General features: G+C 69.6%; 100 protein-coding genes, 4 tRNA genes, 1 other RNA gene, 1 pseudogene and 2 riboswitches (2 of these 108 only partly in view). Of the genes and pseudogenes, 55 read left to right on the forward strand and 51 right to left on the reverse strand.

Annotated elements, in window-relative coordinates; all coding sequences use genetic code 11:
- Positions 1-4, forward strand: a tRNA-Ser gene (locus ASF21_RS00225); it begins 84 nt to the left of the window's first position.
- 46 nt (positions 5-50) lie between these two features.
- Here the strand turns inward: ASF21_RS00225 and ASF21_RS00230 are convergent.
- Positions 51-2,165, reverse strand: coding sequence for a RecQ family ATP-dependent DNA helicase (locus tag ASF21_RS00230; RefSeq protein ID WP_055765205.1), 2,115 nt, complete (start codon positions 2,163-2,165; stop codon positions 51-53).
- A gap of 67 nt (positions 2,166-2,232) precedes the next feature.
- Between ASF21_RS00230 and ASF21_RS00235 the strand changes: the two genes are divergently transcribed.
- Entirely contained in the window at positions 2,233-3,666 is a 1,434-nt protein-coding gene (locus ASF21_RS00235) for a phosphomannomutase/phosphoglucomutase (RefSeq protein ID WP_055765208.1), read from the forward strand.
- Between the two features lie 81 nt (positions 3,667-3,747).
- Here ASF21_RS00235 and ASF21_RS00240 read toward each other — a convergent pair whose 3' ends face one another.
- Entirely contained in the window at positions 3,748-5,625 is a 1,878-nt protein-coding gene (locus ASF21_RS00240) for a phosphoenolpyruvate carboxykinase (GTP) (RefSeq protein WP_082471122.1), read from the reverse strand.
- Between the two features lie 291 nt (positions 5,626-5,916).
- Between ASF21_RS00240 and ASF21_RS00245 the strand changes: the two genes are divergently transcribed.
- Positions 5,917-5,992: transfer RNA gene (locus ASF21_RS00245), tRNA-Arg, on the forward strand.
- A gap of 94 nt (positions 5,993-6,086) precedes the next feature.
- Positions 6,087-7,505, forward strand: a complete 1,419-nt coding sequence (locus ASF21_RS00250; RefSeq protein ID WP_055765211.1) for a dihydrolipoyl dehydrogenase family protein — start codon at positions 6,087-6,089, stop codon at positions 7,503-7,505.
- Positions 7,506-7,514: 9 nt separating this feature from the next.
- On the opposite strand, the gene ASF21_RS00255 is transcribed toward ASF21_RS00250, so the two are convergent.
- The 4 genes from ASF21_RS00255 to upp form a co-directional block, all read right to left on the reverse strand.
- Positions 7,515-8,051 carry a SixA phosphatase family protein gene (locus ASF21_RS00255; RefSeq protein ID WP_055765214.1) on the reverse strand — a complete coding sequence of 179 codons (537 nt, stop codon included), beginning with the start codon at positions 8,049-8,051 and terminating at the stop codon, positions 7,515-7,517.
- Positions 8,052-8,088: 37 nt separating this feature from the next.
- Positions 8,089-8,895, reverse strand: coding sequence for a winged helix-turn-helix domain-containing protein (locus ASF21_RS00260; RefSeq protein ID WP_055765217.1), 807 nt, complete (start codon positions 8,893-8,895; stop codon positions 8,089-8,091).
- A gap of 460 nt (positions 8,896-9,355) precedes the next feature.
- A complete protein-coding gene (locus tag ASF21_RS00265) occupies positions 9,356-10,693 on the reverse strand; it encodes an APC family permease (protein WP_055765220.1) in 1,338 nt (445 codons plus the stop codon).
- Positions 10,694-10,804: 111 nt separating this feature from the next.
- Entirely contained in the window at positions 10,805-11,440 is a 636-nt protein-coding gene (upp, locus tag ASF21_RS00270; RefSeq protein ID WP_055765221.1) for a uracil phosphoribosyltransferase, read from the reverse strand.
- 23 nt (positions 11,441-11,463) lie between these two features.
- Here upp and tadA point away from each other — a divergent pair, with 23 nt between their 5' ends.
- The 3 genes from tadA (at position 11,464) to ASF21_RS00285 (ending at position 12,635) form a co-directional block, all read left to right on the forward strand.
- Positions 11,464-11,961, forward strand: a complete 498-nt coding sequence (tadA, locus tag ASF21_RS00275) for a tRNA adenosine(34) deaminase TadA (RefSeq protein WP_055765224.1) — start codon at positions 11,464-11,466, stop codon at positions 11,959-11,961.
- Between the two features lie 39 nt (positions 11,962-12,000).
- The gene (locus ASF21_RS00280) at positions 12,001-12,489 is read left to right on the forward strand and encodes a pyridoxamine 5'-phosphate oxidase family protein (RefSeq protein ID WP_055765227.1); all 489 of its coding nucleotides are present in this window, start codon (positions 12,001-12,003) and stop codon (positions 12,487-12,489) included.
- A 56-nt stretch (positions 12,490-12,545) separates the two neighbouring features.
- Positions 12,546-12,635 (forward strand) — tRNA-Ser (locus ASF21_RS00285).
- 60 nt (positions 12,636-12,695) lie between these two features.
- Here the strand turns inward: ASF21_RS00285 and ASF21_RS00290 are convergent.
- Both ASF21_RS00290 and ASF21_RS17080 read right to left on the reverse strand, forming a co-directional pair.
- Positions 12,696-13,829, reverse strand: a complete 1,134-nt coding sequence (locus ASF21_RS00290; RefSeq protein WP_055765230.1) for a tyrosine-type recombinase/integrase — start codon at positions 13,827-13,829, stop codon at positions 12,696-12,698.
- A complete protein-coding gene (locus ASF21_RS17080; protein WP_200914757.1) occupies positions 13,816-14,307 on the reverse strand; it encodes a helix-turn-helix domain-containing protein in 492 nt (163 codons plus the stop codon). Before ASF21_RS17080 ends, ASF21_RS00290 begins: the two co-directional genes overlap by 14 nt.
- A gap of 138 nt (positions 14,308-14,445) precedes the next feature.
- Here ASF21_RS17080 and ASF21_RS16205 point away from each other — a divergent pair, with 138 nt between their 5' ends.
- A complete protein-coding gene (locus ASF21_RS16205; protein WP_235498682.1) occupies positions 14,446-14,637 on the forward strand; it encodes a helix-turn-helix transcriptional regulator in 192 nt (63 codons plus the stop codon).
- A gap of 38 nt (positions 14,638-14,675) precedes the next feature.
- Positions 14,676-14,849, forward strand: a pseudogene (locus ASF21_RS17500) (helix-turn-helix domain-containing protein); the annotation flags it as partial.
- 771 nt (positions 14,850-15,620) lie between these two features.
- Here ASF21_RS17500 and ASF21_RS16210 read toward each other — a convergent pair.
- Positions 15,621-16,880 carry an HNH endonuclease gene (locus ASF21_RS16210; protein ID WP_162237496.1) on the reverse strand — a complete coding sequence of 420 codons (1,260 nt, stop codon included), beginning with the start codon at positions 16,878-16,880 and terminating at the stop codon, positions 15,621-15,623.
- A gap of 351 nt (positions 16,881-17,231) precedes the next feature.
- On the opposite strand from ASF21_RS16210, the gene ASF21_RS00300 reads away from it, so the two are divergent.
- Positions 17,232-18,419 (forward strand): phage major capsid protein, encoded by a 1,188-nt coding sequence (locus ASF21_RS00300; RefSeq protein ID WP_082471125.1) that lies wholly within the window; start codon positions 17,232-17,234, stop codon positions 18,417-18,419.
- 63 nt (positions 18,420-18,482) lie between these two features.
- Here the strand turns inward: ASF21_RS00300 and ASF21_RS00305 are convergent, their stop codons facing one another.
- From ASF21_RS00305 to ASF21_RS00315, 4 genes are all read right to left on the reverse strand, one after another.
- Positions 18,483-19,160 carry a hypothetical protein gene (locus tag ASF21_RS00305; protein WP_157365688.1) on the reverse strand — a complete coding sequence of 226 codons (678 nt, stop codon included), beginning with the start codon at positions 19,158-19,160 and terminating at the stop codon, positions 18,483-18,485.
- 431 nt (positions 19,161-19,591) lie between these two features.
- On the reverse strand, positions 19,592-20,122 hold the full coding sequence (locus ASF21_RS00310) for a hypothetical protein (RefSeq protein WP_082471126.1): 531 nt from the start codon (positions 20,120-20,122) through the stop codon (positions 19,592-19,594).
- On the reverse strand, positions 20,119-21,222 hold the full coding sequence (locus ASF21_RS16215) for a helix-turn-helix domain-containing protein (protein ID WP_162237497.1): 1,104 nt from the start codon (positions 21,220-21,222) through the stop codon (positions 20,119-20,121). The genes ASF21_RS00310 and ASF21_RS16215 overlap by 4 nt, the downstream gene beginning before the upstream one ends.
- Before the next feature lie 378 nt (positions 21,223-21,600).
- Positions 21,601-22,176: a dihydrofolate reductase family protein gene (locus tag ASF21_RS00315; protein WP_055765247.1), complete on the reverse strand. Its 576-nt coding sequence runs from the start codon at positions 22,174-22,176 to the stop codon at positions 21,601-21,603.
- A gap of 353 nt (positions 22,177-22,529) precedes the next feature.
- Here ASF21_RS00315 and ASF21_RS00320 point away from each other — a divergent pair, with 353 nt between their 5' ends.
- The 4 genes from ASF21_RS00320 to ASF21_RS00335 all read left to right on the forward strand — a co-directional run bounded on the left by ASF21_RS00320 (position 22,530) and on the right by ASF21_RS00335 (position 24,987).
- A complete protein-coding gene (locus ASF21_RS00320; protein WP_055765250.1) occupies positions 22,530-22,757 on the forward strand; it encodes a hypothetical protein in 228 nt (75 codons plus the stop codon).
- Between the two features lie 19 nt (positions 22,758-22,776).
- Entirely contained in the window at positions 22,777-23,325 is a 549-nt protein-coding gene (locus tag ASF21_RS00325; RefSeq protein WP_055765253.1) for a hypothetical protein, read from the forward strand.
- Between the two features lie 326 nt (positions 23,326-23,651).
- On the forward strand, positions 23,652-24,176 hold the full coding sequence (locus ASF21_RS00330) for a hypothetical protein (protein WP_055765256.1): 525 nt from the start codon (positions 23,652-23,654) through the stop codon (positions 24,174-24,176).
- A gap of 55 nt (positions 24,177-24,231) precedes the next feature.
- Positions 24,232-24,987: a MerR family transcriptional regulator gene (locus ASF21_RS00335; RefSeq protein WP_055765259.1), complete on the forward strand. Its 756-nt coding sequence runs from the start codon at positions 24,232-24,234 to the stop codon at positions 24,985-24,987.
- Positions 24,988-25,131: 144 nt separating this feature from the next.
- On the opposite strand, the gene ASF21_RS00340 is transcribed toward ASF21_RS00335, so the two are convergent.
- The gene (locus tag ASF21_RS00340; RefSeq protein WP_055765261.1) at positions 25,132-25,983 is read right to left on the reverse strand and encodes an SAM-dependent methyltransferase; all 852 of its coding nucleotides are present in this window, start codon (positions 25,981-25,983) and stop codon (positions 25,132-25,134) included.
- A gap of 109 nt (positions 25,984-26,092) precedes the next feature.
- Positions 26,093-26,860: a type 1 glutamine amidotransferase domain-containing protein gene (locus ASF21_RS00345; protein ID WP_055765263.1), complete on the reverse strand. Its 768-nt coding sequence runs from the start codon at positions 26,858-26,860 to the stop codon at positions 26,093-26,095.
- A 152-nt stretch (positions 26,861-27,012) separates the two neighbouring features.
- Here ASF21_RS00345 and ASF21_RS00350 point away from each other — a divergent pair, with 152 nt between their 5' ends.
- Positions 27,013-27,468, forward strand: a complete 456-nt coding sequence (locus ASF21_RS00350; protein WP_200914758.1) for a 23S rRNA (pseudouridine(1915)-N(3))-methyltransferase RlmH — start codon at positions 27,013-27,015, stop codon at positions 27,466-27,468.
- Positions 27,469-27,545: 77 nt separating this feature from the next.
- A complete protein-coding gene (locus ASF21_RS16650; RefSeq protein ID WP_157365689.1) occupies positions 27,546-28,286 on the forward strand; it encodes a DUF4232 domain-containing protein in 741 nt (246 codons plus the stop codon).
- Here ASF21_RS16650 and ASF21_RS00360 read toward each other — a convergent pair.
- Positions 28,252-28,845, reverse strand: a complete 594-nt coding sequence (locus tag ASF21_RS00360; RefSeq protein ID WP_055765274.1) for a hypothetical protein — start codon at positions 28,843-28,845, stop codon at positions 28,252-28,254. The genes ASF21_RS16650 and ASF21_RS00360 overlap by 35 nt on opposite strands.
- Between ASF21_RS00360 and ASF21_RS00365 the strand changes: the two genes are divergently transcribed.
- From ASF21_RS00365 to ASF21_RS17085, 5 genes are read left to right on the forward strand one after another with little or no spacing between them, the layout of a single operon-like run.
- Positions 28,844-34,003 carry a DEAD/DEAH box helicase gene (locus ASF21_RS00365; protein ID WP_082471128.1) on the forward strand — a complete coding sequence of 1,720 codons (5,160 nt, stop codon included), beginning with the start codon at positions 28,844-28,846 and terminating at the stop codon, positions 34,001-34,003. The two genes, ASF21_RS00360 and ASF21_RS00365, sit on opposite strands and share 2 nt — an antisense overlap.
- Complete coding sequence (locus ASF21_RS00370; protein WP_055765280.1) at positions 33,996-34,814, forward strand: Fpg/Nei family DNA glycosylase; 819 nt, start codon at positions 33,996-33,998, stop codon at positions 34,812-34,814. The genes ASF21_RS00365 and ASF21_RS00370 overlap by 8 nt, the downstream gene beginning before the upstream one ends.
- 54 nt (positions 34,815-34,868) lie before the next feature.
- Positions 34,869-35,780, forward strand: coding sequence for a pseudouridine synthase (locus ASF21_RS00375; protein WP_055768818.1), 912 nt, complete (start codon positions 34,869-34,871; stop codon positions 35,778-35,780).
- A 59-nt stretch (positions 35,781-35,839) separates the two neighbouring features.
- Entirely contained in the window at positions 35,840-36,475 is a 636-nt protein-coding gene (locus ASF21_RS00380) for a DedA family protein (RefSeq protein WP_055765282.1), read from the forward strand.
- Positions 36,438-38,048, forward strand: a complete 1,611-nt coding sequence (locus ASF21_RS17085) for a TspO/MBR family protein (RefSeq protein ID WP_200914759.1) — start codon at positions 36,438-36,440, stop codon at positions 38,046-38,048. Before ASF21_RS00380 ends, ASF21_RS17085 begins: the two co-directional genes overlap by 38 nt.
- Positions 38,049-38,219: 171 nt before the next feature.
- Here the strand turns inward: ASF21_RS17085 and ASF21_RS00390 are convergent, their stop codons facing one another.
- The 4 genes from ASF21_RS00390 to ASF21_RS00405 form a co-directional block, all read right to left on the reverse strand.
- Positions 38,220-39,158, reverse strand: coding sequence for an NADP-dependent oxidoreductase (locus ASF21_RS00390; protein WP_055765285.1), 939 nt, complete (start codon positions 39,156-39,158; stop codon positions 38,220-38,222).
- Positions 39,159-39,402: 244 nt separating this feature from the next.
- Positions 39,403-42,219, reverse strand: coding sequence for a phosphoenolpyruvate carboxylase (ppc, locus tag ASF21_RS00395; RefSeq protein ID WP_055768822.1), 2,817 nt, complete (start codon positions 42,217-42,219; stop codon positions 39,403-39,405).
- A 200-nt stretch (positions 42,220-42,419) separates the two neighbouring features.
- The gene (locus ASF21_RS00400) at positions 42,420-43,583 is read right to left on the reverse strand and encodes an acyl-CoA dehydrogenase family protein (protein ID WP_055765288.1); all 1,164 of its coding nucleotides are present in this window, start codon (positions 43,581-43,583) and stop codon (positions 42,420-42,422) included.
- Between the two features lie 46 nt (positions 43,584-43,629).
- Positions 43,630-44,415 carry an SDR family NAD(P)-dependent oxidoreductase gene (locus ASF21_RS00405; RefSeq protein ID WP_055768825.1) on the reverse strand — a complete coding sequence of 262 codons (786 nt, stop codon included), beginning with the start codon at positions 44,413-44,415 and terminating at the stop codon, positions 43,630-43,632.
- Between the two features lie 143 nt (positions 44,416-44,558).
- On the opposite strand from ASF21_RS00405, the gene ASF21_RS00410 reads away from it, so the two are divergent.
- Both ASF21_RS00410 and ASF21_RS00415 read left to right on the forward strand, forming a co-directional pair.
- Positions 44,559-45,602 (forward strand): glycoside hydrolase family 76 protein, encoded by a 1,044-nt coding sequence (locus ASF21_RS00410; protein ID WP_055765291.1) that lies wholly within the window; start codon positions 44,559-44,561, stop codon positions 45,600-45,602.
- Positions 45,603-45,641: 39 nt separating this feature from the next.
- Complete coding sequence (locus ASF21_RS00415; protein ID WP_055765294.1) at positions 45,642-46,874, forward strand: saccharopine dehydrogenase family protein; 1,233 nt, start codon at positions 45,642-45,644, stop codon at positions 46,872-46,874.
- 175 nt (positions 46,875-47,049) lie between these two features.
- On the opposite strand, the gene ASF21_RS00420 is transcribed toward ASF21_RS00415, so the two are convergent.
- Positions 47,050-47,652, reverse strand: a complete 603-nt coding sequence (locus ASF21_RS00420) for a YdeI/OmpD-associated family protein (RefSeq protein ID WP_055765297.1) — start codon at positions 47,650-47,652, stop codon at positions 47,050-47,052.
- Positions 47,653-47,708: 56 nt separating this feature from the next.
- Here ASF21_RS00420 and ASF21_RS00425 point away from each other — a divergent pair, with 56 nt between their 5' ends.
- From ASF21_RS00425 to ASF21_RS00470, 10 genes are all read left to right on the forward strand, one after another.
- Positions 47,709-47,852: a CopG family transcriptional regulator gene (locus tag ASF21_RS00425; protein ID WP_055765301.1), complete on the forward strand. Its 144-nt coding sequence runs from the start codon at positions 47,709-47,711 to the stop codon at positions 47,850-47,852.
- On the forward strand, positions 47,852-48,565 hold the full coding sequence (locus ASF21_RS00430; RefSeq protein WP_055765303.1) for a VOC family protein: 714 nt from the start codon (positions 47,852-47,854) through the stop codon (positions 48,563-48,565). The genes ASF21_RS00425 and ASF21_RS00430 overlap by 1 nt, the downstream gene beginning before the upstream one ends.
- Positions 48,566-48,671: 106 nt before the next feature.
- Positions 48,672-49,211 (forward strand): NUDIX hydrolase family protein, encoded by a 540-nt coding sequence (locus ASF21_RS00435; protein ID WP_055765306.1) that lies wholly within the window; start codon positions 48,672-48,674, stop codon positions 49,209-49,211.
- A gap of 104 nt (positions 49,212-49,315) precedes the next feature.
- Positions 49,316-50,185 (forward strand): DUF6707 family protein, encoded by an 870-nt coding sequence (locus ASF21_RS00440; RefSeq protein ID WP_235498538.1) that lies wholly within the window; start codon positions 49,316-49,318, stop codon positions 50,183-50,185.
- 49 nt (positions 50,186-50,234) lie between these two features.
- Complete coding sequence (gene tgt, locus ASF21_RS00445; RefSeq protein WP_055765309.1) at positions 50,235-51,500, forward strand: tRNA guanosine(34) transglycosylase Tgt; 1,266 nt, start codon at positions 50,235-50,237, stop codon at positions 51,498-51,500.
- Positions 51,501-51,612: 112 nt separating this feature from the next.
- Positions 51,613-52,278, forward strand: coding sequence for a TetR/AcrR family transcriptional regulator (locus ASF21_RS00450; protein WP_055765311.1), 666 nt, complete (start codon positions 51,613-51,615; stop codon positions 52,276-52,278).
- Positions 52,275-52,778, forward strand: coding sequence for a hypothetical protein (locus ASF21_RS00455; RefSeq protein ID WP_055765314.1), 504 nt, complete (start codon positions 52,275-52,277; stop codon positions 52,776-52,778). Before ASF21_RS00450 ends, ASF21_RS00455 begins: the two co-directional genes overlap by 4 nt.
- Positions 52,775-53,725 (forward strand): TIGR01777 family oxidoreductase, encoded by a 951-nt coding sequence (locus tag ASF21_RS00460; protein WP_055765317.1) that lies wholly within the window; start codon positions 52,775-52,777, stop codon positions 53,723-53,725. Before ASF21_RS00455 ends, ASF21_RS00460 begins: the two co-directional genes overlap by 4 nt.
- Positions 53,726-53,729: 4 nt before the next feature.
- The gene (locus ASF21_RS00465; protein ID WP_055765321.1) at positions 53,730-54,551 is read left to right on the forward strand and encodes a hydroxymethylpyrimidine/phosphomethylpyrimidine kinase; all 822 of its coding nucleotides are present in this window, start codon (positions 53,730-53,732) and stop codon (positions 54,549-54,551) included.
- Positions 54,552-54,581: 30 nt separating this feature from the next.
- Complete coding sequence (locus ASF21_RS00470) at positions 54,582-55,073, forward strand: DUF6328 family protein (protein ID WP_055765324.1); 492 nt, start codon at positions 54,582-54,584, stop codon at positions 55,071-55,073.
- 12 nt (positions 55,074-55,085) lie between these two features.
- Here the strand turns inward: ASF21_RS00470 and ASF21_RS00475 are convergent, their stop codons facing one another.
- The 8 genes from ASF21_RS00475 to ASF21_RS00510 form a co-directional block, all read right to left on the reverse strand.
- Complete coding sequence (locus ASF21_RS00475; RefSeq protein ID WP_055765327.1) at positions 55,086-55,763, reverse strand: LytR C-terminal domain-containing protein; 678 nt, start codon at positions 55,761-55,763, stop codon at positions 55,086-55,088.
- Positions 55,756-56,055, reverse strand: coding sequence for a type II toxin-antitoxin system VapB family antitoxin (locus tag ASF21_RS00480; RefSeq protein ID WP_055765330.1), 300 nt, complete (start codon positions 56,053-56,055; stop codon positions 55,756-55,758). Before ASF21_RS00480 ends, ASF21_RS00475 begins: the two co-directional genes overlap by 8 nt.
- 99 nt (positions 56,056-56,154) lie before the next feature.
- Positions 56,155-56,538 (reverse strand): D-ribose pyranase, encoded by a 384-nt coding sequence (rbsD, locus tag ASF21_RS00485; RefSeq protein ID WP_055765333.1) that lies wholly within the window; start codon positions 56,536-56,538, stop codon positions 56,155-56,157.
- Positions 56,535-57,488: a ribokinase gene (locus ASF21_RS00490; protein WP_055765336.1), complete on the reverse strand. Its 954-nt coding sequence runs from the start codon at positions 57,486-57,488 to the stop codon at positions 56,535-56,537. The genes rbsD and ASF21_RS00490 overlap by 4 nt, the downstream gene beginning before the upstream one ends.
- A complete protein-coding gene (locus ASF21_RS00495) occupies positions 57,489-58,433 on the reverse strand; it encodes a substrate-binding domain-containing protein (RefSeq protein WP_055765338.1) in 945 nt (314 codons plus the stop codon). It lies immediately after the preceding gene.
- Between the two features lie 56 nt (positions 58,434-58,489).
- Positions 58,490-59,470, reverse strand: a complete 981-nt coding sequence (locus ASF21_RS00500; protein ID WP_055765340.1) for an ABC transporter permease — start codon at positions 59,468-59,470, stop codon at positions 58,490-58,492.
- A complete protein-coding gene (locus ASF21_RS00505) occupies positions 59,467-60,996 on the reverse strand; it encodes a sugar ABC transporter ATP-binding protein (RefSeq protein ID WP_055765343.1) in 1,530 nt (509 codons plus the stop codon). Before ASF21_RS00505 ends, ASF21_RS00500 begins: the two co-directional genes overlap by 4 nt.
- Complete coding sequence (locus tag ASF21_RS00510) at positions 60,993-61,997, reverse strand: LacI family DNA-binding transcriptional regulator (protein ID WP_235498539.1); 1,005 nt, start codon at positions 61,995-61,997, stop codon at positions 60,993-60,995. The genes ASF21_RS00505 and ASF21_RS00510 overlap by 4 nt, the downstream gene beginning before the upstream one ends.
- A gap of 133 nt (positions 61,998-62,130) precedes the next feature.
- Between ASF21_RS00510 and ASF21_RS00515 the strand changes: the two genes are divergently transcribed.
- On the forward strand, positions 62,131-63,051 hold the full coding sequence (locus tag ASF21_RS00515) for a hypothetical protein (protein ID WP_055765348.1): 921 nt from the start codon (positions 62,131-62,133) through the stop codon (positions 63,049-63,051).
- Positions 63,052-63,112: 61 nt separating this feature from the next.
- Here ASF21_RS00515 and ASF21_RS00520 read toward each other — a convergent pair whose 3' ends face one another.
- Positions 63,113-63,616, reverse strand: a complete 504-nt coding sequence (locus ASF21_RS00520) for a glutathione peroxidase (protein ID WP_055765351.1) — start codon at positions 63,614-63,616, stop codon at positions 63,113-63,115.
- Positions 63,617-63,769: 153 nt separating this feature from the next.
- Here ASF21_RS00520 and ASF21_RS00525 point away from each other — a divergent pair, with 153 nt between their 5' ends.
- Positions 63,770-64,678, forward strand: coding sequence for an oxygenase MpaB family protein (locus ASF21_RS00525; RefSeq protein ID WP_055765353.1), 909 nt, complete (start codon positions 63,770-63,772; stop codon positions 64,676-64,678).
- A gap of 48 nt (positions 64,679-64,726) precedes the next feature.
- Here the strand turns inward: ASF21_RS00525 and ASF21_RS00530 are convergent.
- Positions 64,727-64,811 (reverse strand) — tRNA-Ser (locus ASF21_RS00530).
- A 112-nt stretch (positions 64,812-64,923) separates the two neighbouring features.
- Between ASF21_RS00530 and ffs the strand changes: the two genes are divergently transcribed.
- The 4 genes from ffs to recR all read left to right on the forward strand — a co-directional run bounded on the left by ffs (position 64,924) and on the right by recR (position 70,970).
- An RNA gene (gene ffs / locus ASF21_RS16230) (signal recognition particle sRNA small type) lies at positions 64,924-65,019 on the forward strand.
- A gap of 31 nt (positions 65,020-65,050) precedes the next feature.
- A complete protein-coding gene (gene gluQRS, locus ASF21_RS00535) occupies positions 65,051-66,004 on the forward strand; it encodes a tRNA glutamyl-Q(34) synthetase GluQRS (RefSeq protein ID WP_055765356.1) in 954 nt (317 codons plus the stop codon).
- Positions 66,001-70,125, forward strand: a complete 4,125-nt coding sequence (locus ASF21_RS17195) for a DNA polymerase III subunit gamma and tau (protein ID WP_055765359.1) — start codon at positions 66,001-66,003, stop codon at positions 70,123-70,125. The genes gluQRS and ASF21_RS17195 overlap by 4 nt, the downstream gene beginning before the upstream one ends.
- A gap of 248 nt (positions 70,126-70,373) precedes the next feature.
- On the forward strand, positions 70,374-70,970 hold the full coding sequence (recR, locus tag ASF21_RS00545) for a recombination mediator RecR (protein ID WP_055765363.1): 597 nt from the start codon (positions 70,374-70,376) through the stop codon (positions 70,968-70,970).
- Positions 70,971-70,986: 16 nt separating this feature from the next.
- Here recR and ASF21_RS00550 read toward each other — a convergent pair whose 3' ends face one another.
- Positions 70,987-72,120 (reverse strand): ABC transporter permease, encoded by a 1,134-nt coding sequence (locus ASF21_RS00550; RefSeq protein WP_055765365.1) that lies wholly within the window; start codon positions 72,118-72,120, stop codon positions 70,987-70,989.
- Positions 72,117-73,049 (reverse strand): ABC transporter ATP-binding protein, encoded by a 933-nt coding sequence (locus tag ASF21_RS00555; protein ID WP_055765368.1) that lies wholly within the window; start codon positions 73,047-73,049, stop codon positions 72,117-72,119. Before ASF21_RS00555 ends, ASF21_RS00550 begins: the two co-directional genes overlap by 4 nt.
- Positions 73,050-73,266: 217 nt before the next feature.
- Between ASF21_RS00555 and ASF21_RS00560 the strand changes: the two genes are divergently transcribed.
- Entirely contained in the window at positions 73,267-74,556 is a 1,290-nt protein-coding gene (locus tag ASF21_RS00560) for an aspartate kinase (RefSeq protein WP_082471132.1), read from the forward strand.
- Between the two features lie 249 nt (positions 74,557-74,805).
- On the opposite strand, the gene ASF21_RS00565 is transcribed toward ASF21_RS00560, so the two are convergent.
- Complete coding sequence (locus tag ASF21_RS00565; RefSeq protein ID WP_055765371.1) at positions 74,806-77,979, reverse strand: S8 family peptidase; 3,174 nt, start codon at positions 77,977-77,979, stop codon at positions 74,806-74,808.
- Between the two features lie 219 nt (positions 77,980-78,198).
- On the opposite strand from ASF21_RS00565, the gene ASF21_RS00570 reads away from it, so the two are divergent.
- From ASF21_RS00570 to ASF21_RS00595, 6 genes are all read left to right on the forward strand, one after another.
- Positions 78,199-79,083: a hypothetical protein gene (locus ASF21_RS00570; RefSeq protein WP_055765376.1), complete on the forward strand. Its 885-nt coding sequence runs from the start codon at positions 78,199-78,201 to the stop codon at positions 79,081-79,083.
- A 143-nt stretch (positions 79,084-79,226) separates the two neighbouring features.
- The gene (locus tag ASF21_RS00575) at positions 79,227-79,796 is read left to right on the forward strand and encodes an SSI family serine proteinase inhibitor (protein ID WP_162237498.1); all 570 of its coding nucleotides are present in this window, start codon (positions 79,227-79,229) and stop codon (positions 79,794-79,796) included.
- A gap of 214 nt (positions 79,797-80,010) precedes the next feature.
- Positions 80,011-80,271 (forward strand): phosphoribosylformylglycinamidine synthase subunit PurS, encoded by a 261-nt coding sequence (gene purS / locus ASF21_RS00580; RefSeq protein ID WP_055765380.1) that lies wholly within the window; start codon positions 80,011-80,013, stop codon positions 80,269-80,271.
- On the forward strand, positions 80,268-81,065 hold the full coding sequence (gene purQ, locus ASF21_RS00585) for a phosphoribosylformylglycinamidine synthase subunit PurQ (RefSeq protein ID WP_055765383.1): 798 nt from the start codon (positions 80,268-80,270) through the stop codon (positions 81,063-81,065). Before purS ends, purQ begins: the two co-directional genes overlap by 4 nt.
- A complete protein-coding gene (gene purL / locus ASF21_RS00590) occupies positions 81,066-83,351 on the forward strand; it encodes a phosphoribosylformylglycinamidine synthase subunit PurL (RefSeq protein ID WP_055765386.1) in 2,286 nt (761 codons plus the stop codon).
- Positions 83,352-83,590: 239 nt separating this feature from the next.
- Positions 83,591-85,216, forward strand: coding sequence for an amidase family protein (locus ASF21_RS00595; RefSeq protein ID WP_055765389.1), 1,626 nt, complete (start codon positions 83,591-83,593; stop codon positions 85,214-85,216).
- A gap of 74 nt (positions 85,217-85,290) precedes the next feature.
- On the opposite strand, the gene ASF21_RS00600 is transcribed toward ASF21_RS00595, so the two are convergent.
- From ASF21_RS00600 to ASF21_RS00610, 3 genes are all read right to left on the reverse strand, one after another.
- A complete protein-coding gene (locus ASF21_RS00600; RefSeq protein WP_235498548.1) occupies positions 85,291-86,028 on the reverse strand; it encodes a class F sortase in 738 nt (245 codons plus the stop codon).
- 98 nt (positions 86,029-86,126) lie between these two features.
- Positions 86,127-87,221: a hypothetical protein gene (locus ASF21_RS00605; protein ID WP_157365690.1), complete on the reverse strand. Its 1,095-nt coding sequence runs from the start codon at positions 87,219-87,221 to the stop codon at positions 86,127-86,129.
- Between the two features lie 343 nt (positions 87,222-87,564).
- Positions 87,565-88,965: an acetamidase/formamidase family protein gene (locus ASF21_RS00610; protein ID WP_055765395.1), complete on the reverse strand. Its 1,401-nt coding sequence runs from the start codon at positions 88,963-88,965 to the stop codon at positions 87,565-87,567.
- Between the two features lie 136 nt (positions 88,966-89,101).
- Here ASF21_RS00610 and ASF21_RS00615 point away from each other — a divergent pair, with 136 nt between their 5' ends.
- Positions 89,102-89,509, forward strand: coding sequence for a DUF1304 domain-containing protein (locus tag ASF21_RS00615; RefSeq protein WP_055765398.1), 408 nt, complete (start codon positions 89,102-89,104; stop codon positions 89,507-89,509).
- Positions 89,510-89,561: 52 nt separating this feature from the next.
- Here the strand turns inward: ASF21_RS00615 and ASF21_RS00620 are convergent, their stop codons facing one another.
- Positions 89,562-90,128: a DUF1990 family protein gene (locus ASF21_RS00620; RefSeq protein WP_055765402.1), complete on the reverse strand. Its 567-nt coding sequence runs from the start codon at positions 90,126-90,128 to the stop codon at positions 89,562-89,564.
- Between the two features lie 211 nt (positions 90,129-90,339).
- On the opposite strand from ASF21_RS00620, the gene ASF21_RS00625 reads away from it, so the two are divergent.
- Complete coding sequence (locus tag ASF21_RS00625; protein WP_082471134.1) at positions 90,340-91,200, forward strand: DUF1206 domain-containing protein; 861 nt, start codon at positions 90,340-90,342, stop codon at positions 91,198-91,200.
- Positions 91,201-91,210: 10 nt separating this feature from the next.
- Here ASF21_RS00625 and ASF21_RS00630 read toward each other — a convergent pair whose 3' ends face one another.
- Positions 91,211-91,627, reverse strand: coding sequence for a CoA-binding protein (locus ASF21_RS00630; protein ID WP_055765408.1), 417 nt, complete (start codon positions 91,625-91,627; stop codon positions 91,211-91,213).
- Between the two features lie 269 nt (positions 91,628-91,896).
- Between ASF21_RS00630 and ASF21_RS00635 the strand changes: the two genes are divergently transcribed.
- The 4 genes from ASF21_RS00635 to acs all read left to right on the forward strand — a co-directional run bounded on the left by ASF21_RS00635 (position 91,897) and on the right by acs (position 96,694).
- Positions 91,897-92,721: an ABC transporter ATP-binding protein gene (locus ASF21_RS00635; RefSeq protein WP_055765411.1), complete on the forward strand. Its 825-nt coding sequence runs from the start codon at positions 91,897-91,899 to the stop codon at positions 92,719-92,721.
- Between the two features lie 84 nt (positions 92,722-92,805).
- On the forward strand, positions 92,806-93,846 hold the full coding sequence (locus ASF21_RS00640) for an aliphatic sulfonate ABC transporter substrate-binding protein (protein ID WP_055765414.1): 1,041 nt from the start codon (positions 92,806-92,808) through the stop codon (positions 93,844-93,846).
- Positions 93,843-94,736, forward strand: coding sequence for an ABC transporter permease (locus tag ASF21_RS00645; RefSeq protein ID WP_082471135.1), 894 nt, complete (start codon positions 93,843-93,845; stop codon positions 94,734-94,736). The genes ASF21_RS00640 and ASF21_RS00645 overlap by 4 nt, the downstream gene beginning before the upstream one ends.
- On the forward strand, positions 94,727-96,694 hold the full coding sequence (acs, locus tag ASF21_RS00650) for an acetate--CoA ligase (RefSeq protein WP_055765417.1): 1,968 nt from the start codon (positions 94,727-94,729) through the stop codon (positions 96,692-96,694). Before ASF21_RS00645 ends, acs begins: the two co-directional genes overlap by 10 nt.
- A gap of 64 nt (positions 96,695-96,758) precedes the next feature.
- On the opposite strand, the gene ASF21_RS00655 is transcribed toward acs, so the two are convergent.
- The gene (locus ASF21_RS00655; protein WP_055765421.1) at positions 96,759-97,649 is read right to left on the reverse strand and encodes a LysM peptidoglycan-binding domain-containing protein; all 891 of its coding nucleotides are present in this window, start codon (positions 97,647-97,649) and stop codon (positions 96,759-96,761) included.
- 5 nt (positions 97,650-97,654) lie between these two features.
- Positions 97,655-97,828, reverse strand: a riboswitch (cyclic di-AMP (ydaO/yuaA leader).
- Between the two features lie 135 nt (positions 97,829-97,963).
- Positions 97,964-98,239, reverse strand: a complete 276-nt coding sequence (locus ASF21_RS00660) for a hypothetical protein (protein ID WP_055765424.1) — start codon at positions 98,237-98,239, stop codon at positions 97,964-97,966.
- Positions 98,240-98,343: 104 nt separating this feature from the next.
- Positions 98,344-98,447: riboswitch (SAM riboswitch) on the forward strand.
- A 5-nt stretch (positions 98,448-98,452) separates the two neighbouring features.
- Between ASF21_RS00660 and sfnG the strand changes: the two genes are divergently transcribed.
- Genes sfnG through ASF21_RS00675 form a run of 3 tightly spaced genes read left to right on the forward strand, consistent with a single transcriptional unit; the run spans position 98,453 to position 101,498 of the window.
- The gene (sfnG, locus tag ASF21_RS00665; protein ID WP_414826590.1) at positions 98,453-99,619 is read left to right on the forward strand and encodes a dimethylsulfone monooxygenase SfnG; all 1,167 of its coding nucleotides are present in this window, start codon (positions 98,453-98,455) and stop codon (positions 99,617-99,619) included.
- Complete coding sequence (locus tag ASF21_RS00670) at positions 99,619-100,998, forward strand: O-acetylhomoserine aminocarboxypropyltransferase/cysteine synthase family protein (protein ID WP_055765429.1); 1,380 nt, start codon at positions 99,619-99,621, stop codon at positions 100,996-100,998. The genes sfnG and ASF21_RS00670 overlap by 1 nt, the downstream gene beginning before the upstream one ends.
- A complete protein-coding gene (locus ASF21_RS00675) occupies positions 100,995-101,498 on the forward strand; it encodes a CoA-binding protein (protein ID WP_055765432.1) in 504 nt (167 codons plus the stop codon). The genes ASF21_RS00670 and ASF21_RS00675 overlap by 4 nt, the downstream gene beginning before the upstream one ends.
- Here the strand turns inward: ASF21_RS00675 and ASF21_RS00680 are convergent.
- From ASF21_RS00680 to ASF21_RS00725, 10 genes are all read right to left on the reverse strand, one after another.
- Positions 101,495-103,174 (reverse strand): hypothetical protein, encoded by a 1,680-nt coding sequence (locus ASF21_RS00680; protein ID WP_055765435.1) that lies wholly within the window; start codon positions 103,172-103,174, stop codon positions 101,495-101,497. The two genes, ASF21_RS00675 and ASF21_RS00680, sit on opposite strands and share 4 nt — an antisense overlap.
- Positions 103,171-103,725: an RNA polymerase sigma factor gene (locus ASF21_RS00685; RefSeq protein ID WP_082471136.1), complete on the reverse strand. Its 555-nt coding sequence runs from the start codon at positions 103,723-103,725 to the stop codon at positions 103,171-103,173. The genes ASF21_RS00680 and ASF21_RS00685 overlap by 4 nt, the downstream gene beginning before the upstream one ends.
- Positions 103,726-103,914: 189 nt before the next feature.
- Positions 103,915-105,150: a multiple monosaccharide ABC transporter permease gene (gene mmsB, locus ASF21_RS00690; RefSeq protein ID WP_082471137.1), complete on the reverse strand. Its 1,236-nt coding sequence runs from the start codon at positions 105,148-105,150 to the stop codon at positions 103,915-103,917.
- A 4-nt stretch (positions 105,151-105,154) separates the two neighbouring features.
- Positions 105,155-106,684 (reverse strand): multiple monosaccharide ABC transporter ATP-binding protein, encoded by a 1,530-nt coding sequence (gene mmsA, locus ASF21_RS00695; RefSeq protein ID WP_055765436.1) that lies wholly within the window; start codon positions 106,682-106,684, stop codon positions 105,155-105,157.
- Between the two features lie 117 nt (positions 106,685-106,801).
- Complete coding sequence (gene chvE / locus ASF21_RS00700; RefSeq protein ID WP_055765439.1) at positions 106,802-107,920, reverse strand: multiple monosaccharide ABC transporter substrate-binding protein; 1,119 nt, start codon at positions 107,918-107,920, stop codon at positions 106,802-106,804.
- Positions 107,921-107,978: 58 nt separating this feature from the next.
- Entirely contained in the window at positions 107,979-109,493 is a 1,515-nt protein-coding gene (gene araA / locus ASF21_RS00705; protein ID WP_055765442.1) for an L-arabinose isomerase, read from the reverse strand.
- The gene (locus ASF21_RS00710) at positions 109,490-110,218 is read right to left on the reverse strand and encodes an L-ribulose-5-phosphate 4-epimerase (protein ID WP_055765445.1); all 729 of its coding nucleotides are present in this window, start codon (positions 110,216-110,218) and stop codon (positions 109,490-109,492) included. Before ASF21_RS00710 ends, araA begins: the two co-directional genes overlap by 4 nt.
- Positions 110,215-111,942 carry a ribulokinase gene (araB, locus tag ASF21_RS00715; protein WP_055765448.1) on the reverse strand — a complete coding sequence of 576 codons (1,728 nt, stop codon included), beginning with the start codon at positions 111,940-111,942 and terminating at the stop codon, positions 110,215-110,217. Before araB ends, ASF21_RS00710 begins: the two co-directional genes overlap by 4 nt.
- Positions 111,943-112,222: 280 nt before the next feature.
- Positions 112,223-113,269, reverse strand: coding sequence for a LacI family DNA-binding transcriptional regulator (locus ASF21_RS00720; protein WP_055765452.1), 1,047 nt, complete (start codon positions 113,267-113,269; stop codon positions 112,223-112,225).
- Between the two features lie 4 nt (positions 113,270-113,273).
- A protein-coding gene (locus tag ASF21_RS00725) for a carbon-nitrogen hydrolase family protein (RefSeq protein ID WP_055765455.1) crosses the window boundary here: on the reverse strand, positions 113,274-113,530 show its 3' end. 550 nt of this gene lie beyond the right edge of the window; only the last 257 of its 807 coding nucleotides appear in the window; the start codon falls outside the window, past its right edge — the gene reads right to left on this strand; its stop codon occupies positions 113,274-113,276.

Genomic DNA, 113,530 nt, shown 5'->3' on the forward strand with positions numbered 1-113,530 from the left:
TCCGCTGAAAAGCCCCCGTGTGAACGGGGGCTTTTTCGCTGTCCGGCTGTCTACGCCTTCAGGGCGAGGGCGAACGGCAGCACGCCGTCGGCGCCGGCCGCGCGAAGTGCCCGGCCGGCCTCGGTGATGGTCCAGCGGCTGTCGGCGAAGTCATCGACGAGCAGCACCGGGCCGGGATTCGCCGCGAACCACGCCGCACCCTCCTCGGGAACGGCGAAGTGGTCCCATACCTGGGCGAGGCGGAAGGCGCTGTTGCCACCCGGCTGTCCCTGCGGGAAACCGTGGGGCGTGGTCAGCTGCCCGAGGTAGGGGATGCGGCCCACCCCGGCGAGTGCCGTCGCCAGGGAGCCGATGAGCTGGGGACGCCGACGCGACGGGACGCTCACGACGGCGACGGGCCGCTCGGCCCAGCCCCACTGCGCCAGCACCCGCACGACGGCCTCGACGACGGCGGGATCCAGCGGTGCGTCCGGCGTGGAGTCCGCCATGAGTTCCCGCAGCCTGTTGCCCCAGCCGAGATCCGTCAGTCGCGCCAGGGCCCGCCCGGGGAGGCTCGTCTCCCCGGGCTTGAGCTTCCCCTTGAGCGGCACACCGAGCTTGTCCATGCCGCTCGGCCACTGCCCTCTGGGCTCCAGCTCGACGCCCACGCGGCTGAGGGCCTGGTTCGCGGAGTCCGACGCCTCATGGGCCACCTCGTCCGAGTACCAGGGCCCGGCGCAGTTGTCACAGCGACCGCAGGCCGTGGCCGCCGGATCGTCCAGCGACCTCGACAGGAACTCCATGCGGCACCCGCTGGTGTTCTCGTAGTCGAGCATGGCCCGCTGCTCCACGATGCGCGCCTCGCTGATGCGCCGGTACCGGTCGGCATCGTACGTCCACGGCGCGCCGGTGCTCTCCCATCCGCCCGTGACCTTGCGGACGGCGCCGTCGACGTCGAGCACCTTGAGCAGGAGTTCGAGGGGCGAGCGCTTCAGGTTCACGCGGGTCTCGAGCGCCGGCGTGGACAGGACGACGCCGGGCTCCAGCGCGTCGAGCACCCGGACGGCCGCGTCCTCGGACGGCATGGAAGCGGTGGCGAAGTACGCCCAGATGTCGCGGTCCTCGGCACCCGGCAGCAGGAGGACGTCGGCGTTGGGTGTCCCGCGGCCGGCGCGGCCCACCTGCTGGTAGTAGGCGACAGGCGACGATGGCGCGCCGAGGTGCACCACGAAGCCGAGATCCGGCTTGTCGAATCCCATGCCGAGCGCGCTCGTGGCGACGAGAGCCTTGACCTCGTTGTTCTTCAGTGCAGCCTCGGCCGCCTCCCGGTCGGTGGGGTCGGTGCGTCCGGTATAGGCCCGGACCGCGTGGCCGTTCTCCCGCAGGAGCCGGGCGGTGTCCTCGGCGGCGGACACGGTGAGCGCGTAGATGATGCCGCTGCCCGGCAGGTCGAACAGGTGGGTGAGGAGCCACGCGAGGCGCGAGCGCGGGCTCGGCAATCGGAGGACGCCGAGCCGGAGGGACTTCCGTGCGAGCTCGCCGCGCAGGGTGAAGACGTCGGTACCGCCGGCACCGAGCTGCTCCTCGACGTCCTCCACCACCCGGGAGTTGGCCGTGGCGGTGGTCGCGAGGACGGGGACGCCCTGCGGTAGTCCCATGATGAGGTCGCGGAGCCTGCGGTAGTCGGGGCGGAAGTCATGCCCCCAGTCGGAGATGCAGTGGGCCTCGTCGATCACGAGCAGACCCGTCCGCCGCATCAGTTCGGGGAGGTACAGCTCCCGGAACGACGGGTTGTTCAGGCGCTCGGGCGAGACCAGCAGGACATCCACCTCGTCCGCCTGGAGCTTCGCCGTGATGTCCTGCCACTCGGTCTGGTTCGCCGAGTTGATGGCGACGGCACGCACACCGGCGCGTGCTGCAGCGGCCACCTGGTCCCGCATCAGTGCGAGCAGGGGCGAGACGATGAGCGTCGGGCCGGCCCCCCGCGAGCGCAGCAGCAGGCTCGCCACGAAGTACACCGCGGACTTGCCCCATCCGGTCCGTTGCACCACGAGCGCGCGCCTGCCACTCTCGACGAGCGCCTCGATGGCCTCGAACTGTCCGTCGTGGAACCGTGCCTCGGGTGAGCCCACGAGGGTGTGCAGGATGGCGGTGGCTTGCTCGTTCAGGGTGGTGGTGGGCGACATGCCCCCAGTATCCCAGCCACCTCCCCCACTCGCCCCGGGCTCCTCCGCCCTGTGGGCAACGGACGTCATGACACCACCCGATACACTTCCAAGCGTGATCAAACTCCTCGACCTCTCTGCATCCTTCAAGGCCTATGACGTGCGCGGGATCGTCGGCGAGACCATCACCGTCGACTCCGTCCGGGCCGTCGGAGCAGCCTTCGTGGATTCCCTGGACCTCGCGGGCGAGACCATCCTGGTCGGAGGGGACATGCGCCCGTCGTCGCCCGAATTCTCGAAGGCCTTCTCCGAGGGAGCCACCCGCCGCGGCGCGAACGTCCTCTTCCTCGACCTCATCTCCACCGACGAGCTCTACTACGCGAGCGGAACGCTCGACGCCGCCGGCGTGACCTTCACGGCCAGCCACAACCCGGCCGAGTACAACGGCATGAAGATGACGCGCCCCGGCGCGGTCCCGGTGTCTTCCGAGACCGGCCTCGCCGACGTGCAGGAGCGCGCGGAGCGCTACCTCGCCGATGGCAGCATCCCGGCGGTGGAGGTCCAGGGCGAAACCAGCGTCCGTGACGTCCTCGAGGAGTACTCGCGCTTCCTGCGCGGCCAGGTGGACCTCTCGTCGTCGCGCCCGCTCAAGATCGTGGTCGACGCCGGCAACGGCATGGCCGGCCTGACCACTCCCGCGGTGCTCGGCGACCGCCTGCTGCCGGCCCTGCCCTTCGAGATCGTGCCCCTGTACTTCGAGCTCGACGGTTCGTTCCCCAACCACCCCGCCAACCCGCTGGAGCCGGAGAACCTGCGTGACCTTCAGGCCGCCGTCGTGGAGCACGGCGCCGACATCGGGATCGCGTTCGACGGCGACGCCGACCGCTGCTTCATCATCGACGAGCAGGGCCAACCGGTCTCGCCGAGCGCCATCACCGCGATGGTCGCCCGCCGCGAGATCGCCCGCGCGCAGGCGGCCGGCGAGGCCGAGCCGGTGATCATCCACAACCTCATCACCTCCCGCGCGGTCCCGGAACTGATCAGGAACGACGGCGGCCGCCCCGTCCGCACCCGTGTGGGCCACTCGTTCATCAAGGCGGTCATGGCGAAGGAGGGCGCGGTGTTCGGAGGCGAGCACTCGGCGCACTACTACTTCCGCGACTTCTGGAACGCGGACACGGGCATGCTGGCGGCCATGCACGTCCTGGCCGCGCTCGGCGAGCAGGACGGCCCGCTGTCGGAGCTCGGCCGCGAGTACGAGCCCTACTTCTCCTCCGGCGAGGTCAACTCGAAGGTCGCCGACGTCCAGGCGTCCATCGGGCGCGCCCGCACCGAGTTCGAGCAGGACGGCGTGGTGGTGGACGACCTCGACGGCCTCACCTTCACGCCCGACCACGGGGACTGGTGGTTCAACCTCCGGCCCTCGAACACCGAACCGTATCTCCGCCTGAACGCCGAGGCCGTCGACCCGCAGACCCTCGAGGACCTGGTGCAGCGCGTCGTCGCCGTGATCCGCGACTAGCGGAGCCGCCACCGGCACCACCGGCACCACCGACGACGAGAGGCCCCCTCCATCGGAAGGGGCCTTTCGTGCGAGCAACCGTCAGGCGTTGCTGAAACGCTGCTTGAGCTCGTCGAGCTGACCCCTGAGCTCGGCGGGCAGGGACTCCCCGAAGCGGTCGTACCACTGCCCGATCCCCTCGAGTTCCTCGGCCCATTCGACGGCGTCCACGTGCACGGCCGCCTCGACCTCGGCAGGCGTCATGTCGAGCCCGCTCACGTCCAGGGCCTCACCCGTGGGGACGTACCCGATGGGCGTCTCGACGGCGTCCGCCGTGCCCTCGAGCCGCTCGACGACCCACTTGAGGACGCGGGAGTTGTCGCCGAAGCCCGGCCAGGCGAAACCGCCGGACGCCGTCCGGCGGAACCAGTTCACGAGGAAGATCTTCGGCAGGCGGGCCTGGTCCGCGCCGGCGCTGAGGGTGAGCCAGTGGCGCAGGTAGTCGCCGGCGTCGTACCCGATGAAGGGAAGCATCGCCATCGGGTCACGCCGCACGCGCCCGATCTCGCCGGCGGCCGCGGCCGTCGTCTCGGACGAGAGCGTGGAGCCCATGAAGATCCCGTTGGCCCAGCTGCGGGACTGGGTGACGAGGGGGACGGTCGTCTTCCGGCGTCCGCCGAAGAGGATCGCGGAGAGCTCGACGCCGTCGGGCCTGTTGAACTCCTCGGCGAGCATGTCGATCTGGTCGATCGGCGTGCAGAACCGGGCGTTCGGGTGCGCGGCGGGATGGTCCATCCCGGCGCTCCAGTCACGGCCCTGCCAGTCGGTGAGGTGCGCGGGCACCTCCTCCGTCATGCCCTCCCACCAGACACCGCCGTCGTCGGTGAGGGCCACGTTGGTGAACACCGAGTTGCCCTTGGCGATGGCACGCATCGCGTTCGGGTTCGTGTGCCAGCCCGTGCCGGGTGCGACGCCGAAGAGACCGGCCTCGGGATTGACCGCCCGCAGCTCGCCCTCCTTGCCGAAGCGCATCCAGGTGATGTCGTCGCCGAGGGTCTCGACCTTCCAGCCGTCGATCGTGGGATCGAGCAGGGCGAGGTTGGTCTTGCCGCAGGCCGACGGGAAGGCAGCCGAGAGGTAGTAGGTCTTGTCCTGCGGCGAGGTGAGCTTGAGGATCAGCATGTGCTCGGCGAGCCAGCCCTCGTCCCGCGCCATGACGGATGCTATCCGCAGGGCGTAGCACTTCTTGCCGAGCAGGGCGTTGCCGCCGTATCCGGAGCCGTAGGACCAGATGGAGCGTTCCTCGGGGAAGTGCACGATCCACTTCTCCTCGTTGCACGGCCACGGCACGTCGGCCTGGCCGGGTTCGAGCGGGGCGCCGAGCGAGTGCAGCGCGGGCACGAAGGGCGCGTCCAGCTCCGTCATGCGGTCCAGGACGGCGCTCCCGATGGTGGCCATGATGCGCATCGAGGTGACCACATAGGCGCTGTCGGTGATCTCGACCCCGAACTTCGGGTCCTCGGCGTCGAGGTGTCCCATGACGAACGGGATGACGTACATGGTGCGCCCGCGCATCGACCCGGTGAACAGGCCTTTGAGCTTGGCCTTCATCTCACCGGGATCCATCCAGTTGTTCGTGAATCCGGCTTCCCGCTCGTCCGTGGAGCAGATGAAGGTCTGCTCCTCCACGCGCGCAACATCCTTCGGGTCCGAGAACGCTGCGAAGGAGTTGGGAAAGGTCTCGGGGTTCAGCCGGACGAAGGTCCCTGCGTCGACGAGCTCGTCGGTCAGCCGCGTGTTCTCCGCCTCGGAGCCGTCGACCCAGACCACGTCGGCGGGCTGCGTGAGCTCGCGGACCTCCTCGACCCAGGCGAGGAGGCCCGGGTGCGTGGTCGGTGCTGCTCCTGGCGAGGACGCGCGCCGGGCGCCGTCCTCGGTGGTCGTGGTGCCGGGTGCGGACTGCCGTACGGGATCGCCCATGGATCTTCCCTTCGTCGGGTGCTCGATGTGTACCGATGCTAGGGGCGCCGTGTTTCCGTTCCGGGGCGGATGCGCGAAACATCGGGAGTACGCTGGGCTCGATCCGCGCAGCAGCAGTGATGTCGAGCGCTTACGTTCCAATCTTCTGTGATGAAGGTCACGTAGACCGGTATAGTCAAAGGTGAACGAGCGGGCTGATTAGGCGTCACGCACGATCCACGCTAAAGTTGTCTACGGCCAAACGGCCCGCTTGTAGGACGGATTCGCAGTGCGGATCGACGACTTACGGATGCGTGCGTAGCTCAACGGATAGAGCATCTGACTACGGATCAGAAGGTTGGGGGTTCGAATCCCTTCGCGCGCACCACGGTTCTGACGGACCACATGAAGAAGGCCCCGACTCAGGTCGGGGCCTTCTTCATGTGGTTGCCCACCTGCCGGGTCGGTGGAAGGCTCTGCCTATGAGCGAATCGAAGACCACGGATGTCATCATCATCGGCGCCGGCGCAGTGGGCGAGAACGTCGCGGGGCGGGTGGTGCAGAAGGGCCTGACCGCCGTGCTGGTCGAGTCCGATCTCGTGGGCGGCGAATGCTCCTACTGGGCCTGCATGCCCTCCAAGGCCCTCCTCCGCCCGGGTACGGTCCTGAGCGCAGCCCGCGCCGTCGCCGGTGCGCGCGAGGCCGTCACCGGCACCATCGACCCGCAGCAGGTCCTCGCCCGCCGCACGTCCTTCACCTCCCACTGGGACGACGCGTCGCAGGAGGAGTGGGTCGCCTCCGCCGGGATCACGCTCGAGCGTGGCTGGGCCACCGTCACCGGCGAACGCGAGGTGAGCATCAGCCACAAGGACGGGTCGGAGAGCCGGTACCGCGCCACGCACGCCGTCGTGCTGGCCACAGGATCGACGCCGACCATCCCTCCCATCGACGGGCTCGCGGATCTCGACTACTGGACCACGCGTGAGGCGACGTCGGCCGAGACGGTCCCGGCGAGCCTCGCGGTCCTCGGCGGCGGTGTCGCGGGGGTCGAACTGGCCCAGGCCTATGCCCGTCTCGGGGCCGAGGTGACCGTGATCGCCCGGAGCGGCATCCTCGGTGGCTATCCCGCAGAGGCGTCCGGGCTCGTGCTCGCAGCCCTCCGCGGCGAGGGCATCACCGTTCTCACCGACACCGCGACGAATGCCGTGCGGACGGTGGACGGGATGTTCGTGCTGGACGTCGGCGACGGCGACACCGTCACCGCCGAGCGCCTTCTCGTCTCCACCGGACGCCACCCCCACACCACCGGGCTGGGGCTCGAGGAACTCGGACTCGACCCGAAGAAGATCCGTGGCGACGCCACGGGCCTGGTGCCCGACGCCGGGGGCTGGTTCTACGCCGTCGGCGACGCCGGCGGGAGGGTGCAGCTGACGCACCAGGGCAAGTACGAGGCACGGATGACCGGGGATGCGATCGCGGCCCGGGCCGCGGGCGCGCTCGGCGCGACCGCCGAGGACTGGAGCCCCTACGCCGCGACTGCGGACGACGTCGCCGTCCCCCAGGTGGTCTTCACCGATCCCGAGATCGCGATGGTCGGCCGCACGCTCGAGCAGGCCCGCAAGGACGGGGTCAACGCGTCGGAGACCTCGCTGCCGATCGCCGTCGCCGGCTCCTCGCTGCACGGCGACGACTACACCGGCTGGGCGCAGATCGTGGTCGACGAGGACCGCAAGGTCCTGGTCGGGGTGACCTTCGCCGGCCCGGAGGTCTCGGAGCTGTTGCACTCGGCGACGATCGCCGTCGTGGGTGAAGTGCCCCTGCACCGCCTGTGGCACGCCGTCCCCGCCTACCCGACCGTGAGCGAGGTCTGGCTCCGGCTGCTCGAGAAGTACGGGATGTAGCGGCCGGGGCTACCGGAGGCTGGAGGCCCGCCGGACCACGAAGTCCGTCACGTCGGCGTCGCGCCCGTCGAGCTCGGCCCACTCGCCGTCGTACGTCAGCACGGTGAGGCCCGCCGTCGGGTAGTCCGTGGCCAGGTCCATCACGGCACGCTCGTCCGACTTCACGGAGGCCAGGCGCATGGCGAGTTCCTGGACGCCCGGGTTGTGGGCGATCACGAGCAGGCTGGTGACGGTCGGCGGCACGTGGTTGATGAGCGCGAGCATCTCGGACGGGCGGGCCGCGTACAGCTCGTCCTCGAGCTTCGGTGTCGGAGCCTTGTCCCCCAGCTCCTTGCAGATCCAGGTGCAGGTCTGCCGTGTCCGCAGCGCGGAGGAGACGAGGATGGAGTCCGGGACGGAATCGTGCTCGACCATCCACCGGCCGATCAGTGGCGCATCAGCGTGGCCGCGAGAGCTCAGGGAACGCTCGTGGTCGGACACGCCCTCCTGGAACTCGGCCTTCGCATGGCGCAGGAGCATGAGCTTCTTCAGGTGGTGGGAGGCCATCCCCGCAGTCTATGGCTTCCCGTGGCCCTGCAGCAGGCTAGATCGAGTACTCCGGAGCGGCCCAGACGACCACCTCGGGGTGGTCGTAGAAGCGGTAGCCCTGGCCCCGGACGGTGCGGACCGTGTTGGCGAGCCGCCCGAGCTTCGAGCGGAGGCGGCGGATGTGCACGTCGATGGTGCGTTCGTTGGGCACCTCGTCCGCATTACGCCACAGGCCGCTGAGGAGCTCCTCGCGCCCCACGGTCCGGGTGGCGTTCTCGACGAGGTAGTTGAGGAGCTCGAACTCCTTGAAGGTGAGGTTCAGCGTCTCGCCGTCGAGGTGGACCTCACGGCGCGAGAGGTCGATGAGCACGCCGGTGGGCCGGGCGGGCTGCGGCTGGGACTGGGGCGCCGTCACCTCGGCCCGCTGTCGCCGGGCTACCGTGGGATCGCCGAGCGCCGCACGCACGACGTCGATGTCCGAGCCCGGAGCATCGGCGGGCGCCAGCGCCACGGCCGCGTGGCTCTCCGCCGTCGGGACCAGGGAGCGGACGTAGGCCCGGACGTCCTGCGCGAGCTTCGAGAACGTGGTCCCGGCCTCCGCCGCAGTGGCCTCGTCGAGCGCGACGTACAGCACGAAGCCGCGAGCGGTCGTGTCGCCCGTGACCGCCTGGGGGCCGGGGACGCCGTTGGGTGCGACGACGGGGATGGGGGCGCTCATCGGCTGCGTGTCGGCGCCGGGCACCGCCTGGAGCCGGTGCTGGCCTACGGCGTGCGGCTGGAAGGCCGGGGCGAACTGCTGCCGGAGCTGCCGACCCTGCGGCGAGCGGAGGGAGATGTGGACGTAGCCTGGGTTCACTGACATGGAAGCAACCTCGTGAAGTGTGCCGTCATCGCGGCTCGAATGCGGGATGTGCCCGGTCGGGATGAAGAATGATGCCCGCCGTTGGGCTTGAAGTGCGTGGATCGGGTGTGATCGTTACGCGTGCATTCGATAACAGCGGAGTGCCGCCCGGGACATGGCGTCCGGGGAGGGAACTACGGCTGCTGATGCGTGTGAGGTGGTGGTCACGTGACGAATTATTGCACGTAACAATCGCCTACGCGCAAGTAACAATGCCCCGGAGTCCAGCATGCGGTCAACCGGCCTTGTGGACGGGCAGCAAGGCCATCTCGGGTACGGGGCTCCGTGGCCCGATTTCGTCCGCCGGCAGGAGCCGAACCGCTCCCTTTGTCCACTCGCGGACGCCTGAGCGGCGTATTTGGGGGTCATCGCAGGACCCCGTCAGGTCGGGCAGGACCTCATGGAGGGCCCTCCCGTTCCGTCAGGCGGACATCCGCTCCTCGCGCTTCCGCCCTGCCCGCGCCAGCAGGAACAGGACCGAGCCCACGACGACGTAGGCCAGCGCCCCCAGCCACACGACGCCGGTCTGCTGCGCCAGGAGCACGACGCTCGCGATGATGGCGAGCATCGGCATGATGCGCGGGACCGAGAAGTGGGGATGGTCCACCGTGTCCTTCTTGAGGACCAGGACGCTCACATTGGCCGACAGGAACACCAGGAGCAGGAGGAGCACGGTGGTCTCCGCCAGGGTCGAGACGTTGCCGATGAGCGTCAGGACGATCGTCAGCCCGGCGACGACGACGATCGACACCCACGGGGTGCGGCGCTTCGGCAGGCAGCGCCCGAACGCCCGCGGCAGCAGGCCCGCCTCCGCCAGGCCGTAGCCGACCCGGCTCGCCATCACCATGAACAGCAGGGCTCCGTTCGCGATCGCCACCAGCGCGATGATGCCGAAGAGCCACGGCGGGACGGCCACGCCGCTGGCCGTCACGACGTCGAGCAGTGGGGCGGTGGACACCGCCAGCTCGGCCGGGGGCAGCACGATCACCGCGCCGACCGCGATCAGCAGATAGACGACGGCTGCCGTGCCGATGGCTCCGAACAGGGCGCGGGGGTAGGCCCTCGAGGGGTTCTTCACTTCCTCCGCCATGTTCGCAGCCGCCTCGAAGCCCAGGAAGGAGAAGAAGGCGATGACCGACGCCGCGAAGGCGCCCTGCAGCGCCGGTACCTCGGGGGCAAACTCGAGGAGCCTCGACGGTTCTCCGTTGCCGCTCCCGAACACCACGGCGGCGAGGACGATCACGAGGACGAGACCAGTCACCTCGATGACCGAGGCGATGAGATTCGCTGTGAGGGATTCCTTGACACCGCGGAGGTTGATCAGCGTGAGCAGGACGATGAACACCACCGCCGCCGGGGCCGCCGGTACATCGATGAGCGCGGCCAGGTAGTCGCCGGCGAAGGCGTTGGCCAGCGCGGCAGCCGTGGTGATACCGGAGGCCATCATGAGGAAGCCGACCAGGAAGGACAGGTAGGGGATGTTGAAGGCACGCTCGGCGTATCGCGCCGCGCCGCCGGCGTGCGGGTACTTGGTGATGAGCTCGGCGTACGTCCCGGCGGTCAGCAGGGCCACCACCAGCGCGATGAGCAGCGGAAGCCAGATGACCCCGCCCACGTCGGCTGCCATGCTGCCGACCAGCGTGTAGATCCCTGCGCCGAGGGTGTCCCCGACGATGAAGGCGAAGAGCAGCGGCGCACCGATGGCCCGCTTGAGCGCGCCCTCCGTGCTGGGCTCGGACGTGCTGGTCCCGTTCGTCATCGCCCCATTGGACCGGCTCGCGGCGACGGGCGCAACCCTTCGACGTGGACCGTTCCGCAGGAGTACTGTCCACCGCTGCGCGGTGCTCTGTGCAGCGGTGCGTCGTGGCGGCTAGCCGACGACGCCGTACAGGCGGTCGCCGGCGTCGCCCAGGCCGGGGACGATGTACGACTTCTCGTTGAGCTTCTCGTCGATGGACGCGAGCACGATGGTGACGTTGCGGCCTTCGAGCTCCTCCTGCAGCGTCGCGAGCCCCTCGGGGGCAGCGAGCAGGCAGATGCACGTGATGTCCGCGGCGCCGCGGGCGAACAGGAACTTGATCGCCTCACGGAGTGTGCCGCCCGTGGCCAGCATCGGGTCGAGGACGAAGACCTGACGGCCCGTCAGGTCGTCGGGAAGGCGTTCGGCGTAGGTGATGGCTTCGAGGGTCTCCTCGTTGCGGGCCATGCCCAGGAACCCGACCTCGGCGGTCGGGACGAGGCGCGTCATACCCTCGAGCATCCCGAGTCCGGCGCGGAGGATCGGGACCACCAGCGGCGTGGGCTTCACCAGGCCGGTTCCCTCGGTCTTCGTGACGGGGGTCTCGATGTGCACCGTCTCGACACGGACGTCACGCGTGGCCTCGTAGGCCAGGAGGGTGACGAGCTCCTCGGTGAGGAGGCGGAACACCGGCGACGACGTCTCCTTGTCCCGGAGGACCGTGAGTTTGTGGGCTACCAGGGGGTGGTCGACTACCAGTACGCGCATGGGTCAAAAGTACCATTGGAGCCATGCCCCCCTCCCTCGCGCCCGCCGACGCCCGGCACCGGTCCTGGATGGGATCGGCGCTCGAGGCGGCCGAGCGCACGCGGGGCGGCGGGGACGTCCCGATCGGCGCCGTCGTCGTCGGACCCGACGGCTCCGTGCTCGGCACGGGCTGGAACCAGCGCGAGGAGCTCGGGGACCCGACGGCGCACGCCGAGGTGCAGGCCATCCGCGCCGCCGCTGCTGCGACGGGTGCCTGGCGGCTCGAGGGCTGCACCCTCGTGGTGACGCTGGAGCCGTGCGCCATGTGCGCCGGCGCGTCCGTCCTGGCGCGCATCCCCCGCGTGGTGTTCGGCGCCTGGGACGGGAAGGCCGGAGCATCGGGATCGGTGTTCGACGTGCTCCGCGAGCCCCGGCTCAACCACTGGACCGAGGTGTTCCCGGGCGTCCGCGAGGAGGAGTGCGCGCACTTGCTGAGGGAGTTCTTCGTCACTCGACGGACCGGTCCCGCGAATACTGCGTAGGCTGAGGAAATCCGCAGTATCCCTCTCGAAGGAGCAGACGTGGCAGATCAGCAGGACGGTTTGAAGGAAGTACAGGACATCCTCGGCAAGGCCGACATCGCGATCCTCACCACGGTGAACCTCGACGGCCAGCTCGTGAGCCGGCCGCTGGCTCTCCAGGCGAAGGACTTCGACGGCGACCTCTGGTTCTTCACGGAGGACCCTTCCCCCAAGGCGGAGGAGATCCGCGCCAACCCGCAGGTGAACGTCTCGGCGAGCACGGGCAAGGGCTATGTCTCTATCGCCGGCACGGCGACGCTCACCAAGGACCAGGCGAAGATCGATGAACTCTGGGGGCCGTCGGTCTCCGCGTGGTTCGAGGACGGCCGTGACGATCCCTCCGTCGCCCTCATCCACGTCGACGCCCACACCGCCGAGTACTGGTCGATGGACGCACCCCGTGTGGTCTCGGCCGTCAAGATGGTCAAGGGACTCGTGACGGGAAGCAAGCCGAGCTCAGGTAAGAACGACGTCGTCGAGCTCCCCTAGCCCCCACCGATCCCGTTTTGGGACTCGGGCGCTGCACCCGGTAAAGTAGCGGCGTTGGTGACGTGTCCGAGCGGCCGAAGGTGCAACACTCGAAATGTTGTTTGGTGTAAAAGCCAACGTGGGTTCAAATCCCACCGTCACCGCCACTGAGAAGGCCCCTGCTTCCCCGTATTTATGAGGAGGGAGGGGCCTTCTTCGCTGTCCCGTCAGGGGCGTGCCCACATCCTGCCCACACTCGCCGCTGATACGGCATGATCTAGAGCGTCCGAAATACCGTCCAGGTCCTCATCGAAAAGGTCCGCGTAGACGTCCAGCGTCATGGCGGCAGAGCTGTGACCGAGCATCCGCTGCACTGCCTTGACGTTCGCGCCAGCCGAGACGGAAAAGCTGGCAGCGGTGTGCCTCAGATCGTGCGGCGTGATCCGCGGTACGCCTGAGCGCTTCACGGCACCGGCGAACCAGCTCATGTTGTCCTCGTGCACCCGGGCCAGCCGGAGGTACTTGCCGTCCTCGCCCGGAAAAACTAGATCTTCTCGTTCCTTGCCCTCACATTGCTTCGCGATGTCAGCCAGCAAAAACTTTGGGAACGGCACCGACCTCTTCTTATGGCTCTTCGGGGTGCCGACCTCGATGACGGAACCAACCTGGACCGCGTTTTCCTCAACCAGCAGGCGTCTGCGCAGCATATCGAGGTGCTTGACGCGAAGCGCCGTTGCCTCGCCCCACCGGAGCCCGCAATAGGCCAGGAGAAGGATCAGTGTCGGGTACTTGCTCGTAGCCGCCAGCTCGTGAACCTGCTCGTGGCTGAGGTAAACGTGAGCTTTGCGCACTTTCCGCGGCAAGCTGACGCCACGCGCAGGATTGCTGAGAGTCCGCCTGTCGCTCACGGCATCGTCAAGAATGGCAGCCAGGATGCCATAGGCGCGGATGACAAGAGTCGCACTTTTCGGTTTACGCGCCGGGACCGCTGTTATGTCACCTTTCGTGAGATCCGAGACCCATTGCTGCACCGCGGTCTTTCGTATGTCAGCTACAGCGATGTTGCCCCACACAGGTCTCACGTGGGTCCTCCACGCCGATTCCACCGGGCGCAGCGAGGAGGGCTTGAGATGTGTCTGGCGTGCCAGCCACGCGTCTCCCAGTGGGCCGATCAGAGCCCGTGCCTCTGTTGCATCGATGAACTCGCCCCGGAGCTTGGAAACCTCAACGGTGGCGGCGAAAGCCTCGGCATCACGCTTGGTCCGAAAGCCTCGCTTGTCAGTCTGCTTCCGATCGGGCCTCCGATAGCGCACCCGATATCGGCGGCCACCGACGGTCTCGTAGGCCTCAATGGTCGCCATCGCTCTGCGCTTTCGGGTTCCACGGCATTTTCAGCCCACTCATGGTGAATTGACTCCGCTCAACCTTCCCCTCTGCTTTCGACGTAGAGCTCTTGACCTTGAACCAGGAAGGAAGGGAATCGGCTTGAAAACGGAGCACTGTGACTTCACCCAGAGGCTTCTCCCCAACAGCCCACTTCCAAAGTTGAGCATTGCTAACACGATTACCCGCAAGATCGCCCTCCTCCGACTGGCGACCGTGCGGAAGCAGCAGTGAAAGTGGTGACACGTTCAGCACTAAGGCCAGAGCCATGAGGTCATCAACGTCCACCCTGCGGTCTCCAGCCTCGATGCGCCGTAACCCCAAGGGCGGAATGGGCCGCCCCACATCAGCGAGCCGCCGAGAGAGCTCAGCGTAGGTCATCTCCCCGCGGGCCCGTTTCACGTTGCCCATCACTTCCCTGCCAGTCGCACCTAGTGCGTGTTCTTTGCCTGCCATACGCCCAGACTAGGGATCAAAAATAGAGGTGTCAAGATCAAGCTTGCGCATGCTCGTTCAATGGTGGTTACATGACATTACGAGATCAAATTTGACCTTAAAGCGATCAAAAATGGAGGAATAGTGGAGAACGATCTGATGACGCCGTCCGAGTTGGCAGCACGACTGGGCAAGTCTCGACCGGCACTTGCCCAGTGGAGGTACCTAGGAGTCGGGCCACAGTTCATCAAGCTTGGACGAAACATCCGCTACCGACGGCGAGATGTCGAGACTTGGCTGGATCGGCAGACAATCAGCCGCACTGGCGAGCAAGTCGGGAGCGCCCAATGAAACGGAGAGGGTTTTCCCCCTTGACCTGGCTGGCCGAGATGCTCCGGACTCCCGAGTTGCACGGACAGGATAAGGCGCGGCTCGTCGGTGCGGCGATGCTCAGGTACGCCCGCGCGGACGGAAGCAACGCCCACCCGGGACGCGTTCGGCTCGCGGCGGACCTAAACGTGAGTACGAACACGATAGACAGGGCACTCCAGCGGTTGGTTGCCGCCGGATGGATGGTTCGAGTCCAATCTGGATCCACCAGCTCTATACGCAACTGGGCTGACGTCTATGAACTGAGAATGCCGCCGACAACGGTTTCCGCTCGGCCCGTCCCTGATGAGCCCCTGCCTGCGTATGTAAAACATGGACGTCCTTCCCACTCATTCCAGCCCTCTGATCCTTGGGATCAGTCACCAAATCCCTTGGACCAGTTCCCAAATGGTGCTGACCACTCACCACTGCTTTGGGCACCCAACTGCTTTTCTCCATCTGCCTTTTCACATCTTTCCGATTCGGGGGAATCGGGACCGCCTGGCGGCGGCCACGAGATCGCACCCCTAGGCGGCACGGAGCTCGACGTAGACGACATAGATCAGATCTCTGCCCAGGTGAACTACTTCGAGGGGTACGAGGAAGGGACGGCGCAGGGAATGCTGCTGAGCGGCAGTCACCCGAAGGCCGTACTGAATATGATTCGCGCGCAGAGAGAAGGACGAAGGTGATGGAGCTAGAAGACGGAGTCCGAGACACACTGGCGCTCGTGCTGCCGTGCCAGCGCGACAGAGACCGCGCTATCGCAATCGCGGTGAAACTGACGGAGGACGAGCTTGTGTCCGCGGGGCCCACGGGCACGGAACCATCTATCGTCGTGCCTGTGAGGCGGGACAGGTACGGCCGGCTGGACTGGTCATCCGTCGTGCCAGTGAACCCCGAGTCCGCTGCCGACTGGGATGCTCGGGTTTGGAGGGAGCGTCCCTGAGGAGCACGTCCGACCGTCAGGTATTCAGTGCGTGACCCTGCCACGTGCGCCATGCCTGTTCAAGAGCATTTTTATGAGGTCGTGCGGGTAGGTGATGCAACGTTTGCACAGTAATTCCAAGCTGCGAAGCGCCCGGCCCCTTCCGACTCACCTCAATAGCGAGAGTCTGCGGATTGATTCCCCAGTAGCCGCGGTCGAGGGCGAGATGATGGTTGGCGCAGATTGCTAGACCGTTACGGGCGTCGTCGGACCCTTTGTTCTTTTTGGGCACCAGGTGTGCGGCTTGTACTAGTCCAGGAACAGCTGTGGGGCAGACCGCACAGCGTTCTTTGTATCGTGCGAGGACTGCGAAGGCGAAGCGTTTCTGGTTCGGGCGTGTTGCACGAAGTGCTTGTGCTGCTCCATTTAGTGAGTCGTCTGTGGTTGAGAAGGGGTCCTCTACTGCAGAGTTGGGCAGGAGCTCGTCATTGGTGAAGGTGACGAGGAGCGCCTTTAGGTCGTCGCTAAAGTCTTCGATGTAACCCCGGTAAACGGTCTTGGTCCCGCGCTCGGCCGTTGTATTGACGAACACGGGCATGCCGAAAGTGAAGGCAGCCCTGGCGGCTTCAATTTCGGACCTGTCTCGGGGTTTGTCTTTCGTTTGCGGGAAGTGGTAGACGACGCCGGTTTCGGTGAGCTCGTCGTCGTAGCTCGTCCCGGTATGTAGGAAGGTCAATGCGATACCGGCTGGGGAGACCACGCTGACGGTTCGCGTCTTGTCTGCGTAGATGCCTCGTTGGCCGCTGTGGAAACCTAGCTCATTCACTAGTTGCGGTCGGACTTCGGTCGGGCCGCCCTTGGCCCGCAGTTCTTCCCACATCCTGGCGCGCCGCGCTCGTTCCAGGCCTAGGGCATCGTCTTCTGTTGACGTTATGCCCAGGCCGGTAGGCGTGAGAGACCAGTGCTGATGGGGCGACGGATGAGCGAGACCTTCGCGGACCATCCGGCTGTACTGGGTAGTGGTTCGTTTATGCCAGCGAGGCTCGTTGTTGGCCGCGCTGGGGAACGGCTCATGATCTTTTGGCGTCCAATCGAATCCCCGGTAGATACGGTTGAGCGCGGCGGTCGCGGTGAGAGTCCCGCTGGGTTCTCCGCTAAGAACGAAGAGTATACGGCGGCGTAGCTCGGGGTGCTGGGTAAGGTCGGGGGCCATATACGCATAATGCCCTGCTGAATAGACAATTTCTGGGAACTCGCGATCCGGCGGGCGCTGGGCGCGAAATTTTTGTCGTTTCAAGTTAAACTTTTCACAACGCCAACCTCCGGGCGCGGAGTGGTCAAGGAATGAGGCGCTTAGCGGCGTAAGTTCTGAGGGCCCTTTGCCCGTCCGGAGTGGGGCGTCAGGGACACGAGTTACGGGCACGCTGGCATGATCAGCCGAAGTGAGACCGTGGCCGGCCGTCCCGCCGCTGCAACTGTTCCGCCGACGTGCCACGCCGGCCCGGTCCTGAGGCCCTCTAGCGGGGGTAAGGGACCCGGCCTTGCTGTGACGCCGTCCGTGTCGAAAACGTGCTCCGGTTCCTCCACCCACTCCTGCGCTGACCCCTGCCATGTGGGGGGCGCTTTCCTGCCCCTGGAGGGCTGAAAAATGAGCAATACACGCAAAGAATCCATCCGGACCGCTGCAGCTGCTGCTGCGAAGCGCGCCACAGATATTGCAGCGAAGGCCGAAGCCGATAACCGCGATATGAACGCCGACGAGCTGGCGGACTACGGCCACGCGATGACGGAAGCGAAGGACGGTCTGGCACGGCTCCGGCAGCTCGACAAGGACGACGACGTAACCGAGCAAATGCGGAAGCTGAGTAATGACCTTTTCGGACCGGGCGACGGCGGGTCCCACAGCGGCGCGAAGCGCCTGGCGCTGACCGGTGCCGGCCGGAAGGAATCCGCCCGGGCCATCGCCGGGAAAATGATGACCGGCGACGGGTTCGGTAGGAAAGCCCTCACGGACTCCGGCTCAATCGTGACCCCGGTTCCCATCCAGGGCGACGTTGCGAGCATGGGTCGGGTGCCGGCCTCGCTGCTGGAAGTCCTCCCGGTCCTCCAGCACGAGTCGCCCACCTTCAAGTTCCTGCGCCAGACACGGCGGGAGAATAACGCGGCGATTGTCGCGCCGGGCGCGGTGAAGCCGACCAGCCTCTATACCGTCGAGGGCGCGCCCGGCGAGCTCCGGGTCTTCGCTCACCTGTCGGACCCCGTGGACAAGTACCTGCTGCAGGACGTCGCGAGCCTGGAACGGTTCATAGCTGACGAGATGCTTGCCGGCCTCAACGCCGCGGTGGAGGCCGAAGTCCTCAACGGCGACGGCACGGCCGGGCACCTGCGCGGCATCCTCGCGACCTCCGGTATCCAACTGCAGGCCGCGGCCGCCGATGACGTGACGACGGTCCGCGCCGGCATTACGAAGCTCGAAGCGGCCGGGCATGACGCGTCCGTGATCGTGCTGTCTCCTGCAGGATGGGCGGACATCGAAACGGCGCGCAATACCTCCGGCGCGTTCGACCTCGCCGGCCCCGTGGACCGGGCCGCGCGGAAGCTGTGGGGTGTGCAGGTGGTTCTCTCCACGACGGTGCCGGCTAATACTGGGCTGGTCTTTGATGCCTCGGCCCTGGCCGTGGACACGGATCTCGCTGGCATCGAAACGAAGTGGAGCGACGCTGGCGAGCTCTTCGACCGGAACCAAGTGAAGGCCCGCGTGGAGGGCCGATTCAGCGTTTCCGTTTTCCAGCCCTCCGGCGTCGTGGAATTCACGCTGCCAATGCTTACGCCGTAGGTGCGAATACGGTGAGCGAGAAGTTGCCAATGTAGGACGCGGAGCAAAGCATGAGGCGTGGCGCTAGTGGGACGCCGGACTCCAGCGGCCCCGCCTCCACGTCGCCCGCCCCAGTTTGACGACTGATCGGTCGGCTTTTTGGTTCAGGTGAACGGTCGGTGCATTCTTCGGCAGCGGTGGGAGCACCCGCCCCTTATCCCTCGCGAAGTCCTCTGCTCGTGCGAAGAGCTCGTACCGTTCCTGGTCCGCATAATTCTCTTCTCGCTCATCGTTGACTGTTTTCCATGCGTCTGCATAAGCAGCGTAGTGAGGTAGGGCACCAGGATCACTCCTGACGGAACTGACGTGCTGCTGCAACTTCCTGTCCACCCACGAGGTGATTTCGCGTACGCGGCGTTCATAGGGTCTCCAAGGCTGTATGTACGCCGCGAACATGCCGTCGGTATCTAGGAAGTCGAAGGCTTCTCTTAAATCCTTCTCGAGGCGTGCATCGTGCAACCAACTGAGCTGGACCTCGCACTGCTCTATGAGGTCAAGCACCTGTCTGTTCACATCCGCCTTTAGGCGCTGAGGGTGCCAGCCCTCGTCATCGTAGATCTGACCAACTGTCGCCCCCCGCAACTTTTGATTGAGAACGACGATTTCGCGCGCTGCACTGTGCGAAAGACTGGTCATCTGACGTTCCGTTACTGCATCGCGGTCGACTATCCAAAACCAAAAGGCAGCTACTACCGCAACCATTCCTCCTAGAGCGGTGCCAACTGCCGAGCTCCAGAAAGTCTCTTGAGTGTCGGACTCCACAGCGAAGTAAATCCCATATGCGAACAGCGCGCCGGTGATGACTACGAGGCAAACGAGTGTGAGGAGGTGACGTGATCCCGCTGGTTTAGTTCTGCGCACGAGCACAGACGTTACACCTGAGGCTTGGCAGCTCCTCGGTCGTAGCGGGCGCTATGCAGCGGTACGGCAAGTCCGGTCGCGTGATTCTCGTTCTTCGCCCCATGGGGAAGGGGGGTTCGAATCAACGAGTCATCATCTGCCGGCCCCGAGTGCCGGTAGGGGTTCCTCCCCCTCCGATGCGTCGAGGGGGTCGCGCGCACGCGCGCGAGCCGGCATTTGCTGCCCGTGCTCACGGACGCTTGGCAGATGCGAGTTCGCGCCTTTAGAATCCGCTACTGCAACTCACGATAGTGGGTAGGCATGCGACGAGGATGCCTACCCAAATCGCACATCTGCTCCAAGAGCTGAAAGGCCTCTTGCGCCGTCGTGTCGCCCATCGCGACTAATGTCTCAAAGGTGGACCGCGTATCCCAGGTCATTATTCCTAGTTGCTGGGCGAAATCGAAGGCGTCGTAGTCGTCCGTAATCCAAATGGCATCTTGATACGCCGCGTCGTTGTGTATCAGATAGCAGGTCTCAGCCTCACCGAGATGTTGTGTGGGCTTCAGAGCGCTGCCGGACAGGCGCGCCTGGCGTATCCGGTCCACCTGTTCAGCATCATCGATCTCGATTGGCTCCCCTAACAGGGAGTGATCCATCAGCGCAGATAAGCTGGGCCAGACGTTTGACGACTGCCGGGCTTCGGCATAGACGGCCTGCGTCCACCGTCCGCGCTCCGACAGCACCGCCTTCAGAAGATCAATCCTGTCGACACAGGCATAGTTGCAGAGCACGGTGTTATCCGGAAACAGAAGGGCCGTCACTTCTGAATCGCAACCGGCCGTAGTAGGTCGATCACATCATGACTCGACATTTCCAAGAGGGCTGCCAATGGCCGAGCTGACGTCGCTCCGTTGTAAAAGTGCTCTAGGTGCTCATTCAGCAGGCGGGGCGGAATACGACTTGCCTCAGACCGCGCGCGTTCGCTACTGATGAGCTGGGGTCGGCCAGCTGTAAGGGCGCAGCTTTCCGCGGTTACGCTCTGCCACTTCGAGACGGAACTGCTAGTAAGCAGACCGAGATTGACCAGCCGCCAAGCCATTGACGTAGGTGACACCCGGAAGTGGTTTACTAGCGCAGCGAAGTGCGCCGGGTCACCTAGATTCTGAGCCATTTTGCGTACTTCGTCAGCAGGCATGAGGAAAGAAGCCGCGAACGAGTTGGCTCGCTTTTCTGACATCTGGCTGCTGTGAGGAGGAACCGCCTCCGCTATGAGCGTTTGAGCGTCTCCCGCCAGGATGTGACCAAGTTCGTGCGCCAAGGAGAACCGCTGCCGAGCCCAATTGCTCGTGCGGTCCAATACAATCAGCCGGTCCAACTCCGTCTGCCAGGCACAACCATCAAGACCACCAGGGAGACTCACAATAGCCACGTCTACTGAGAAGACTTCTTCCAGTAGTGCTGGGAGGTCTAGACTCGCTGTCGAATCCATACCGCGATCGCGCACCATCGATAATGCATCAGTAGCAAGCCGGTCGGCTTGATCGATATACATGGTAGTTGCGGCCAAATTCGGCAGAGGTGCTATTGCCCTTGGTGGATCGGCAAGCATTTGCAACTGCTCGCTCGCGGTGCTGAATCTGCTTACAAGGTCAGAAATCTGGTCGTGAGAGGGCGCAGCAGCGAGGGCGGTCCGGGCAGCGATGGCCGGAGTTGCCTTGTGCTGGCCAGTCAAGAGCCATTCAACCGTCGTTCCGGCTGATTGAGCTGCTAGCGCGAGCTCTGTAGTGGTGAATTTTCGAGTACCGCTGAGCGATTTACTGAGGCGGTCGGGGGAAGTGGCGATGAGTTCGGCGAAGTCGGTCTGGTTGAGACCGCTCGTCTGCATGATTTGCCGAACACGCTCTACGAGTGTGTCGTCCATGAGTACAAGTCTAGCGCGGTCCATTGCGATTTTCGCAACTGTACGGCCCCTGATCCGAGCAGGTTCCGCCCAAGCGAGAGAGGACAGACGACCGCGCGTGTCAGCCACCGGCGCATGCGTACCTTTCGTCGACCACCGTGCACACATACTGCCCACATCCTGCCCACATCAACACTGAGTTGGAGTGGTTGTCTGTGACGTATTGCCGCGACGTACCGTGGATTTCGAGCTAGCTCACAGGGTGGAAGAGGTTTCAAATCCCACCGTCACCGCCACCTGAGAAGGCCCCGGTTCCCCTGCAGGCAGGGGAACCGGGGCCTTCTTGCTGCGCGGAACGGGACGAAGCAGCGCTGGACGCCCAGCGGGCACGCGCTCGCGTCAGTGGACGACGTCGTAGACGGCCTTCACCACGCCATTGGGGTAGGCCTCGGACTCGCGCAGATGCAGGTGCTGCCGGTTCCTGTCCACCGTACTGAAGAGTCCCTTGCCTGCACCCAGCAGGACGGGGAACACCAGGAGGTTGTACCGGTCGATGAGATCGGCCTCGGCCAGAGCCCGCGCGAGCTCGGCGCTCCCGTGCGCGAAGATCGCACCTCCGTCGCCCTGCTTGAGTGCGGCGACGTCCTCGACGGAGCGCAGGATCTCCGTCGGGCCCCACCCATCGACAAGCGCGTGCTCCTCCAGACCGGTCGAGACCACGTACTTGGGGAGGTCCTTGTACACCGCGTGGTCCTCGGAGCCGGCCCAGACCGGGGCGAACGCCTCATAGCTCCGGCGCCCGAACATGAGCGCCGTCGTCTCCTCCAACTCCTCACCCTTGAGGGCGAAGGCCTCGGGCAGGAACTCGGTACTGAGCACCCATCCGCCACCGCGGTGCCCCTCTTCGACACCGCCCGGTGAATCGACGACTCCGTCCAGCGACATGAATCCCGTCCATACCAGTTCCCGTGACATCGGATACCTCCATTGCGTTGTTCGATCGTCTACCCGTCCACGGTAGACGCGGCAGGCAGCAGGAACTCATCGGGTGCCCGGGTGAGTGGCTCCACCTCCACGGCAGGCTCGTCGGAACAATCGACGGTTGTGGGTACGGGGGAACCAGTGGCGACCATCACATGATTCGGGAGTTCTTCCCATTCGTCGGGCTCCTGATGTGCCGTTCGACTCCTGATGATTGACGGTGCGGGGCTCGTCGTGACGTCGTCCGATTCGGTCGGGGAATTCATGACGGCGGTCGGTCCGATCCGGGTCTCGCAGCGCACCGCCCTGACGAGCTGACGGAACGACGACTCGGTAGAGTCAGGAGCATGACCAGGGGGACGAACGGACAACCGCAGTCATCACCGCGATCGCGGACGCGCAGTTCCCTGCGCGACGCGCTGATCTACGGCTTGGCCGGCGCCATGCTCGCTCTGGCCTTCGTGATGACGGTGCCCACCGTTGGCACCTGGTCCACGATCCTGGGTACGTGCGTCATCGGGCTCATGGCCGTCGTATGCGTTGCGAAGGCGATCATCGCGCTGCGCCAGGACTGACGGGAGGCCTCCGGCAGGTATGACGGCGGATCGTGACCAGCAGATCCCGTCTGCGATCATCGGCCTCACCATCGGTCTCACCCTGTCGGTGGGTGGCTGGTTCGCGATCGGCCCCGACCATCCCGTGTTCGCTGTGACGGTACAGGGCGGCTTCCTTCTCATGGCACTGCTCACGGGCCCAGCCCTGGTCGACGTCGGCCGGACCCGCTACCGGGTGCGGGCCTACGAACCACGGCTCTACGCCTGGTTGGGTGCCGACCTGGTGCGGCGGGTCCTGGATGCGGTGGGGTGGAACCGGATGATCGGTCGGATGCGCACGGCGGAGAGTGGAGCGTCGATGCTCACCCGTTACCTCCGGGGAACTGAGCAGTCGGAGACCGCCCACCTCCTGGGTGCTGCTGCGACGGTGGTGGTGGCCGCTGTCGCTGCAGCGACGGGGCACCCCCAAGGGGTTCTCCACCTCCTGCTGGTGGGGTTCGTCCTGCACGGGTACCCGGTCATGATCCAACGTACTGTCCGCTTCAGGATCACCAGCCGCCGGACTGGCAGGTCCGCGGACGCGTCCTGACGAATCGTCGGCGTGAGCCATGGAGGACCCCGTGGCATGACGTGGAAGGTCACCCGGGCGATGCCCCCGACGCCGTCGCCCGCGCTCCTCACCCCGGCCCGGGCACACCGGAACGGGCGCGCTGGAACGGCCGGCTCGAGCCGACGTGCGGACCGTGACCGACCGCACCATCCGGGCGCCTTGACCTTGTTCCGGGCACAGCCTCTTCACTGGTGAGCACCTGGAACAATCCAGCCCGGCACGACGCTCGTGACGCCACGAAGAGAACGTGGTGGGTGCGGCGGAGGAACCAGCGTCCGCTGCCGGAAGGGACGAAGGAGAACACCGTGGACAACCCGTGCGAAGCCATCAGGGAATGGGTGCAGCAGCTGCCCGAACTGGTCCAGCCGCTCGGCGTCGGCGTCGCCGGCATGGTCCCCTATATCGAGGGTGAGGGTGCGGCCGGCATCGGCATCATCCTTGGGATCAATCCGGTGGTGGCGGCGCTCGCCGCGATGATCGGCAACTTCCTGAGCGTGCTCGCCGTCGTGACCATCAGTGCGCGTGTCCGCGAGAGAGTCGTGGCCGGTCGCGGGAACGACGGCGCTCCGACGGATCCTGCATCCCGCGCCCCGTCGGAGCGGCGCGCCAAGGGTCAGCGCCGGCTGCAGGGCTGGCTCTCCCGATTCGGTGTGCCGGGCGCGAGTCTCCTCGCCCCGCTGGCGCTCCCCACGCAGCTCACCGCCGCATTCTTCGCAGCATCCGGGGTCCGGACGGAGCGGGTCCTGTTCTGGCAGGCGATCGCCATCCTCCTGTGGACCGGCGTCATCGCGGCCCTCGCGACCGGGTTCGTGGGGTTCCTCGGCTGGTGACGGCGATACTTGACGGACGGGCGGGCGTGGCGCGATCGCGGAAGGACGGACGAGCATGGCGTGGAGTACGCGGGAGATCGCCGAACTGGCGGGGACGACGGTCAACACGGTCCGTCACTACCACCAGGTCGGGCTTCTCGAGCAGCCGGACAGGATGTCCAACGGCTACAAGCAGTATGAGGTCCGGCACCTCGTCCGTCTCCTGAAGATCCGCCGGCTGCGGGACCTGGACGTGCCGCTCGACCAGATCGACGAGGTGACCCTCGACGGACATTCCTCCTCCGAGGCACTGAGGGCCATCGACGCGGACCTTGCCACGAGCATCGAGAGGCTGCAGCGCGCCAGGGCGGAGATCCAGGCGATCCTGCAGGGCTCATCGGTGACCGGCGTCCCGGCGGGTCTCGAGGACGTGGCACGCTGGTTGTCCGAGCCGGACCAGTCGCTGATGCTGATCTACGCCCAGCTGTACGACCACGAGGCGATGCAGGACCTGCGGACCATGATCCGGGAGGATCCGGAGTCGCCGGGCAGGGAGTTCGACGCGTTGGCGCCTGACGCCGACGAGCCAGCCCGTGCAGAACTCGCGGAGCGCTACGCGCCGACCATCGCGAAGGCCCTCCGGGACTACCCATGGCTCACGGAGCCAGGGAAGCACCTGTCCAAGAGCGTGGAGGTCACCCGGAACACGGTCGTCGAATCGCTGGCGGCCCTCTACAACCCGGCGCAGCTCGACGTCCTGGCGCGGGCAAGCGCCCTCGCCGGCGTCGCTCTCGCGGAGGAGCAGGTCACCGCCGGGAAGCAGACGCCCTGACATCGGTGACGGAAGCGTCCGCGAGCGGCACACCCGACACCCGGCCTCCGCCGTCCGGCACGGCCGGACCATCAACCCTCGCCCGGGGACCCGCGGAGCGGACGCCGCGGCTCCCCCGGCGAGTCCGCCCGGAGAGGACCGGACTCACAGTGCGGTGTCCTGGCCCGTCTTCGACAGGGTGAAGATGCCGTAGCGCATCGCACCCGTGCGGTAGGCCAGGATCAGGCGGGGAAGGCTCAGCATGAAGACGCGGTTGCGTCCGCGGGCGGCGAGGTGACGCGTCTCGCGGTCGACGAGCAGGGCCTTGAGGAACCGGCCGACGCAGATCGTCCAGGTGCGTGCGACCCTGCGGCTGACGTCCTCGTAGCCGATCACCGTGAAGCCGGCCGCCTCCGCCAGCGCCTCGTACTCCTCGCGCGTACCCATGGAGGGCAGGCGGCCCTCCCTGCAGATCGGCTCGAGGAGATGCCGCACCTTCCACCCGCCGGCGCCGGTCTCGGCCAGCCAGGCGCAGACGACGAAGCGGCCACCGGGAGCGAGCACGCGGTGGGCCTCGCCGAAGAACCCGGCTTTGTCCTCCATGTGCTCGCTCGACTCGATGGCCCACGCGGCGTCGGCGGAGGCTCCGGCCAACCCGTTGACGAGCCAGTCACCGAGCCGCACGTCGACGCCGTCCATGGGACGCGATGCGGCATACTCCGCCTGCCCGGCCGAGAGCGTGAAGCCGGTCACCCGGACGCCGCGGGAGGCCGCGAGTTGCCGGGCCGTCGATCCGTAGCCGCAGCCGATGTCGACGCACTCCTCCCCGGGCCGGAGGTGCAGTCGATCGGCGACCGTCTCACTGAGCGCGTCGACGGCCTGGGCCGGCGACTCGCGACCCGTGGTCCAGAGCCCGTGGTGAACGTGCTCACCCCATACCCTTCGGTAGATCGGATCGAGCTCGTCGTAGTGATCCGCGACCGCCGCGGTGGTCTGGGAGCTGGCTGGGATGATCACGCCGTCACGCTACCGCCCCGATCCGTACCACCGGAAGGGGCGGGCACGACGACGATCGACGCCCGGCCCGGCGCCCACCGGCTCGCGTCCCCGGCCAGGAGTGCCGGCGTCAGTCCCCGTCGCCGGCCGCGGCAGCCTTGATGGCGTCCTTCTCGGCGCGCAGGGTCTCCGTCTCATGCTGCTCCTCGGCCTTCTCCTGCCGGATGACCACCGCGAACAGCTTCTCCATCTCCTTGGCGACGCCCGCTGCCGACGCCGGGTTCTGGCCGGTCACCAGGCGGCCGTCGACCACGACCTTCTCCTCGAAGACATCCGCCGACACGTGGGTGGCGCCCTGCTCCTCGAGCCGGTCCGCCAGGAAGAAGGGGATGACCGTGTCCTTGCCCGCGGCGACCTCCTCGTCGTTGGTGAAGGCGGCCACCTTCCGGCCCTCGACCAGGCGGAACCCGTTGTCCAGCTCCACGTTCACCAGCCCGGCCGGCCCGTGGCAGACCGCTCCGACCAGGCCGCCTGCGTCGTAGACGCTCGCCACCAGCTTCTGGAGACCTTCGCTGTCCGGGAAGTCCCACATGGTCCCGTGCCCGCCCACGAGGTAGACGGCGTCGTACTGGGCGGGGTCGACGACGTCGACGCGGGCCGTGTTGTAGAGACCGGCACGCGTGGTCTCGTCCTCCGTGAAGGCGACCTGCACGGGATCCGAGGTGTCCACCTCGTCGCGCGGAGGCTGCCCGCCCTGGATCGATGCGAAATCGACGAAGTGCCCGGAGTCCGTGAAGACCTTCCAGGGATGGGCGGCCTCGGCCACGTTGTAGCCGGTCTTCTCCCCGGTGTCGCCGATCTCGGAAACGCTGGTCAGAACCATGAGGATCTTCTTCATGGGGTGCTCCTCTCGTCAGCCTCCCACCCTACGCCCGGCCCCGCCGCACGCCATCCGGCGCCCTCGTCGTCGTCGTCGGCCTATGGCGCACCATCACGGCCGTCCGCGCACCCCGAGTCCTGCCGCCGGGGCGCCCGCGATAGCCTGAACGCATGGCAATACGGGTGCTCGCAGTGGGCCGCAAGCACGAGAGCTGGGTGTCCGAGGGGATCGAGCGGTACGCGAAGCGGCTGAAGAAGCCCTTCGATCTCTCCTGGCAGCTGATCTCCCACTCGGCGCGCGAGAACGACGCCGCCCGCAAGGAGGAGTCCGAGCGGCTGCTCGGCAGGCTCGGCTCGGACTTCGTGATCCTGCTCGACGAACGCGGTACGGCCGTCGACTCGCCCGCACTGTCCCGAACCCTCCTCGCACCGCTCGAGTCCTCCCGCGGTGTCACGATCATCATCGGCGGTGCCTACGGTGTCGACCGGCCGGTGCACCAGCGGGCCGACTTCGTCTGGTCCCTCTCCCCGCTCGTCTTCCCGCACCAGCTCGTCCGGTTGATCCTCGCGGAGCAGGTGTACCGCGCGCAGGAAATCGCAGGCGGACGGTCCTACCACCACGAATGAAGGCCGGTCCGGTAACAATCGCACCACGCCCCGCCCGCGCCCTCGGCGGCTGCCGCACCCGGACGTAGGGTGAGGGAATGACTACTCTGCTGGGGAGCAAGCGTTGGATCGCGGCCGTGATGGCCGCCGGGGCACTGGCGGCGGTGACCGGCTGCACCGCCTCCGGATCCGACGGCGGGACGGCGGCGACGTCCGCCGGAACCGCAGGCGCGTCCGCCATCCCCTCGGCCGCCCCGACCACTGCACCGTCCACAGCCCCATCCGCCGCCCCCTCCGCCGCACCGGGTCCCACGGGGACCGCACCCGCCTCCGCAACGCCGTCGGCGTCTGCTGCCCCGGGCGACGCCCCGTCGCCGTCCGCCTCACCGAGCCCCTCGGTCGCCGTGCCGACCGCCGGTGGTCCCTGCACGGCGGCGCAGCTGACCGGTGCGGTGGAGGACCAGCTCGGTGGCGGTGCCGCGGGCAGCGTCTACCGCACACTCGTCCTCACCAATGCCTCCGACCGGGAGTGCACCGTCCAGGGGTACCCGGGCGTCTCCTACGTGGACGCGGCGGGCACGCAGATCGGAGCTCCCGCGGAGCGCGACGGGACGGCGGCGGCCGCCGTCACCCTCGCGCCGGGAGCCTCCGCGAGCACCACCCTCCAGCAGACCAACGCCGAGAACTACGGGGCGGACTGCGGCATCACGCAGGCCGCGGGTGTACGCGTGTACCCCCCGGGCGCGACCGACTCGCTCGTCCTGCCGCAGGACATCCCGGCGTGCTCGGCAGCGTCGATCGTGCTCATGCGGGTGGGAACACTGCAGCCCGCGTCCTAGCTGCTGCAGGAGGGCCGCCCCGGGGCCGGTTCGACGGCTGCTGCCGGCCCGTCTCCCGCAGGCGCCACGCCGCGAAGCCGATGAGCGCGGCGGTCGACAGTGCGAGGACCAGCGTCAGCCACGGCCGGTCGGCGACGATCGACGCGAGCCCGAGGACGGCTGTGGCCACCCCGGCGGTCACCATGACGCGCCCCCGCTCCAGCAGCCCGTACATCGCGAGGCCGATCCCCAGGACCACCCACGCACCCAGGCCGTGGAACGCCGCCACGGCCCCGCCGAGCAGCGCCCCGAGCTCGACCACGACGGCAAGGACCAGGTAGGCGCCCGTCCGGGCGCTGATCGCCGGCGGGTGACGGATGAGCCAGGGGGCCGTCACGAGGACGAGCACGAGCGTGCTCACGACGAAATAGGCCGCGATCCGGCCGGTGTCGCCGTCGACCAGGACCGCGGCGACCGCCCCGCCGAGGAAGAGCACGCCGATCGCGGCCACTGGCACCCAGTTGTTCGACAGGTGTCCGGCATCTCCCGGTCGCTGCGCTCTGCCTGCTCCGGCCGTCATGCCCTGCTCCCGTCAGCCGTTCCGTCCAGCCCTTCGTCGAAACCTACTGCGCGCCACCCCCGTTCCGCGGCAGCCCCGCGGTGCGGCGGACGGCGCATCCGCGGAAGGCCCGAGTGTCGGTGCGCTGGGGCATGATGATGGGGTGACGACGCCGGTGCTGACGAGGTTCACCCCCGCGACCCATGAGTGGTTCGCCGGGGCCTTCGCCGAGCCCACGCCGGCGCAGGAGGGCGCGTGGTCCGCGATCTCCGCGGGCTCCAACGCCCTCGTCGTCGCCCCGACCGGCTCGGGTAAGACCCTCGCGGCGTTCCTTTGGGCCCTCGATCGGCTCATCGCCTCGGGCGAGGGGAGTGGCGATGCCGACGAGGACGCCCCCGAGGTACCGGCGAAGGGCCGGAAGGCCCCACCGAAGAAGCCGAGGCGCACCACGCGCGTCCTCTACATCTCACCCCTGAAAGCGCTCGGCGTCGACGTCGAGCGGAATCTCCGCGCGCCCCTGATCGGCATCACGCAGACCGCGAAGCGCCTCGGGCTGCCCGCCCCGAGCATCACGGTGGGCGTCCGTTCGGGCGACACGCCGCAGGCCGAGCGGCGGGCCATGCTGACGCGTCCGCCGGACATCCTCATCACCACGCCCGAATCACTGTTCCTGATGCTCACGTCGAAGGCGCGGGAGACGCTGATGGAGGTGGACACCGTCATCATCGACGAGGTCCACGCCGTCGCCGGCACCAAGCGCGGCGCGCACCTCGCCGTATCCCTCGCCCGCCTCGACGCCCTGCTGGACAAGCCCGTGCAGCGCATCGGCCTGTCCGCCACCGTGGAGCCGAAGGAGACGGTGGCGCGCTTCCTCTCCGGGAACGCACCGGTGGAGATCGTCGCACCGCCGTCGAAGAAGCAGTGGGACCTGACGGTCACGGTGCCGGTGGAGGACATGACGGAACTCGGCGGGGCCGTGGCCACGGGGGACGACGACGGCGACTCCGTGCCCCAGGCCAGCATCTGGCCGCACGTCGAGGAGAAAATCGTCGACCTGATCGGCCAGAACCGGTCCACGATCGTGTTCGCCAACTCGCGCCGGCTCGCCGAGCGGCTCACCGCGCGGCTCAACGAGATCCACGCGGAGCGCCTCGAGCGTGACGCCGTGTGGGCGGCCGGCGGTGACCCCGACGCCCCTGACGCCCCTGACGCCCCCGACGCGACGGCGGCGTCCTCCTCCGCCCAGCCCTATGCCCATACGACCGCGACACCCGCGCAGATGATGGCGCAGGCCGGCCAGAGCACCGGCGCCGAACCGCTGCTGGCGCGCGCCCACCACGGCTCGGTGTCGAAGGACCAGCGTGCCCTCATCGAGGACGACCTCAAGTCAGGGCGCCTGCGCTGCGTGGTCGCGACGAGTTCCCTGGAACTCGGGATCGACATGGGCGCGGTGGACCTCGTGGTGCAGGTCGAGTCGCCGCACTCCGTGGCGAGCGGACTGCAGCGCGTCGGGCGCGCGGGGCACCAGGTGGGCGAGGTGTCGCAGGGCGTCCTGTTCCCCAAGCACCGTGGGGACCTCGTCAACACGACCGTGACGGTGGAGCGCATGCTCGCCGGGCAGATCGAGCCCCTGTACATCCCCACCAATCCCCTGGACATCCTGGCCCAGCAGACCGTCGCGGCAGCAGCGCTGGGCACCATCGACGTCGAGGAGTGGTTCGACGTCGTCCGCGCATCGGCCCCGTTCGCCACCCTCCCCCGCTCGGCCTTCGACGCGACCCTCGACCTCCTCGCCGGCCGGTACCCCTCCGACGAGTTCGCCGAGCTCCGGCCCCGCATCATCTGGGACCGCGTCGAGGGGACCATCACGGGCAAGCCCGGAGCGCAGCGCCTCGCCGTCACGTCCGGCGGCACCATCCCCGACCGCGGGCTCTTCGGCGTCTTCCTCGTGGGCTCCGAGGGCGAGGGCCCCCGCGCGGGCGGGCGCCGCGTCGGTGAACTCGACGAGGAGATGGTCTACGAGTCCCGCGTGGGAGACGTCTTCGCGCTCGGCGCCACGAGCTGGCGCATCGAGGAGATCACGCACGACCGCGTGCTCGTGTCCCCGGCGTTCGGCCAGCCGGGCAAACTGCCCTTCTGGAAGGGCGACTCCCTCGGCCGGCCGGTGGAACTGGGCCGCGCCCTCGGCGCCTTCAACCGGGAGATGTCCGGGAGCACGCCCGAGAAGGCGCAGGAACGGTGCGAGAGGATCGGTCTCGACGCCTGGGCGGCGGGGAACCTCATCACGTACCTGACCGAGCAGCGCGAGGCCACCGAGGTGGTCCCGAACGACCGCACGCTCGTCGTCGAGCGTTTCCACGACGAACTCGGCGACTGGCGCGTGGTGCTCCACAGCCCGTTCGGCATGCCCGTGCACGCCCCCTGGGCCCTCGCCGTCGGCGCGCGGCTCGAGCAGCGGTACGGCATGGACGGGTCCGCCATGGCCTCCGACGACGGCATCGTGCTGCGGGTGCCGCTCATGGACGACGAACCACCGGGCGCCGATCTCTTCCTGTTCGACGCGGAGGAGCTGGACGGGATCGTGACCGCAGAGGTGGGCGGCTCCGCACTCTTCGCCTCGCGGTTCAGGGAGTGTGCCGCGCGGGCCCTGCTCCTGCCGCGCCAGAACCCGAGCAAGCGCACCCCGCTGTGGCAGCAGCGCCAGCGTTCCGCCCAGCTGCTCGACGTCGCCAAGAAGTACCCGACCTTCCCGATCGTGCTCGAGACCGTGCGTGAGTGCCTGCAGGACGTCTACGACCTCCCGGCGCTGAAGGACCTCGCCGCGTCGCTGGAGCGCCGGGAACTCCGGATCGTCGAGGTCACCACGCAGCAGCCCTCGCCGTTCGCCCGGTCCATGCTGTTCGGGTACGTCGCCTCGTTCCTCTACGAGGGAGACTCGCCGCTGGCCGAACGCCGGGCCGCGGCCCTGTCCCTCGACCCGACCCTCCTCAACGAACTGCTGGGCCGCGCGGAACTGCGCGAGCTGCTCGACGCCCGGGTCATCGCCGAGACGGAGCTGGAGCTGCAGCGCCTGAAGGCGGACCGGCGGGCCCGCGGGCTCGAGGGCGTCGCCGACCTGATCCGCATCCTCGGGCCCCTCACCGTCGGGGAGATCGCCGAGCGGCTCGACGCACCCGCCGGCACCACGGCACCGGCCGACGGTGCCGGAGCCACGCCGATCCGTGACGACGCCGGCGCCGGGGACGCCACCGCCAGGGACGCCACCGCGGGGGACCCCGCCGCGGCGGGCGACCCGGGCGAGGGCGCACCGCTCCGCGGTACGGCGTCGGTGGACCTCGTCCGGCAGCACGTCGCCGTCCTCGTCAAGGCCAACCGCGCGCTCACCGTGAACATCGCCGGAGTCGAGCGGATCTCCGCCGTCGAGGACGCCGCCCGCCTGCGCGACGCCATCGGCGTCCCCCTGCCGATGGGCATCCCGCTGGCGTTCATCGAGCCAGTCGCGGATCCGCTCGGCGACCTCGTGGGCCGCTATGCCCGCACGCACGGTCCCTTCACCGCCGCCGAGGCGGCGGCCCAGCTGGGCCTCGGTGTCGCCGTCGTCACGGGATCGCTGCAGCGCCTCGCCGGCGCCGGGCGCGTGGTCGAGGGGGAGTTCCGGCCCGCGGAATCGGTCCCCGTCCTCGACATCTCCGCGGACTCGGGTGCCGCTCCGGGCACCATCACCCTCCACGCGCCGGCCTCCAGCGAGTGGTGCGACGTCGAGGTGCTGCGCCGCCTCCGCCGCAGGTCGCTCGCGGCGCTGCGCCAGGAGGTCGAGCCCGTCGACCCGACCGCCTACGGCAGGTTCCTGCCTGCCTGGCAGCACATCGGGTCGGGCCTGCGGGGACTCGACGGCGTGGTCACCGTGATCGACCAGCTCTCCGGCGTCCCGATCCCCGCCTCGGCGTGGGAGCCCCTGATCCTCGCCCAGCGCGTGGCGAACTACACCCCGGCCATGCTCGACGAGCTGACCGCGACGGGCGAGGTCGTCTGGTCGGGGGCCGGGTCGCTCGCCGGGAACGACGGCTGGATCGCCCTGCACCTGGCCGAGAACGCACCCCTCACGCTGCGCCCCGACCCGGCCTTCGAGCCCACGTCGCTGCACTCCGCGCTGATGGATCTGCTGGCCGGCGGTGGCGGCTACTTCCTCCGGCAGCTGACCAACCTGCTCGATGTCCAGGAGGCCACCTCGGACACCGCCGTCGTCACCGCATTGTGGGACCTCGTGTGGGCGGGCCGCATCAGCAATGACACCTTCACGCCGGTGCGCTCGCTGCTGGCCAACGGGAAGACGGCCCACAAGCAGCGCCCCGTCCCGGCACGCGCCCGCACCTCGCGGGCGGGGCGGCTCGGCCGCGCCCCGGGGAAGTCCCTGACGGGCGCCTCCATGCGTCTCAGTGCGGCAGCCGAGGACGGCGGGGCGGGCGGCTACCAGCGGCCCACGCCTCCCCTGGCCGCGGGCCGCTGGAACATGCTGCCCGCGGTGGAGGCCGAGACGACGCTCCACGCGCATGCCACCGCCGAGCTCCTGCTCGACCGCTACGGCGTGGTCACGCGCGGCGCCGTCGGCAACGAGGGCATCCCGGGCGGATTCGGCCTCATGTACAAGGTGCTGGCGCGGCTCGAGGAGATGGGCCGGTGCCGACGCGGCTACTTCATCGAGCACCTCGGTGCGGCGCAGTTCGCCGTACCGGCGACGGTGGACCGCCTGCGGTCCTTCAGCGCCGACAACCAGCTGCCCACGGCCCAGGACGTGCTGGGCGGTGAGGCCGCGCCCCTGAACGCCGTCGCCCTGGCCGCCACGGATCCCGCGAACCCCTACGGGGCGGCCCTCAGCTGGCCGCAGGCGGACGGCGGGCACCGTGCCGGGCGGAAGGCCGGCGCGCTGGTGGTACTCGTGGACGGAGCTCTGGCCCTCTACGTCGAACGGGGCGGCAAGACCCTCCTGACGTTCACCGAGGATGCCCTGGTCCTCCGTGCCGCGGCGCTGGCCCTCGTGCTGATCATCCGGCGCGGCGCGGCGGACAAGATGGCACTCGAGAAGGTGAACGGCGGCGAGATCCTCGACACGGACATCGGGCGCGCGCTCGCCGACGCCGGTTTCTACACCACACCGAAGGGACTGAGGATCCGTGCCTGAGGGGGACACCGTCTGGCGGGCGGCCCGTGAACTGCACCGGGCACTCGCGGGCCGGGTGCTGACGCGCTGCGACGTCCGCGTGCCGAAGTTCGCCACCGTCGACTTCACGGGGGACACCGTCCAGGAGGCCGTGTCCCGCGGGAAGCACCTGCTGATCCGTGGCGGCGGGGACGACGGCTGGGACATCCACTCCCACCTGAAGATGGAGGGGCTCTGGCACGTCTACGCTCACGGCGAGAAGTGGCGGCGCCCCGCCTTCAAGGCGCGGTGCATCCTCGAGACGGAGGACGCCGTCGTCGTCGGCTTCGAACTCGGCTTCCTGCGGGTGATCTCGCGTGCGGAGGAGGACGACGCCGTCGGGTACCTCGGACCGGACCTCCTGGGGCCGGACTGGGATCCGGACGAAGCGCTTCGGCGGCTCCGCGACCAGCCCGAGCGGCCCATCGGGCTCGCCCTGCTCGACCAGCGGAACCTCGCCGGGATCGGCAACGTGTACCGGTGCGAGCTGTGCTTCCTCGCCGGGGTGCATCCGCTGACCCCCGTGGGCGAGGTACCCAATCTGCCGCGCATGGTCGAGCTGTCCAAGAAGCTGCTGGAGGCGAACAAGGCCCGCAGCACCCGGGCGACCACGGGCCAGCTCCGCGGCAACACGCTCTGGGTCTACGGCCGGTCCCGCCGCGGCTGCCTGCGCTGCGGTACGCCCGTGGCGCTGGAGCAGCTCGGGGACAGGGAGACCGAACTCCGCGAGCTCTACTACTGCCCGCACTGCCAGCCCCGGGTGGAAGCACCCGCGGGAGCGGCACTACCCTGACGGGATGAGTCACCACCGGATGGACCACCACGGGCAGGTCACGCCCTGATGGCGATGCGCTCTCCCCTGCCCGTGCGCAACGGCGTCAATGCCACGCGGCTGCGGCTCCCGGCGGAGGGCCCGTGGGAGACGGCCCTCGACTACATTCTCGACCGCTTCGACCATGTCGACCCCGACGGCATCGGCAAGCGCTTCGACCGCGGCGAGGTCGTGGCGCTCGAAGGCGAGGTGCTGACGCGCACCACCCCGCTCGGCGAGCACACCTTCGTCTGGTACTACCGCGAACTGCCCGTCGAGGAACGGCTCCCGGTCGAGCTGTCGATCCTCCACCAGGACGAGCGGCTGCTCGTCGTCGACAAACCACACTTCCTGCCGACCACTCCGGGCGGCATGTACGTGGCGGAATCGGCCCTGGTCCGCCTCCGGGTGGAGCTCGGCCTGCCGGACCTGATCCCCATGCACCGCCTGGACAGGATGACGGCGGGCGTCCTGATGTTCGCCGTCGACCCCGCGACGCGGGGCGCCTACCAGTTGCTGTTCGAGAACCGGCGCATCAGCAAGGAATACCGGGCCGTCGCGCCCGTCCGCCCGGAGCTGGGCCTGGACACGGCCCCGCTGGACGTCCGGAGCAGGATCGTGAAGTCGCGCACCTACCTCCTGGCGCAGGAGGTGGAGGGACCCGCGAACACGCACACGACCGTCAGCCTCCTGGACGAGCGGGCGGGGCGCGGGCTGTACCGCCTGCAGCCGCACACGGGCAAGACGCACCAGCTCCGGCTGCACATGGCCTCTCTCGGGCTGGGGATCATCAACGACCCGTTCTACCCCGTACTGCATCCGCAGGCTCCGGACGACTACGCGCGGCCCCTGCAACTCCTCGCCCACAGCATCGCGTTCACCGATCCGGTGGACGGTACCGAGCGGGCCTATGCCTCACGACTGGGCCTCGCCGAGTTCGCCCGATAGCCACGGACCGGGCGCGAGACGGCGGTCCACACAGGGGTGCTGGGCGGTAGATTTACAGGGTGGACCTGCCCGACACGGACATCCCAGCACCGCTCTACCTCCTCGTCATGTTCGCCGTGATCGTCGTGGACGTGATCATCCCCGTCGTGCCCTCGGAACTCCTCGTCATCGGCGCCGGCACCATGTCGGCGCACGGCCTGCTCTTCCTCCCGTTCGCGGTCGTCGTGGCCTTCGCCGGGAGCTGGGTGGGCGACGTCGCCCTCTTCCTGCTCTTCCGCCGCAGGCTGACGCACTTCCTCGACCGGTTCCGCTGGGGACGATCCATCCACCGCGGGCTGCGCAACGTCATCGAGAAGGCCGGCAGCTCCCCCACGTACGCGGCCGTCGTCGCGGTCCGGTTCCTCCCGGGCGGCCGCACGGCCAGCGTGGCGGTCGCCGGGATCGCCGAGCTGCCCCTGCGCCCGTTCATGCTCGCTGCCGCCGGCGGCGGCGTGCTGTGGACGGCCTGGCTCGTGGGCCTGGGGTTCGTGGCAGGAGCGTCCACGGGCCTGCCCGCGGGGGTGAGCGCCCTGCTCGGAATGGCGGTCGGTACGCTGGTGGGAGCCATCACGGCGGCAATCCTCGCCCTGAAGAAACACCGGAAGGCCAAAACGACGAATGAGCACCCCGAGAAACCCGGGTCCGACGCTCCCTGAGAAGCCGGCGGGGCCGCCGAGGATCGTGCAGGAGAGCCCCGCGCCCGAGCTGCCCTCGGACACCGCGAGCGTCCTCGAACGGCTCAAGGCAGCGCAGCCCCGGGTCGTTCCCGCGACGAGCGACGATTCCGCGGCTCCACGGTCCGCCGGCTCCGATCCTGCGAAGGGCACATCGGCGACCACCGGCGCAGGAACCCCGGAATCCACGCGCTCCGCCTCCGACGCCGCCTCCGTTACCGCAACGGACGCCGGCACTGCCAGGACGGACCGCACCGCTGCCACTGCCGCCAGCGCCGACAAGGACCACAGGCCCGGCAGGCCCGGCAGGCCCGGCAGGCCCGGCAGGCCCGACAAGGCCGACAAGGCCGGCAAGGCCGACAAGGCCGGCAAGGGGAAGGCGCGGATCCCGGCGGACACGAGCGCCACGGACGGCACGTCCTCCACGGCCGCCGGCGAACGGCGGCGGGTCGCGGCAGAGGCGGCACGGGTCGCGGCGGTGAGGGCCCGCCGTGCCGCAGGGGTGACCGGACGGACGATCGGTCGCAGCGGTGTCGCTACCGGTAAGGCGATCAGCCAGGGCAGCGCCACGGCCGGCAAGGCCATCGGTCGCGGCAGCAGCGCCGCAGGAATGGCGATCGCCGGAGGCAGCAGCACCGCGGGGAAGGCGATCCGCCGCGGCAGCACAGCGACGATCCGGCACATCGGCGCCTGGGACGCCGACGTCGTCCGGCAGGCAGCCGTGACGCTGTGCGCGATCGCCTGCATCCTGGGTTCGGCGGCCGGGGTCGGCGCCTTCGGCGGCCCGTCGATCAGGGATGCGGCAGGAGGCCTGTTCTCCCCCGACGCGACGCTCCTGGCGCCGTCGTCGTCGGCCTTCTCGATCTGGAGCGTGATCTACGCGGGGCTCGTGGCCTACACGGTGTTCCAGTGGTTCCCGTCGCAGCGGCGCACCGGACGCCAACGGCGTCTCGGCTGGACCGTTGCGGCCTCGATGCTGCTGAACCTCGCATGGATCCTGAGTGCCCAGGCCGGCGGGCTCACGGTGAGCCTCGTCGTCATCATGCTGCTGTTCTTCACGCTCCTGGCAGCCGTGCGCACCCTGAACTCCCATCCCACCCAGACACGGGTGGAGGGAGCGCTCGTGGATGCGCCGATCGGCCTGTATCTCGGCTGGGTGCTGCTGGCGGCCGGAGCGAATGCAGCGGCGTTCTTCACCGCCGGACGCTTCGACCTCTTCGAGTGGCAGGGCACCACCTGGGCGATCGTCGGTATCGCCGCGATCCTCCTGACGGCGGCCGTCATCTGCTCCACCGATCGCGGCCGGCTGTCGGTCGCCGCGGCCACGTCATGGGGTCTGCTGTGGATCGCCGTCGAGCGGGCACTGGCTGAGCCGCCCTCGCTGGCCGTGGCACTCGCCGCGGCCCTCGCGATCTTCCTGCTCCTCATCACCGCCGGTTCCCGCCGGCACCGCGTCGATCACGCCTACCGACGCTGGTTGCGGGCCGAGGAGGACGCCCTCCGCGACCCGATCGACCTGCTGGGCGACGACGACTACGAGGACTCACGCTCCTAGGACGCGAGCCCTCCCGCTTGTTGAGCTCTCCGCGCCGGCGTGCTGTGACCGGCCGCGTCCGATCAGTCCCACGAGCTCGCGCCCTGCGAGGGACAGGCGATCCCGGCACACCTGAGGCGCCGCCCCGACGGGTGCGGCGCCTCGACAGGCTGCCTCGGGATGCCGGCGCGTCTACCCCTGGCCCTGCTCACCGACGGTGACGGCGATCTTGCCGCGGATGTGGCCGTCCATGCTGCTGCGGAAGGCATCGGCGGCCCGCTCCAGCGGGAAGCTCTCCGCGAGCACCGGCGTGACGCTGCCCGCCTCGACGAGTTCGGTCAGGGCGAGGAGATCCGCCGGGTTCGGGCGGACGAAGATGTAGCGCCCGCCCCGGTCCTTGACCTCGGCGTCGGCGACGGAGGCGATCCGCTCCGGGGATTTCAGGTGCTCCAGGGAAGCGACCCAGTCCTCGCCGCCCACGAAGTCGACGACGGCGTCGAGCCCTTCCGGCGCTGCCTCGGCGAGGCGCTCCGTGAGCCCTTCCCCGTAGGTCAACGGCTCCGCACCCAGGGAACGCAGGAACTCGTGGTTCTTCTCGGACGCGGTGGCCAGCACCCGGGCGCCCCACGCCGTCGCGATCTGGATGGCATAGGTCCCCACGCCACCGGCTCCGTTGTGCACCAGGACGGTCTCACCCTCACCGACACCGACGGCCTGCAGCGACTGATAGGCGGTGAGCCCGGCCAGCGGCATGGTCGCCGCCTCCGCCCAGGAGATGTTCCGCGGTTTGCGGGCGAGCGTCCGCACCGGAGCGGCGACCTGCTCGGCGAAGGTGCCGAGCCCCACGGTGTCCATGCGGACGTACCCAATCACCTCGTCACCGGCCTCGAACTCGGTGACGGATGGTCCGGGCTGCACCACGACTCCGGCCACGTCCCAGCCCGGGATCGCGGGGAAGGAGGTGGGCAGTGCCGCATCCAGATACCCGGCGGTGATCTTCCAGTCCACGGGGTTCACGGATGAGGCCCGCACGTCGACGAGCACCGAGTCCGGCCCCACCTTCGGGTCCGGCTGCTCGCCGTACTGCAGGACGTCGGGATCGCCGTACTTCTCGTAAAAGACTGCCTTCATGGTGCTCCTCCTGCTCGTCCGGTCGCTGCCGGCGGTGTTCGGGTTCCATGGGCGGCAACCGGCCACTCCCGGCCGCTATTCCGTCGAGCACGCTGTGCCGGTCGACGAGCACGGGAGGGACCAGGGACGCGGAGGCACCGACAGAGGGGCACGCACCGTACACCAGGGGCGCGCAGGCACCGGCAGAGGCACCCACGCCGGGCACGCAGGACCCGACCCACCGGCAGAATCCCGCCGAGCCGGGTCAGCCCGTGTTGCGCATCCCCGCGGCCACACCGTTGATGGTGATGAGCATGGCCCGCTGGAGCCGACCGTCGGGCTGTCCGCCGTCGGCCTCCGCCCGCACGCGGCGCAGCAGCTCGACCTGGAGATAGGAGATCGGGTCGAGGTACTGGTCGCGCACGGCGAGGGACCGCTTGAGCACCGGCTGGTCGTCGAGGAGCTCCTGCTCCCCCGTGAGGTGCCGGATCTCGGCGAGCGTCAGCTCGTACTCCGTCCGGATCACGCCGAAGAGGTGCTGGAGTTCCGCCGGGACCAGCGCCTCCACGTAGTGCGCGGCGATCTCCAGGTCGGTCTTCGCGAGGGTCATCTCGACGTTGGAGACCACGGTGCGGAAGAAGTGCCAGCGCTCCAGCATCTCGGACAGCAGGCCCTCGCGGCCCGCCTCGCGGGCGGCACGCAGCCCGGACCCGACGCCGAACCAGCCCGGGACGATCTGCCGGGACTGCGTCCAGCCGAACACCCACGGGATCGCGCGGAGGCCGCCGAGGCCGCTGCCCGAATCGGGGCGCTTCGACGGACGAGAGCCGATGTTCAGCGAACCCAGTTGCTCCACCGGCGTCGAGGCGAGGAAGTAGGCGGGCAGGTCCTGATGGTCGATCAGCGAGCGGTACCGCGAGAACGCGGCATCCGACACGGTCTCCATGACCTCCGCCCAGCGCCCGCGATCATCCTCGGACGTGCGTGGTGTCCGGTGCAGCGCCGAGCCCTGCATCACCGCGGCGAGGGAGAGTTCGAGGTTCTCGCGGGCCAGTGCCGGCAGCGAGTACTTGTCGCTGATGACCTCGCCCTGCTCGGTGAACTTGATCTCCCCCTCGAGGACGCCGTTGGGCTGCGCGAGGATGGCGTCGTACGTGGGACCGCCCCCGCGGCCCACCGATCCGCCTCGCCCGTGGAAGAGCCGGAGGCGGACGCCGTGCTTGGCTGCGACGTCGCGCAGGCGCCGCTGCGTCTTGTGGATCTCCCAGAGGCTGGTCAGCACCCCGGACTCCTTGTTGGAATCGGAGTACCCGAGCATGACCTCCTGCAGGTCACCCCGCAGGCGGACCACCTCGCGGTAGGTCGGATCGGACAGCAGGGTGTCCACGATCTCGGCGGAGACGCGCAGCTCGTCCACGGTCTCCAGCAGCGGCGCGAAGCCGATCTTCGCGAACGCGCCCGAGTCCGGTCCGCCGGATCCGTCCCCGACGACGTCGACCAGTCCTGCCTCGCGTGCGAGCACCACGGGCGCCAGGACGTCGTCCGCCCCACGGGTCATGGACACGATGTAGGTCTCGATGACGTCGGGGCCATAGGTGCGCAGGGCCGAGGCGATCTCACGGAAGACGTCGAAGGTACGGCGTGCGCCGTCGTCGAGCGGTGGGTTGACCGTCGCGAGCGGGCGCCGGGAGGCGAGTTCACGGGACAGTGCCCGGAGGCGGCCCTCGCGGTCAAGCTCCAGATAGGGCACGTCCAGTTCGCCCAGCCGGTCGGTCAGCTGCGCGACGACGTCGTGGTGCATGTCGGCGTGCTCACGGATGTCGAGTGTGGCGAGGTGGAGACCCACCGAGGAGATGACGCGCGACGCTGTCGCGAGGGCGCCGTCGGCCGCGAGGCCCGCCGCGTGCTGCCGCAGCGAGTCCCCCACGAGCGCGAGGTCCGCGAGGATCTGCGCGGCGTCGAGGTAGTCGCGCCCCGGTTCGTGCGCCGTCTGGTTCTGCACCCGGGCCGCGGTGTTGAGCAGCTTCGCCTTCACGCAGGTGAGCTTCAGCCGGTAGGGCTCCTGCGCGTTCAGTTCCAGGACGCGCTTGTCGAGCCGCGGGAGGTTCGCGAGGTCGCGCTCGATCGACGCGGTCAGTTCCCCGGACGCCCCGACGATCGCCGTGGACGAGGACAGCGACGAGATGAGCCGGTCGATGAAATGGATGGAGATACGGACGGCCTGCTGGTTCTGGATCTGGAGGATCTCGCGGGTCACCGCGGCCGTGACGTTCGGATTGCCGTCGCGGTCCCCACCGATCCACGAGCCGAATCGCAGCGGCGCCCCAGCGGCCGGCAGGGTGACCCCGTGCTGCGCCAGGAGGTCAGAGAGGTCCTCGAGCAGTTCGGGCATGGAGGTCGTGAGGATGTCCCCCAGGTAGTACATGGCGTTGCGCGCCTCGTCGATGGGCGTGGGCCGCACCTGCCGCAGCTCGTCGGTCTGCCAGATCAGGTCGATCACCTCGGCGAGCCGCCGGTCCTGCCGCCGGCGCTGCTGCGATCCCTCCGCACCGGTCTCCGCGAGGACGTCGGAGAGGCGCCGGAGCTTGTCGAGCACGGAGCGGCGCGAGGCCTCGGTGGGGTGTGCCGTGAAGACGGGGCGGACGTCCAGTTCCTGCACGACGGCGGCGAGCGCTTCCGGGCCGGCGTCGGAGGCGATGCGCGAGACCGTCTGCGCCAGCCACCCGTCCTCCTCCGACCGCGTGCGGAGTCCCCGTACACGGTGCACCTGCTCGGCCGCGTTGGCGAGGTGGAAGTAGGCGGCGAAGGCGCGCACCAGCTCCGTTGCCCGGTCGATCGGCAGGGCCGCGAGGAGGTCGCGTACCTGCCCGGCGAGCGCGGCCCGCTCCCCGGCGTCGCCCACGGTGCCCGATTCCTTCGACTGCTTGGTGAGCAGCCGGACGCGCTCCACGAGATCGAGCAGCTCCTGGCCGTGCTGCCGGACGAGCGATTCGCCGAGCAGGGTACTGACCCGGCGCACGTCGGCGCGGAGATCGTGGCTGATGTCGCCGTCGGACGCACCGGACGGAGCGGTGGCACGCACGGAGGACACTTCGAGGGGCACTGTCACGACAGCCTGCTTTCAGGGCACGGAAAACGAGGCGTATGCGGCACTGGATACGACGGATTGCTGTTGGGATACTACCCAGTCATGTGGCGTGCGCCTCACCGCGTCCGTCATGTGACCTCCGGGCCGCCCTGCCGCCGCTTCGTGCACGGGGTCCGCTGAGGGGCCCGGCTACGTCAGGCGAAGGCCGAGATGCCGGTCAGCGCCCGCCCGACGATCAGGCTGTTGATCTCGTAGGAGCCCTCGTAGGTGTAGACGGCCTCGGCATCCGCGAAGATCTTCGCCATCCCGTAGTCCGTCACGATCCCGTTCCCGCCGAGGATCCCTCGCCCGAGGGCCACGGTCTCCCGCATGCGCCCCGTCGTGAAGGACTTGGCGAAGGCGGCTTGGGGCATGTCCGATGCGCCCTGCTCCTGCAGCTGGGCGATGCGCGCCATGACACCGAGGCAGGCGGTCGTGTTGCCCATCATGGTGACGAGCTGGTCCTGGACGAGCTGGAAGCCCGCGATCGGCCTGCCGAACTGGTGGCGCTCCACGGCGTACTGCCGGGCGACGTCGAACGCGGCCAGTTGCTGGCCCACGGCCTGCCAGCCGACGAGGATGCGGGAGCCGAGCAGGAGCTGCCGGGTGTCGTTGAAGGTCTCGATGCCGGCGAAGCGGTCGGACTCGCCGACGCGCACGTCGGTGAGGGTGATGTCGGCGTTCTGGACGGTGCGCAGGGCGGTCTTGTTGGCGATCGTGGTGCGGGTGACGCCGGGCAGGGTGGCGTCGAGGATGAAGCCGCGTACTCCCCCGGTCTCCGTGTCCCGGGCCCAGAGCAGCATGTAGTCGCAGAACGTGCCGTTGCCGATCCACCGCTTGGCGCCGTTGAGGATCCAGGAGTCGCCGTCGCGGGTGGCCGTGGTCGCCATGCCGCCGGCGACGTCGGACCCGTGCAGGGGTTCCGTCAGGGCGAACGCGCCGGTGATTTTCAGGTCCATGGCGTCCTGCAGCAGCCGGGCCTTCTGCTCCTCGCTGCCGAACATGTGCAGGGCTTCGACGAAGAGGTCGTGGTGCACCATGAAGAACGTGGCGATCGAGGTGTCGGCCCGCGTCATCTCGGCGATCACGAGCCCACTGAACAGGTGGCTGTAGCCCTGCTGCACCGGTGTGCTGAGGTTCAGGCCCGCGAGCTTCGGCAGGATCTCGTGCGGGAACTCGGCCCTGTTCCACCATTCGGCGCATCGCGGAGCCACCTCCTTGACCAGGAAGTCACGGACGTCCTGGAGCTTCTCGCGCTCGTGACCGGCGAGGAGGGATTCGAAACCGAGGAAATCGGCGGTGGGAAGCTGGCTCTCCATCGAGCCGTCCTTTCAATCGAGCTGAGACCGGGAGGACCTGGTGCGGCTACTTCGGCGCCATGCGGATGGCACCGTCGAGGCGGATCGTCTCGCCGTTGAGCATCTGGTTCTCGATGATGTGTGCTGCAAGCGCCGCGTACTCGACGGGCTTGCCGAGACGGGACGGGTGCGGCACCTGGGCGCCCAATGAATCCTGGGCCTCCTGGGGCAGGCCCGCCATCATGGGCGTCTCGAAGATGCCGGGGGCGATGGTGACCACGCGGATGAGCGACCGCGCGAGTTCACGCGCGATCGGGAGCGTCATGGCTGCGACCCCGCCCTTCGACGCGGCGTAGGCGGGCTGGCCGATCTGCCCGTCGAAGGCGGCGACCGACGCGGTGTTGATGATGACCCCTCGCTCGTCGGAGCCGCCGGCACCGGTGACCGTCGCCGTCCGCGCCATGGCATCCGCGGCGAGCCGGATGACGTTGAAGGTGCCCACGAGGTTGACGGTGATGACGCGGGTGAACTGCTCGAGCGGCACGACGCCGTCGCGTCCGAGGACCTTGCCCGGCGTCGCGATTCCCGCGCAGTTGACCACGATGCGCAGCGGGCCGAGGCCCACGGCGACGTCGACGGCCGCCTGCACCTGAGCGGCGTCGGCGACATCTGCGGGGATGAACCTGACCCGCTCGCCCGAGGGGTCGAGGGTACGCGCTGCGTCGGCTCCGGCGGACTGCGGGAGGTCCACGAGGACCACCGAGGCGCCGTCGTCGACCAGCCGCCGGGCGGTGGCGAGGCCGAGTCCCGACGCACCTCCGGTGACGAGTGCCACCGATCCCCTGATGTCCATGCCGACCCTTCCGCCCGGGTGGACCGCCGTTGGTCCGTCCTCGCGCCCAGCGTACTGTGACGTGGCCCACTGCGCACCCGGCAGGGAATCCATTGCGCATCCTGCCCAATGCCGGGTGACGCCGACGTGGCTAGGGTGGTCACATGCCCATCCCCGACGACGCCGCTTCGATCACCGCGGCCGGCGTGCGGCAGCTCTTCGCGCGGCGCAGCCTGCACGTCCCCGGTACCCGGCTCGGATCCATCGCCTTCCCGCCGCCGACGAGCGCCCGCAGCCACTGGCACTACTGGTGGCAGGCCCACTTCCTGGACTGCCTCCTCGACGAGCACCTCCGAACCTCCGGCGCGGGCGAAGGCGGCGGCGCAGGCGACGGGACCGGCGCGCTGCCCGAGGCTCGCAAGCTGGCGCGCGGCATCTGGCTCCGCAACGGCGGCCGCTGGCGGAACTCCTACTACGACGACATGGCATGGCTGGCGCTCGCTCTCCAGCGCCTCGACGCCGTCGAGGGGCGACGCCGGCCACGGCGTCGGGTGCGGATCCTCGGCGCCGCACTGCGCTCGGCCCACACCGCCGAGCTCGGCGGCGGGGTCTACTGGAACACCACGCGGGACTACAAGAACACGCCCAGCACCGCACCCGCGGCGGTGTTCTTCGCCCGCGCCGGAGAGACCGCGCGGGCGCAGGACCTGCTCGACTGGCTCCGCGACCGCCTGTTCGACGAGGACAGTGGGCTCTTCCTGGACGGGATCAAGGCCGACGGGCGTGTGGACCGGGGCCTCCACACCTACAACCAGGGCACGGTGCTCGGCGCGCTGGTCGAGGTCGGAGGGGCGGACAACCTCTCCGCCGCCGCCGATCTCGTCGGCGCCATCGCGCGGGAAGTCGCCGACGACGACGGCGTGCTGCCGCTGGCCGCGGGCGGCGATGCCGGCCTGTTCACCGGCATCCTCGCCCGGTACCTCGCCGGGGCGGCGGTCGCCGGCATCGGCCCCGTCGCCTCGGCGACGGCCCGGCGGCTGCTCGACGCGACGGCGCACCACCTGTGGGACGGCCGGCGGAACGCAGGGGGGACGCTCGTCCTCCCGCCGGTGCAGGACGGCCCGGTCAGCCTGTCGTCCCAGCTGCAGGCGTGGATGGTGCTCGAGGCTCGGTCCAAGGCCGGGTCCACCGGAACCGCCGGGGACTGACCGGCTGCGTCCCGGCCCCGGCGGTGCAAGACTGCAGGGATGGAGACCTCAGCGCGCGCCCATGACCTCGTCCTCTTCGGTGCTACCGGCTTCGTCGGCGAACTGATCGCCGGCTACCTCGCCGACCACGCCCCGGCGGACCTGCGGGTGGGACTGGCCGGCAGGTCGAGGGAGAAGCTCGAGGCCGTGCGGTCGAGGCTGCCCGCTGCCGCCCACGACTGGTCCCTCATCGAGGCCGATACGGAGCACCCCGACTCGCTAGCGGCGCTGGCCGAGGGGACCCGCGTCCTCTTCACCACGGTGGGCCCCTATGCGAAGTACGGGCTGCCGGTCGTCGAGGCCTGCGCCCACGCCGGCACCCACTACGGGGACCTCACGGGAGAGGTGTCCTTCGTCCGCGAGGCCATCGACCGGCACGACGAGCGCGCGAGAACGACCGGCGCGCGGATCGTCCATGCCTGCGGGTACGATTCCGTCCCCTCCGATCTCGCGGTACTCCTCCTGCATCAGGCTGCCGAGGCGGACGGCGCGGGCGGCCTGACCGAGGTGCAGCTCGTCGCGACCGCCAAGGGCGGCTTCAGCGGGGGCACGGTCGACTCGATGCGCGGACAGCTGGACGGCATGCGGTCGGACCCCGTGCAGCGGTCGCTGGCGGCGGACCCCTATTCCCTCAGCCCGGACCGGTCCGCCGAGCCTTCGACCCGGCAGCCGCGGGACCTGGGCTGGGTCGGCCGGGCGGCGGACGGGCGGCGGACGGCGCCCTTCGTCATGGCATCCGCGAACACGCGGATCGTGCGCCGCAGCAACGCGCTGCAGGGCTGGGCGTACGGTCGGTCCCTGCGCTACGGCGAGGTCATGGGGACGGGGCGCGGAGTGAGGGGCGCGGTGATGGCCGGGGCGACGGCGCTCGGCCTGCGGGCGTTCGGTGCCGCGCTCGCCCTCCCACCCACGCGGAAGATCCTCGACCGGGTCCTGCCGGCGCCCGGATCCGGACCGGGTGTGGCTGCGCGGCAGGCGGGCTGGTTCCGCTCCCAGGTGATCGCGGCCACGGAGAGTGGCCGGCGTTACCAGGCCACCGCCTCGGGCCCCGGCGACCCGGGATATGCCGCCACCGCGGTGATGGCCGGCGAGACGGCGCTCTCACTGGCCCTCGACGGCGACAGCCTGCCCGTTGCCGCCGGTTCCCTGACTCCGGCGTCCGCCCTCGGGACCGTCCTGGTGGAACGGCTGAGGGCAGCCGGGCACACCTACGAGGTCACAGCCCTGGACTGACCCGACGGGGGTCGCCCCTGCACGGCGCCCGTGGGAACCGACGGAACGGGGACGGCCACGCCGTCATGCCGGCGCCGAGCCAGCACCGCCGGCGTCACGGTTCCGTCCCTCTCCTGAGAACCGCGGCCTGGGGAGCTGATGCGACCGGACCCGGCTGGCTACGCTGACCGCAGGCCTACCCGCCGCCGCGCGTCCGGCCGCTCTGGGGATAGATCGTCTCGCCGCGCGCGAGCATCGCGACGAACTTCGCGATGTTCCGCTCCCTCGCCGCCTGCGTCTTCAGCTGGGAGACCCGAAAGATCATGGCGTACCGGTTCTGGGAGGACAGCGTGCCGAACATCGCGAGCGCGGCAGGGTCAGCGTCGATCGCCGCCGCGAGTTCGGCGGGGACCTCCGCCGTCGCCGGGCCCGCGTAGGCCCTGTCCCATCTGCCGTCCGCCTGTGCTGCGGCCACCGCCTGCTCCCCCGCCTCGCGCATCCGGCCCTCACTCCTGAGTCGGTCCACGTAGGTGCGGTTGCGGATCGACCAGATGCTGCGCGGCCCGCGCGGGGTGAAGCGCTGGAAGTAGCTGCCCTCGTCCCGGGACCGGGCCTGGCCGTCGATCCAGCCGAAGCACAGGGCCTCGTCCAGAGCCTGTGCGTAGGTGAGCAGGGTCGCCGTGCCGCCCTTCTTGTGCTCGATGAGCCACACGCCGGGCGAGGTCCGGTGGTTGTCCTCCAGCCACCGTCGCCAGGCGGCAGCGTCCGGCAGCAGGAGTTCGGAGGGCTCGGGCTTCATGCGTCAACCGTACGCCGGAGGCAGCCGCCATCATACTAGTTTGCTAGTATCCGGGCATGCCCGACCCGGCGAAAGTGCAGTTCAACGTCTACCTCCCCCCGGACCTCGTCCGCGAGGTCAAGCACCGCAGCATCGATGAGGCCCTCAGCCTCTCGGCGTTCGTCGAGCAGGCGCTCCGTGCCTACCTGGAGGAGAACTGATGCTCCGCGTCCGGCCCCTCGTGTACACAGCGGACCTCGCCCGGGGAACCCGCTTTCTCACGGCACTCGGGCTCACTCCCGCCCGGGACCGCGAGCCGGACGACTCCTGCGCCGTGTTCGATGCCGGGAGCGGCAGGGTCGCGCTGCACGTCTGCACCCCGGGAAGCGAGGAGCACGGCACGACGGCGCTCGCGTTCGAGGTCGGTGTCGTGCACGAGTTCGCTCGCCGGACCGCCGAGGCGGGCACCGCCGTCGAACTCACCGCGGAGGGCCACGGGCCGGCGGCGCGCATCACGGCGCCCGACGGCCTGAGCTTCCTGGCCCACGCCGGACCGCGGGACACCGGGGCCCCGGCGTCCCCCCTCGCTGTCCTCGCGCTCTGGTACACCCCCGACGACGCCGCCGCAGCGCGCGTCCTCGCGGATCTCGGCGCTAAGCCGCGCATCGGATCACCTGCCGGCACCCTGCACGCCTTCCGGGCGAAGAACGGGGGCCTCGTCGCCGCTATCACCGGGCCCGCCGCCGGCTGCGGACTGGCCTTCGACTACGAGGGTGACGTCCGGGACCTCGTCCCCCGCGTGTCCGGCGCCGGTTTCGACCACGACGTGGTGGAGGAGAGCCACGGACGCTCGCTCCGTACGGCCGCACCGTGGGGCGCAGAGGTCGTCGTCCATGAGGCGCAGCGTGACGTCGAGAACCCCACGGCGCCCTGATCCGCGCCCTGTCCGCACCCTGCCCGTCGCTGCGCCGGATTCAGCCACGGGCCGAAGAACCGCGCGCCGTCTCCACCGGGGCCGGGGTCTGCGCTAGAACTGGGGTATGAACGTACGCACCCCTGACCCCAATCCGGGCTGGCTCTCCGAGGATGATCTCTACGAGGCTCGCCGCCGCCTGCCGATGGTCTACGTCGAAGCGATCCCCGTGCGGTGCGACACCCTCGGGTACGTCAACGAGGTGGGACTGCTCCTGCAGGCCAATGAGCAGGGCGAGATGGTGCGGACCTTCGTCTCCGGCCGGGTCATGTACCGGGAGACCATCCGCGCTGCCCTGCTGCGGCACCTCGAGAAGGACCTCGGCCCGATGGCCCTTCCGCAGCTGGCGCCGTCGCCGCTGCCGTTCACCATCGCCGAGTACTTCCCCTCGCCCTCGGAGACGGGACTGACCGATGACCGCCAGCACGCCGTCGCCCTCGCCTACCTCATCCCCGTCACCGGCGAGTGCAACCCCCGCCAGGATGCGCTCGAGCTCTCCTGGCTGACACCCGCCGAGGCCCTCAGCCCCTCCATCCAGGCCGAGTTCTCGGGCGGTCGAGCAGATCTGCTCCGCCAGGCGCTCGCGCATGCCGGATGGGGCCGCTAGCCGCGACGGGGCTCCGGACCGGACGCCCGGTTCCCGTATCGTGAGACGGGCGCTGGGGAGCAGAGGATGGTCCGGGGCTATTGGCAGAGGTTGGCAGGACGCACATGATGGTGAACAGGATGGACAGGACCGGGTTGCGCGCGGTTCCGGCGGAAGTCGTGGTGGCGGGTGACGTCCTCGCACTGCCCGACGGCGACGCGACGGCGGAGGTGACGGGAATCGCCGTCGTGAACGACGATTTCGGCGTACCCGCCCTCGTGGTCGCGACGCTGGCCGACGGTCGGCAGGTCAGGATCGCCACCGGCTCCATGGCCTACCTCGTACCCGTCGACTCCGAGCTCGGCGTCTCCGCCGTCGCCGCGGACCACGGCTCTCCCGAGGAACTCGTGGCGCAGATCGCGCAGGCGCACCCGGACAGCGACACCCTGCAGGGTGTCGCCGCGAGGCTGGCCCGCGGCATCAACCTGAAGTCCGGCAGCAACCTGCAGGACCTGCACCAGTTCGCGCTCACCCTCCTCGTGGACGAGGGGGACACGGCGTCCGCCCTCTCCGTCGCGGACCTCCTCGCCGGACTGCCGTTCGACGGCAACTTCGGCCGGTGGAAGTGGATCGAGGGCGGCCTGGCGATCGCCGCGTACCTCACGCGCCACGACGACGCCCGCTCCGCCCGGTACTCCGCCGCCCTTCGCGCGGCCGACGACGCCGAGACGGACCCGCTCCGTGCCAAGACCGCCGCCATGTACCGGCAGCGGCAGCTCAACGAGCCCAACGTCTACGATCCGGAGATCCTCCGCGCGTCGGCCGCGGGCCGGACCGACGTCGAGCGGGACTGGCGGGTCCTGCGCATCGGCGTGCTGCTGTACCTGCGGGCACACGGCGGATCGGAGACGCTGAGCCGGGACGTCCTGGAACGGCGTATCGCCGCCGAGCTCGCAGCCGTCACCGCCCTGGACGGCCGGCTGACCGGCAGGTAGGCGGCCCCGCATCACGTCCGGGCGTTCGTCGTCGGGCTGGCAAAATGGGATGGTGCATCCACAGTCCCAGCAGTCCTCGTTCTCCTTCGCCGTCCACCACCGGATCGAGGAGACCACACCGGGAGCGGGCGGACCGGGACCGCGGCACGGACGCACCGGGACCATCACCACGCCGCACGGCGAGATCCGCACACCGGCCTTCATCCCCGTGGGCACCAAGGCCTCGGTCAAGGCAGTCCTGCCCGGAGCCATGGCCGAGCTCGGCGCCCAGGCACTCCTCGCCAACGCCTACCACCTCTACCTGCAGCCCGGGGCGGACATCCTCGACGAGGCCGGCGGGCTCGGTGCCTTCATGAACTGGCCCGGCCCCACGTTCACCGACTCGGGTGGGTTCCAGGTCATGAGCCTCGGTTCCGGGTTCAAGAAGGTCATCACCATGGATGTGCCGGTGGACGCCGAGGCGGCGGGGGCGGACGACCGCGTGGCCGTCGGCAAGGAGCGTCTCGCCCACATCGACGACGACGGCGTCTGGTTCAAGTCCCACCTCAACGGCGACCGGCACCGCTTCACGCCGGAGATCTCCATGCAGGTGCAGCACCGGCTGGGCGCGGACATCGTGTTCGCCTTCGACGAGCTGACCACCCTCATGAACTCGCGCGGCTACCAGGAGGAATCGCTCGAACGCACCCGCCTGTGGGCCGAGCGGTGCATCGTCGAGCACCAGCGGCTCACCGCGGAGCGCAGCCATCGTCCGTACCAGGCACTGTTCGGCGTCATCCAGGGGGCCCAGTACGAGGACCTGCGGCGGAAGGCCTCGGCGGATCTCGGGGCCATGGACTTCGACGGCTACGGCATCGGCGGCGCCCTGGAGAAGGAGAACCTCGGGACCATTCTCGGGTGGTGCAGCGACGAGCTCCCCGAGGACAGGCCGCGCCACCTGCTCGGCATCTCCGAACCGGACGACCTCTTCACCGGGATCGAGAACGGGGCGGACACCTTCGACTGCGTCTCCCCCACCCGGGTGGCCCGCAACTCGGCGTTCTACACGCCGGACGGCCGGTGGAACCTCTCCAACGCCCGGTTCAAGCGGGACTTCACGCCGCTGGTCGAGGGCTGCGACTGCTACACCTGCACGCACTACACGCGCGCCTACATCCACCACCTGTTTAAGGCGAAGGAGATGGTCTCGGCGACGCTGATCTCCATCCACAACGAGCGCTTCGTGGTGCGGATGGTCGACGACGCCCGCGCGGCCCTCGAGGAGGGCACGTTCTACGACCTGAAGGCAGAGGTGCTCGGCCGCTACTACGCCTGATCGCCGGGCGCCGGAGGCGGACCCTTCGTCGGGAGACCGGGCCTAGGCCATCCATTGAACGTGTTCAAAAAGGGCGTACCCTTCGAATTGAACAGGTTCAAGAAGGAGTCCGATGCCGACGTCGACGGCCAAGAGCGAAGCCACCAGGGAGCTGCTGGTGTCCACCGCACTGCGGCTGTTCCGCGAGATCGGCTACGAGAAGACGACCATGCGAGCCATCGCCACTGCCGCGAGCGTCTCCACGGGCAGCGCCTACTACTACTTCGCCTCCAAGGACGACCTCGTGCACGAGCTGTACCGCAGCCTGCAGGAAGAGCACCGCACCCGCGCACTGCCGCTCCTGCGTGAGGGCCAGAATCTCGGCGAACTCCTGAAGATCGTGCTGAACACGGGGATCGACGTCATGGGCTCGTACCACGACTTCGGCTCGAACTTCATCGGCATCGTCATCAAGCCCTCCGCGACCACGAGCCCGTTCGGCAGCGAATCGGCCGTGGCCCGGGCCCGCGCCATCTCCCTCTTCCGGCAGGCAGTGCTGATGTCCCGTCCGCAGCCACCGCTGGCCATCCGGGACGACCTCCCCGAACTGCTCTGGTACGCCTCCATGGGGGTCACGCTCTTCTGGGTGTACGACTCCTCGCCGGGCCAGGCCCGGACCCGCCGCCTCATCGACCAGGCCGCACCGCTCATGTCGAAGCTGGTGATCCTGTCCCGGCTGCCCGTGGTCCGCAAGATCGTCGAGGACATCGTCCAGCTCATCCGCGGGACACGGCAGTGATCCCGCCACGTGGCCCCGGCGAACCGGACGACGGCACGGGCCGTGGCAGCGCGGCGGACGACGACGAAGGCACCCTGGCGGACGCCTTCGCCCTGGCCGACGACGGACGGACGCCCTCCCGGCACCACGTGACCTTCGGGGTCGGCGCCGTGGTGGTCGGTTTCCTGGTCGGCGTGGTCACCCTCGCCCTGGTCTTCGCGCTGCGGTGGGGTTCCGGCGGCCTCGGCATCTTCGTGATCGCCCTCTGGTACGGCCTCGGCATCGGGTTGGTGACCGGCCTGCCCCTCGGCGTCGTCGTCGGATACCTCCTGCGGCCGGTTCGCAACCAGTGGATCCATGTCGGCGTCTTCTTCGCCGTCTTCGCGGTGGCCGCCTTCGTGGTCGCCGCCCTGCTGTCCCCGTCGACGGCCCTCGGGGACGGTCTCCCCACGGCGCTCGTCATCGGAGGTGCGGGCGCCCTGGCCCGCGCCAGTGTCTGGAGGCTGGTCCGCACGCGATGACCATCGTCCCGAACACCGTGCAGACGGCCGTCATCGCCGGTGCGTCCGGCTTCATCGGGACGCACCTCGTCCGGCGCTTCACCGAGGCCGGGGTGGAGGTGCGCACCATCGGCCGCAGCGGGTCCGCCGTCTGGGGGGACACAGCGGCCCTCGCGAGCGCACTCGACGGAGCCGATGCCCTCGTCAACCTCGCCGGCCGGAGCGTCGACTGCCGCTACGGCAAGCGGAACGCGGACGCGATCTTCTCCTCCCGGGTCGACACCACCGAGGAGCTCGGGCGTGCCCTCGCCCTGTGCAGGGAGAGTGGTGGAACGCCGCCGCGGGTGTGGATAAACTCCAGCACCGGCACCATCTACCGGCATGCCATGGACCGGCCGCAGACCGAGGACGACGGCGACCTCGGCACCGGATTCTCCGTCGCGGTGGCACGGGCGTGGGAGCAGGCCCTCGCCGACGCCGCCACGCCCGGCGTGCGGAAGGTCGCCCTGCGCATCGCGATCGTCCTGGGCCCCGGCAGCGTCATGACTCCGCTCTCCACGCTGGCGCGGACAGGTCTGGGCGGCCGGATGGGGCCGGGCACGCAGAAGTTCAGCTGGATCCACCTCGACGACCTGTACCGCGCCGTCGTCCTCATCGCTGCGACCCCGGCCCTCGAGGGTCCCGTCAACCTCGCAGCCCCCGGTGTGGTGACCAATGCCGAGCTGATGGCCGCCGTCCGCGAGCGCCTCCACGTCCCGGCCGGTCTGCCGACGCCGGCCTGGCTCCTCGAACTCGGCGGCGTGATCACCCGCACCGAGGCCGAGCTGGTCCTCAAGAGCCGGTGGGTCTCCCCGGGCAAACTCCTCGACGCCGGGTTCACGTTCGACCACCCCACCCTGGGCCCGGCGCTCCAGGAGATCCTCACCCCCGGCGGGGTGGAAGCGCCCGCACCGGTTCGGGCACACTAGGGGCATGCCCGATACCCAGACCCGCCCTGCCCCCGCCATCACCCTGACGATCGCCGGGTCCGAGGCGACCGGTGGCGCCGGTGCGCAGGCCGACCTCAAGACCTTCCAGGAGCTCGGTGTGTACGGCATCGTGGCGCTGACCTGCATCGTCTCCTTCGACCCGAAGAGGGACTGGCAGCACCGCTTCGTCCCCGTGGACCAGCAGGTCATCGCGGACCAGCTCGAGGCCATCCAGTCCTGCTACCCGCTCAGGACCGTGAAGCTCGGCATGCTCGGCACACCTGCCACCATCGACACCGTCGCCACCGCGCTCGGGAGCCAGGAGTGGGACCACGTGGTCCTCGACCCCGTGCTGATCTGCAAGGGCCAGGAGCCCGGCGCCGCGCTGGACACGGATCAGGCCCTGAAGGCGAACATCCTACCGCTGGCCACCTTCGTCACGCCGAACCACTTCGAGGCCGAATCACTCTCGGGCATCTCCATCGACGATCTCGAGGACCTGAAGGAGGCCGCGCGGATCATCCACCGGCAGAGCGGCGCGGTGGTCCTCGCCAAGGGCGGCGTGCGCATCGAGGGCCCCGACGCCGTCGACGTCTACTTCGACGGCGAGACCCTTGAGGTGCTGTCCGAGCCCAAGGTCGGCGAGGTCGCCGTCAGTGGCGCGGGCTGCACGCTCGCCGCCGCCATCGCTGCGGAGCTCTCCAAGGGCGCGGCTCCGCTCGACGCCGCGCGGACGGCGAAGGCCTTCGTCACGGAGGGCATCCGCAACCGGGTGGCGTCCAACGCACCGTTCGACGCCGTCTGGCAGGGCGGCGCGCGGGCCTGACGGACCCGCCGCGCGGAGGATGCGCCCCGGATGAGGAGCCCGGAGGAGGACGACGGCCGGGGCGAGAGCAGCAACCAGCGCCTGGACCGCAACTGGCAGGAGATGCTGCAGGAGCTGCGCGTGATGCAGACCGGCATCCAGATCCTGACGGGCTTCCTCCTGACGCTGCCCTTCCAGAGCCGCTTCACCGAACTCGATGACGTCCAGGTCACCGTGTATCTCTGCCTGGTCTGCCTGTCCGCCCTGATCACGGCACTCGTGCTGACCTCGGTCAACCTGCACCGCGTCCTCTTCGGCCTCCGTGTGAAGGCGACGCTCGTCCGCCACACCGCGGCCCTCATCCGGACGACCATCGCCCTCGTGGGGCTGGTGCTCGCCGGTACGGCGTGGCTGGTCTTCGACCTGGTGGTGAACCGTGCGGCGGGGCTGACCGTCGGCGCGTCCGTGCTCGCCGTCGTGCTGGTCCTCTGGGTCGTGTACCCCCTCGGTGTCCGGCGCGCAGCCCTGCGACGGCGGGCCTGACGCCCACGCCTGCTAGGGAGCGGCGGGAGTCGGGGCGGGCGTCTCGTCCCCACCGGCGCACCTGAGCGCCGCGGGGGTGATGTCGACGCCCTCCGGGGGCACGATGCCCGTATAGGAGGACCCGACGATCACGTCCACCGTCCGGTCCTCGCGATCGTCGGCCACATAGAGCGAATCGGGGATCGTCCGCTGCACGGTGAACGCGTTGGCTCGTCCGCCCTCGCCCGAGACGATGATCGCCGTCATCCCGGTGGATCCGACCTGCCTGTTGCCGATGTCCCGCACCGCGAAGGCGCGCCCGCGCAGCTGGTCGGCCGCCGTCGTCGCCAGGCCGTCGATCGTGGTGCTGTTGAAGACGTTGACGGTGATCGCGCTCGGGTCCTGGTAGTCGAACGGCCCGGCCGGGCAGGTGGACGTCGGTTCGGGGGAGGCCTCGGCCGCACCGACGCTGATGTCACCCCGGGCGATCCCGAGCGCCACGTACACGGCGGCGGCGAGCAAGCCGATCAGGACGACCAGCACCACTCCGTGGCGGATGCGCCGCATCGAGGCACGACGTCGACGGGCGGCGTCGTCCTCCTGGAACACCGCGCCGAGATCCGTCTCCGTGACGATCCTGTGCCCGTGCCACTCGGTGGGATCCCGCTTCGCCTGCGCCCGCTGACGGCGCGGCGAGTCCTCCTCAGTCATTGAGGACGAGGACCCTCGCGTGCAGGATGGTCCGCTGGTGCAGCGCGGTCCGCACGGCGCGGTGCAGGCCGTCCTCCAGGTACATGGTCTCGTTCCACTGCACCACATGGGGGAACAGGTCGCCGAAGAAGGTCGAGTCCTCGGCCAGCAGCGCCTCGAGGTCGAGCGTCGTCTTGGTGGTCACGAGTTCGTCGAGCCGGACCTGCCGCGGGGGCACCTCGGCCCAGTCCTTGGGGGTCACGTGTCCGTGGTCGGGGTACGGCCGGCCGTCACTGACTGCTTTGAAGATCACTGCTACAGCCTAGGTAATTGCGCGGGGCAATGGAACGCGGTCGCCCGGAAGCAGGCATCTCGTGGCCCAAAGGTTACCCCCGGGCACGGAACGCACACGTCAGAAGTCGACACCGCACTGCAGGACGACGTTGGCGTAGGGAGTGGCCTCTCCGGTCCGGATGATGAGCCGCGCCTCGGACAGGAGTGCCTTCAGGTCCTCGTGGGAGATCCGTGTGGGCTGCAGGCCCCTGTCCTCGAGCCAGGCGTCCACGGCCGACCCCCGGGCCTCCGCGGCGGCCGTACTGCCCTCCACCACGATCTCGGCGAGCACCGCGTCCAGCACCTGGGTGAAGGACGGGATTCCGCGCACCAGCGCCAGGTCCAGGACGGACGCCGAATCCGGCAGCGGGAGTCCGCAGTCGGCGATGACCACGAGGTGGCCGTGGCCGAGCGTCGCCAGAGCCCGGCTGAGGGGTGCGTTGATGATGCCTGACTTCTTCACGGACTCGATTCCTGCTGGGGACCCGCGATGCGCGGGTGCTGTGGTTCGGGCAGCTCGTCATCGAGCGTGGGGTAGGAGGGCTGGGCTCCCGGGTGCTGGACGGCGTAGGAGCCGACGCGGACGGCGAAGTGCACGGCATCGTCGAGGGTGCTCCCGGCGGCGAGCCGGGCCGCGAGCGCGCCCACGAAGGCGTCCCCCGCACCCGTGGTGTCCACCGCGGAGACCGTGGGCGCCGGGACCGGACGCACGGCGGCACCGTCGGACAGCAGCGCTCCCGCGCCGCCGAGCGTCATCACCACGGAGGCGAAGCCGCAGGCGAGGAGCGCCTCGACCACGGAGCCGTGGCCGCCCGTCGCGGCTCCGCCGAGCTGCTCGAGGACCAGGGCTCCCTCGTGCTCATTGACCACGAGCGGATCTGCCCGGAGCAGGACGTCGCGCTCGATCCCGATGACGGGCGCCAGGTTGACGACGACGCGCCCGGTAGCGGCCCGCACAGCGGCCTCGATGGATGCTGCCGGCAGTTCGCCCTGGACGATGACGACGGCAGCGCCGCGGATCGCCTCCGCGGACGCCGCAACGAGGTCCGCCGTGACCTGCTTGTTGGCACCGGGCAGCACCACGATGGTGTTCTCCCCGTCGTCGGACACCTCGACGACGGCGACGCCGGTCCCGCCGTCGAGCCTGCTGACCGCGCCGAGGTCGACGCCCGCGGCCGACAGTGCGGACAACGCGACGTCCGCGTAGGCGTCCGATCCCACGGCACCGATCATCGCGACGTCCGCGCCCAGCAGCGCGGCCGCCACCGCCTGGTTGGCGCCCTTGCCGCCGGGCAGCACCGTCATCGAGCGCCCGAGCACGGTCTCACCAGGGTGCGGGTGCCGTGCGAGGGTGACCACGAGGTCCGCGTTGATGGACCCGACGACGACGATGCCCGGCGACAGTGTGCTCATCTAGGCGAAGTCCGCGACATTCTCGGTGGTGACGGTCGTGACGGGGACCGGGATGGCTTCCTCGACGGCCTCCTCATCGAGCAGCTGCACGAGGACCTCGACGGAGCGCTTGCCCAGCTCGGCGGGCTGCTGCGCGATCGTCGCGGTGAGCGTGCCGGCCTCGATGGCGGCCAGGCCGTCGGCCGTGCCGTCGAACCCGACGACCTTCACGTCCTCGCCGGCCCGGGCGCCGAGGGCCTGGATGGCACCGAGGGCCATCTCGTCGTTCTCGGCGAAGAGACCGGTGACCCCCGGATTCGCCTGCAGGAGATTGGTGGCCACGTTGAGGGCCTCGGCACGATCGAAGTTGGCGGTCTGCTGGGCGACGATCTCGATGCCGGGGTAGGCCTCCATGCCTTCGGCGAAGCCGGCTCCCCGGTCGCGGCTGGCGGAGGTCCCGGCGACACCCTGGAGGACGATCACCGTGCCCTGCTCCCCCATCGCCTTCGCGAGCTCGTCCGCGGCCTGCTTGCCGCCGGCCACGTTGTCGCTGGAGACGAGGGACTGGACCTCGGCGCCGTTGACAGCGCGGTCCACGGCGACGATCGGCGTGCTGTTCGACACGAGGGGGGCCACCGACGCTGCTGCGGCGTCGGAGTCCACGGGATTGATGATCACGCCGTCGGTGCCGCTGGTCGCCGCGGTGGCGAGCTGGTTGGTCTGGGTGGCGGAATCGTTCTGGGCGTCGACCACTTCGAGGTCGACGCCTGCTGCGTCCGCCGCTTCCTGGGCGCCGTCACGCAGTTCGACGAAGAACGGGTTGTTCAGCGTGGAGACGGAGAGCGTGACGCTCCGGTTGTCCGCGGCGGCGTCGTCACCGCCGCGATTGCACGCCGTGGTGCCGAGGAGCAGGGCGAGCGACATGGTGACGGCCGCGGCCTTGAGGGGTGTGGAGGAGTTCATCATCGGATCCTTCTGGAGTGGGGGTGGTGTTTCGGACGGGACGGTGCTGCGGGGTGGGGCTAGTGGCCGGTCTTCCGGCGGAGGGAGTCGATGCCGACGGCGAGGGCGATGACCACGCCGATCACCACCTGCTGCCAGAAGGAGGACACGTTGAGCAGGTTCAGGCCGTTGCGGATGACCACGAGCACCAGCGCGCCGATCAGGGTGCCGCTGATCCGGCCGATGCCCCCGGCGAGGGAGGCTCCGCCGATGACCACGGCGGCGATGGCGTCGAGCTCGTAGCCCGCCGCGGCCTGGGGCTGTGCGGAGTCCAGGCGACCGGAGAGCAGCAGCCCCGCGAGGGCTGCGAACAGGCCGGACAGCGCGAAGACCGTGACGAGGACCCGGCGCACGGGGATGCCCGAGAGGCGGGCTGCCTCCGTGTTGCCGCCGACCGCATACATGTAGCGGCCGATCACGGTGTAGTTGAGGATCAGGGCGGCCACGATCCCGGCGATCACGAGGATCACGATCGGCATGGGGACGGGACCCACGTTGCCGCCGAGGAAGGACACGGCGGGCGCCGTCGCGATGGGCCTGCCGTCGGAGAGCACGAGCGTGAGTCCGCGGGCCACACTGAGCATCGCGAGGGTCGCGATGAAGGAGGGCAGCCTGCCGAAGGCGACCGCGAATCCGCTGACGGCGCCGGCGAGCGTCCCGACGAGGAGTCCGCCGATCAGTGCCAGCCATCCCGGCAGGGCCGCGGTGCTGAACATGTAGGCGGACCCCATGGCGCTGAGCGCGGCGACGGAGCCCACCGAGAGGTCGATCCCGCCGGCCACGATCACGAAGGTCAGACCGAAGGCGAGGACGGCGATGACCGACGCCTGGATCCCGATGTTCAGGAGGTTCGGCCCGGTCAGGAAGTCCGGAGTCGCGATGAAGAGCGCGAGCCCGAGGACCACGAGACCCACGAGAGCGCCGTTCTCCGCGACGAACGTCCTGACCCGGGTGGCGCCCGTACCGGGCTTCCGTACGGCTGGTCGGCTTGCGATGCTCATGCCTCGTCCTTCATCTGCTGGTCTTCGAGGTCCCTCTGCACGTCACGGACGGCGAGGGACATGACGGCGTCCTGGGTTGCGGTGGTGGCGTCGAGTTCGCCCGAGATGTGGCCGCCGCTCATCACGAGGATGCGGTCCGCCATCCCGAGGACCTCGGGGAGTTCGCTGGAGACCATCACGACGGCGCCTCCGGCAGCCGTGATGGCATTGATCAACTCGTAGATCTCGACCTTGGCCCCGACATCGACGCCGCGTGTCGGTTCGTCCAGCAGCAGGACCGAGGATTCGGCGAGGATCCACCGCGCGAAGACGGCTTTCTGCTGGTTGCCTCCGGACAGGCTGCCCACGGGCTGATCGAGATCACGCATCCGGATGCGCAGGGTGTCCGCCACGCCCTGCGCACGGGCGCGCTGGCCGGCGAAGTCGACGACTCCCGCCTTCGCCGTCGAGGCCAGGGTCGCGTAGCCGATGTTGTCGTTGACGCTCGCTCCCAGCACGAGGCCCTGCACCTTCCGGTCCTCGGGAACGTGGCCCACGCCGGCGCGGATGGCTGCCCCGACGTCGAGCCTCGGCAGCTCCCTGCCGCGGACGGCGACGGAACCCGTGAGGTAGGGATCGACGCCCGCGATGGCCCGCACCACTTCGGTGCGTCCCGCCCCGACGAGCCCGGCGAGGGCCACGACCTCCCCGGCGTGCACCTCGAAGGAGACGTCGTTGACCATTCCCTTCGTGGAGAGGTTCCGGACCGACAGGAGTGTCTCGGGGGCGCCGTCGAACTCACGGCGGCGCGGGAACTGCTGCGCGATGTCGCGGCCCACCATCAGGCGGACGAGCTCGTCCTCGTCGGTGGTCGCGGGAACCTCGGCGATGAAGGTACCGTCCCGGAGGACGGACACGGAATCCCCGATCGCGGCGATCTCGTCGAGGTGGTGGGAGATGAAGACCATGCCGACGCCGCGGGCCCGGAGGTCGTCGACGACGCCGAACAGGGCTGCGATCTCGCGCTTGGTCAGTGCCGCCGTGGGTTCGTCGAGGATGAGCATGCGGGCATCCATGCTCAGCGCCTTCGCGATCTCGACGAGCTGCTGCCGGGCGATGCCGAGTTCACCGACGTGCTGGTCCACATCGAGGTCCAGGCCGATCAGGGCGAGGGCCGCGCGGGCGTTCTCCTTCATCCTCCGCCGATCCACGAGCCCGAAGCGCTTCGGCAGCCGTCCCAGCGAGATGTTCTCGGCGATGCTCATGGAGCCCACGAGGTTGAGTTCCTGGTGGATGGTGGCGATGCCGAGTGCCTCGGAGGCCTTCGTGTCCGGCAGGGTAACGTCGCGGCCGTCGACGAGGATCCGACCGCCGTCGGGCTGGTACACCCCCGCCATCATCTTGATGAGCGTCGACTTCCCGGCGCCGTTCTCCCCCAGGAGTACCTGGACCCTGCCGGGGTGGACGTCCACGGAGACGCCGTCGATGACGGTGACCGATCCGAAGGACTTCGTCACGCGCTCGAGGGACAGGATGGGCGTGCTCATGCGGAGGGTCCTTTCGGGGAATCCATGGTGGAACCGCGGACGATCAGCCGGCTCGGCAGGACCCGGGACTCCGCCGCTTCGCCGGCGATCACGGCCACGAGCATCTCGACCGCACCCCGTCCCATCGCATCGACGTCGTGCGCGATCACGGTGAGGGCCGGGTTCAGCAGCGTGAAGGCCTCGATGTCGTCGTAGCCCACGAAGGCCAGGTCCGCGCCGATGGCGACTCCGCGCTCGTTGCAGACGCCGATGGCCCCGATGGACATGAGGCTGTCGGCCGCGAGGACGGCCGTCGGCGGGTCGGCCAGGTCGAGCAGCGCATGCGCTCCGGCAGCGCCGCTCGCCGCCTGGAAGTCGCCGACGTGGACCAGGCCGCCGTCGTCGTCCGCGGCGGTTCCGCTGATCGCTTCCTGGTACGCCCGCAGCCGCTCGCGGCCCGTGGACGTGCTCTGTGGCCCGGCGATGTAGCCGATGCGCCGGTGTCCCAGCCCGAGCAGGTGTTCCACGGCCTCATGGATGCCGGTCCGGTTGTCGGGGCTGATGCTCGGCACGTCGGCGCCGTCGATCACCCGGTCCACGAAGACCGTGGGCAGCCCGCTGCCTAGGATACCGGCGAGGCTCGCCCTGTCACCCTGGGGAGCAGCGATCAGCCCGTCCACGCGCTGCGAGAGCATGACGTCGAAGTAGCGGTCCTGCTGCTCCACACTCTCGTTCGCGTTGCCGAACAGCGTGAGGTAGCCGAAGTCGCGTGCACGCTGCTCGACGGCATGGGCGAGGTCGGCGAAGAAGGGATTGCGGATGTCGGGCAGGAGGAGCCCGAGGGTCTGGGTCGTCGTCCTGCGGAGCGACCTCGCCTGCGCATTGGGGCGGAACCCGAGGTCGGCGACGGCCTGCTCGACGGCGGTCCGTGCCGCGGGGGACGTACTGGGATGACCGGACAGGACGCGGGACGCCGTCGCGGTGGAGACGCCCGCCCTCCCGGCGACATCCTTGATCGTCACTGACCGCACGCTGCTCCCTACGCCGTTGTGGAATCGATTCCATGGAATCGATTCCACAAGTATGGTGCAGATCACATCGGCTGTCAAACAGCCGCGGATGGAAGGGCGGCCCGGGCGGGAACATAATGGGGACATGCCTACGGATGCCCCACTCGACCTCCTGCCCGACGCCCCCGCACTGCCCAGCGCAGCTTCGGGGCAGCCCACGGTGGGACTCCTGCTCGATGTCGACGGGCCCGTCGCCAGTCCGGTGACGCGCACCGTCCCGGCAGGCATCATCGCGGATCTGCTCACCCTCGCCGCCGCGGGCTGGCCCGTCGTCTTCAACACCGGCCGCTCGGACGCCTTCATCCGGGAGCAGGTGATGGCGCCCATGATGGCGGCCGGCATCCCGGTCGGCGTCACCTTCCACGCCGTCTGCGAGAAGGGTGCCACCTGGTTCTCGTTCACGGCCGACGGCGCCGGGGAGGTCTTCGTGGACCGCGACCTCGCCCTGCCGGTGAGTTTCGCCGACGACGTGCGCGATCTCGTGGAGGAGAAGTACGCCGACCTCATGTTCTTCGACGAGACCAAGCTCGCCATGGTCTCGGTGGAGCAGCTGCTCACCGCGACCAACGCGGACTACCTGGTGGGGCAGCAGGGGTTCGACGACGACGCGATGGACATCCTGCACAGCCACGACATGGGTGCGTCCCGCCTCGACCGCGAGGAACCGGACAGCAACGGCCACATCGACTACCGCGTGGACCCGACCATCATCTCGACCGACATCGAATCGGTGCGGACGGGCAAGGACGTGGGTGCCGAGCGGGCCCTCACGCTCGTCGCACCCTTCATGGACCCTCCGCGCGCCTGGCGGACCGTGGGCGACTCCCGGACCGACTACGCCATGGCCGACTACCTGCACGAGCAGGGGTTCGACGTCGCACACGTGGACGTCCGGCCCGCGGACGGCGTCCCGGCGAAGCCCTACGAGGTCATCACCGAAGGTGCCCTCATCCACGAGGAGGCGGGCGCCGCCTTCCTCGCCCGGTGCGTGGCCTCGCTCGGCTAGGATCCCTGGGCGCCGGCGCCCTCCGGCCGGTACACGAGGGTTGCTGCCGGGGGCGTCCGGCTCAGGCCGCCTGGGCTTCCAGCACCTTCTCGATGGCGGCGACGACCTCGGGGGCGTCCGGCTCCACCGTGGGGGCGAAGCGTGCGACGATCTCGCCGTCGCGGTTGACGAGGAACTTCTCGAAGTTCCACTTCACGAGGCCCGGCAAGACACCGTTCTTGAAGGTCGTCAGCTGCTTGTAGAGAGGGTGCTGGTCCTTCCCGCGGACATCGCCCTTGGCCATCAGCGGGAACGTCACGCCGAACGTGGTGGAGCAGAACTCGGCGATCTCGCCGTCGTTCAGGGGTTCCTGCCCCATGAACTGGTTGCAGGGCATGCCGAGGACCACGAGGCCCTGCTCGGAGTACCTGCTGTACAGCGCCTCCAGCCCCGCGTACTGGGGCGTGAAACCACACTTGGACGCGACGTTGACCACCAGGACGGGCCGGCCGCGGAAGTCGCCGAACGACCTCGGCGTGCCGTCGTTCATGGTGAGATCGATCCCGTACAGGTCCGTCGAGGACATGGCTGCTCCCTGGTAGGTGGTGTGCTCCTGCTTCGTTCCACCCTGCCATGCGGATGGGCACCACCGCGGTCCCCGGAGCAAACCGGGGCGGGAGGACGTTGGACAGCTGACGGCCCGCAGGGCCGCGGAAGCACCGACAGGACGGATCGCCGCATGGGAATCATCGCCACGTGGAAGACGCAGCTCCGCACCACCTTCACCGACGGCGATCCCACCATCCCGCAGTGGCAGTTCGAGTTCGAGAAGGGCGACGATCCCGGCTACTTCCCGGTCGGATCCGCGGTGTGGACCGTCCACAGCTCCATCACCCCGACCGTCGCGGGCATCCGCGCCCTCCTGCTCCAGGCTCTGCATCCCGGCGCGATGGCGGGCGTGCACGCGCACTCCAGCTTCCGCGAGGAGCCGCTCGGGCGCCTGGCCAACACCATCCGCTGGATCTACACCGTCACCTACGGCTCGAGGGTCGCCGCGCAGGAGGGCTCCGCCTTCGTGCAGCGGCTCCACACGAGGGTGCACGGCACCTACGTCGACAGCCACGGGACCGAGAAGGCCTACTCGGCAGCGGATCCGGACCTCATCCGGTGGGTGCACCTGGCCTTCACCGACGCCTTCGTGGCGGCGCACCGGGCGTACGGCGGGCCCATCCCCGGCGGTGTCGACGAGTACGTCCGCGAGTGGGCGGCCGCGGGCGAGCTGATGGGCCTCGAGGACCCGCCGCGGTCCGAGGCGGAACTCCGGGCCCAGCTGGCAGCCTTCGACGACGAGCTGACCGGGAGCGACCAGGTGCAGGAGGCGCTCGCGTACATCCGGCACCCGCCCCTGCCACGGTCCCAGCGCCTCGGCTACCAGATCCTCCTGGCGGGCGCGGTGTCGACGCTCGAGCCGCGGCACCGCGAGATGCTCGGGCTGCGCGTCCCGTCGCTCGGGCCCCTCCCGCTGCCCATCCGTCCGGCGGTGCGGCTCGTCCTCGGCGTCATCCGGCTGGGGCTCGGGCCCGAGGGTCCCGCGGAAGCGGCGGCGAAGACCCGTATCCGCAGGATCGGCGGCGGCTCGCCCGCATAGACAGCAGGACCCCGGCGCGGATGCCGGGGTCCTGCTGATTGCTATGAGCGGAGGATGGGGGATTTGAACCCCCGAGGGCGTGAACCCAACACGCGTTCCAGGCGTGCGCCATAGGCCGCTAGGCGAATCCTCCTCGTTCGGAGCAGATACCAGAATACCCATACAAGCGGATCCTGCCGAATCGCGCCCCGTTCCGGGCCCAGCCGTCGATTCGGGAGCGGCGCTGTCAGCTGTGTAGACTATTTCCCGGCCCCTCATGTGGTGTCATCCTGTGAACTCCCCCAGGACCGGAAGGTAGCAAGGGTAAGCGGGCTCTGGCAGGTGCATGGGGGGTCTTCACTTTTAAGCGAGTCCAGCCGAGGAGGGTGCACGGTGGCAGACACGGGCGCCGGCCGCTTCGCGCCCAGCCCCTCCGGCCGGCTGCACGTCGGCAATCTCCGGACCGCCGTCGTCGCCTGGTTGTTCGCCCGGTCCACCGGGCGCCGTTTCCTCCTCCGGGTCGAGGACCTTGACCGCGTCCGGGCAGGTGCCGAGGCGGATCAGCTGGCGGAACTCGCCGCTCTGGGGATCACCTCCGACTCCGCCGTCCTCCGACAGAGCGACCGCACCGATCTCTACTCCGGGGCCCTCCGCACACTGATCGAGCGGGACCTCGCCTACGAGTGCTTCTGCACGCGCCGCGATGTCGCCGAAGCGGCCAGCGCACCGCATGCGCGTCCGGGCTTCTACCCCGGCACGTGCCGTGACCTCACCGCGGAGGACCGGGCACGACGGCGCCGCGAGCGCCCGCCGGCGCTCCGGTTGAGATCCGCGGTGGACGCCTGGACCGTCGACGACGTCCTCGCCGGGAGTGTGACAGCGCCGGTCGACGACGTCGTGCTGCGGCGGAACGACGGGGTGATCGCCTACAACCTCGCCGTCGTCGTCGACGACGCCGCGCAGGGCGTCGACCAGGTGGTGCGCGGGGACGACCTGCTCACGTCCGCGCCGCGCCAGGCCTACCTCGCCTCCCTGCTCGGCCTGCCCGCCCCGGCATACGCGCACGTCCCCCTGGCGGTCACGGCCGAGGGGCGCCGCCTCGCCAAACGGGATGGAGACGTGACACTGGAGGACCTCGCCGTTCAGGGGCGGACGCCCGGTGCGGTCCTCGCGCTCCTGCTGTCCTCCCTCGGGCTTCCGGAGGGATCGCTCCAGGCCGCGCTCGGGGCGTTCGACCCGGCGCGCCTCCCGCGGCAGCCGTGGGTCGTGGACCCCTCGGACCTGTTCTCCACCCCCGCCGGCCCGGCATGCAAACCGTCAGCATCAACCGATAAGGTTCTTCCGTGAGTACAGCCCTCTACCGTCGCTACCGTCCGGAGACCTTTGCGGACGTCATCGGTCAGGAGCATGTCACCGACCCCCTGATGGCGGCGATCGACAAGGACCGCATCAACCACGCCTATCTGTTCTCCGGGCCGCGCGGCTGCGGCAAGACCACCTCCGCGCGCATCCTCGCCCGATGCCTGAACTGCGCGCAGGGGCCCACCTCCACGCCCTGCGGCGTCTGCGACAGTTGCGTGGAACTCGCCCGCAACGGTTCCGGGAGCCTCGACGTCATCGAGATCGACGCCGCCAGCCACGGTGGCGTGGACGACGCCCGGGACCTCCGTGAGCGCGCCACGTTCGCGCCCGTCCGCGACCGCTTCAAGATCTTCATCATCGACGAGGCCCACATGGTCACGTCCGCCGGGTTCAACGCCCTCCTGAAGATCGTGGAGGAGCCACCGGAGCACATCCTCTTCATCTTCGCGACCACCGAACCGGACAAGGTCATCGGCACCATCCGCTCGCGGACGCACCACTACCCCTTCCGGCTCGTTCCGCCTGAGCCCCTCATGGGGTACCTCGAACTGCTGTGCCGGCAGGAGAACGTGCCGGTGGCGCCGGGCGTCCTGTCGCTCGTCATCCGAGCGGGCGGCGGCTCCGTCCGCGATTCGCTCTCCGTGCTCGACCAGCTCATGGCAGGCGCCGGCGAAGCAGGCCTCGACTACGAGCTCGCGGTCTCCCTCCTCGGGTACACGCACGCCACCCTGCTCGACGACGTCGTCGAGTCGATCGCGGCAGGAGACGCCGGGACGGTGTTCGACGCCGTGGACCGCGTCATCCAGACCGGTCACGATCCGCGGCGTTTCGTCGAGGACCTGCTCGAGCGCTTCAGGGACCTGATCGTCATCAATGCGGTACCCGAGGGTGCCTCCTCGATCCTCCGGGGTGTCCCGGACGACCAGCTGAACCGCATGCGGACGCAGGCGACGCAGCTCGGCGGCGGGGAGCTGTCCCGCTCGGCTGACATCACCAACACGGCGCTGACCGAGATGACCGGCGCCACCTCGCCACGACTGCACCTCGAACTCCTGTGCGCGCGGCTCCTGCTGCCCGCCGCCGACACATCGGTCCGGGGGACCCTCGCCCGCGTGGACCGCATCGAGCGGCGCCTCGAGTACGCCGGCGGCGCCCCGGCCACGGCGTCACCCACTGCATCGCCCGAGGCGTCACCCGAGACGGAATCCGATGCAGCGCCCGCGCGCCCGGCGCGGCCGCGGCTGGACGTCCCACGCAACGCCGAAGAAGCGGCGGCGCGCTGGTCGCTTCCCGCAGCCGATCCCGCCGCTCCGGCCATCCCCGCAGCAGTACGGTCGGCCGATTCCCCCGCCGTGCCGGCCGTCCCTGCAGCCGCGCGCGCCGATCGTGCCGGGCAGGGCTCCGCGCCGGCGGACTCGTCACCCGACTGGGGTGGCGCTTGGGGCGTCTCCACCGATTCGGCCTTCAACGACGGTCCGGCGGACCGGAGGAAGCCCGGCGATGGTGCGGCTCCGGTTTCATCCGGTGCCGGGACCGATCCAGGTGCCGCCGGTGCCGGTGCCGGATCTGGCGCCGCCGGTGCCGGTCCCACGTCAGGCGGCACGGGTTCTGCTCCAGCTGCAACCGCAGCCGCAGCCGAGGAACCGTCCGGGCCTATCGCAGCCGGTCCCGCCGCATCCGGCCCTACCCCTTCCCGCCCCGCTTCGTCCGTCGCACCGAGCGACGCACACCCCGGCACCTCGTCATCCGATCACGGCGCCCAGGGTGCCGCGGAGGACAGGCAGTCGACGCAACCTGCGGTGTCCCGCGGTGACGCCCAGGGACGCCGTCCCGAGGAGGACGACCGTGGTCCAGCCACCCGTCCAGCGGACGTCCACGGTTCTGGTCCGGAAGCCCGGCCGACCCCCACTGCAGAGCCGGGTGCATCTGCAGATGTGCAGGGCGCTCCGCCAACGGCCCGCGGTGGCGGGAATGTGGAGATGGTGCGGCGAGCTTGGCCGGAGATCATGGACGAGGTGGCCAAGATCAAGCGGGCCACCTGGCTGATCGTGAACGTGTCCGCGAAACCGCGCTCCTTCGAGGGCAACCAACTGGTCCTCGCTTTCGCCAACCAGGGAACGGCCATCGGGTTCCAGCGCGGTCAGCACATGGACAACGTGAAGCAGGCCATCCACAAGGTCCTCGGATTGACCTGTTCCATCGAAGCGGTCCATGACGCCGACGGGGCGGGTGAGTCGGGCCCAAAAGTACCGGCTAGCCAGAACGGTCCGGGGAGCCCGGACCCGGGCTCCACCGTGCCCACTCCTGGGCCTGCAGAGCGGCCCATGAGCGCCGGCGCAGCTGCTGCAGCCGGCCCTCCTGCACCGCCCGCCGAGAGCCCCTCGTCCGGCGCCGCCGGATCCCGCCCTGGTGGAACGCCGGGCGTCGGTGCACCCGCTGCTCCAGGCCCTGCTGCTCGCACCGCACCGGGCCCCGCTGCACCCTCGTCCGACAGCGCCTCCTCGCCCGCTGCTGCCGCACCCGGCCCCGTCGCACCCTCGTCCGACAGCGCCTCCTCGCCCGCTGCTGCCGCATCCGGCCCCGTCGCACCCTCGTCCGACAGCGCCTCCTCGCCCGCTGCTGCCGCATCCCGGCGCGGTGGGACGCCGGGCGTCGGTGCACCTGCTGCACCTGCTGACCCCGGCCCGGCTGGGTCTTCGGCCGATAGTGACCCCATGCCAGCTGGGACGGCATCCCCGAGGGATGACGCAGACGCCCCAGGAGCCGTCGCATCCCCACCCTCGGTCACGTCGCCCGGGACGGGTGCGGAGGCTCCACGACGTGGTCCTGCCAGCACCGGCCCGTCGCGCGATGCCGCACCTGCCTCATCGGGCACGCCAGCGTCCCGCAACGCCGCAGCCGGCACAGGAGCTCTCACCGATCACCAGGGTCGACCTGCCGCGCAGCGCCTGAAGGGCACGACCGGACCGGGCACCCGTGACGAGACTCGGCAGGAGGCGGTCGGCGCCTGGGATCCGTCCATGTCCGACGATTCCTGGGCTCTGGTGGAACCACCGGAGGAAGCCTTCGACCCCGGCCCCGGCTGGGGATCCGTCCCCGCGGATCCCTACGACCGTCGATCGCCGTCGCCCGGCGTCGACCAGGCCTCCCGCCCGGACCGTGGCGGCGGACAGCGGGGCGGACGTGCAGCGCAGGCGAGTGGCAGCCATCCGCCCGAGCGGTCCGGCTCACACGCCGCCGCCGGAGGAGTGGGCCAGCGGTCAGGTGGTCCTGTCCGCCCGGGCCCCCGCACCTCAGGACACTCCGGCAGTGCCGATCCAACGGCCCAGGCCCCGCGCGCACCGGGCTCCGCTCCGTCGGGACAAGCCGATCAGCACAGCCTCCCGCCCGCCGGCGGATCACCTCGGCAGGCGCCCGCCCCGGCGGGGCGAGCCGATCAGCAGGCATCCGAGCGGACCGCCTCACGCAGTGTCGTGTGGAGCCCTCCCGCCCCTACGCCGGACCGATCGCCCGACCGATCGCCCGACCGATCGCCGGACGGCGACGCAAGGACCGTCGACCGGGCCGATCCCGGGGACGGACTGTCGCCGCAGGCGCAGCCTGCCCAGCGCCCACCCGAGGCCGGTGGACCGGACGCATCGCCTCAGGCCGATGGACCGCGGGCATCACCTGCCGGCGCACGTCCCCCCGGCCCCGTCATTCCGAGCTTCATCCGCAGGGACGCTCCTGCGGTGGACAGCAGTTCCGGTTCCGCGCCCGCCACCCAGGGCCCACCCGCACCGGCACCGATGGCAGGAGGATCCGCTGCCGTCGTCGCGCCCGGCGACGCAGCGGAGAGGATCGGTTCACCGTCCGACCGACCGGCCGATCCCGGCAACGCGCTGCGCAAGCCGGTCAGCCGCTACCAGAAACTGCTCGATGAGGCCGAGCGGAAACGGGCTGAGGAAGCAGCCGCTGTGCGCAGTACGGTCGACCTCCGCTTCGTCGAGGACGAGCCGAGCGCCGATGACGAGACGATCGAGGAGTCCGGCCTCGTGGGCAGGACCGCCATCGAGCGGATCCTCAACGGGCGGCTCGTCGAGGAGCGGAGCCTCGACGGTCAGTAGGCTGCCCGCTCCCGCCAGGACGGCGTCGCCCGCTGCCGGGTGGAGTCGATGGGGGCGCGCGATTCTGGACGCCGGGCGCCCCGACAGGGCGGACAATGGAAGCAGTGCCGAGACCTCGTGTGGCGGCCGGCCTGGACGGCGGCGCACGGACACCGCGGCGCCGACGCCGACCATCCCATCACCGGAGGCAGCCGCCGTCGACCGGCGCCCGCACGACCACCACCGAAGCAGTGCAGAGAGGGAACAGCGTGTACGAAGGAGCAGTGCAGGAGCTGATCGACGAGCTCGGACGCCTGCCCGGGGTGGGGCCGAAGTCCGCCCAACGCCTCGCGTTCCACATCCTCGAGGCGGACAGTGACGACATGAAACGGCTCGTCACGGCCATCACGACCGTCAAGGAACGGGTGAAGTTCTGCATCGTCTGCGGCAACGTGGCGGAGCAGGACAAGTGCGCCATCTGCCGCGACCCGCGCCGAGATCCGACCATGATCTGCGTGGTCGAGGAGTCCAAGGACGTCATCGCCGTCGAGCGGACCCGGTCCTTCCGGGGCCGGTACCACGTCCTCGGAGGTGCCATCAATCCGATCGCCGGTGTCGGTCCGGACCAGCTGCGCATCCGGGAACTGCTCGCGCGCCTCTCGGACGATCAGATCCAGGAGATCATCATCGCCACGGACCCGAACCTCGAAGGTGAGGCGACGGCGACCTACCTGGTGCGCATGCTCAAGACCATCGGCATCCCGGTGACCAGGCTCGCCTCGGGCCTGCCGGTCGGCGGGGACCTCGAGTACGCGGACGAGGTCACCCTCGGCCGCGCCTTCGAGGGCCGCCGCGTCATGTCCTGAGCCCCGCACACCTGCGTCAGGCGATGCGCGTCCCCTGCGTCAGCCGTCTGGCCGGCATGGTCAGTCTCCGCCGGCCGATCAGGAGGAGTCCGCCCGCCAGCAGGAGCTGGATCCCCAGCCCGAGCGGCCAGATCGGCACCCCCTGCGGGAGTGGCTGCATGCCGCCCATCGACTCCTCGCACGTCACCTCGAGGTCCGGGCCCGCCTGGGCAGAGCGGACTCCCTGGCTGATGGTCTCCATGACGCCGGGTGTGTAGAACGGGCCGGTGGAGTACCCCATCGGCTGACCGCCGGTACTGCCGGGTTCGGGCAGGGTGTACGGGACGGCGTCGGCGACCACCACGAACGGATTGGCCGCGAGGATCCAGGTGATGTACTGCGTGTCCGGCAGGTCGGTGGTGTACGTCTGGGCCACGCATTCCATTTCGGCGTCCGGAGCGGGAACTCCGAGGCCGTCGATGCTGCTCTCCGGATAGGTGTAGTACGAGGACCGCACCGTCCGCTCCTCCATCACCAGCAGGGTGCTCAGCCCGAAGACGATCACCGTGCCGACGGCGAGCAGCGCCACCAGCATGTAGGTGCTCACGATGGAGAAGAGCGGACGGGTAGCGAGTGAGGAGACGCCCACACCGATGGCGCAGGCCACCCCGAGCTCGACGGCGAGCATCACCAGCGAGACCAGGGCCTCCGGCAGGTTGACGCCCCCGAGGGCCAGTGCCCAGAAGATGAACGGGCAGCTGAGGACGAGGAACGCGAGGGACCCCACCCAGGACGCGAGCCACTTGCCGGCCAGGAGCTGCCCCGGGGTGATGAGGGTGACCTGCAGGATGGCGAGCGTACCGCCCGCGCGGTCCCCATTGACGGCGTTCGCGGACAGACCGGGGGCCACGAGCAGGCCGAACAGCAGCACGAATCCGACGATCAGGTCGAACAGGATGCCGCCCTGGTTGTCCATGGTGCCGATCACCCCCGTTCCGAGGACGAAGATGAAGCCGATCACCACGAACCAGATACCGAGCATCCAGTACCAGCCCTTGCCGCGGAGCCGCTGCTTCATCTCCAGGACGAAGATGGTGCGGACGGCGGACCGGAAGGGGAGGGCCACCGTGCGGACGGGCTGCGGGCTCGAGGGTTCAGTCACGGTGCTCATCGTCGATCCGTATCCAGACTCATGTAGGTCTCCTCGAGCGCGCCGCCGGCGGGCGCGAAAGCGGTGACGATGACGTCGCTCATCACCAGGGTGCGCAGCAGCCAGGACGCTTCCGCGGTGCTGCCGAGTTGGACGAGGAACTCCTCGCGCCGCGAGTCACCGCGCGTCTCGAACCGCACGCCGTAACTCTGCAATGCCTCGGCGAGGGCGGACATGGGCTCGGCCTGGACGTAGTAGCGGCGCGTCTGGCTGCCGGCTTCGTCGAGCGTCTGGCTCTTCACCGACTGTCCGCGGCTCACGAACACCGCCCGGTCGGCGATCTCGTCGAGTTCCGAGAGGACATGGCTGGAGACGACGACGGTCTTGCCGTCGGCGGCCAGGGAGCGCAGGAGCGACCGGAGTTCCACCCTGGACCCGGGATCCAGGCCCGAGGCCGGCTCGTCGAGCAGCAGCACCGCCGGGTCGTGGATGAGCGCCCGCGCAAGGCTGAGCCGTTGCTGCTGACCGCGGGACAGGACGCGGGCGGGCTGCCGACCGAACTCGGTGAGGTTCACGGAGACCAGGAGTTCCTCCGCCCGCCGGGCAGAGTCGGCCGCGCTCATCCCGTAGAGCGCCCCGAGCGTCTTCAGCACCTCGAGCGAGGTGAGCGAATCCCAGACGCCGAGGGTGTCCGGCATCCAGCCGACGCGGCTCCGCACCTCGGCCGGGTGGCTGACGGGATCGAATCCTGCCACCCGGACCGTGCCGAGATCGGGAGCCAGGAGGCTCGCGAGGATCAGCATCAGTGTGGTCTTGCCGGAACCGTTGGGACCGATCAGTGCGGTCACTTCTCCGGGCGGAGCTTCGAAATCGATGTCGCGGATCGCCTGCACGGTGCCGAAACGCCGCGCAACCCCCTCGACAACTATTCCCCCATAGTCGTTGGTCATGGTATGAGGGTATGCGACGGAACTCCGTCTGCACCGGTGCGGGTCCCTACTTATTCGGACCCAGACTTTGGGAGCGCAAAGAGGGCGCCGCTACACTTGCACCGGCGCCGGGCCCACGCCCGCCGCCCGCCGAGGCGCCGATGCTGCCGCCCCTTTCGCAACCATCCGTGCGGCCGGGTCCACCGCCGTCGTCCGCCCTTCACCAGTGAGCGAGTGCATGAGCCTCATAGTCCAGAAATTCGGCGGGTCCTCGGTCGCCGACGCCGAGGGCATCAAGCGGGTGGCCCGGCGTGTCGTCGACACCCAGTCCGCAGGCCATCAGGTGGTGGTCGTCGTCTCCGCGATGGGCGACAGCACGGACGAGTTGCTGGACCTCGCCGGCCAGGTGAGTCCCGCGGCGTCCGACGCGCGCGAGATGGACATGCTCCTCAGTGCCGGCGAGCGCATCTCGATGGCCCTGCTCGCGATGGCCATCCACGGCATCGGAGCGTCCGCCCAGTCCTTCACCGGCAGCCAGGCCGGCATGATCACCGACGCCATCCACGGCAAGGCCCGCATCATCGACGTCTCCCCGCACCGCATCCGGACGGCCATCGAGAAGGGCGACGTCGCGATCGTGGCCGGGTTCCAGGGCATGAGCCGGGACAGCAACGACATCACGACGCTCGGCCGCGGCGGGTCGGACACCACCGCCGTCGCCCTCGCGGCAGCGCTCGACGCCGACGTCTGCGAGATCTACACCGACGTCGACGGCGTCTACACGGCGGATCCGCGCGTGGTCCCGTCCGCGCAGAAGATCGACACCATCTCCAGCGAGGAGATGCTGGAGATGGCCGCGTCCGGCGCGAAGATCCTGCACCTGCGCTGTGTCGAGTACGCACGGCGTTTCGGGGTACCCCTCCACGTCCGCTCATCGTTCAGCCACAACGAAGGCACCTGGGTGCTGCCCAGTCCCGACGACCAGATCAAGATTCAAGAGGGAGAACCCTTGGAACAGCCCATCATCTCCGGCGTTGCACACGACCGCTCCGAGGCGAAGGTCACGGTGGTCGGGGTGCCCGACATCCCCGGCAAGGCCGCGGAGATCTTCGGCATCGTCGCGGGTGCCAACACGAACATCGACATGATCGTGCAGAACGTCTCGACGCACGGCTCCGGCCGCACCGACATATCCTTCACGCTGCCCATCGTCGACGGCGCGGATGCGCTCGCCGCCCTGGGCGCGGCCCAGGACCGCGTGGGCTTCGAGACGGTCGAGTACGACGAGAAGATCGGCAAGCTCTCCCTGATCGGTGCGGGCATGCGCTCCAATCCGGGCGTCTCCTACCGTTTCTTCCGGGCCCTGTCCGACGCCGGCGTGAACATCGACATGATCTCCACCTCGGAGATCCGCATCTCCGTCGTCACCGGCGCCGAGTTGCTCGACACCGCGGTCCGGGCCGTCCACGCGGCCTTCGAGCTCGACGGCGACACCACCGCCACGGTCTACGCCGGCAGCGGGCGCTGACCTCCCGGATCCACCTGCAGCGCGATCGGCCCGGCGGAGCAGAGGCTGCGGAAGTGACGGCTGTCGGGCGGGCGTCCGACGCCGCCCCTCCCATCGATGACCTCCGCAGGGTGGGCAGGAGCGGACATTCCCGCGGATGGGGCCCGGTCGGTGGGAGGGAAGCCCGCCCCGATCGGGGCGGGGCGCGAAGAAGGCCGGCGGATCAGGATCCGCCGGCCTTCTACGTGTCGTCGATCAGTCAGGCATGGCCTACTTGTTGCCCGTGGGAGTGATCGCCTCGCGGGGACCGGTCACGAGCTTGTCCGCAGGACTGACGGAGGGGAGCTCGGCCGCCGGTGCGACCGCGACCTCGCCCGCTCCGCCGACCGCGACGCTCACATACGTGATGGCCGAGGATCCTGCGTAGCTGACGCGGCCCACGTAGGAGCCGGCGGTGAGGCCGGTCCAGTTGAGGGTCACGGCGCCCGTGGTGCCGTTCGCCAGGGCGAGCGGGTTCGGGGTGAGGGTCGCGTTGTCCTCGTTCGCGCCGAGGGCCACACCTTCGATGGTGCCGGAGGTGGCCCTGTTGTCGACGCTCGAGTACAGGTTCGCGATGATGCGGTAGGTGCCGGGAGCCGGATCCTCGAGGACGAACGTCTCACTGGCGTCGGAGGTCGCGACCTGCTCGACCGTCCCGGCGGGCGTGATCAGGAACATGTCGAAGTCAGCCGTGGGATCGTCCGAGCGCACCGAGAACCTCGCGGCCGTCGCGCCTTCGGGGACGACGACGTCCTTCACGGCGTTGCTCGCGTTGTTCGCGTTGGCGGAGCCACCGGGCACGAGCTCGATGTCCGCGGTCTCCGCCTTCGAGAGGCCCTCGAGCGTCATCTGGATGGGGGTGTTGGTCCCCGAGATGACGTCGTAGCTGCCGGACCCGTCAGGGCCCGCCGAGGTGAACGCGGCGTCAGCGGGAGCGTTCAGGGCCTGGGGGCGGACCGCCACCGGGGAGGTGACCTTCTTGCCCTGGCCGGACCAGGTGAGCGAACCGGCGGCGAAGGACCCGAAGGGCGCGCTCTGGTTCTCGAAGGAGACCTTGAACGTCCGGGTCTCGCCCGCCGCGCTGAAGTTGAGGATCGACGGCGTGACCGTGACCTTCACTCCGGGCACGTTGGACGTGGCGCGGTAGATGCCGGGCGTGACCGCGGTGACCGTTCGGGTCACTTCGGTGCGGCCGGTGAGGTTGCCGAGCGCGAAGGACGGCACGTTGGTGTCCTTCGCGGCGACGGGCTCGATGCCGTCGATACCGAGCGCGACGCCGGTTCCCTCGATGAAGCTGAGGTAGTCGTCCTCGTTCTGGTCGTAGACCAGGCCCGGGCTGAGGACGGTGGCCGGGTTGATGTGGCCGGCGCCCACGGCGAGGACGTCGGTCTCGACGCCGCCGGTGGCGGTCTTCAGCGGGTAGGCGGTGGTCATCATGGCCGACTTGACGGCTGCGGGCGACCACGTGGGGTTCTTGCCGAGCACGAGTGCTCCGAGACCCGCCACGTGGGGCGATGCCATCGAGGTGCCGGACAGGAAACCGAACTGTGCGCCATTGGAACCGACGGTGGAGACGCCCGCGAGGACGGCGACACCGGGAGCCGTGATGTCCGGCTTCAGCAGGTCGGAATCGGTGGCGAGCAGCGGACCGCGCGAGGAGAATCCTGCGATCTGCGGGGTGGGAGGCAGGGGCTTGCCCGTGGTGTCCGTGGCCTTCAGTGCGACGGTGATGGCCGGGTTGGCGGCGACCTTCGCCTTGAGCTCGAGCGCCTCGGGGGCGTTCACGTGCACGGTGGGGATGGCGTGCTGGTCCGTGTCCGTGGAGGAATCGACCAGGTTCACGAGGATCATGCCCACGCCGCCGCCGCGTGCAACCTCTGCACTCTTGGCGGTGCGGTCGACGACGCCGCGGTCACAGACCACGATCTTGCCGGCGACCTTCGCGGGATCCAGGGTGTTGGGGCCGCACAGGTTCGGGTTGGCGGCACCGGCTGCTGCTGCGTTCACGGCCAGCACGACGGGGCTCGCCGCAACGCCGTTGCGCATGATCGACGCGCCACGGTACTTGGTGCCGTCGGAGAACTCGGCGGTGCCCTGCAGTTCGTAGTTGAACGTGCTGGCGGCGACCGTCGTCATCCACGGAGCACCGTGGTTGACGGTGCTGGCGGTGGGGCCGGAGTTGCCCGCCGAGGCGGCCACGAAGATCCCGGCCGAGGTGGCCGAGAGGAAGGCCAGGGACACGGGGTCCGTCGTCGTCGTCGCGCTGCCGGAGATCGAGTAGTTGAGGACGTCGACGCCGTCGAGGATCGCCTTGTTGATCGCATCGATGGCGGCCGAGGAGTAGCAACCGCCGGTCTCGGGATCGTTGTCCTCCCAGCAGGTCTTGTAGACGGAGATCTTGGCGGCGGGGGCGACGCCGGAGGAGACGCCGAAGTCGCGGCCGTCCACCCGCTGGGTCACACCGGCGTTGCCGGCGGCGGTGCTCGCGGTGTGCGTACCGTGGTTGTCGATGTCGACCGGGGAGATGACTTCCTGGGGTGCACGGTCCGCTTCGCCGACACTGTCGAGGAAGGTGTCGGCGAAGTACTGGGCGGAGAGGACCTTCGAGTTGCAGAGGCTGCCGTCGAAGTCCTCGCCGACCTGGCATTCACCGATGAAGGTGCTGCCGTCGGTCTTCAGCATCGCGATCTTGCCTGCGGCGTTCAGGTAGGGCTGGCCCACCTTGGGCTTCGAGTTGCCCTTGAGCGGCTTGACCGGGGATCCGGCGAAGAAGGGGTTGTCGGGGGCGTAGCCGGTGTCGATCACGCCGACCACCGTGCCCTTGCCGGCATTCTTCTCTCCGCCGAACTGGGTCTTCCAGGACCCCTTGTTGCCGTTGAGGCCGAGGAAGTCGATGCTCGAGTAGTCGGGTGCGTTCTCGACGTCCGGAGCGACGAACAGGACGTCGTCGCTCTTGGCGAGCTCCACGGCCTGGTCGGTGCTGAGGTCGGCGGCGAAGCCGTTGATCGCAGCGGTGTAGGTGCGCTTGATCTCGACGTCGCCCTCTGCGGCGACCTCCTGCTGCTTGGTCTCGAGGAACTCCGAGTACTGCTGGACGTTCCCGGCGGTGGCGTCCAGCTTGGCGCCTTCCTCGGGCTTGGTCGGGGCGATTCCCTCGACGCCGCCCTCGTACGTGGCCACCGGCTTGTCGGCGAGTACGACGATGTACTTGCCGTCCGGGTACTGCGCGGGGTCGAGCTGCTTGGCGGGTGCCTTCTGGGGTAAGACCGTGGTGGCGGGCAGGGGCGCTGCGAAGGCAGCAGGCGCCACGGCCGTCGACGTCACCAGTAGCGGCAGACCCAGAACGATAGCCGTGGCAGTGCGCAGGGTGCTGCGCCCCTGCCCGGCTTTTCTCCGTTGTGTCATAGGAAGGTAGTGCCTCTCGTAAAAGTGCGGGCCGGCCACAGCCGTTCCCCCGGTGCCGCGGTCTCCTGGATAGGACCCCCGACCTGTGATGATGCTCACAGACGCCACGGCGTGCACAAACTTACCCGAGGCAACACACGCTTGCCACCGCATCGGGGCCGCGTCACGCAGAATTTACACAGGGTATTTACCAATTCAAGTCGGGGTGATAATAGGTCAATGCGTGCCGACCTCCTGACCCGCCGTACAGAAGCGGACTGGCAGGACCAGGCGCACCGTCACCACGAGCGGGTGTCCCGATTCTCCGACCCCTACCTCGAGCGCCGGTCGCGTGGGGCCAAGCACCCCGTGGAGGACTTCCTCTTCACCTACTACAACCAGAAGCCCGGCCGGCTGCTGCGGTGGCACCCGGGTGCGGGCGTGCTCCTCGAAGGCCCGGCGGCCCGGGAGCGGGCGGACTGGAAGTACTACGTCGTCGAGGGTGACGGCGTCCGCGTGGACGCCCGCCGGTTCGCTGAGGAGCGGCGTGAGGCGATCGACTTCGCCCGCCACATCCTCGCCAGGACCGCCGCGCGCCCCGCGCAGTTCGGCTGCTTCGGCCTCCACGAGTGGGCCATGGCGTACCGCTCCGCTGTCAACGGCATCCGCCACGAGTACCTCCACCTCAGGCTCGGCGCCGCGGGCACGGACGACGTCGTCGAGGCCGCCCGCATCCGCTGCACGCACTTCGACGCCTTCCGCTTCTACACGCCGGAAGCCGTCCCGCTGAACGAACTCACGCCCACGCGTGAGACGCAGCGCGACCTGGAGCAGCCCGGGTGCCTGCACGCCAACATGGACCTGTACAAGTGGGCGTACAAGCTCACGCCGCTGCTGCCCAGCGGGATCGTCATGGACTGCTTCGAACTGTCCTGGCGCATCCGCACCATGGACATGCGTGCGTCCCCCTATGACCTCGCCGAGTGGGGGTACGAGCCCATCGAGATCGAGTCGGCGCAGGGCAAGGCCGAGTACGTCCGGCTGCAGCGGGGCTTCGCCGAGGAGTCGCAGATCCTCCGCGTCCGCCTCCTGGAGCACCTCGAGCGCGCGCTCGTTGACACCTGAACCGTCCGGGCACGACGGCGGGACGTGCCGCCGTCGTCCTTCGTTGTCCTTCGACCAGCGGTTACGCTGGTGAGCCAGCCGAGGGGGACGCCATGAACATGATCGGTCCGACGACCGCACCGCACGGACCGCGCCGAAGGATCGTGGCGCTCGTTCCGCCCCTCGTCGCGTTGTCCCTCGCCCTGACGGCATGCAGCCAGGGCGGTCCGGCCGCAGAACCGACCCAGCAGGAGACCACCGTGCAGTCAGCCACTCCCCAGCCCTCGCCGTCGTCCGGAGCGCCGGAGCCGACGCCCGCGCCGTCCGCCCCCGCCACGGGTCCGACGACTCCGCCCACCCGTCCGGCGACGGCGCCAGCCACCACGGCCTGGGGCACCAACGCCAGGCTCACCATCTCCTTCAAGCAGGACGCAGCGGCCGAACCCGTGCAGTACGTACTCGAGTGCGTCGACGGCACCCCCGGGCCGGCGTCGACCCTGCCCGATGCGGAGGCAGCCTGCTCACGCCTGGGAGAACTCGGCGCGCAGTTCTTCACCGCCCGCCCGAACAAGGACGTCATCTGCACCCAGCAGTACGGCGGCCCGCAGACCGCGAGCATCACCGGCGACATCGACGGGACCTCCGTGGTCGCGGCGTTCGCGCTGACGGACGGCTGCGAGATCTCGCGCTGGGACCGGGTGAAGGACATCCTGGGCACGCCCGGCGCGCAGTAGCGGCGCTGCGTCATCGCGCGGCGGTGCGCGCACCGGCGGCCCAGGGCGCCCTCCGGTTCCCGGTAGACTTGTCGGGCAAGCTCGCGGAGCGCCGGTGTCATCCCGGACAGTCCTCAGGACGGTCCCTCGGACACGGCGTGAGACGGCACTTCCGGGCTCCTGCATTCAATGCTGGAACCCCCAGCACTTGCCGCTCACGCACAGGAGTTGCCGGATGCCCCGGATCGTTGTCGACGTCATGCCCAAGCCCGAGATCCTCGACCCGCAGGGTAAGGCGATCGCGGGAGCCCTTCCCCGTATCGGCCTCACCGGCTTCGCCGGCGTCCGCCAGGGCAAGCGCTTCGAACTGACCGTCGACGGCGAGGTGACAGAAGAGATCCTCGAGCAGGCGCGCCACGCCGCGACGACGCTGCTGTCCAATCCGGTCATCGAGGATGTCACCCGCGTGGAGGTCATCGAGGAGAACGGCCAGTGACCGCCGCAGGCCTCGAGACGCCCCTCATCGGCGGGCCGCAGCCCGTCGCCTCGACCAATGGTGACAGCCCGCTGAACGGCGTGACCGTCGGTGTGGTCACCTTCCCGGGCTCGCTCGACGACCGCGACGCCGTCCGGGCCGTCCGCCTCGCGGGCGGCAGCGCCATCCACCTCTGGCACGGCGACCACGACCTCCGGAACGTGGACGCCGTCATCATCCCCGGTGGTTTCTCCTACGGCGACTACCTCCGCGCCGGCGCGATCTCCCGCTTCGCCCCGCTGATGGAGCAGATCACCTCTGCTGCCTCCGGCGGCGCCGACGCCCTGCCCGTGCTCGGCATCTGCAACGGATTCCAGGTCCTCACCGAGGCGCACCTGCTGCCCGGTTCCATGATCAAGAACAACCACCTCCACTTCATCTGCCGGGACCAGCGACTGCGCGTCGAGAACGCCGGTACCTTCTGGACCTCCGACTACGGCCAGGGTGAGGAGATCGTCATCCCGCTGAAGAACCAGGACGGGCAGTTCGTGGCCGACAACCGCACGCTCGACGAGCTCGAGGGCGAGGGCCGCGTGGTGTTCCGGTACGTCGACGGCAATCCGAACGGCTCGCGCCGCGACATCGCCGGCATCTCGAACGCGGCAGGCAACGTCGTCGGCCTCATGCCGCACCCCGAGCACGCCGTCGAGGCGGGCTTCGGCCCCGACTCCTCCGCACGCGGCGAGGTCGGCGTCCGCGGGGGCACCGACGGGCTGGGCATCTTCACCTCGGTACTCAAGAAACTGGTGGGCTAAGTGACTGCAGAGACGTCCCGTAGATTCAACATCGACACCGTCGCGAACGCCGAGGCCACGCCCGGCCAGGCGCTCCCGTGGGCCGAGCTCGGCCTGAAGGAGAACGAGTACCAGCGGGTCGAGGAGATCCTCGGCCGCCGTCCCACCGGCGCCGAACTCGCCATGTACTCGGTGATGTGGAGCGAGCACTGCTCCTACAAGTCCTCCAAGGTGCACCTGCGGCAGTTCGGGGAGAAGGTCACCGACGCCATGAAGGAGCACCTCCTCGTGGGCATCGGCGAGAACGCCGGCGTGGTCGATATCGGTGACGGCTGGGCCGTGACGTTCAAGGTGGAGAGCCACAACCACCCCTCCTTCGTGGAGCCCTACCAGGGTGCGGCCACCGGGGTCGGCGGGATCGTCCGCGACATCATCTCGATGGGCGCCCGCCCGGTCGCCGTCATGGATCCGCTGCGCTTCGGCGCGATCGACCACCCGGACACCGCGCGCCTCGTCCACGGGATCGTCGCGGGCATCGGCGGCTACGGCAACTCCCTCGGCCTGCCGAACATCGGCGGCGAAGTGGTCTTCGACTCCGTCTACCAGGGCAACCCGCTGGTCAACGCCCTTGCCGTCGGCGTCCTGCGGCACGAAGACATCCGCCTCGCCAACGCCTCCGGCGCCGGCAACAGGGTGGTCCTCTTCGGCGCCCGCACCGGCGGCGACGGGATCGGTGGCGCCTCCGTGCTCGCGTCGGAGTCCTTCGACTCCTCGAAGCCGTCCAAGCGCCCGGCCGTGCAGGTGGGCGATCCGTTCGCCGAGAAGGTGCTGATCGAGTGCTGCCTCGAGCTGTTCAAGGCCTCCGTGGTCGAGGGCATCCAGGACCTCGGCGCCGCGGGGATCTCCTGCGCGACGTCCGAGCTGGCCTCCAACGGCGACGGCGGCATGCATGTCGAGCTCACCAACGTGCTGCTGCGTGACCCCTCCCTGACCCCCGGCGAGATCCTCATGTCGGAGTCGCAGGAGCGCATGATGGCCGTCGTCACGCCCGGGAACGTCGCGGACTTCGAGGCCATCATGGACAAGTGGGCCGTCGAGTACTCCTGGCTCGGCGAGGTCACCGACACGGGCCGCCTCATCATCGAGTGGGACGGCGAGAAGATCGTCGACGTCGATCCCCGCACCGTGGCCCACGAGGGCCCCGTCTACGAGCGGCCCTACCACCGCCCCGAGTGGCTCGACGGCGTCCAGGCGAACGGCTTCGCCGCCGAGCGGCCCACGGACCTCCGCGCGGCCGTCCTCGAACTCATGGCATCACCGAACATGTGCTCGAAGGACTGGGTGACCGACCAGTACGACCGCTACGTGCAGGGCAACACGGCTCTCGCCATGCCCGACGACGCGGGCGTGGTCCGGGTCGACGAGGAGACCGGCCTGGGCGTCGCGATCTCCACGGACGCCAACGGACGCTACTCCTACCTCAACCCCTACGAGGGAGCGCGCCTGGCCCTCGCGGAGGCGTACCGCAACGTGGCGACGTCGGGCGCCGAGCCTCTCGCCGTCACCGACTGCCTGAACTTCGGGTCCCCCGAGGACCCCGAGGTCATGTGGCAGTTCGCCGAGACGGTCCGCGGCCTCGCCGACGCCTGCCAGGAACTCGGCGTCCCGGTGACCGGCGGGAACGTCTCGCTGTACAACCAGACCGGCGGCATCGCCATCCACCCCACCCCGGTGGTGGGCGTGCTCGGCGTGTTCGACGACGTCGCCCGCCGCACGCCCTCCGGCTGGCGTGAGGACGGCCAGGCCGTCTACCTGCTGGGGACGACGGCGGATGAGCTCGACGGCTCCGAGTGGGCCAACCTGCGCGGGCACCTCGGCGGCCAGCCGCCGGTCCTGGACCTCGCGGCGGAGAAGACCCTCGCGGCGATCCTCGTGAACTGCTCGCGCGACGGCATGATCGACGGCGCCCACGACCTCTCCGAGGGCGGGCTCGCGGCAGGACTGAGCGAGATGGCGCTGCGCTTCGGCGTCGGTGCGCGGATCGGCCTCGACGAACTGTGCGAGCGCGACGGGATCGACGCCTTCACGGCACTGTTCAGCGAGAGCCAAGCACGCGCGGTCGTCGCGGTCCCCCGCTCGGAGGAGGTCCGCTTCAACGACATGTGCACGGCGCGGAACTTCCCGACCATCCGGATCGGCGTGGTGGACACCGAGAATCAGGCGCTCGACGTGCAGGGCTACTTCAACCTGCCGATCGACCAGCTCCGCGAGGCGCACGAGGGCACACTGCCGAAGTACTTCGGCTAGGGTCCCGGCCGGCGGGGAGTCCCGCCGGCCGCCCCGGAGGTGGCCGGCCGAGCCGGACGACGACCGGTGCGGGAGCCGTCGAAGGCGTCGAAGGAGTGGAGATGGCTGTCGGCGTAACCGGCGCGTAACGCGAGCGCGGCGCTCCTGAAACGCGGCCCTGCTGGGATGACAGGACTGCTCGGAGCGCTCCCACAGCGTCGTTCCGGGCCGGATCCATCACTCCGACAGAGGACACCAGAATGCCCTTCACGATCCCCTCCGCACGGCCCCGTACCCGGCGCGTCACCGCAGGCCTCGCCACCGGGCTGCTCGCCGCCGCCGTCGTCGCGGGACCCGGTCCGGCGGTCGCCGCGCCGAAGCCGCTTCCCCTCGACCTCAGCACCGCCGGTGTCGCCGAGGTGCAGGCAGGACTCGCGGCGCGCAGCTTCACGTCCGAGACGCTGACCCAGGCCTACCTCGACCGGATCCAGGCCCTCAGCATCGACGGCCCGCACCTCAACTCCGTGCGGTCGATCAACCCCTCCGCCCTGGCGGAAGCCAAGGCCCTCGACCAGGAGCGCAAGAAGGGCACCGTGCGCGGCCCCCTGCACGGGGTGCCCGTCCTCGTGAAGGACAACATCGACGTCGCCGGCATGCCGACCACCGCGGGATCGGTCGCCCTCGCGAACTCCTATCCGGCTGCGGACGCCCCGCTGGTCACGGAACTGAGGAAGGCCGGTGCCATCATCATCGGCAAGACGAACCTCACCGAGTTCGCGAACTTCATGACCAGCGGGATGCCCGCCGGGTACAGCTCCCTCGGCGGCCAGGTCCTCAACCCCTACGACGTGAGCCAGACGCCGAGCGGCTCGAGCGCCGGATCGGGCTCGGCAGGCGCCACCGGCCTGGCCACCCTGACCATCGGCACGGAGACCTCCGGCTCGATCCTCAGTCCCGCTCGCGCCAATTCGCTGGTCGGCGTCAAACCGACCGTCGGCATCGCCAGCAGGACCGGCATCATCCCGATCTCGGGGACGCAGGACACCGCGGGACCCATGACCAGGTCCGTGTACGACGCCGCGGCCCTCCTGACGGCCATGACCAGCATCGATCCCGAGGACCCCGCGACGGCGGCGAACCCGAGCGACGACGTCGACTTCACGGGGGCCCTCAGCGACACCGCGCTCGAGGGTCGGCGGCTCGGTTACGTCGCGAGCACCACCGACCCCGTCTACACCGCTGCGCTGGACCAGCTCCGGGCGCAGGGTGCCACCCTGGTACCCGTGACGGTCGGCGGCAGCGCGGCACCCAGCATCCTCACCCTGGAGTTCGAACGTGACCTGAACGCCTACCTGGCGCGCCTCCCCGAGGATGCTCCGATGGACACGCTGAGCGACATCATCGCGTACAACACCGCGAATGCTCCGGCGGCGCTGAAGTTCGGGCGGACGCTGCTCACCGCCTCCGAGGCCGTGGACCTGGACGACCCGGTGCAGGAGGCGCAGTACGTCGCGGCGAGGGACACAGGACTGGCAGAGAGCCGCGCGGCCATCGACACGGTCCTCACCACGAACGACCTCGACGCGATCGTCTCCAACTCGGCGACCGTGGGGGTCGGCGCGCGGGCCGGCTACCCGTCGGTGATCGTGCCGTCCGGCTACACCGAGGCCAACCGGCGCCCCTCCGGCGTCGTCTTCCTCGGGACCGCATGGAGCGAGGAGGACCTGCTGGGCTTCGCCTACGACTTCGAGCAGGCCGTCAAGGCCTGGCAGTCGCCCCAGAACCTCAACCCGTCGTTGTTCCGGTGCACCTCGGTGGTTCCGGTGACAGAGTGGGACGCCTCGTGCACGACGACAGCGGTCAAGCCGGGCAAGGGCAGGAAGTAGGCACGCACCGGGTGAGCACAGGAGGCCCCCACCCTTCGCGGGTGGGGGCCTCCTCCGTGCCGGGGAGAATCCTGTCAGGCAGCTTTCGGCATGGCCGTGACCACGACGTTCTTGCCCCAGGGGTCCTCGGTGTAGCAGCTGATGAGCACCACCCGATTGGGCACGATGTTCCAGATCTCGCTGTCCTTCAGGGTGTCCTTGTCGTGGGTGATGACCGAGTCCACCACGTAGGTCATGCTGCCTGTCTGCGTGGCGAGCGTGAACTCCTGGCCCACGAGCGACTCGTCGCTGAGCCGGTTGAAGGGTGCGTCCTTGCCGTCCCAGCTGTGGCCGGCGATGTACGTGGTGTTGACCGATCCGGCACCCGGGACACCGTATGAGCTGATCCAGTAGGCGTCGGTCGTCAGCGGCGGCACGAGGCTCTGGGACGAGAGGTCCTCCTCGCTCGGGGTGAGCGGGAGAACGGCCATGTCGATCGCGGCTGCAGGGAAGGACAGGCCGGTAGGCTGGGCGGCCGCCGGTCCAGGATCGACGGCAGGAGGTGACGTCTCGACGGGGGCCGGCGCGGGAACGATGGCCGATGGCGCTGCCGATGCCGATGCCGAGAGGGAAGGAGCGGCCGTGGACGACGCCGCTGCGGTCGGGGCTCCGGCGGATTCCGGGGGCATGACCGAGACGGCGATCGCCAGGCCGGCAGCCGCGACGAGCGGCAGGGCGAGCCAGCGCTTCCCGAACGTCCGCCTGGCGGGTTCCGGTGCGGGGGCGCCGGGCTCGTCACCGGGGGCTACGTCGGGACTGCGGTGCTGGACCATGTGCTGCGCTGTCCTGGGGTTGGAAGAGGGAGGGTGCACTGTCCCGGTGCGGGAGGCGCGGTCGGAAGACCGCGACCCGCACCGGGACAGCCAGTGTACTAGCGCTGTGCGCGCTCCAGACGACGCATGCGGGCCGCGGTCGCCACGGGAACCGCGACACCGACCGCCAGCAGTGCCGCGATGAGTGCGACAGCCGGGCTGTTGTCCTCGGTGGTGACGGCGGTCTGCACGTTGAGGCCCTTGTTGGTGCCGGTAGGACCCTTGACGCCGGGAGCCGGGGTGGTGGGCGCGGACACGCCGACCGGGGCGACCGGGGCGACCGGGGTGACGCCGATGGCACCGGCATCACAGGCAGCGAGGAACGCCTTGAACAGTTCGACGAGCTCCGCCGCAACGGCCGGATCGCTGCTCAGCTGAAGCGCGAGGCGCTCGGCTTCGGCGCTGGCTTCTTCGAGGTTCGCCTCCGCGGCGAGCAACGACGAGTCGTTCAGCGCGGCGTCCGCTGCAGCAGCAGCGACGATCGCGGCCTCGACGGCGGCGGTCTCCGCAATTGCTGCCGCGTCGAGCGCGACGCCGGCTTCGGCAAGAGCGGTGCCGGTCGTGACGACTGCGCTATCAGCGTCGACGACTGCAGCGTCAGCAGTGACGAGCGCGGCCTCGGCGGTTTCGAGGTCGGCGCGGGCAGCGATGACCGCGGGGTCCGTCGCCACATCCGGGTAGGCCACCGGATCGGATGCGTCGATCGCAACACCGACAGCAGTCACTGCGGCATCGACATCGGCCTGGGCGTCGCCGGCGGCCACGAGTGCGGCGGCGGCGGCAGCCGAAGCAGCGTCTGCGGCGATCTGCGCTTCCGAGACGGCGACCTGTGCGAGCTCGACGGCGACCTGTGCGTCCTCGGCAGCGATGTTCGTCGTCTCGGCATCCGCGAGCAGGGCGTCGATGTTGAGGGACTGGGCGATGGCTTCGTACTCCGCCGCCGTGGTCACGACGGCGGCCGTCGCGGCTTCGAACTGGTTGACGAAGGTGACGTCGATCCCGGCGAGGCCGAGAGCAGCGTTGAACTGCGTGGACGCCTGCAGGCAGGCGGCATCACCGGGTGCGGCTGCTGCCATCGGAGCGCCGAGGAACAGTCCACCGGCGAGAAGGGTGGCCGTCGATCCGGCAGCAACCCATTTTTTTGCAACGATCATGTGTGCGCGTCTCCTGAAAACACGTAGATTCCCCCGGGCCATTCCCGACGGCGCAGCCTGCGGCGCCACAAGCAGGCGGCGTCCTCCGGGGAGGGCGCCGCCTGCAGAAAACCGTGGTCCGCCGATCGGGTGGTCCTGCCCCAAGCCCAGAGGTTCCTGAGGATGGGCTGGGCGATCGCTGTACTTTTCAACCTAGGCGTGATCGGTGCCGTGGGCAATGGACCGGGTGGTCCTGGATGTAACGGTTTGGCATCGGGCGTAACGTCGGCCGATTCCGTTGCAGCGCGGCACGCCGGAGGGACAGGGGTACCGCCCTCCGGCGCCTCCCGTCGCGCCACCGGTGTCAGCCGAAGTGCGCCTTCGCGATCAGTCCGTGGACGCCGACGGTGCGGTCGACCACCTGCGAGATGGCGAAGTCCGCCGCGGCGGACAGGTACGCGTAGGCGATGGCCCGGTCCATGCCGCGATCGTGCTCGAGGAAGTCCAGGGCATTCACGACGGCGCGGCGCATCGCGACGTCCAGGTCGCTCGACACTCCTCCGCCGGCGAGACCGTCCGGATCGGACAGGCCGATCGGGATCCACGCGTCCTTGGTCTCCGCGAAGGGATAGGAGTAGGCGACGGACGGCGCATCGCCCGAGCCCGGCTTGCAGACCGTCAGGCGGAAGGTCCCGCGGAGGGACCCTTCCATCGCAGTGAGGGCCACCTCGCCGTCGCCCATGCCCATGTGCGGATCCCCGACGTAGAAGAGTCCGCCCGGGGCCCGCACCGGAAGGTAGAAGGTGGAGCCTGCACCGAGGTGCCGGATGTCGATGTTCCCCCCGCCGAGGGTGGGGGGAACCGAATTCGCCTCGGGGGCCGTCAGTCCCTCGGCCTCGGCGAAGGCGACGCCCATCATCCCCATGAAGGGCCGCAGGGGGAACCGGACCTCCATGTCCCCGCTCGTCATCACACCCTTGCCCTTCTCGATCCTGGTGAACACCGAGACGTTCCCGTAGTCGGTCGGCACACCCGATGCGCGGTTGTCGGTCGCCACCGGTGGCATGACCTCGTCGAGGGTGATGCCGGCGGGTGCGGCGGGGCCCGGGAGTGATGCCAGGCCGCCCTTGCCGTGCCTGCTGGAGACCACGCCGTACGGGACGCGTGGCACCACGTCCAGGGTCTCGATCTTCAGCACGTCCCCCGGTTCGGCACCTTCGACGGCGATCGGACCCGTCACGATGTGCGGCCCGTCCACGTCGAACCGCCGCTGGGTCCGCCGGTAGCCCGCCGCGATCTCGACGGCGTCCGTCAGCACGGAGGATCTGTCCACGCCCAGCGACCCGAAGTACTCCAGCGGATCACGCCCTTGGTCCTCGAGGATCCCCTCGTGCGAGAGCGCGTCGATGGTCACGGTCCTCCCGGACCGGATGGTCATCACCGGCGTGGCGTGCACCGTGGGCACGTACCCCCACAGCACCTCGTCCGGCGTGGACGAGAGGTAGCTGTCCCCCGTGATCCGCCCCCGTCCGGGCTGCAGGACGTCGGCGCCGGGCCCACCCTTGCCAGGCGGCTTCCCCGGGGCGTCAGGAGCCTTGGCAGGCACGACGACGCCGCCTCCGGGAGCGGTTGCGAGCGCGGAGGGTGCCCCCGCGACCGACGCCGCGGACAGGGTGCCGAGCGCCGCCACCACCCTCATGAATCTCCGCCTGCCCAATCCGTCGGCGAGTACCTCGGCCGCTTGCTGCCCCACTGCGTCATCCATACTGAACCTCTTCCGGGTCGTGGAGCTTCACAAGCTATGCGCCGGTGGTTACGTTCCCGTTTCGGGTCCGATTCGGCCAGAAGTCCTGCGCCCTCCGCCCGCTCGAAAGCCGATCAGGCCACGTACGCTCTGACGCATGGAACCCCTGCCGCTCCCGCCCCTGACCGCCGTGGCCGCCGTCGTCGCCGCGCTCGTCCACGTCCTGATCTTCGTCCTGGAGTCGGTCCGCTGGCGGCTGGAGCGGACGTGGCGCGTCTTCGGGATCGCGAGCCAGGAGGATGCGGAGACCACGCAGCCGCTCGCCTTCAACCAGGGCTTCTACAATCTGTTCCTCGCGGTCGGCGCGCTGGCCGGCGTCGTCCTCATGCTCCTCGGCGGAGTGACAGCCGCGGCGATCGGGCTCGGGTTCATCGTCCTGTCCACGGGCTCCATGCTCGCTGCGGCGCTCGTGCTGATCCTCGGCAACAGGAAGCTCGCCCGCCCGGCGGCGATCCAGGGCCTGCCTCCCCTGATCGCCCTGCTCGGGCTCCTCGTCCTGGTGTGATTGCGGCCCGGCCGCCGGACGGGTTGCCGGACAAGCCCGGGGCAGGTCCGGCCTAGCCGAGACGGGCCAGTGCCCGTGCCGCCGCGACGTAGCGCGAGAGGACGTAGCGCTGCGTCAGACGGGTGACCGGCGCGGCGAGCCGGAACAGGGGGCCGGCCGGGACACTGTAGGCGGAGCAGATGAACAGCAACCGGTTGTCCGCCGTCAGTTCGGCGTAGAAACCCTCCTCGCCCCGCACGGGGTGGCCCGGCAGCGTTCCGTACCCGAAGCCGCCCCGCTGGCCGGGTACCGCCCTGCCGGCGCCGTCGAGCTGGGGTGCCCTGGACCAGATCACGCGGCACGGCGCCTTGATGCGCGCTCGCCCGAGGCCGAATCCGGAGATGACGTGCGCCCCGGGCTCGGCCCGTTCGACGGGCGAATCCATGGTGAGCCCGGCACCCCGGTGCAGTTCCCACGCCAGGATGCCCTCGGTCAGCGCGATGAACGATGCGGACGGATCGTCGGTGGCGATCTCGCGGGACTCGACCATCACGGTGTACCCGGAGGGCCAGCCGCCCTCCAGCGAGTCGGGGAACGGCCGATCGGTCGCGCCGCGCTCCTCGTACGTGAACTGCTCCATGGCATCCTCTTCCGTCGGTGTGCGGTACCGTGCCGGCCGCCGCCCCGGACCCAACCTAGTGGACCACCGCGCCGGTCGCGGGCCGGACGGCCCGGGGGCGGACCACCCGCCGTGGCTCCCCATCCCGGGGAAGCAGTGGCAGGATGAGGTCCGGACCGGCGGGACTCATCCGAGACATCCCCCGCCGCGCCACCAGGAAGGCGGGACCACCATGGCATCAGGGACGACGTCGGGCAGGAGCGCGGGGGGCGGGAACGGTGACGCGATGGACCGGGCCTCGGACGCCGCGGAGGAAGCAGCCGACTCGAAGGGCTTCGAACTCGCGGCCCGCGCCGGCTACGTCGCTGCGGGGATCCTGCACGTCGTCATCGGCGTGATCGCGCTGGGACTCGCGGCGGGCGGATCGGGGAGCGCCGACCAGAGCGGAGCCATCGGCCAGCTCGCCGGCAGTCCCGGGGGCACCGCACTGCTGTGGTTCTGCTTCCTGGGCTGCATCGCGCTCGCCCTCTTCTTCCTGAGCGAGATCTTCTTCGGTGTCCGCGCGCTCAGCGGGAAGGAGAAGCTGACGGCCCGCGCGAAGAACGGTGGCCAGGCCGTGGTGTACGCGGTCATCGGTGCGACCTTCGGGCAGTTCGCGCTGGGCGGGTCGAGCGACAGCAGCAGCTCCAGCAGTTCACTCAGTGCGACCCTCATGGCGCAGCCGGCCGGCGTGGCACTCCTCTTCGCGGTCGGTGTCGGTGTCCTCGTCGTCGGCGGCTATTTCATCTACAGCGGGGCGACGCGCCGTTTCCGCAGGAAGCTCTCCGGCCTGCCCACCGGAGGGATCGGCACCGCGGTCACAGCGCTCGGCACCGTGGGCTATGTGGCGAAGGGTTTCGCGCTCGGGGTCCTCGGCGTGCTGATCCTCGTCGCCACGGTCACGAACAACCCGGAGCAGTCCACCGGGTTGGACGGCGCACTGAAGTCCCTGCGGGACCAGCCCTTCGGGACGTGGCTGCTCGGCGCCGTCGCACTCGGGCTCATGGCCTACGGCGTGTTCATGGTGGTGCGCTCGAAGTACCAGCGCATGTGAGTCAGGGGCGCTACAGCCCCAGGGCGGGGGCCTCCATGACGGGGCAGGTGTCCATGACGACCTCGAGCCCGGCGTCCGCGGCCCGACGGGCGGCGTCCTCGTCGATGACCCCCAGCTGCAGCCACACCGCACGCGCCCCCACGGCGATCGCCTGATCGACGACGGCGCCGACCCGGCTCGAGTTCACGAAGCAGTCGACGACATCGATGCTTCCCGGGACGTCCGCGAGGCGCGTGTAGCCCTTCTGCCCGTGGACGTCGTCGCCCTTGAGGCTCACCGGGACCACCTCCATCCCGAGCCTGTCCATCAGGAACCTCGACACCCCGACGGCGGCCCTCCGCGGATTGTTCGACAGCCCGACGACGGCCCACCGCCCGTGCTCGCCCAGGAGCCTGCCGATCACGGCTGGATCGTTCCAGTGTGCCATGTGCCTCTTTCCGATGCGTCGAGCCCGCGCGGGGATTGTTACAGCCTTTGTTACATGCCCTATTTTGCTCCTGCCGTGCAGCGGGCGTTTCATGGGAGTGACCATCCCGAGCGGCCGAGAGACCTGGATCAGTGAAGCCGCAGCAACCCTGGTCGTCGTGCATCCCCCGGACGCGCGGCGATAGCGAGGTCCGAGCCCTGGGAACCACCGCTCCGCGGTGGCGAAGGCCCGGTCCGTAGGGTGCTACCGCCAGGACCGATGGAGACACCATGACTGCAGTTCTGGCACCCGGCACCACCCGCACCACCTCCAAGCAGGCCCTCGGCGTGCACTTCTCCGGCCTGGGTCGGAGTTTCGGCGCCGCAGGCAGCCGCCGCGCGGTCCTTCGGGACGTGTCGGTGGAGGTGGAGCCGGGCGAGATCCTGGCCATCCTCGGCACGAGCGGCTGCGGCAAGTCCACGCTCCTGCGGGCAGCCGCGGGACTCGACGTGCCGGACAGCGGTGAGGTCCTGATCGACGGCACGCCCGTCTCCGGGATCGACGAACGCTGCGCCGTGGCCTTCCAGGAACCGCGCCTGCTGCCCTGGCACACGCTGCAGGCCAACGTGGCGATCGGACTGCCCAAGTCCTCGAGTGCCAGCGCGGGAAAGGCGAAGGTCCTCGAACTGCTGAAGCTCGTGGGCCTCGACGCCTTCGCGAAGCACCGTCCGCGGGAAGTCTCCGGCGGCATGGCGCAGCGCACCTCCCTGGCACGGGCCCTCGCCCGCAATCCCGGCGTCCTGCTGCTGGACGAACCGTTCGGGGCACTCGACGCGCTGACGCGCCTCCGGATGCAGGACCTCCTCCTCGACGTCCACAGCGCGCAGCCCACCACGGTGCTGCTCGTGACGCACGACGTCGACGAGGCCCTCCAGCTCGCGGACCGCATCCTGGTCCTCGGGCGCGACGACGACGGCCACGACGACGCACGCGAGGGCTCCACGATCACGGAGCTCGTCACCGTCCCGGGCGCCCGGCCACGGGACCGCAACTCCGCGGATCTCGGCGCGCTCCGCAGCTCGCTGCTCTCCCTGCTCGGCGTCACCGGGCACTAGCCCGCCCTCCGCCGCACTGCCCGCCGGGGACTTCCCGGGCGCCCTCGCTCCCTTTCCGCACCTCCCTTTCGATGAAGGACCACCATGAACCGCCGCGCCCTCCTGCCCACCCTCGCCCTCGCCTCCGCGCTCTCGCTCAGCCTGAGCGGGTGCCTCGCAGGTGAGAACGCCTCCGATACCGCCCCTGCCGCAGCGGACGGCGGCACGCAGGGCGGCACCCTGAACATCGACTTCGCCACGTACAACCCCCTGAGCCTCATCATCAAGGAGCAGGGCTGGCTCGAGGAGGAACTCGCCGACCAGGACATCACCGTCACCTGGGTGCAGTCCGCGGGCTCCAACAAGGCGAACGAGGCCCTGCGCGCCGGAGCGATCGACGTCGGCTCCACGGCGGGATCGGCAGCGCTCCTCGCCCGGTCCAACGGGTCCCCCATCAAGGCCATCGACATCTACTCGCAGCCCGAGTGGTCCGCCCTGGTGACGCTGCCGGACTCGGGCATCACGAGCGTGGAGGACCTGCGCGGCAGGTCCATCGCTGCGACCAGGGGTACCGACCCCTACTTCTTCCTCCTGCAGGCGCTCGAGGCGGCGGGCGTGGACCAGTCCGAGGTGACCATCGAGAACCTGCAGCACGCGGACGGCCGCGCGGCACTCGCGAGCGGCGCCGTCGACGCGTGGGCCGGCCTCGATCCGATCATGGCCGCGGCGGAGCAGGACGGCGCGCAGCTGTTCTTCCGCGACATCGACTTCAACAGCTACGGGTTCCTCAACGCGACGGAGGACTTCCTCGCGGAGAAGCCCGACGTCGCCCAGACCGTGGTGAACGCCTACGAGAAGGCGCGGGAGTGGGCCAAGGAGAACCCCGAGGAGACGGCAGCCATCCTCGCGGAGGTCGCTGCCATCGACCCGGCGGTCGCGAACTCCGTCATCATCGAGCGCACCAACCTCGACGTCGACCCGGCCCCGGGTGACGCGCAGCGCGCCGTGCTCGAGAAGATCGGCCCCGTGTTCGTCGAGACCGGCGACGTCCAGTCGCAGGAGCAGATCGACGAGGCCCTCGGGTCCCTCCTCGATCCCTCGCTGGTCGAGAAGGCCGATCCCGCCTCGATCGGCGCCGGCTCATGAGCTCCGAGGTGGGGCAGCGGGCCGTCCCGATCAGCCGGGCCGGGTTGGCGGCCATCGGCTCTCCCGTCACAGCCGAGGACGCCGTCGGCCGGGGCGATGTCCCGGCAGGGTCCGGCAGCGGTGCCCGGCGCAGCACGGGACGCCGCATCGGCATCATCCTCCTCGGCCTGATTGTCCCCGCCCTCCTGCTGCTCGGCTGGCACCTCAGCACGGCGTCGGGCTTCTTCAAGCCGTCGCAGCTGCCCTCCCCCGCCTCGGTCCTCGCGGCCGCCGTCGACCTCGTGGACCGCGGCCAGCTCGCCACGCACATCCTCATCTCCACCCAGCGCGTGGTCCTCGGCTTCCTGATCGGGTCCGTGCTCGGCGTGGTGGCTGGCGCGGTCCTCGGCCTCTCCCGCGTCGCGGACATCCTGCTCACCCCGACGGTCGGCGCCCTGCGCGCCGTCCCGTCGCTGGCCTGGGTGCCGCTCCTGGTCCTGTGGATCGGCATCAACGAGGACTCGAAGGTCACCCTGATCACCATCGGCGCCTTCTTCCCCGTCTTCACGACGCTCTACCTCGGACTGCGCCACGTGGACCGGAACCTCGTCGAGGCGGCCCGGGCCTTCGGGGTCAACGGCCTGCGCCTGCTGACCACGGTGCAGCTCCCCGCCGTCGTGCCCGCCCTGTTCTCCGGCCTGCGGCTGGCGCTCGCCCAGTCGTGGCTGTTCCTCGTCGCGGCGGAGCTCATCGCCTCGTCGATGGGGCTCGGGTTCCTGCTCGTCGACTCCCAGCAGAACGGGCGCGTGGACCGCATCCTCCTCGCCATCATCCTGCTGGCGATCATCGGCAAGACCACGGACGCCCTGCTCGGGATCGCCGAGCGCTGGGCGGTGCGCCGGTGGGCCTAGGCACGACGACGCACGCCGCGGCACCCGCGCAGGACGAGGCGGCGCGCCTGGCCTTCTGGGCCGAGCAGGCGGCCCGGCTCGAATGGACCGGACCCTGGGACACACTGCACTCCTTCGCGAAGGCAGAGCCCCGGGCGGACGGGACGCTGAGCGTCCCCGTCATCGAATGGTTCGCCGGCGGAACCCTGAACGTCGCCGTCAACTGCGTGGACCGGCATGTCCGTGCCGGTCGCGGGGACCGCGTGGCCCTGCACTTCGAGGGTGAACCCGGTGACCGCCGGACGGTGACCTACGCGGACCTGCAGGACGAGGTGTGCCGTGCGGCGAATGCGCTGCTCGCCCTCGGGATCGGGAAGGGCGACCGCGTGGTCGTGTATCTCCCGGTCCTCGTCGAGACCGTCGTCATCACCCTCGCGTGCGCGCGGATCGGCGCGGTCCACTCGCTCGTCTTCGGCGGGTTCTCCGCCGAGGCGCTGCGCTTCCGCGTGGAGGACACCGGAGCCAGACTCCTCGTCACCACGGACGGCCAGTACCGCCGCGGAACGGCCGTGCCGGTCAAGGCGAACGCGGACGCCGCCGTGGCGGGCAGCAGCAGCATCGAGCACGTCCTCGTGATCCGGCGCACCGGCTCGGACGTCCCGTGGACGGACGGCCGCGACGTCTGGTGGCACGACGCCGTCGACGCCGCGCCCAGCGACCATGAGCCGGAGGCGTTCGACGCCGAGACGCCCCTGTTCATCATGTACACCTCGGGGACCACGGGCAGGCCGAAGGGTCTGGTCCACACCGCGGGCGGTTACCTCACGCAGGCGTCGTGGAGCTTCGAGCACCTGTTCAGCCACCCCGATCCGGCGCAGCGCGACGACGACGTGCACTGGTGCACCGCCGATCTCGCCTGGGTGACGGCACACACCTACGAGATCTACGGTCCGCTCTCCAACGGCGCCACGCAGGTGATCTTCGAAGGCACACCCGACACGCCCCACCCCGGCCGCCACTTCGAGATCATCGAACGCTACGGCGTGACGAGCTACTACACGGCGCCCACCCTGGTCCGTTCCCTCATGGGCTGGTTCCCGGACGGTGTCCCGTCCACCTGGGACCTCTCGAGCCTCCGCGTCCTCGGGACGGTCGGCGAGGCCGTGAACCCCGAAGCCTGGCGCTGGTTCCGCCGGAACCTCGGCCGCGACGAGCTCCCCGTCGTCGACACGTGGTGGCAGTCCGAGACCGGCGCCACGATCCTCTCCCCCAGCCCCACGGACTCCTCGTTCAAGCCGGGCTGCGCGGCGCGGGCCCTGCCGGGGGTCTCCACGCGGATCGTCGACCGGCACGGCGCGGCGGTGCCGGCGGGCGAGCAGGGCCTGATCGTCGTCGACCGTCACGGCCCCGCGATGGCCCGGACCGTCTGGGGCGATCCCCAGCGCTACCTCGACTCCTACTGGCGGATGTTCGCTGCCGAGGGCTGGTTCCTCGCCGGCGACGGCGCGCGGTACGACGACGACGGCGACACCTGGATCCTCGGGCGCGTGGACGACGTGATCAACGTGTCCGGTCACCGGCTGTCGACGATCGAGATCGAGTCGGCCCTCGTCGCCCACCCGCTCGTCGTCGAGGCGGGCGTGTGCCCGATCGCCCATCCGGTGACGGGCCATGCCATCGCGGCCTTCGTGGTGCTGGCCACCGGTACCGATCCGTCGATCGACGTCTCCGGGACGCTGCGGGCCCAGGTCGCCGAGGCGATCGGCCCGATCGCACGCCCCTCGGCCGTCGTGGTCGTCGAGGACGTGCCGAAGACGCGCTCCGGCAAGATCATGCGGCGCCTGCTCACGCAGCTCTTCGAGGGCACGGAGCTGGGGGACACGACATCCCTGCAGAACGAGGGGTGCATCCCCGGGATCCAGGACGTCCTCCGCCTCAGCGTCCGAGGCGCTACTCCGGCAGGTCTGCCCCGCGGTTAAACGAAGGAGACGGCAGGCGCCCCGTCCAAGCGCCTGCCGTCTCCCGTGCGTGGTCCGTCCGGTATTAGCCCACCCGGACGAAGGATGCTCCCGGAAGATCCGAGAGAGGGTGCTGCATGGTGGCGTTGATGCCGTTCATGCCGCTGCTGATGACCTGGCCACCGCCGACGTAGACGGCCACGTGGCCGCCCGTGATGACGAGGTCACCGGGAGCGGGGGTGGACACCTGGGCGCCGAACTGGAAGAACTGCGAGGGGCCGAGGTCTCCGACGGAAATACCTGCCGCGCGCAGGGCCTTCTCGACCAGCACTGTGCAGTCCTGCACGGCACCGGCAGCGAGCTGCGCCCGGGCGGAGCCGAGGATGGCGCCCGCGGCGTTGCCCGAGGGAGCGGTCTCGGCGGCGACCGGGGTGATCGCTGCCGAGGCCAGGTAGACACCCGATCCGGCTTCCGTGGACACGGCCGGAGCCGGAGCGATTGCGGCGGCCTGCTGGACGGCAGGAGCAGCTGGTGCTGCGGCGACCGGGGCGGACACCGTCTGGGCCGGCGCCGCGACAGCAGCACCGGCGGCGGGGATGACGATCGTCTGTCCGGGGAAGATGACCGATGCGAGCGAGAGGCCGTTGGCGGTCAGGACCGTGGTGAGCTCGACGCCGTAGCGGGCCGAGATGGCACCCAGGGTGTCGCCGGCGGCGACGGTGTAAGCGGTGCCCGCGGCGCTTGCTGCGGCAGCGGGGGCGACCGCGGCGGTCGGAGCCGTCGTGCCCTCGGCGGTGTAGGTGCCGGCGTGTGCGGTGCCGACGGCGCTGAGGGCGAGGCCCGACGTCACGGCGACGATGGCGACCGGGCGGCCCACGGCGGTGGCTCCGCTCTTCGCGGCGCGGGACAGGCCCTGCAGCGCGAGGTTTCCGTCGACGTCCGCGCGGTGGCGTGCCGGTGAAGTGATTCGTGACATGGTTCTATACCTCTCCCATGCCTGCGGGGTGAGCTGTCGGGTTCGGATGGGAGTCACCCGGCCGCGGGCACCGCCGGTGGGCGGTGCGGTGCGACTTAACCCCGAGGACGCGTGCAGGGATCCTGCGCGTCCGGTGGAACTGATGGTTCCCCCGTCCCTGCCTTCGGTGTATGCGGACGTATCCCGATCGGCGGCAGGGCTCGGCAATCCGTGCGGGAGCGCCCCACGTGGACGGGAGCACCGACCGAGAGTACCCAGCGCTCCGGGCGTTTGTCACATTTCTGTAACGGGGCGTATCCTGCCCTTCCCGCCGGTCACCGATCGCCCTGCAGCGCGCACTCCCGGCGCGATCCCGCGGAACGCCACCGGCGGAAGGCGAGCACGGTCCCCGTCGCGCTGAGGATCAGCAGGCCGCACTGCTGCACGAAGAACCACACTCCGACGGATGTCCCGCCGATACTCGATGCCGCCACGATGCTGCCGGCCAGGACGAGCGTGAGGACGGCACCGACCCAGCACAGGGTGTTCCACAGGAGGCGCTCCTGCTCGCGCGTAGCAGCCCTCCACTCCTCGGTTCCGCCGTGATCCATGCACCAACCCTAGGCGTACGGACCAGGACTCCGCCCTGACATCCGGCACCACGCAGAGCGACACATTGTTTGGATTGTCGCGACCCCGATGTCACACTCGTGCTTGACCATCCCGAGCGGCCGAGAGATCTGGCTCATTGACGCCGCGGCAACCCTGGCCCCCGTGCACCACGGGGACAGTAGGGTGCTACTGCCAGAACGATGGAGGAAGTCATGAGCGTCGCCGACCTGTCCACTCCCCTGAAGTTCGCCTACTGGGTCCCCAACGTCAGTGGTGGTCTCGTGGTCTCGACCATCGAGCAGCGCACCAGCTGGGACTTCGACTACAACCGCAAGCTCGCCCGGATCGCGGAGGACGCCGGTTTCGAGTACGCCCTGTCACAGACGCGGTACGCCGCCTCCTACGGCGCGGACAAGCAGCACGAGGCCACGAGCTTCTCGCTCGCCCTCCTCGCCGCGACCGAGAGACTCAAGGTGATCGCCGCCGTCCACCCCGGGATGTGGCACCCGGGCGTGCTGGCCAAGTTCATCATCACGGCCGACCACATCTCGAACGGCCGCGCGGCCGTGAACATCGTCTCCGGCTGGCTGAAGGCCGAGTTCGTGAACTTCGGCCTCGAGTGGCTCGAGCACGACGAGCGCTATGTCCGCACGGAGGAGTTCATCCGCGTGCTCAGGGGCCTGTGGACCGAACAGGGCTACAGCCAGTCGGGGAAGTACTACGACATCACGGACTTCACACTGAGCCCCCCGCCCGTCGACGTCCCCGGCCGCCCGCACCCGGAAGTCTTCTTCGGCGGCAATTCGACGGCGGCGCAGGCCACTGCCGGCCGGGTCGCCGACTGGTACTTCTCGAACGGGAAGGACCTCGACGGGTTCAGGGAGAACATCGCCGGGGTGCAGGCCTCGGCCACCGCCGCCGGGCGCCGTCCCCGGTACGGGCTGAACGGCTTCGTCATCGCCCGCGACTCCGAGAAGGAGGCGCGTGACACGCTCCGTGAGATCGTGGCCAAGGCCCACCGTCCCGCGGTCGAGGGCTTCCGCGACGCCGTGCAGGAAGCGGGCGCCTCCACGAAGGACGGCAAGGGCATGTGGGCCGATTCCTCCTTCGAGGACCTCATCCAGTACAACGACGGCTTCCGGACGCAGCTGATCGGCACTCCGGAGCAGATCGCCGAGCGGATCGTCGAGTACAAGAAGATCGGCGTCAACCTCTTCCTGACCTGCTACCTGCACTTCCAGGAGGAGGTCGCCGCCTTCGGGACGGACATCCTCCCGATCGTGCGCGAGCTCGAGGCGGATGCGGCCCGCAGGGCCGGCGTCGACTTCGATCCGGACGAGACCCTCACCGGAACCCATCCCAGTAAGGCAGGTGTCTGATGGCAGAACGTTCCTTCGGTTTCCGCACGCGTGCGCTCCACGCCGGCGGAACCCCCGACGCGACGCACGGCGCGCGGGCCGTCCCGATCTACCAGACCACGTCCTTCGTGTTCAAGGACACGAACGACGCCGCGAACCTCTTCGCGCTGCAGAAGTACGGCAACATCTACTCGCGCATCGGCAACCCCACCGTCGCGGCCTTCGAGGAGCGCATCGCCTCCCTCGAGGGCGGGATCGGCGCAGTGGCGACGGCGTCGGGCATGAGTGCCGAGTTCATCACCTTCGCGGCCCTGTGCCAGGCGGGCGATCACATCGTCGCCGCCTCCCAGTTGTACGGCGGGACCGTGACCCAGCTCGACGTCACGCTGCGCCGCTTCGGCATCGAGACCACCTTCGTGCCGGGGACCGACCCGGCGGACTACGCAGCGGCCATCCGCGAGAACACGAAGGCCGTCTACGCCGAGGTGATCGCGAACCCGTCCGGTGAGATCTCCGACCTCGCGGGACTCGCGAAGGTGGCGCACGACGCCGGCATCCCCTTCATCGTCGACTCCACACTGAGCACCCCCTACCTCGTGCGGCCCATCGAGCACGGCGCCGACATCGTCATCCACTCGGCCACCAAGTTCATCGGCGGCCACGGCACCACCCTCGGCGGCGTGATCGTCGAGAGCGGCCGGTTCGACTGGGGCAACGGCAAGTTCCCCATGATGACCGAGCCGGTGCCCTCCTACGGCAACATCCAGTGGTGGGCGAACTTCGGTGAGTACGGGTTCCTCACCAAGCTCCGCACCGAGCAGCTCCGCGACATCGGCCCGTCCCTCTCGCCGACGTCGGCCTTCCAGCTCCTGCAGGGCGTCGAGACGCTCGCCCAGCGCCTCGACGAGCACCTCGAGAACGCCCTCGCCGTGGCGCAGTGGCTCCAGGCCGATCCCCGCGTGGAGTACGTCAACTACGCAGGCCTGCCCACCCACCCGCACCATGACCGCGCGAGGACCTACCTCCCGCAGGGGCCGGGGTCCGTGTTCAGCTTCGGCATCCGGGGCGGGCGGAAAGCGGGCCAGAAGTTCATCGAGTCGCTGCAGCTCGCCTCGCACCTCGCGAACGTCGGCGACTCCCGGACGCTCGTGATCCACCCGGGCTCGACGACGCACCAGCAGCTCTCCACCGAACAGCTGGTCGCGGCGGGCGTTCCCGAGGACCTCGTCCGCATCTCCGTGGGTCTGGAGGACCTGGCCGACATCCTGTGGGACATCGACCAGGCACTCGCCCTCGCGGTCGATGCGACGGACGAGGCCTTCGACGACCTCCCGCAGGAAGCGGCGGGCGGGAACGACGACGACGCGTCGGCGACGCGCGCAGTGGGAGTGGGAGCATGAGCGGCACGGAAGCAGCACCTCGCACGTGGGAGGGGCCCTCGGCGCCCGAGCGGCTCGCCCTGCTCCGGAGCGCCCGGTCCGTCGCGATCGTCGGCGCCTCCGACAAGCCGTCGCGGGCGTCCTACTTCGTGGCGACCTACCTGCAGTCGTCCTCGCCCTACCGCCTGTACTTCGTCAATCCGGTGGCCGGCCGGATCCTCGGGCAGCCCGCCTATGCGTCGCTCAAGGATCTCCCCGAGGTCCCCGACGTGGTCGACGTGTTTCGGAAGCACGACGACCTGCCGTCCGTGCTGGAGGAGACCCTCGACGTCGGAGCGAAGACGCTGTGGCTGCAGCTCGGCTCCTGGCACGAGGACGTGGCGCGTTCCGCGGAGGCGGCGGGCCTGGACGTCGTGATGGACCGCTGCATCAAGATCGAGCACGCGCGCTTCCACGGCGGACTCAACCTTGCGGGCTTCAACACCGGAGTAATCTCCTCGAAGCGGCAGATCACGTCCTAGCCGGCCGGCGCTGCAGCGCTGTCCTCCGTCGGGGTGTCGCCTGCGTGGGCCGGGGCGCCATCGTCCGCGTCGTCGTCGCCCGCGTCGGCATCGTCCGCGTCGGCATCGTCCGCGGCGGAAACGACGCCCGGGACACCAGGGGTCGTCACTCCGGTGCCGGCCGGTACCGGCACGGGGCCGTCACTGCTGGGCGCCATGGCAGGTCCCGTCAGCGTGCCGCCGTCGGAGGTCGACACGGAACCCGACCCGGAGGTCTCGGCCTCCGGCGCCGTGATCGCTGCGTCTGCTGATCCGTCGTCCGGCGCGGCAGGGTCGACCGGACCGGGAGCCGCGCCGTCGACGGATACCGCTCCGCCCGTGTTCCCGGCCGGGGCGACGCCCGCTGAAGCATCGACCTGAGCGTCGGGCACAGCAGTCACCCCAGGCACCGGGGCGTCGACGGGACCGTGGTGGAGTGTCCCGTCGCGCACCGGGGCTTCCTCCGGCGCAGCTGCAGGATCGACCGGCACCGGAGCGTCCGCGGGGAGGCTCCACCAGGTCCCGTCATCGATTCCCGGGTCGGCGACGAACGTGTACAGCCACGGATCCTCCTCCCACAGCGGGGCGGACAGGACCGGCGCGTCCCATGGCTCGACGGGCGCCATCAGCAGGAAGCGGTGCTGCGGACCGGGCGTCGGCGCGGCGTGCGGCGACGTCGGAGCACCATCGGGATGGACCGCGTGGGTGGACCCCCGGAGCCCGGGATCGCCGATGCGCCGAGCCTGCTCGCGGACAGCCTTCGTGCCGGCGTTCGTGTCCCGGGGACCGGCCGGGACGCCGGGCGTGGCCTTGCCCGGACCCGGCGCCGGGCGCTCCTGACGGGGACCGTGGGCACCCGGTGGCCGGCCCGGCGCGGTGGTCGTCCCGGGCGCGGGCGCGGGCACGGGCGCCCGGGTTGCGGGTACGCGGTTCGCTCCCGCCGTCGTCGGACTGCCCGGCGAGGTGGCGGTCGGCGCAGCCGCGGTCGGCATCGGGGACGAGGGGGCGACGACGGACCGCACGGCGGGAACCGACGCCGCGGCGGGAGCAGCACCCGACACCGAGGCGGGCACGCTCGTCGGAGCTCCTGCACCACCGGGGGATGCACCGGGAGCCCTGTCGCGTGGGGCGGGCGCTCCGCCGGGCAGGGCGTCACCCGCTCCCGGCCCGGCTGCAGGACCACCGGGGGCCGGGGCCGCGGCAGGTGCCGGCGGTGGTGCGGCCGGAAGCGTCAGGGGCGCGCCGCCGGCCGGACCGGACGGCGCCCTGCCGGCACCGGCCTGGACCAGCGGGGCAGGGCCGAGCTCGGCGCGATCAGCGCTGTCGCGGATGGAGAAGCGGGTGATCGACTCGACGGCGTCACCGATCCCCTGAGGGAAGTGGACCGTGCCCGCGGCGACGCCGGACATCCCGACTCCCATTGAGACGGCGAGTGCACCGCCGATGAAGGTGATGCGGCGCTTGTGGCGCCGCCCCTGCCCTGCCTTGCCGCCGTCGGCCATGAGCTGTGCCAGGGCTGCGGACGCATCGGGCGCGGGGCCCGCGGCGAGGTCCCGGACGATCCCGACGGCGCGGACGAGGGCCGGGTCCTCGGGGATGCCGGACTCCTGGAGGAGAGGCAGCACGGGGTCCGGCGACGGGGTGTCATGACCAGTCATAGCGCGTCCGATTCGTTGGGGTGTACGAGTTCCTTCAGCTTGAGCAGTCCCCGCCGCTGCAACTGCTTGACCGATCCCGCCGATCTCCCCAGGATCCCGGCCACCTGGTCGATCGGCAGTTCGGCGACGATGCGGAGCAGGAGCACATCACGCTGCTCGTCGTTGAGCTGGGCGAGCATGCTTCCCGCACCTCCGAGGTCGAGCTGCCCGAGGGCCACGGTCTCGGCGGAGTCCGTCAGCCGCGTGTCACCGTCCGCCTCGTAGCCGACGACCACGGGTGTCCGGGTCCTCCTCCGCACCTCGTCCACGTACCGGGCGTGCGCGACGGAGAACGTGAAGGTCCGGAGTCCGGCGAGCCCCCCTGCCACGGTGTCGAGTTTCGAGAAGACGGTGAGGAACACCTCCTGGGTCAGGGCTTCCGGATCCTCGGAGCCGCGCCCCGCGAAGTAGCCCAGCACGGCCGGACCGAGCGCCTGGTAGAGGAGGGAGAAGGCCGCGGGTTCGCCTGCTTGAGCGCGGGTGAGCGCATCCTCAGGCAGCGGTGTGACCACGGTCTATTCCTTGTTCGGGCGGGGCGGCGACACCATCGTAACCGCTCTGTCCCACCCGCAGGCTCCGGCCTCGAAGGCCTGCGGCAAAGAAAAGGCCGCACCGAGGCCCGTTGGGGGATAAGCCTCGGTGCGGCGCTTACATACTGGTAATCGACGGGCGGGACGCCCTCTCCGGTTTTTTCTTCCCGCCTACTTCAGGGCGCTGGATGCGCGGCGCTTGTTGAAGACGTCGAAGCCGACGGCGAGCAGCAGCACCATGCCCTTGATGAACTGCTGGTAGTCGATGCCGACGCCCAGCAGGGACATGCCGTTGTTGAGCACGCCCATGATGAGGCCGCCGGTGATGGCACCGATGACCGTTCCCACCCCGCCCGTCACGGCCGCCCCGCCGATGAACGCCGCCGCGATGGCGTCGAGCTCGAAGAGGTTGCCCGCACCCGGGCCGGCGGAGTTGAGCCGGCCGGTGAAGATCAGTCCCGCCAGTGCCGCGAGCACGCCCATGTTCACGAAGAGCATGAAGTCGATGCGCTTGGTGTTGACGCCGGAGAGCTGGGCCGCCTGGAGATTGCCACCACGGGCGTAGACGTGGCGACCGAACACGCTGTTGCTCATGACGAGGCTGTAGGCGACGATCAGGATCCCGAGCACCACCAGCACGATCGGCGTCCCGCTGCGGGAACCGGCCAGCAGGTAGGTCAGTCCCAGGATGAGGACGGCGATGAACGCCAGCTTGGTGAAGAACCACGCCGCGGGCTCATCCTCGAGGGCGAGGCGGGCGCGCGTGGCCCGCCCCCGGAGCTGGCTGACCACGAGCAGGACGACGGCGATCACGCCGAGGCCCACCGTGGTCCAGTCGAGGATGTTGGTCTCCGCCGGGAAGAGTCCGGGGAACAGGAAGCCTCCACCGAGCTGGCGGTACTCCTCGGGGAACCCGGTGATGCGCTGGTTCTCGAGGACGATCTGCGTGAGCCCGCGGAAGACGAGCATGCCCGCGAGGGTCACGATGAAGGCCGGGATACCGACGTAGGCCACCCAGAAACCCTGCCAGGCGCCCACGAGTCCGCCGATGACGAGGGAGACGATGAAGGCCAGCCACCAGGGGAAGGACCAGTCCTGCACCATGATCCCGGACATGGCACCGACGAAGGCCGCCACCGATCCGACGGACAGGTCGATGTGCCCGGCGACGATGATCATGACCATGCCGATGGCCAGGAGCAGGATGTAGCTGTTCTGGACGATGATGTTCGAGACGTTGTCCGGCATCAGCAGCGCGCCGCCGGTCAGCACCTGGAACAGGGCGACGATGACGATGAGGGCGACGAAGATGCCGATCTGCCGCAGCCGGCTCGTGAGGAAGGCCAGCCCGTGCTTCACGGGAGGCGGCGGCGCGGTCACCGCGGGGTCCTTGACGGTGGTAGCCATGGAGTCAGTCCTTTTCCTTGGTCATGTACTGCATGAGGAGTTCGGGGGTCGCCTGCCCGATGGGCACTTCCGCGGTGATGCGGCCTTCGGCGAGGGTGTAGATGCGGTCGCAGATGCCGAGCAGCTCGGGCAGCTCGGAGGAGATCACGATGACGGCCTTCCCCTCGGCGGCGAGGCGGTTGATGATCGTGTAGATCTCGTACTTGGCGCCGACGTCGATCCCGCGGGTGGGCTCGTCGAGGATCAGGACGTCGGGGTCCGAGAACATCCACTTGGAGAGCACCACCTTCTGCTGGTTCCCGCCCGAGAGCTTGCCGGTGATGGCCGTGACCGTCGGGGCCTTGATGTTCATGGACCGCCGGTAGTCGCCGGCGACGACGGCTTCACGGCCGCTGTCGACCCAGCCGCGCTTCGCGAGCTTGCCGAGGGCGGCACCGGACACGTTGCGCTTGATGTCGTCGATCAGGTTGAGGCCGTACTTCTTGCGGTCCTCCGTGGCGTACGCGATGCCGTGCCGGATCGCCTCGCCGACGGTGCGCGCCGTGATCGGAGCACCGTTCTTGTAGAGCGTCCCGGTGATGTTCGAGCCGTAGCTGCGGCCGAAGATGCTCATGGCGAGTTCGGTGCGGCCTGCACCCATGAGGCCGGCGATGCCGACCACCTCGCCGGCACGCACGGAGAGGTTGGCCGCATCGACGACCACGCGGGCGGACTCCTGCGGGTGGTGCACCGTCCAGTCCTCGACGCGGAGCACCTCCTCGCCGATCACCGGTGTGCGGTCGGGGTAGCGGCTTGCCATGTCACGCCCGACCATCCCCTTGATGATGCGTTCCTCCGTGACGGAGCCGTCGTGCAGGCTCAGCGTCTCGATGGTGCGGCCGTCACGGAGGATCGTCACGGAGTCCGCGATCGCCCTGATCTCGTTGAGCTTGTGGCTGATGATGATGCTCGTGATGCCCTCCTTGCGGAGTCCTTTCACGAGCCCGAGGAGGTGCGCGGAATCCTCGTCGTTCAGGGCTGCGGTGGGCTCGTCGAGGATCAGCAGCTTGACGTTCTTGGACAGCGCCTTCGCGATCTCCACGAGCTGCTGCTTCCCCACGCCGATGTCACCGGCACGGACCACGGGATTGAGGTCGAGCCCCACGCGGCGGAGGAGCTTGGCCGCCTCCAGGTTGGTCTCGTTCCAGTCGATGAACCCGCGCTTCTCGCGCTCGTTGCCGAGGAAGATGTTCTCGGCGACGGAGAGGAACGGGGACAGGGCCAGTTCCTGGTGGATGATGACGATCCCGTCGCGTTCGCTGTCGCGGATGTCCTTGAATTCGACGACCCCGCCCTCGAACTCGATGTCGCCGTCGTACGTGCCGTGGGGGTAGACCCCGGACAGCACCTTCATGAGGGTCGACTTGCCGGCCCCGTTCTCCCCGCAGATCGCGTGGACTTCTCCGCGCGCGACGTCGAGGTTGACGTCCTGCAGTGCCTTCACGCCAGGGAAGGTCTTGGTGATGCGGCGCATCCTGAGGATGTTCTCCGCCATGGTCGAGCCTCGCTTACTTGAGTGGAAGTCCCGGCAGGGGCCGGGCGAGGTACAGCGCCTGTGGCTCCGGACCAGGGTCGGTCCGGAGCCACAGGCATCATGGGTGCTGCGGGACGGCTACTTGAGCTCGTCCTCGGTGTAGTAGCCGGTCTCGACGAGCGCGGCCTCGTAGTTGTCGACCGTGACGATCTGCGACTCGAGCAGGTAGGACGGGACGATCTTCTCGCCGTTGTCGTACGTCTCGGTGTCGTTGACCTCGGGCTCCTCGCCCTTCATGAGGGCGTCCACCATGGTGACGGCCTGCTTGCCGAGCTCGCGGACGTCCTTGAAGATCGTCGAGTACTGCTCGTCGGCGATGATCGACTTCACGGAGCCGACCTCGGCGTCCTGGCCGGTGACGACCGGGAGGTCGTCCGCGGAGTAGCCGCCGGAGGTCAGGGCCGAGATGATGCCGATGGACAGGCCGTCGTAGGGCGACAGGACGCCCTCGAGCTGCTCACCGCCACCGACCGTGAGGAGATCCTCCATGCGGTCCTGCGCGGTGTCGGGGAGCCAGCGGAGGATCGCGGCCTGCTCGAACTCGGTCTGGCCGCTGGGCACGCGCAGCACGCCGCTGTCGAGGTAGGGCTGGAGGGTCTTCATGGCGCCGTCCCAGAAGAAGGTCGCGTTGTTGTCGTCCGGGCTGCCGGCGAAGAGCTCGACGTCGAACGGCCCTTCCTCGCCGGTCTCGGCGCCCTCGGCGTCGAGGATCCCGAGGCCCGTCAGGAGGGAGGTGGCCTGCTGGACGCCGACCTCCTCGTTGTCGAAGGTGGTGTAGTAGTCCACGGTGTCGGAGCCGTTGATGAGGCGGTCGTAGGCGATGACGGGGATGTCCTGCTCCTCCGCCTGGTCCAGCACGCTCGTCAGCGTGGTGCCGTCGATCGAGGCGACGACCAGGGCCTTCACGCCGCCGTTGATCATGTTTTCGATCTGGCTGACCTGGGTGGGGATGTCGTCGTTGGCGTACTGGAGGTCGACCTCGTAGCCGAGGTCCTCCAGCTGGCTCTTGACGTTCTCGCCGTCGGCGATCCATCGCTCCGACTGCTGCGTGGGCATGGCCACACCGATCTTGGCGCCCTCGTTGGAGCCGCCCTCCGCAGCGGCGTCGTCGCCGCCGCCCCTGCTTCCACCGCAGGCGGTGAGGCTGAGGGTCAGGATGCTGGCGGCCGCGATGCCGGCCAGGTATTTCCGATTCATGGTGGAACTTTCTTGTGAGTGGTTTCCGGCGGCAGTGCCGGCTTTCGGGGAGTGGCTTCTACAGTTTCTGCGCGAGCCGATAGTACGCGGCGTTCCAGCGCAGCTCGCGCTGGAAGTCCCGCAGCTTCGTGTCGGCGTCGATCCGCAGCAGTTCGACCTCGGCGATGTCCGCGAAGTCCTCGAAGACCTCGAGGCCCACCGCGGTGGTGAGGACGGTGTGGTGCGCGGCGCCGGCGCTCAGCCAGGCCGCCGCGGACGTCTCGAGGCTCGGCTCCGGCTTCCAGACTGCGCGCGCGACCGGCAGGTTGGGCAGCGGGGCGTCCGGCGGGACGACCTCGACGGCGTTGGCCGTGAGGCGGAAGCGGTCCCGCATGTCGGACATCGCGACGACGACGCCGGCTCCGGCGTCCGTGTCGAACACGAGCCGCACCGGATCCTCCTTGCCGCCGATCCCGAGCGGGTGCACCTCGAGGGAGGGCTTCGACGTGGTGAGGGTGGGGCAGATCTCGAGCATGTGCGCGCCGAGGATCTTCTCCTCCCCCGGCGTCAGGTGATACGTGTAGTCCTCCATGAGGGAGGCGCCGCCGGGGAGTCCGGAGCCCATGACCTTCGCGGCACGGACGAGGACGGCGGTCTTCCAGTCGCCTTCGGCCCCGAAGCCGTAGCCACGGGCCATGAGCCGCTGCACGGCGAGGCCGGGCAGCTGCCGGAGCGCGCCGAGGTCCTCGAAGTTGGTGGTGAACGCACCGAAACCGCCCTCCTCGAGGAAGGACAGCAGACCGAGTTCCTGGCGGGCACCATAGCGCAGCGACTCGTGGCGGTCACCTCCCCGGCGCAGTTCCGGGACCACGTCGTAGGTCTCCTCGTACTCGGCCACGAGGGCGTCGACGTCGTCGTCCGACTGTGCCTCGACCGCCGCGACGAGGTCGTTGACGCCCCACGTGTTGATGGAGACGCCGAAGCGGAGCTCTGCCTCGGTCTTGTCCCCCTCGGTGACAGCGACGTTGCGCATGTTGTCGCCGAAGCGGGCCACCTTGAGCTCGTGGACGGCGGCCCAGCCGGCGGCGGCGCGCTGCCACGAGGCGACCTTCGCGCAGACGTCGGGACTGCTGACGTGCCCGACGACGGTCTTCCGCGGCACCCCGAGGCGCGACTGGATGTACCCGAACTCGCGGTCGCCGTGCGCGGCCTGGTTGAGGTTCATGAAGTCGAAGTCGATCTCGGCCCACGGCAGCGCCACGTTGATCTGCGTGTGCAGGTGCAGCAGCGGCTTGCGGAGGGCGTCGAGGCCCGCGATCCACATCTTGGCGGGGCTGAAGGTGTGCATCCAGGCGATCACGCCGATCGCGTGGTCCGCCGCGTTGGCCTCGAGCGCCATGCGGCGGATCGAGGCGGAGTCCTTGAGGGTCGGCTTCCACACGACCTTCACGGGGAGCCCCGAGTCCGCGAGCATCCGCACGATCTCCTGGGACTGCTCCGCGACCTGCTGCAGGGTCTCCTCGCCGTAGAGGTCCTGGCTGCCGGTGAGGAACCAGACTTCGTAGGTGTCGAGGGTGGTGCTGAGCGGGCTCATGCTGGGGCTCCTGGGGTCGAGGGCTGACCGTACACGTTCTGGTACCGGTCGAAGAGTGAGTCGATGTGCTCGGACTGGATCCCGGCGGGCGCACCGAGCTGGCGGGAGATGTGGACGGTCCGTGCCACGTCCTCGAGCATGACGGCCGCCTTGACGGCATCCTTCGCGTCCCTGCCGATGGTGAAGGGCCCGTGGCTCTTCATGAGCACGCCGCGTGAGCGGTGGCCGGTGAGGGTGTCCACGATGCCGCGGCCGATCGAATCGTCACCGATGATCGCGAACGGACCCACCGGGATCTCCCCGCCGAACTCGTCCGCCATGGCCGTGATCACGCAGGGGATCGGCTCGCCGCGGGCGGCCCAGGCGACGGCGTAGGTGGAGTGCGTGTGCACCACGCCGCCGACGTCGGGCATGTGGCGGTAGACGTACGCGTGGGCGGCGGTGTCGCTCGAGGGCGACCGCTCGGATCCGGGAGTGCCGTCGACGACGTTGCCGTCGAGGTCGCAGAGGATCTGGTTCTCCGGCGCCAGCTCGTCGTAGCTGACGCCGGAGGGCTTGATGACGAACAGGTCGGCGCCCGGCACGCGGCCGGAGACGTTCCCGCCCGTCCAGACGACGAGTCCGTAGCGCACGAGTTCGGCGTGGAGGGCGGCGACGTCCTCCCGGACGGCGAGGATCGCCGCCTCGACCTCGGGGCTGAAGGTCGCGGGGGTCGAGGTGCTCATGCCGACACCGCCTGCGGGGCAGCGGCGGTGCGGGCCGCACGGCGCAGGGCTTTGAGCCGGTGCATGACGTCGTTGGTGCCGCGGCCGAAGTAGTCGTGCAGGTCGGTGTATTCGCGGTACAAGGCGTCGTACGCGTCGGCCCTCTCCGGGTCAGGGGTGTAGGCGGCGCGGTCCAGGTGGCCCATCGCCGCGGCTGCCGCGTGGATGTCCTCGTACGCACCGGCGGCGACGGCGGCATGGATGGCGGAGCCGAGGGCGGGGCCCTGCGCGCTGCCGATCACGGAGATGGGCATGTTCAGGACGTCCGCGTAGACCTGCATGAGGAACGGGTTCCGGATGAGCCCGCCGGCGGCGACGAACTCCGTCACCGGGACGCCGGACGCGTTGAAGGTCTCGACGATCTTCCGGGTGCCGAACGCCGTGGACTCCAGCAGCGCACGGTAGACCTCGTGCGGCTTGGTCGCGAGGGTGAGGCCCACGATCGTCCCGGACAGCTCGTGGTCCACCAGGACGGACCGGTTGCCGGAGTGCCAGTCGAGGGCCACCAGGCCGTGGGCGCCGACGGGTTCCCCCTGCGCCTGCCCGGTGAGGTGCTCGTGCACGCTGAGTCCCTCTGCCGCAGCGGCATCCCGGATCTCCCCCGGCACCTGGTTCGCGACGAACCACGCGAAGATGTCGCCGACGCCGGACTGGCCGGCCTCGTAGCCGTAGAAGCCCGCCACGATCCCGCCGTCGACGACGCCGCACATGCCCGGTACCTCGCTCAGGCGGTCGGAGTTCATGACGTGGCAGGTGGAGGTACCCATGATGGCCACCATCTGGCCCGGGTCCGTGGCCTGCGCCGCGGGAGCGGTGACGTGGGCGTCCACGTTCCCGACGGCGACGGCGATGCCCGCGGGCAGGCCCGTCCAGGCGGCGGCCTCCTCGGAGAGGGATCCCGCCCTCGACGCCAGGGCGCCGATGGTGTGCTCCACCTTGTCGCGGGCGAAGCCGGCGAAGTCGGGGTTGAGTGCGGCGAGGAACTCCTCGGACGGATAGGCGCCGTCCTGGTAGATGCCCTTGTAGCCCGCGGTGCACGCGTTCCGCACGTACTCCCCCGTGAGCTGCCAGACGATCCAGTCGGCAGCCTCGACCCAGTGCTCCATGACGTCGTACAGCTCGCGGTCCTCCTCGAGCAGCTGGAGGCCCTTGGCGAACTCCCACTCGCTGGAGATGAGCCCGCCGTAGCGGGGCAGCCACGCCTCGCCGCGTGCGGCCGCGAGCTCGTTGATGCGGTTGGCCTGCGCCTGGGCCGCGTGGTGCTTCCACAGCTTCACGTAGGCGTGGGGGCGGCCCTCGTAGCCCGGCACCTCGTTGAGGGGGGTGCCGTCCGCGAGGGTGGGCACCATGGTGCACGCGGTGAAGTCGGTGGCGATGCCGACGACGTCCTGCGGGTCGATGCCCGCCTCGCGGACGGCGGCGGGGACCGCGGAGCGGAGGACGTCGACGTAGTCGGAGGGCACCTGCAGGGCCCACTCGGGCGGCAGCTGCGCACCCGTGGCCGCGAGCGTGGTGTCCATGACGGCGTGGGGGTACTCGAGCGTCGCGGCACCGAGTTCGGCACCGTCGGAGACGCGGACGACGACGGCACGGCCGGACAGGGTGCCGTAGTCGACGCCGATCACGTAGGTATCGCCGCCGGCACCGGCCGAAGTCGTCGCGGAGCCCGGGGTGGAGTCACTCAAGGGAAGGACCTCTTTGTTCTTCTCGAGACCGCGAAGCGATGCTCTGGTGGATCGGAGAGCTGTACGTGATCGGCCATGTGACCGTTCACATCAACGGCTAACAGTGTAGGTCCTTCCGGGTGGGCTGTGTCAACGGTCACGCCCGGGGGACGACCGGCCGAGCTGTCGTCCCGCCCCGGAACCGGCCCGCGCGAGGGCAGCCGGAGCATGGTTCCACGAGCGAGGCGCCCGCACGCCCTGCGGGTGGGACGGCGCCTCGGGCGTCCCGGTGCCGCAGGGGTCAGGAGGGCGGACGCGCCGTCGAACCCCTCGGCACGAGTTCCGTGCGGACCTCGGGGGCGGCGTCCCCGCCCCGATGGGGCTCCGCCTCACCGATGAGCCCGAGCAGCCGCGCGACACACCGCCGGCCCAGCTCGGGGAAGTCCTGCCGCACCGTCGTGAGCGGTGGCTGGTAGTGGGCGGCCTCGGGGACGTCGTCGAACCCGACCACGCTCATGTCCTCCGGCACGCTCCGTCCCCCCTCACGCAGGGCATGGAGCAGGCCGAGGGCCATCTGGTCGTTCGATGAGAAGACCGCCGTCACGCCCCGGGAGGAGGCCCCGGCGAGCAGGGTGCGGCCGGCGCGGTAGCCGGAGTCGGCCGTCCAGGTACCCGCGAGGAGCGGCTCCGGGTCGAGGCCCGCGTCCCGCATCGCGCGGCGGTATCCGCGGATGCGCGCCTCCGTCTCGAGCCACCCGTCTGGCCCGGCGACGTGCGCTATCCGCCGGTGGCCGAGGTCGATGAGGTGCCGCGTGGCGAGCGCCGCCCCGCCCGACTGGTCGACCGAGAGCCGGTGGTCGTCGTGGCCCTGCGCGGAGTGCACCGTCACGAAGGGCAGGGTGATGGACAGGTGCTCGATCTCCGCCAGCGTCCGGGTCTGCGGCGCGAGGATGATGAGGCCGTCCACCCCGTGCGCGAGCAGGCGGTCGAGGGCGGACCGGATGGAACCGTCGTCGACGTCGTCGAGGTGTGCCACGTCCACCCCGTACCCCGCCTCCCGGGCCGCGCTGTCGATCGCCTGGAGGCTGGCTGCGGGCCCGTACTCGAAGCCCTTGCTCACGAGCACACCGATGGTGGTGGAGCGGCTCGTCACCAGCGCGCGGGCAGCACGGTTGGGCCGGAAGCTCAGCTCCTCCATGGCCGCGAGCACGCGGTCACGCGTCTCGGCGCGGAGGCTCGGGTGACCGTTGAGGACCCGCGACACCGTCTGGTGCGAGACCCCGGCGAGTCGGGCGACGTCGCGGATGTTCGGGGCTCGCGGCGGCGCCGGGCCGTCCGAAGCCGTCACCGCGTCAGTGGGAGTCGACAATGGTGTCGTTCCGGGCGAAGCGCCTGTTGCGGAGTACCGGCAGGAACTCGCGGACGTCGTCGACCCGGCGGCGCGTGACCTCGGTGGTGACGACGCCGCGCTCCTCGTCCTCGAGGTACACCTGCGGGATGCCCATGGGATCGATGATGGCCGAGTGCCCGATGGTGTGGCCGCCGGAGGTACCCGCCGCCGCGACCCACAGCGTGTTCTCGATGGCCCGCGCCTTCAGCAGCGTCTCCC

Source organism: Arthrobacter sp. Leaf234 (genome assembly GCF_001422665.1).
In the GTDB taxonomy this organism is placed as follows: domain Bacteria; phylum Actinomycetota; class Actinomycetes; order Actinomycetales; family Micrococcaceae; genus Arthrobacter_D.

Excerpts from the sequence above, each read along its gene's own strand:
- ASF21_RS00230 (WP_055765205.1), bottom strand. The coding sequence starts at position 2,165 with ATGTCGCCCACCACCACCCTGAACGAGCAAGCCACCGCCATCCTGCAC.
- ASF21_RS00235 (WP_055765208.1), top strand. The coding sequence starts at position 2,233 with ATGACACCACCCGATACACTTCCAAGCGTGATCAAACTCCTCGACCTC.
- ASF21_RS00240 (WP_082471122.1), bottom strand. The coding sequence starts at position 5,625 with ATGGGCGATCCCGTACGGCAGTCCGCACCCGGCACCACGACCACCGAG.
- ASF21_RS00250 (WP_055765211.1), top strand. The coding sequence starts at position 6,087 with ATGAGCGAATCGAAGACCACGGATGTCATCATCATCGGCGCCGGCGCA.
- ASF21_RS00255 (WP_055765214.1), bottom strand. The coding sequence starts at position 8,051 with ATGGCCTCCCACCACCTGAAGAAGCTCATGCTCCTGCGCCATGCGAAG.
- ASF21_RS00260 (WP_055765217.1), bottom strand. The coding sequence starts at position 8,895 with ATGTCAGTGAACCCAGGCTACGTCCACATCTCCCTCCGCTCGCCGCAG.
- ASF21_RS00265 (WP_055765220.1), bottom strand. The coding sequence starts at position 10,693 with ATGACGAACGGGACCAGCACGTCCGAGCCCAGCACGGAGGGCGCGCTC.
- upp (WP_055765221.1), bottom strand. The coding sequence starts at position 11,440 with ATGCGCGTACTGGTAGTCGACCACCCCCTGGTAGCCCACAAACTCACG.
- tadA (WP_055765224.1), top strand. The coding sequence starts at position 11,464 with ATGCCCCCCTCCCTCGCGCCCGCCGACGCCCGGCACCGGTCCTGGATG.
- ASF21_RS00290 (WP_055765230.1), bottom strand. The coding sequence starts at position 13,829 with ATGGCGACCATTGAGGCCTACGAGACCGTCGGTGGCCGCCGATATCGG.
- ASF21_RS17080 (WP_200914757.1), bottom strand. The coding sequence starts at position 14,307 with ATGGCAGGCAAAGAACACGCACTAGGTGCGACTGGCAGGGAAGTGATG.
- ASF21_RS16205 (WP_235498682.1), top strand. The coding sequence starts at position 14,446 with ATGACGCCGTCCGAGTTGGCAGCACGACTGGGCAAGTCTCGACCGGCA.
- ASF21_RS00300 (WP_082471125.1), top strand. The coding sequence starts at position 17,232 with ATGAGCAATACACGCAAAGAATCCATCCGGACCGCTGCAGCTGCTGCT.
- ASF21_RS00305 (WP_157365688.1), bottom strand. The coding sequence starts at position 19,160 with ATGGTTGCGGTAGTAGCTGCCTTTTGGTTTTGGATAGTCGACCGCGAT.
- ASF21_RS16215 (WP_162237497.1), bottom strand. The coding sequence starts at position 21,222 with ATGGACGACACACTCGTAGAGCGTGTTCGGCAAATCATGCAGACGAGC.
- ASF21_RS00315 (WP_055765247.1), bottom strand. The coding sequence starts at position 22,176 with ATGTCACGGGAACTGGTATGGACGGGATTCATGTCGCTGGACGGAGTC.
- ASF21_RS00320 (WP_055765250.1), top strand. The coding sequence starts at position 22,530 with ATGACCAGGGGGACGAACGGACAACCGCAGTCATCACCGCGATCGCGG.
- ASF21_RS00325 (WP_055765253.1), top strand. The coding sequence starts at position 22,777 with ATGACGGCGGATCGTGACCAGCAGATCCCGTCTGCGATCATCGGCCTC.
- ASF21_RS00335 (WP_055765259.1), top strand. The coding sequence starts at position 24,232 with ATGGCGTGGAGTACGCGGGAGATCGCCGAACTGGCGGGGACGACGGTC.
- ASF21_RS00345 (WP_055765263.1), bottom strand. The coding sequence starts at position 26,860 with ATGAAGAAGATCCTCATGGTTCTGACCAGCGTTTCCGAGATCGGCGAC.
- ASF21_RS00350 (WP_200914758.1), top strand. The coding sequence starts at position 27,013 with ATGGCAATACGGGTGCTCGCAGTGGGCCGCAAGCACGAGAGCTGGGTG.
- ASF21_RS16650 (WP_157365689.1), top strand. The coding sequence starts at position 27,546 with ATGACTACTCTGCTGGGGAGCAAGCGTTGGATCGCGGCCGTGATGGCC.
- ASF21_RS00365 (WP_082471128.1), top strand. The coding sequence starts at position 28,844 with ATGCCCTGCTCCCGTCAGCCGTTCCGTCCAGCCCTTCGTCGAAACCTA.
- ASF21_RS00360 (WP_055765274.1), bottom strand. The coding sequence starts at position 28,845 with ATGACGGCCGGAGCAGGCAGAGCGCAGCGACCGGGAGATGCCGGACAC.
- ASF21_RS00375 (WP_055768818.1), top strand. The coding sequence starts at position 34,869 with ATGCGCTCTCCCCTGCCCGTGCGCAACGGCGTCAATGCCACGCGGCTG.
- ASF21_RS17085 (WP_200914759.1), top strand. The coding sequence starts at position 36,438 with ATGAGCACCCCGAGAAACCCGGGTCCGACGCTCCCTGAGAAGCCGGCG.
- ASF21_RS00390 (WP_055765285.1), bottom strand. The coding sequence starts at position 39,158 with ATGAAGGCAGTCTTTTACGAGAAGTACGGCGATCCCGACGTCCTGCAG.
- ASF21_RS00400 (WP_055765288.1), bottom strand. The coding sequence starts at position 43,583 with ATGGAGAGCCAGCTTCCCACCGCCGATTTCCTCGGTTTCGAATCCCTC.
- ASF21_RS00405 (WP_055768825.1), bottom strand. The coding sequence starts at position 44,415 with ATGGACATCAGGGGATCGGTGGCACTCGTCACCGGAGGTGCGTCGGGA.
- ASF21_RS00410 (WP_055765291.1), top strand. The coding sequence starts at position 44,559 with ATGCCCATCCCCGACGACGCCGCTTCGATCACCGCGGCCGGCGTGCGG.
- ASF21_RS00415 (WP_055765294.1), top strand. The coding sequence starts at position 45,642 with ATGGAGACCTCAGCGCGCGCCCATGACCTCGTCCTCTTCGGTGCTACC.
- ASF21_RS00420 (WP_055765297.1), bottom strand. The coding sequence starts at position 47,652 with ATGAAGCCCGAGCCCTCCGAACTCCTGCTGCCGGACGCTGCCGCCTGG.
- ASF21_RS00425 (WP_055765301.1), top strand. The coding sequence starts at position 47,709 with ATGCCCGACCCGGCGAAAGTGCAGTTCAACGTCTACCTCCCCCCGGAC.
- ASF21_RS00430 (WP_055765303.1), top strand. The coding sequence starts at position 47,852 with ATGCTCCGCGTCCGGCCCCTCGTGTACACAGCGGACCTCGCCCGGGGA.
- ASF21_RS00435 (WP_055765306.1), top strand. The coding sequence starts at position 48,672 with ATGAACGTACGCACCCCTGACCCCAATCCGGGCTGGCTCTCCGAGGAT.
- ASF21_RS00440 (WP_235498538.1), top strand. The coding sequence starts at position 49,316 with ATGATGGTGAACAGGATGGACAGGACCGGGTTGCGCGCGGTTCCGGCG.
- tgt (WP_055765309.1), top strand. The coding sequence starts at position 50,235 with ATGGTGCATCCACAGTCCCAGCAGTCCTCGTTCTCCTTCGCCGTCCAC.
- ASF21_RS00450 (WP_055765311.1), top strand. The coding sequence starts at position 51,613 with ATGCCGACGTCGACGGCCAAGAGCGAAGCCACCAGGGAGCTGCTGGTG.
- ASF21_RS00460 (WP_055765317.1), top strand. The coding sequence starts at position 52,775 with ATGACCATCGTCCCGAACACCGTGCAGACGGCCGTCATCGCCGGTGCG.
- ASF21_RS00465 (WP_055765321.1), top strand. The coding sequence starts at position 53,730 with ATGCCCGATACCCAGACCCGCCCTGCCCCCGCCATCACCCTGACGATC.
- ASF21_RS00470 (WP_055765324.1), top strand. The coding sequence starts at position 54,582 with ATGAGGAGCCCGGAGGAGGACGACGGCCGGGGCGAGAGCAGCAACCAG.
- ASF21_RS00475 (WP_055765327.1), bottom strand. The coding sequence starts at position 55,763 with ATGACTGAGGAGGACTCGCCGCGCCGTCAGCGGGCGCAGGCGAAGCGG.
- ASF21_RS00490 (WP_055765336.1), bottom strand. The coding sequence starts at position 57,488 with ATGAGCACACTGTCGCCGGGCATCGTCGTCGTCGGGTCCATCAACGCG.
- ASF21_RS00495 (WP_055765338.1), bottom strand. The coding sequence starts at position 58,433 with ATGATGAACTCCTCCACACCCCTCAAGGCCGCGGCCGTCACCATGTCG.
- ASF21_RS00500 (WP_055765340.1), bottom strand. The coding sequence starts at position 59,470 with ATGAGCATCGCAAGCCGACCAGCCGTACGGAAGCCCGGTACGGGCGCC.
- ASF21_RS00505 (WP_055765343.1), bottom strand. The coding sequence starts at position 60,996 with ATGAGCACGCCCATCCTGTCCCTCGAGCGCGTGACGAAGTCCTTCGGA.
- ASF21_RS00515 (WP_055765348.1), top strand. The coding sequence starts at position 62,131 with ATGCCTACGGATGCCCCACTCGACCTCCTGCCCGACGCCCCCGCACTG.
- ASF21_RS00520 (WP_055765351.1), bottom strand. The coding sequence starts at position 63,616 with ATGTCCTCGACGGACCTGTACGGGATCGATCTCACCATGAACGACGGC.
- ASF21_RS00525 (WP_055765353.1), top strand. The coding sequence starts at position 63,770 with ATGGGAATCATCGCCACGTGGAAGACGCAGCTCCGCACCACCTTCACC.
- ASF21_RS00550 (WP_055765365.1), bottom strand. The coding sequence starts at position 72,120 with ATGAGCACCGTGACTGAACCCTCGAGCCCGCAGCCCGTCCGCACGGTG.
- ASF21_RS00555 (WP_055765368.1), bottom strand. The coding sequence starts at position 73,049 with ATGACCAACGACTATGGGGGAATAGTTGTCGAGGGGGTTGCGCGGCGT.
- ASF21_RS00560 (WP_082471132.1), top strand. The coding sequence starts at position 73,267 with ATGAGCCTCATAGTCCAGAAATTCGGCGGGTCCTCGGTCGCCGACGCC.
- ASF21_RS00565 (WP_055765371.1), bottom strand. The coding sequence starts at position 77,979 with ATGACACAACGGAGAAAAGCCGGGCAGGGGCGCAGCACCCTGCGCACT.
- ASF21_RS00570 (WP_055765376.1), top strand. The coding sequence starts at position 78,199 with ATGCGTGCCGACCTCCTGACCCGCCGTACAGAAGCGGACTGGCAGGAC.
- purS (WP_055765380.1), top strand. The coding sequence starts at position 80,011 with ATGCCCCGGATCGTTGTCGACGTCATGCCCAAGCCCGAGATCCTCGAC.
- ASF21_RS00595 (WP_055765389.1), top strand. The coding sequence starts at position 83,591 with ATGCCCTTCACGATCCCCTCCGCACGGCCCCGTACCCGGCGCGTCACC.
- ASF21_RS00600 (WP_235498548.1), bottom strand. The coding sequence starts at position 86,028 with ATGGTCCAGCACCGCAGTCCCGACGTAGCCCCCGGTGACGAGCCCGGC.
- ASF21_RS00605 (WP_157365690.1), bottom strand. The coding sequence starts at position 87,221 with ATGATCGTTGCAAAAAAATGGGTTGCTGCCGGATCGACGGCCACCCTT.
- ASF21_RS00610 (WP_055765395.1), bottom strand. The coding sequence starts at position 88,965 with ATGGATGACGCAGTGGGGCAGCAAGCGGCCGAGGTACTCGCCGACGGA.
- ASF21_RS00615 (WP_055765398.1), top strand. The coding sequence starts at position 89,102 with ATGGAACCCCTGCCGCTCCCGCCCCTGACCGCCGTGGCCGCCGTCGTC.
- ASF21_RS00620 (WP_055765402.1), bottom strand. The coding sequence starts at position 90,128 with ATGGAGCAGTTCACGTACGAGGAGCGCGGCGCGACCGATCGGCCGTTC.
- ASF21_RS00625 (WP_082471134.1), top strand. The coding sequence starts at position 90,340 with ATGGCATCAGGGACGACGTCGGGCAGGAGCGCGGGGGGCGGGAACGGT.
- ASF21_RS00630 (WP_055765408.1), bottom strand. The coding sequence starts at position 91,627 with ATGGCACACTGGAACGATCCAGCCGTGATCGGCAGGCTCCTGGGCGAG.
- ASF21_RS00635 (WP_055765411.1), top strand. The coding sequence starts at position 91,897 with ATGACTGCAGTTCTGGCACCCGGCACCACCCGCACCACCTCCAAGCAG.
- ASF21_RS00640 (WP_055765414.1), top strand. The coding sequence starts at position 92,806 with ATGAACCGCCGCGCCCTCCTGCCCACCCTCGCCCTCGCCTCCGCGCTC.
- ASF21_RS00645 (WP_082471135.1), top strand. The coding sequence starts at position 93,843 with ATGAGCTCCGAGGTGGGGCAGCGGGCCGTCCCGATCAGCCGGGCCGGG.
- ASF21_RS00655 (WP_055765421.1), bottom strand. The coding sequence starts at position 97,649 with ATGTCACGAATCACTTCACCGGCACGCCACCGCGCGGACGTCGACGGA.
- ASF21_RS00660 (WP_055765424.1), bottom strand. The coding sequence starts at position 98,239 with ATGGATCACGGCGGAACCGAGGAGTGGAGGGCTGCTACGCGCGAGCAG.
- sfnG (WP_414826590.1), top strand. The coding sequence starts at position 98,453 with ATGAGCGTCGCCGACCTGTCCACTCCCCTGAAGTTCGCCTACTGGGTC.
- ASF21_RS00670 (WP_055765429.1), top strand. The coding sequence starts at position 99,619 with ATGGCAGAACGTTCCTTCGGTTTCCGCACGCGTGCGCTCCACGCCGGC.
- ASF21_RS00675 (WP_055765432.1), top strand. The coding sequence starts at position 100,995 with ATGAGCGGCACGGAAGCAGCACCTCGCACGTGGGAGGGGCCCTCGGCG.
- ASF21_RS00680 (WP_055765435.1), bottom strand. The coding sequence starts at position 103,174 with ATGACTGGTCATGACACCCCGTCGCCGGACCCCGTGCTGCCTCTCCTC.
- mmsB (WP_082471137.1), bottom strand. The coding sequence starts at position 105,150 with ATGGCTACCACCGTCAAGGACCCCGCGGTGACCGCGCCGCCGCCTCCC.
- mmsA (WP_055765436.1), bottom strand. The coding sequence starts at position 106,684 with ATGGCGGAGAACATCCTCAGGATGCGCCGCATCACCAAGACCTTCCCT.
- chvE (WP_055765439.1), bottom strand. The coding sequence starts at position 107,920 with ATGAATCGGAAATACCTGGCCGGCATCGCGGCCGCCAGCATCCTGACC.
- araA (WP_055765442.1), bottom strand. The coding sequence starts at position 109,493 with ATGAGCCCGCTCAGCACCACCCTCGACACCTACGAAGTCTGGTTCCTC.
- ASF21_RS00710 (WP_055765445.1), bottom strand. The coding sequence starts at position 110,218 with ATGAGCACCTCGACCCCCGCGACCTTCAGCCCCGAGGTCGAGGCGGCG.